The sequence below is a fragment of the Arthrobacter sp. S39 genome, assembly GCF_004320525.1.
In the GTDB taxonomy this organism is placed as follows: domain Bacteria; phylum Actinomycetota; class Actinomycetes; order Actinomycetales; family Micrococcaceae; genus Arthrobacter.
Map to the genome: position 1 here is coordinate 1 of NZ_SIHX01000011.1, position 115,343 is coordinate 115,343.

Genomic DNA, 115,343 nt, shown 5'->3' on the forward strand with positions numbered 1-115,343 from the left:
AGAACAATGGACCATCACCACCCAAAACGGCGTCCCCTGGTACACACCCCCACCCCACATCGACCCCACCCAAAAACCCCAACAAAACCACTACTTCAAACCCCCACCACCACCCCGCGAATAACCCACGGGCGGCAACAAACGGGAATGCCTGAACACGAGTGGATCCGGGATGGGTCGACACCGGTCGATGCTTGATGGGTGGGCGGTGCCTGGTGGGCTGGACGCGTAGCGGGTGGGCGGGCAGTGCCTGACGGGGTGCGGGCGGTGCCCGGCGGCCGCGCGGCGCCCGACAGAAGGGGCCATGATGGCCCGACACACCAAGAGCCCGGACCAGCAAGCCCCAAACGAAAATGACCCGCGACCTGCCAAATGACCGGCAACCGTACGACAGGCACCGAATCATGGGCAGGCCCCATTCGGCGCGGGCCACGCCGGAAATCTGGGAAGGAAGCCTAGGAACGGTGGTGGCCGGGCGCGCGCGGGGTACGACGCGGCGCACGGCCTATGACTACCGTGCCGTCCAGTTCCTCCGAGTGGACAGTCCGGGCGGCGAATCCCGCGGCAGCCATAATCGCCGCGGTTCCGGCCGCCTGCCGTTCGCTCGTTTCGATCAGAAGATGCCCGTCGGAAGCCAGCCATTCCGCGGCCTCCGCAATCACCCGCCGGTGGAGGTCCAATCCGTCGGCGCCACCGTCGAGCGAGGCGCGCGGCTCGTAGTTTCTGGCCTCAGGCGGCATGGTCTGGAGCGCACCACTGGGCACATACGGAGCGTTCACGGCCAAGAGCCGAACACGCCCGCGGATCTTGGCAGGCAGCGCCAAATACAGGTCGCCCTGATAAATCTGCCCGCCTACATTAGTGACGTTCCGGCGTCCACAGCTAACTGCAACCGGGTCAATATCCGCGGCGTGGAGTTCCACGCCGGGCACGCGGGAAGCAATCGCGACCCCAACCGCCCCTGAACCGCAGCATAGATCCACGACAACCCGTGACGGGGTGGGCGGCGACTGCGGCAGGCACGGCGTGCCTGCCGTGGCCGGCGGGCCGACCGGAGCGGTGAGGACTTCCGTCGTGAGACCAACCGTTGTGAGACCTTCCTGCAGAAGCGTCACCGCTTCGGAGACGAGGAGCCCGGTGCGCCGGCGTGGCACAAAAACGCCGGGATCCACCGCTATCCGGAGTCCGCAAAACTCAGCCCAGCCGAGGATGTATTCCAGGGGTTCGCCGGCAACGCGGCGATCAAGCCATTCGGGCAGTCCAAGGGTGCTGGAGGCCTCAGACAGGAGCAACTGGGCCTCATCTTCGGCGAAAACGCAGCCGGCTGCCCGCAGCGCAGAGACGACATGGGCAAACGTGAGGGAATCAGAAAATAGTTCAGGAGCTGGCATGGGGACGCCTTTCGGTGAGCCGATGGGGCACTCCGCGCGTCATCTAAGCCTGGCGGCCCGAACGGCAGGGTGATGGAGTACCCGAAACTGATGAAGCGGTAATCTCACTCACCTCCTTCTGCCTTGACTGGAACTCCCATGCTAACTGACGTCGCAATCCAGCCGCAGAAGCCAAATGTTGGCAGGATGGACCCCATGACTTCCGCGCAGCAGCAGACCCTCATCTGGACCGGCACGTACACAGCCGACGGCGGCGGCCAGGCAGACGGCATCGGCGCCATCGCGGCCAGCAACGATGGCACGCTGCAATGGCTGGGCACGGCTGTAAACGCCGATTCGCCGTCGTTCGTTGCAGTGCACCCCACCTTGCCGGTGGTCTACGCCGTCGCCGAGCAGCGCCAGATGGTCCGCGCCTTCCGGCGCACGGGACAGTTTGGTTTGGAACCGATCGGCGAGCCGCAGCCTGCCGGCGCTGCGACCTGCCACGTCGCCGTTGACCCCGGAGGCCGATTCCTCATGGCCGCGTGCTGGGGCGACGGGAAGGTGCTGCTCTACGAACTGGATCACGACGGCGGCATAACAGGTCGGTTCCAGGCCGCATCGTCGGTGGATCCCCACCACAGCGAAAGCCACAGCCACACCGCCAACGCCAGCACCAACGAACCGCGGCAGAGCCGGGCGCACGCCAGCCTGATGCTCGCGGACGGCCGGATCATGACCACCGACCTGGGCCACGACACCCTGCGCATCTGGAACTACGTCCCCGGCCAAGGACTCACCCCGGACCATGAGGTTGTCCTTCCTGAGGGCAGCGGCCCACGCCACCTGGTCCAGCACTCCAGCGGGAGCGTCTTTGTGGTGTCGGAATACTCGATTGAGGTCTTTGTCGTGGCCGCCGGTGAAGACGGCAGGTTCACGCTGCTGAACGCCGGGCCTGCAACGTCCGGCGGAGCGCTGCCGGACGATTCCGCCGCGGAGATCTGCCTGGGGCCCGGCGGTACCTACGCCTATGTGGGAGTCCGGGGCTCCAACCTCATCAGCGTCCTGCACGTCAGCCCGGACGGCACCAATCTCTCGCCGGTCAAGGACATCGCCAGCGGCGGCAACTGGCCGCGGCACCACCTGGTCCTTGGCCGGTGGCTGCACGTGGCACACGAGCGTTCGGGGGACGTTGCCACCTTCGAACTGGATCCGGCCACCGGCCTGCCCGGGCCGGTTCTTCGGGTCCTCAAGACGCCGTCACCCACCGCGCTGGTGCCCGCGAACTAGCTTTCAGGCCTTCCCTAAACACTGGATTTATTCAGTGCAAGCGCTTACAGTTGTGACTTGGTTCACAGGAGCAGCCCTCGAGGAACCTGCCGAACCAACCAACACCGAGCAGTATTCACTTGCCCACGGCAAGCCTGTACAGCAGCGCCGCTAACCCAGGAAGGTCTCCTGACGTGAACTCCCGCACCCCCAGAGGCTCCACCCCAGGCCTCGATCCAGCCACTCAAACGTGCCCACCACCCAGCCGAACAACGCTCCTGCGAACCGTCCCTTTCCGCGCTGCTGCCGGCATCCTGGCCGCGGCCGTAGCCGCCGCCACCGCTGTGCTCCCTGCGCAAGCGGCGCCCGGCCCCAAGGAGCCGGGGTCGTCGTCGGCCCTTCACTCACTCCGCGCCCCGGTGACGGACGAGAACTTCTACTTTGTGATGGCGGACCGTTTCAGCAACGGGGACGCAGCCAATGACGACGGCGGACTGGGCTCCGACCCCATGGTGTCCGGCTTCGATCCAACCAAAAAAGGCTTCTACAACGGCGGAGACCTGGCTGGCCTGCTGGACAAGATCGACTACATCCAGGGCCTGGGTACCACCTCCATCTGGCTGACGCCGAGCTTCAAGAACAAGGCGGTCCAGCCGGAGGACAAGTCGGCCGGCTACCACGGCTACTGGGTCACCGACTTCACCCAGATCGATCCCCACCTGGGCACCAACGACGAACTCCAAGCCCTCATCGACGAGGCTCACTCGCGCGGCATGAAGGTCTACTTCGACATCATCACCAACCACACCGCGGACGTGATCGGCTACAAGGAGGGCGCACGCCAGCCCTACGTCTCTAAGGACACCGAGCCCTACAAGACGGCGGCGGGTGAGGCGTTCGACGACCGCGACTTCGCCGGTACTGATACTTTCCCGGCACTCGACGCAGCAACGTCCTTCCCGTACACACCCGTCCTGGATGCGGCCGAACAGAACCTGAAAGTCCCCAACTGGCTGAACGATCCCACGCTCTACCACAACCGTGGCGACACCACCTTCCAGGGCGAGGACTCCTACTACGGCGACTTCTTCGGCCTGGATGATCTCTTCACCGAGCACCCCAAAGTGGTCAGCGGCATGGAGGAGATCTACAAGGCCTGGATCGGCGATTTCGGAGTGGACGGCTTCCGGATCGACACCATGAAGCACGTCAACAACGAGTTCTGGCAGGAATTCGGGCCCGAGGTCCTCAGCTACGCCAAGGCGCAGGGGAAGGACGAATTCTTTATGTTCGGCGAAGTCTTCGACACCTCCAAGCCATTCACCTCGCAGTTCACCACCCGCAACCAGATGCAGGCCGTGCTGGACTTCCCCTTCCAGGACGCCGCCCGCAGCTTCGCTTCCAAGGGCCAGGCCACCCGCTCCCTGGAGACCTTCTTCGCCGGCGACGACTGGTACACCGACGCCGACTCCAACGCCTACCAATTGCCCACCTTCCTGGGCAACCACGACATGGGCCGCATCGGCAGCTTCATCGCAGCCGACAACCCCGGATCCACCGACACCGAACAGGTGGCCCGCGACCAACTGGCCCACGAACTGATGTATTTCTCCCGCGGCAACCCGGTGATCTACTACGGTGACGAGCAGGGCTTCACCGGCCCCGGCGGGGACCAGGATGCCCGCCAGACGCTCTTCGGCAGCCAGGTTCCGGAGTACCTCGACGACGACCTGCTGGGAACCGACGCCACGCACGCCACCGACAACTTCAACGCCGGCCACCCGCTGTACTCCAAGATCAGCCAACTCGCCGCCCTGACCAAGGAACACCCAGCCCTGCGCGACGGCGCCCACCAGCACCGCTACGCCTCCGACGGTCCCGGGATCTATGCCTTCTCCCGCACGGACGCCGAAGACCAGCGCGAATACGTCGTTGCACTGAACAACAGCGAGCAGCCGCAGACGGCGGACGTGCCCACCTACATCGACAAGCGCACCTACACCCGGATTTACGGCGACGGCGCCGAGGAGGCCAAAACCTCGGCGGACGGGACGCTGACGGTCACCGTACCGCCGCTGTCCGCCGTGGTCTACGAGTCATCGGGCCGCATCCCGCACTCCAAGGCGGCTCCCGCCGTCGCACTCCAGGCACCTGCCGCGGCCCCCGCGGACAACGGCCGGATCAAGGTAACGGCCGACGTCGGCGGTGCTTCGTTCTACGAGGTCACCTTCGAGGCGAAAACAGCCGGCGGTAGCTGGGCACCGATCGGTACCGACGACACCGCCCCCTACCAGGTGTTCCACGACGTCGCGGCTTTGGATGCCGGTACCGCCGTCGAATACCGGGCCACCGTCCTGGACAACGGCGGCCACACTGCCACCAGCGCGTCCAAGGCAGCCGCGGTTCCGGCACCGATCCTGACCATTCAGAAGCCGGTCGAGGGCAGCTACCTGAAAGGGACAGTCGAGCTCAGCGCCACGGCAGATCCGGAAAAGGCCACCCATGTGGTGTTCTTCGAACGCAGCGTAGACGGTGGCGAGTGGACGGCCGTGGGCTCCGATGATTCCTCGCCGGTGTACTCGGTTACGGATGACATTTCCGGCCTCGCGGACGGCCAACGGATCCAGTACCGCGGAACAATGGCGGGCCCCGGCTTCACCGTGGTCACTGAACCGCGGACAGTGTTCGTGGGCGAAGCGCCGCAGCCCGACTCGGTGACCGTTGCGGGATCATTCAACTCGCAGATTGGCTGCCCGAAGGACTGGGATCAAGCCTGCCCGGCGGCTTCGATGACCCTGGATCCGGCGGACAGGATCTGGCGGCTGACGGTTACCCTGGACCCTGGCCAGTACGAATACAAGGCTGCACTCAATGGCACCTGGGACGTCAGCTACGGGGCCGATGGAGTCCTGGGCGGAAGCAACATCACCCTGGACCACCCCGGCGGCGCGGTCACGTTCCGTTACGACAACAGCACGCACGTGGTCAGCGCGGTCTACGCCTCACAGCAGCCGCAGGCCGTGGCCGTGGCCGGAACCCTCAACGCGCTCCTCGGCTGCGCCGGCGACTGGGCTCCCGCCTGCGACCAGGCACAGCTGACGCTGGACCCGGACACGCTGGTGTGGAAGCTGTCCGTCACGCTGCCAGCCGGAACCTATGAATTCAAAGCCGCGCTGGACCGCGATTGGAACGAAAGCTACGGGGCCGGCGGCTCGGCGACGGGCGGGAACATCTCCTACAAGCACGACGGCGGCCCGGTCACCTTCCGGTACGACCACGTCACCCACCTGCTCACGGCGGGCTAGCACCCCTACATTGAGCAACGCGGGGTCACTTCTTGCCCAATATGAGTCTCCGGAAGGGCAGGGAGTGACCTCGCGTTGCTTGGTGGGGAGGCAAACGTCGGGCGGGCGTCAGCCCTTGATCGGCTGCCCCAGGCCCGTGACAAACCGCCGGATGGCGAGCTCGGGAGTGGGCGGCTCGCCGAAGAACTGCCGCTGGAGGGTGGTGTCTGCGACATAGCGGCCGGTCTGGAACCACGCGATCATGGCGGAGAGGTCCTTGGCCATGGGGCTGACCGGCGCCAGCACCGTTCCCGCCGCGCGCAGAATGCCGGCGGGGACGGTACGGACGGTAAGCGTCTTGCCGGTGAGCCGCCCGGCGATGTCGGCGACGTCCTGCATGCCCACGGGCCGGTCCCAGCCGATGTCGATGCGCCGGCCTTCGAGATCCGGAAGGTCAACCGCCTCTGCCAGGTAGCCGGCGAGGTCGGCCGTGAGTACAAAGGTCAACGGGATCCCGGGCGAACCCATCCACCTGAGTCGGCCTTTCCTGAAAGGATCGCCGCCGAACCGCGTGACCTGGTCCAGGAACGCGCCGGGACGGAGGGCCACGAACGGCGCGCCCAGTTCCTCAAGCCGGTCTTCGGTCAGCTTCTTGTGCCAGAAGTGCGGAACCTGCGGGGTCTGGTCGCACGTGAGGATGCTGGTGAGGACAAACCGGCGCACGCCCGAGCGGCTCGCAGCCTCGACCAGGTTGGTGTTTCCCACGGTGTCGGTTTTGGGGGTATCGCCCTTGCGGTGCCTGGTGTAACCGGCCGCCGAGGTGATCACGGCGTCGGCGCCCTCCATTGCCCGCAACAGCGACCAGGCGTCCATCATGTCGCCCCGGGCGATCTCCACTCCGGCGGCTTCGAGCCGGGACGCATCGGAGCCAGGACGGACCAGCGCCCGCACCTGCTTTCCGCGCTTGATCAGCTCCGAGGCAACCTGGCTGCCCAGCATTCCGGTGCCGCCCACTACCAGTACGGGTCCGTCGGTCATGACAGCGCCTCCGAGACTGCAGCCAGCAATGCGTTGAACCGGGCGTTGGCGGGCAGGTCGTCGATGAACACCGGTTTTCCGTCCGGACCGCCCAGCGGGACCTGCCAGTTCGGGTACAGCGCCTCGGTGGTGCCGGGCTGGTTCTGCACTCGCCGCTCCCCCACTGCATCCACCAGTGCCACCCCGAGCAGGACCGACGGCGACTGGGCCAGCAGGCGGTGCAGCGCCACAATGGTGCGCTCTTCGCTTTGGCTGTCCGCGGTTTCAGTACCCTCGGGCAGCAGGCCGCGTTCGCGCAGCAGTCCCATCATCTTTTCCAGCGTGGCCGTGTGCTCCGCCAACTCCTCCGACTCGGAGCGTTCCAGCAGGCCCAGCCTGCTGCGCAGCGCCACATGGTTTCCGGCCAGGTAGCCGGCGGTGGGCGGCAGGTCGTGCGTATTGACGCTGGCGAGGGCCTGCGTGCGGTACCTTTCCGGCGGAAGCGGCGAGTCGCCGTCGTTCTCAAACCAGAGGATGGACGTCCCCAGGATGCCGCGCGCGGCAAGGTAGTCTCGCACCCATGGCTCGAAGGTGCCGAGGTCCTCTCCAATCACCACGGCGCCGGCGCGCTGGGCTTCCAGGGCGAGGATGCCGATCAGGGCGTCGTGGTCGTACCTGACGTAGGCGCCGTCCCGCGGCGAGTTGCCGGCCGGGACCCACCACAGCCTGAACAGGCCCAGCACGTGGTCCACGCGGATGCCGCCCGCGTGCCGAAGCACCGTGGAAAGCATGTTGCGGAAGGGTGCGTAGCCGGCCTCGGCCAGCCGGGTGGGATGCCAGGGCGGCTGGTTCCAGTCCTGGCCGAGCTGGTTGTACATATCCGGCGGCGCGCCCACGCTGACTCCAGGGGCGAGGACACCGCGCAAAGTCCAGGCGTCGGCGCTGCTCAGGTCAACGCCGACGGCGAGGTCGTGGACCACGCCGAGCCGCATCCCGGCGCGGCGTGCCGCCTGTTGCGCGTTCTCCAGCTGCTCGTCGCAGATCCACTGCAGCCAGCGGTGGAAGCCGATCCGGTCCGCCAGCTTTTCCCGCAGTGATTCGGCTTCGGGCGACCCCAGGGCGCAGTCCGGGTCGGCCCACAGCGGATCCTCCGGCGCCAGGTCCTCGCGGATGGCTGACCACAGCGCGAAGTCGTCCAGGCCGGAACCCGAGATCCGGCAGAATTCGTCGAACGCGGCCTGCCGTGCCGGTGCGCGGCGGGCGTGGTACAGCAGTTCCAGAGCTTGGAGCTTGGCCGCGTAGACGGCGTTGCGGTCCAGCTTTTCGGCGTCCCTGTTCAGGCCGTGGACCTGTTCCTGGAGCCGGTCCACCGTGGCCCGCCTGCGCGGTTTCAGGTAGGCAATCTCGGGGATGGCCTCCACCCGGATGTAAAGCGGGTTGAAGAACCGGCGCGTGGATGGCGAGTACGGTGACGGCTGGACCGGCGGGACTGGCTCCGCGGCGTGCAGCGGGTTGACCAGCACGTAGTCCGCGCCGCGCGCACCGCTGAGGGTGGCCAGATCGGCCAGGTCCGCGAAGTCGCCGATCCCCCAGGACCGCTTGGACCGCACCGAATACAGCTGCGTGGCCAGGCCCCAGCCGCGGCGCTGCAGCAGCGGCGCGGCGGTGGTGAGCCGCGCCGGAACCACCACCAGCGCACCCTGGGCGGTGACGCCGTCGGACTCGGCATGCAACGTGTGCCAGCCCAGCGGCAGCCCCTCCGGCACGGCGAACGTGGCGCGCCCGGTGGCGATTCCGTCCACGTCCTGCGGCGGCACCCAGATGTCCTGCTGGACGGCGTCCACGGGCTCGCCGGCTCCCGCTTCCAGCTCCACATGCAGGCGGGCAGTGGCGCCGTCCCGGACGTGGACGGGGACCAGCGCGGTTTCGCCTTGTTGGACCACGACGGCGGGCGGCAGCATCCGCCGCCACGGCGCCAGTTCCGCCTCGGCCAGGGCAGCTTCGATCAGCTCATCGGAATGCGCCGGGACTCCGAGCGCCGCCAGGACCTTGATCAGGGTGGCCGGGGCGACGCTGTGCGGCAGTCCGTCCCAGCCATGGAACGAGGTGCCAACTCCGTGCGCGTCCGCGAGGCGCTGCAGGAGGTGCTGATCCACGGGCCCGAGACCTGCCGCCCCGCCGCTGCCGGGGGAACCCGGCATTTCGGAGAACTGCGTGTACTGCTGGTCTGGAGCCTTCATGGATGTCCGCCTCGCCTGGTGTGATGGGCCCGAACTTACATTGATGCTTTGCACGTTGTTGCTTGCGCGCCGGGCTTCGCTGCGCCCGGACACACATTGGTTCCGATTATTGCAGGGGCCGGCACCGGACCGCTTCAAGACCGGGACATGACTGTTTGAGACCGTTGACTTGTCTTGTGGACATCCCATACCGTTCCTGTCACTGACAACGTTGTCTATTCACTAGGCACGCGCGATGAAGGGCAACCCCTATCCATGCAGATCAACACATCCCGGACAGTCCGTACATGTTCGGCACTCACCCTGGCTGGCCTCAGCCTCACCGCAATACTCGCCGGATCAGGCCCCGCCTGGGGCACGGCAGCGCAGGCTTCCGCGGAAACCCAGGCACCAGCGGCACGAACCGTGTCCGAGGCCGACGCCGGTTCCGGAACGCCCCTCGGCGGGGAACAGTTCCGGCCGGCCTTCCACTACTCGCCGAAGCAGAACTGGATGAACGATCCCAACGGAATGGTCTTCCACAAGGGCGTCTACCACCTGTATTACCAGCACAACCCCTCAGGCAACGCGTGGGGAAACATGTCCTGGGGGCATGCCACCTCCAAGGACCTGACGCACTGGACGGAGCAGCCGTTGGCCATCGCCACCGATGACCAGCAGGACATCTTCTCCGGCAGCGTGGTGGTGGACAAGGACAACACCTCCGGGTTCGGAACCGCGGAAAACCCGCCGCTGGTGGCTGTCTACACCAGCGCCTACAAGCCGGGCTCTCCCTATCAGGGCCTCCAGGCGCAGTCGCTGGCCTACAGCCTGGACGACGGCCAGACCTGGACGAAGTACGACGCCAACCCCGTGCTGAACCGGAACTCGGCAAACTTCCGTGACCCCAAGGTCTTTTGGTACAGCACACCGGATGGCGGCGGCTACTGGGTGATGGCAGCTGTCGAGGCCACCGACCACAAGGTCGTGCTGTACAAATCCGGGAACCTCAAGGACTGGACACTCCTAAGCGAGTTCGGACCTGCCAACGCCACGGGCGGGCTTTGGGAGTGCCCTGACCTCTTCCCGCTGGCTGTTGACGGCGACCCCGCCAACGTCAAGTGGGTCATGGTGGTCAACATCAACCCCGGCGGCGTTGCGGGCGGATCGGCCGGGCAGTACTTTGTTGGCGACTTCGACGGCACCACCTTCACGTCCGAGACCACCAAAGCCAGCGATACCCTGCCCGCCGGAACCCCGCTGGCCGGTTTCAACAACGGTACCTACGACGGCTGGACTGTGGCCAACGAACCGGGAAACTGGAAGAACGGCCCGTTCGGAGATACTCCGGCCACCGGATCGCTGCCCGGACAAAACACGGTGAGCGGCTTTGCCGGTGCGGGCCTGATCAACTCGTTCAACGACGGCGACTGGCCCCTGGGCACCGCGGAATCCCCGCAGTTCACGGTCAGCAGCGACTACCTGAACTTCCTGGTGGGCGGCGGCCAGCATCCCCGCGTCTCGGACAAGCTGGACAACACCCCGCCGGCCGGAGACCTCCTGTTCAACGGGTTCGAGGTTCCGGACGGAACGTCAATGGCCGACGCCGGCTGGACCGGTACCGCCGATCTGGCACCTTCCTTCCAGCCCGCCACGTCCGGCGGTGACTTCTATATCGGCGCCAAGCGGATCAACACGTTTGATACCGGCGGCGCACCGGGCGACGACAGGCAGGGAACCATGACGTCGCCGTCGTTCACGCTCTCCCGGGACTTCATGAGCATGCTGGTGGGCGGCGGACACCGGGCCGCAGGCTCAGGCCAGCAACTGGAGGTCCAGCTGCTGGTGGACGGCAACGTGGTCCGCAGCCTCGCCGGGGACGATTCCGGCGCCCTGAACTGGAAGGGCTGGGACGTTTCGGAGTTCGCCGGACAGCAGGCCCAGCTGCGGATCGTGGACCAGGCAACGGGCGGCTGGGGCCACCTGACGCTGGACCATGTCATGCTCACCGACCAGGCCGCGGTGCCGCGGTCCGACGAGACCACGGTGAACCTGGTGGTGGATGGACAGGTGGTCCGGACCGCCACCGGTGCGAACAGCGAGGTCCTGGACTGGGCGTCCTGGAACGTTGCCGAATTCAAGGGACGGCAGGCCAGCATCAAGGTGGTGGACAACAACCGTTTCGGCTGGGGCCACATCCTGGCCGATGAGTTCGTGGCGTCAGAGCAGGCGGCCACACCGCGGATCCAGACCTACGACTGGCTGGACTACGGCCGGGACTACTATGCCGCCGTTTCCTTCGCCAACATGCCGCAGGACAAACGCGTGATGCTGGGCTGGATGAACAACTGGGACTACGCGCAGGCCATTCCCACCTCGCCGTGGCGGAGCGCCATGTCATTGCCCCGTGAGGTGGGGCTGACGCAGACTCCGGCAGGACCGCGCCTCACCCAGAAGGCCGTCAAGCAGGTGGACGACCTTGCCACGAAGCCGAGCTACGCCGAGAAGCGGGCCCGGGACATTGCCCCGGGCACCACTGCGCTGCCTGCGGCGGCCTGGGGCCAGACCCAGCGGATTGATGTCACGTTCGCGCCGGGGACTGCGTCACGGGCCGGCATCACCGTGCTGGGGAACGGCGGCACCGCCACCGCCATCGGCTACGACCGGACCACCGGCGAGGTGTACGTGGACCGGCAGAACTCCGGCGACACCGGCTTCCACCCGCTGTTCACGTCGGTGGACTCGGCGCCCGTCACCCTGGACGCGGACGGCACGGTGACCCTGAGGGTATACGTCGACCGGTCTTCCGTGGAGGTCTTCACCCAGGGCGGGCAGCGGACCATCACGGACCAGGTGTTCCCTGCAGCGGGGGCCAACCAGGTGGCGCTCTTTGCCGACGGCGGCACGGCCCAGCTGAAGTCGGTCACCGTTACTCCGCTGGCGCAGTCGATGTTCAGCACGGTGGCCAAGCCGGTCAAGGACCGCCAGAAGTAGGCTGACCCGGCCCGGAGCTACCGGTTCGGAGCTACCCGTTCACGGGTCTCTGGTGCCCAGTCCCGGGCTTGTCCGCGGATCCCTGCCTTGAAGGCCAGGAATCGCGGACAAGCCTGGGATTTGTGGTCAGTGGACCGGCTGGAGCCAGGTCAGGATGGAGCCGTCCTCTTCGATCAGGTCGGCGAGCTCGCCGTTGAACCGTGCGCCATAGTCGGCGCTGATGTGTTCCTGGAAGGCGGCGTCGTCCTCGTAGACCTCGAACACAAAGTACTCACGGGGATTCGTTTCCCGGGTGTAGGGCAGGAACAGCTGATTTCCAGGCTCCTTTCTGACGTCGATGGTCAACTGGCGCATCATCTCCGCCACCCGGTCTTCGCTGCCGGGCTTGACGGTGAATTCGGCGTAAAGCGTTTTGGTCATGGTTGTCCCCTCTGGATTCGTTTGGATCTGCTGGTGCTTGGAGTTGCTGGTGGTCGGTCTGCCGGTACTTGGGTCTGCCGGGCTCAGCCCGCAGGCGGTCGGAGCTCACCGGAGCCGCGCTGGATGAGTTCGGACGGAACAACGTAGGTCTGGGGCGCGCCGCCGTCGCCGTCGATCCGTGCAAGCAGCCGCTCGGCGGCGAGCTTGCCGATCCGCTCCGGGTGCTGCGCGATCACGGTGATCCCGGGTTCCATCATGTCCGCCAGCGAGAAGTCGTCAAAGCCCACCAGGGCCACGCGGCGGCTGGCGCCCAGTTCCTTCAGTGCGCGCATCACGCCGAACGTGATGAGGTTCTGGCTTGAGAAGATCGCCGTAGGCGGGTTCTCGGACGTGAGGATCTCCAGGGCGGCCTGCCGGGCTGATTCCTCGTCGTGAAGCCCCTCCCGCACCGGCACAGCGGCGGTCGACTGCCCGGCCCGGCCCAGTTCCTCGATGAAGCCGCGGCGCCGTTCCCGGGCGGTCTGGATGTCCGGGCGGTCGCCCAGGTAGGCCAGCTTCGTGTGGCCATGCCCTATGAGGTGGGCAGCCGCGCGCGCGGCGCCAACGGCGTTGTCCGTCACGACGGCGTCGGCCTCGACACCCACTGGCTCGCGGTCGATGAAGACCATGGGAAGGTCCCGGGAATGCTCCGGAATGGCGTACGCCTGGCTACGGGCGATGGGGGTCAGCACGAGGCCATCCACACGCCGGCCCAGGAAGGCGGCCACGAGCGACTTTTCCCGCTCGGGGTCGTCATCCAGGCTGGCGGCGAACACCGCGATTCCGCGTGCCGCCAGGGAGTCTTCCATAGCCCGGTGGATCTCGCTGCTGAACGGGTTGGCCACGCTGGGCAGAAGCAGGCCGACGGAGAGTGTCTGGCGGCCCGTGCGGCGGAGGCTTCCCGCCGCCATGTCCAGCTGGTAGTTGAGCTGCTGGGATGCCCCAAGCACCCTTTGACGGGTGGCTTCGGAGACGCCCGGTTCGTCGTTCATCACCCTGGAGACGGTCTTGATGCCGACCCCGGCCAGCGCGGCGACATGGCGCATGGTGGGCCGATCCTTAGCCGGCGCTCCTTGGTAACGATTAGACATCGTTGTCATGGTTCAGTCCTTCATCATCGAATTTACCTTGACTATAGCGTGTGACGCTGATTACATGATGCCTGACATCGTTGTCAGGCACGGGATGTGCCACGAACACAGGAGATTCAATGTTGACTTCCAAGACCCCGCGCACCATCGCCCGCCGCCTGGTTGCCGTGGGCGCCGTCCTGACCCTCGGCACCCTTAGCCTCACGGCCTGCGGCGGAAACTCCCCCGCCACTTCCGGGACCGCCTCCGGTGAAAAAGTGGGCGTATCGCTGATCGTCAAGACCACGTCCAACCCGTTCTTCGTCTCCATGCAGGAAGGCGCCAAGAAGGCAGCGGAGGCTGACGGCGTCGACCTGAAGCTCGCCGCCGGCAAGGCAGACGGCGACGAGGACACCCAGATCCAGGCCATCGAAAACGCCATCTCCAAGGGCGACAAGGGCATCCTGATCACCCCCAACGGCCCGTCCGTGGTGGACGCCCTGAAGAAGGCCAAGGACGCCGGACTCTTTGTCATTGCCCTTGACACCCCGCCGGACCCCGCCGACGCCGCGGACATCACCTTCGCCACTGACAACTTCGCTGCCGGCGAGCTGATCGGCAAGTGGACCGCCACCCAGCTTGCCGGCAAGAAGGCCACCATCGCCCTGCTGGATCTGTTTGACGACAAGGTTGTCTCTGTTGACTACAACCGCGACCAGGGCTTCCTGACCGGTCTTGGCATCGACACCGCCGACAAGAAGAAGAACGGCGACGAAGCCAAGACCGGCAAGTACACCGGCGGCAAGGGCGGCGAGTACGAGATCGTCGGCAGCCAGGCCTCCCAGGGCGCCGAGGACGGTGGCCGTACCGGCATGGAGACCCTGCTGTCCAAGAACCCCAACATCAACGTTGTGTACACCATCAACGAGCCTGCCGCAGCGGGCGCTTATGAAGCCCTGAAGTCCGCCGGCAAGGAGAAGGACGTCCTGATTGTTTCGGTCGACGGCGGCTGCGCCGGCGTGGACAACGTCAAGTCCGGCGTCATCGGCGCCACCGCCCAGCAGTACCCGGTCAAGATGGCCGAAATGGGCGTCAAGGCCATCGTCGAACTGGCCAAGACCGGCAAGAAGCCTGCCAACACCGCGGGCCTGGACTTCTTCAACACCGGCGTTGAGCTGGTCACCGACAAGCCGGCCGACGGCGTCAAGAGCATCACCACTACCGAGGCCAGCAACATCTGCTGGGGCAAGTAAGAGGGCAGAACGATCTCAGGAGCAACCGTGACCCAGCAACAGACCGCCGGCCCTCCCGCCGCAGGGAAGCAGACCGACCTGGCCGAAGAATTCCTCGACCGCCGGACCCCGCTCAGCCGGATACGCAACATCCTGCACCGCTACCCCGCAGTCAGCCCCGCCCTCGTCCTTCTCATCGCCGTCATCGTGTTCGGACTGCTCAATGACAGGTTCCTGCGGGTTGAAAACCTCTCCCTGATTACCCAGCAGGTCTCCGTCGTCGGCATCCTCGCCATCGCCCAGACCCTCATCATCCTTACCGCAGGCATCGACCTTTCCGTCGGAGCCGTCATGATCCTCTCGTCCATGGTCGTTGCCCAGCTCGCCGTCAACAACGGCCTGCCGGCACCGGTTGCGCTGCTCGCAGGCCTGATCGTTGGGCTCGCTGCCGGCGCCCTGAACGGGTTCCTGGTCACCAGGTTCCGGCTCCCCCCGTTCATCGTCACCTTGGGCACGCTCAACATCTTCATCGCAGTGACGCTGCTCTACTCCAACGGAGCGACAGTCCGCGGCTCGGCAATGCCGGGCCTTCTGACCTGGACAGGAAGCACCTTCCCGGTGGGCCCGGTCCGGATCTCAACCGGCGTCGTTGTGATGCTGCTTCTCTACATCGCTATCGCGTTCATCCTGGGCAAAACTGCCTGGGGCCGGCACGTCTACGCCGTTGGCGATGACAAAGAAGCCGCCCGCCTGGCCGGTATCGCCGTGAACAAAGTGCTCATGAGCGTCTACCTCGCAGCCGGCGCCGTCCTGGCCATCGGCGCCTGGATCCAGATCGGCCGCACCAACGCAGCCAGCCCCAACGCCGGCGTGGACCTGAACCTGGACTCCATCACCGCCGTCGTGATCGGCGGAACCAGCCTCTTCGGCGGGCGCGGCTCGGTCTGGGGGACTCTCCTGGGCGCCCTGATCGTCGGCGTCTTCCGCAACGGACTCTCGCTCGCCGGACTGGACGTGCTTTACCAGACCCTCGCCGTGGGCGTCCTCATCATCCTCGCTGTGTCCATCGACCAGTGGATCCGAAAGGTGAAGTCATGACCGCGTCCCAGCTGGAACCCACCGGCACCGAGGTCCGCCAGCCCATCCTGCAGGCCAGGAACCTCGTCAAGACCTTCGGCCGGGTGGTGGGGCTCGACGGCGTCAGCCTGGACCTGTACCCGGGCGAGGTCCTGGCGATCATCGGCGACAACGGCGCCGGCAAGTCCACCCTGATCAAATGCCTCACCGGAGCAGAAGTACCGGACTCCGGCGAACTCTTTGTCTCAGGACAGCCGGTGCACTTCAAGCGGCCGCAGGACGCCCGGGTCCACGGCATCGAAACTGTCTACCAGAACCTGGCCGTCTCACCGGCGCTCGATGTCGCCTCCAACCTGTTCCTGGGCCGGGAGGAACGTGTGGCCGGACCGCTCGGCAGCATCTTCCGGGTCCTGGACACCAAGGGCATGCGCCGCAAGGCGAAGGAAGAGCTGACCCGGCTGGGCATCTCCACGCTCCAGGACGTCACCGTCCCGGTGGAGAACCTTTCCGGCGGACAGCGCCAGGCCGTGGCGGTGGCCCGGGCCGCGGCCTTCGGCTCCAAGGTTGTAGTGCTGGATGAGCCGACGGCGGCGCTCGGCGTCCGCGAGTCGAACCAGGTCCTGCAGCTGGTCAGGGACCTCCGGGACCGGGGACTGCCCGTCATCCTGATCAGCCACAACATGCCGCACGTGTTCGACGTGGCGGACAGGATCCACATCCAGCGCCTCGGCAAATGTGCGGCCACCATCACGCCGCAGTCCCACACCATGACCGACGCGGTGGCCATCATGACCGGTGCGGCCACCGCCTGACGGTACCGCCTGACCCTGCACTACCCAGGGTCATCACCGCCCGATATATCCCCAACCACCGTCCGCGGGCCTGCACCAGGCCCGCGGACGGCCCCATGAAAGGCTCCCCGTGCACAGCAACTCCCCCAGCCCCGTGTCCCCGACGCCGGCTCCCCCGGTACGCCCTGTTGCCCCGGACGTCATCGTCATCGGTGAAGCACTCGTTGACGTTGTCGCCTCCCCCACGGGCCCGATCGAGCATCCGGGCGGCTCGCCGATGAACGTGGCCTACGGCCTGGGGCGGCTCGGCGTGTCCACCGCCCTGCTGACGTCACTGGGCGACGACGCCCGCGGCGGGGCGATCGAGGCGCACCTGCGGCGTGCCGGCGTCGAACTCCTGCCGGGCTCTAAGTCCGCAGCGCGGACCGCGTCCGCCACGGCAACCCTTGCCGCGGACGGCTCCGCCACCTACGACTTCGACGTCAGCTGGGACCTGCCGGCAGTGGCCCCCGCCCACCTGCCCAGGGTGCTGCACACCGGCTCCATCGCCACGTTCCTGGCACCGGGCGCGACGGCGGTGCGGGCGCTGCTGGAACAGTCGCACCGGGAGTGCCTGGTCACCTACGATCCGAACATCAGGCCGGCCCTGCTGGGGAGCCAGGCGCAGGCCCGGAACATCTTCGAGGACCTGGTTCCGCTGACCGACGTGGTCAAGCTCAGCGACGAGGATGCCGCCTGGCTGTACCCGGGAGTCAGCCTCGAAGCCGCCGCCGCTCGGATCCTGACGCTGGGCGCCGGGCTGGCCGTGGTGACCCGCGGCGGGGAAGGTTCCCTGTTGGCGACGCCCGCCACCCAGCTTTTCATCCCCGCCATCCGTTCCACCGTGGCGGACACCATCGGCGCGGGCGATTCCTACATGGCCGCCCTGATCTACGGCCTGCTGTCGCGCCGCACCGAGGGCCTGGGACGGGACGTCCTGACCTCCATCGGGAAGACGGCGTCGAAGGCAGCCGCCATCACCGTGCGCCGGCCGGGCGCGAATCCGCCCACGGCCGCAGAGCTGGCGGCGGACCTGCCGGAGACCGGCCGGGGCGCTGAGGTGCGCGGGGCGGCGGTGGGCGAACGGGCGACAGCGACTGCCGCCGTCGTGCTCTGATCCCGGCGGTGAGCCCGGACGCAGCGAATCCGGTTTTCATCCAATGAAAACCGGGCTCGCGGCGGCCGGCCCGGGCCAGTCATGCTGGTGACCACGCTTCTGCGCAGCAGACTGGTCGCAGCAGACTGACAGGAAAGAAGGAACCGATGTCCCTCAGCGTTGAGGAAATGAACAAGCAGCTCCCCGTGGCCAATGCGCTGCCCGGCGAGGCCGTGCCGTATTACATGGCCTCAGGGGAAGGTGCCCGCTACGAAATCAACGGCCAGCTGGTGACGGTCATCGCCCGCGCCGCGGACACCGGGGGCATCTTCAGTGCTGCCTACATCTCCGGCGGCATGGGGGCGGAATCGCCGTTCGTCAGCCACAAGGTGGAGCACAAGACGCTCTACGTGTTTGACGGCATCCTGCACGTCTGGCTGCCGGGCGAGAGCCGCATCCTGACCCCCGGCGACTCGGTGGTCATCCCGCCGGGAACCCCGCACGCCTACCGCATGGCCAGCCACTACACCCGCTTCCTGAACTGGATGACGCCGGGCGGCGCAGAGGCCTACTACGAGCGCGTGGGCACGCCCATTGATTCGCATGTTCCCCCGGTCCGCGCAGGCCGTTCCGCCAGCCTCCAGGAGCAGGCCGAGGTGGGCGCCGAGTTTGGCATCACCTTCCCGGACGTGGAGCGGGTCACCCCCACGTTCAAGCACGACGCCGGCCTCCCCGCCACGCAGAGCCCCTACTTCCTCAGTGCCCACGAGGGTGAGCGCCTGGCCAGCTACCAGACAATGTTCACGTACCTCTCCCGCCCGGCAAACACCGGCTCGAACTACTTCGCGGTCCACACCAAGGGCGCCAAGTCGCCCTACATTCCGCTGCACTTCCACTCCGAGCACACCGAGAACTTCCTGTGCACCGAGGGCCGGATGTGGCTGTACGCCAACGGCCGCGAAATGCTGCTGACCAAGGGCGACTTCGTGCACGCCCCGGCCGGCACCGTCCACTCATTCGCGTTCGATTCACACAACACGCAGATGGTGGGCTTCCTGACGCCGTCGGTCTTCAACGGCTTCTTCGAGTACTTCAACAAGCCCACCGAGGACTACATGTACACCGAAGGCGGGACGCCCTACATGGACATGGAAGGCTTTGGCCGCGCCCAGGCCGAGATGGACCTCACCGTGGTGGGCCCGCCGCCGCAGCGCCGGGCGGCCCTGGAAATCTCCTAGCCCCCAACACCCATAGCCCGAAACCCCAAATGGTCCGTCAACATATGTTGACGGACCGTTTGGCGTCAACTAATGTTGACGAAATGGAGGTGGAACGGATGAAAACACTCGTTGCCTCGATGGACGGCAAGGGACCCGCGGAGGCACTGTATGCCGTGGCCGAGCTGCAGAAGGAAGTGGGAAGGACCGAGGCATCCCTGGTCCGCAAGGCCCGGCAGGCAGGACTTTCCTGGGAAGCAATCGCCCTGTGCCTGGGCGTGAGCAAGCAGGCGGTCCACCGGAAGTACGGGAAGCAGTAGCCACCTGGTTTTAAACCAACGCGGGGTCACTTCCGGCCCTTAAAAGGGCTGCTGATGGGCCGGAAGTGACCCCGCGTTGCTGTTTTCTAACGGGATGGGAATTGACGGACCAGTTCGCGGCCGTAGTCGTTGCCGTTGGGGGTCCGGACCACCGTATGCATGTGGAACGGCGCGGGCTCGTCGTTGCTGAGGAACACCCCGGTGTGGTGGTCCAGCTCCAGAACCAGCACGGGGCTCTGCAGCCGGAAGTAGAACGCCTCCGGCTCCGCCCAGCCGCCGATCCAGCTGAACCAGGTCTCACCATAGTGCTCCTGGATTTCCCGACGGCGGGCCGCCCGGGGACCGTCCGGCAGGTAGGCGATGAAGTCCTCCACCACGTCGTCCAGCACGGCCCGGGCCTCGGGCGGCATGGAGCTCACCAGGATTCCCTCATAGGGGATCACCCTGTTGTCCTGGAAGCAGCCACCGAGGTGCCGCTCGTCGCCGGGATGGACCCGCCCGTCCGGCATGGCCGGGTCCACCATGGAGCCGTACACGGTGGCTTCTTTCCGCAGGCCGTCGGGCAGGGCGCCCATCAGCTGGCGGGCGAGGGCGATGCGCTCCTTGAAAACCTTGACGCCCCGGTGCGGGCCGGCGTCGATGCCGTCCGGTTCGGCGCCCAGGAAGACGGGCGAGATCACCAGCTGGGTGCCGACCACGAGGCAGTTCAGCGCCACGTGGTGGCCGAAGAGCTGCCAGCCCCACGGCGCGGTCTCGGACGGCTCGCCAAACAGCGCAAAGTTGTAGCTGAATTCGTTCATCAGCAGCGGCAGTTCCACCAGGTCGCCCAGGAAGCCGTTGATCCGCATGAGGTTCCGGACAAGCTGGAATCCGGCCGGGCTCAGGCTCGCCTCCACCACGGCAAGGGCGGCATCGCGGACAGCGGGATCCAGTTCGTCCAGTCGGAGCCCGGTGTCGTGCTGCATAAACTCCGGGTTGGCCCAGCTCTGCCACTCAGGGGCGTCCACGGGATAGGTCACCTTGGACACCTCATCCAGGGTCGCGGCGGACAGCAGCTTCCGCGCGGCCGCCGCCATCGCCGCCGTTGGGGCTTCTTCGCCGGTCCGCGCCGGAGCCAGCGGATACAGACCGGGTCGGAGGCCGCCGTCGTTCGTGATGCCCTTGAACGGCTGCGGGTACAGCTTTTTCCAGCCTTCGATCATGGGGCCGGCAAAGGAGTCCGTGGTAGCCGCTTCGGCGTACTCCCGGGCGTGGAGGCCGCGGATTTCCGCCACCCGGGGGTGGTCCGGGGCGAACAGGAAATCACGGAATGACGGCGCTGACACGGGTGTTCCTTTCGTTGGGCTGGGATGAGGTTTGCTGCGTCGGGGTGGGCTGTGACGAGGCGTCCGGTGATGCCGGGCTCGCCGCGCCCCAGCCGGCGGCCACGGCCAGCGCCGCTGCTGCGGCTTCGGCCGAGCTGCCGCGCCAGGCCACGTGCTGGTCCGGGCGGACCAGCACGGCGTCGGCGCCCCACAGGTCAGTCATCGGCGTTCCGTCGTCGGAAGGTCCGACGGCGGCGACGGTCACCGGGATGCCCCTCCGGGCACCCGCTTCGAGGACCGGCGCAAAGGCCTGGGACTCCGGCACCGCGCCCAGCGCACCGGCGTCGGCCAGCAGGGTGAAGCCGCTGCCGAGGAGGCTGTACACCGATGTGGACCGATCCAGCCACGCATGCGGGAGGAGGGCACCCGGGCTGGCCGACGGCACATAGCGGATGGGGTCTTCGGCGGGAACGGGCGAACCGTCCGGCACCACCAGCGGGGAATCCCCATAGGCGTAGCCGAGCACCAGTCCCAGCGAATCGAACTCGCTTTGCTTCACCGCAAGCGCCTCGTGGGCGGACTGCCGGGCGCGGACTCCGTCATCGCCGTCGCTGCGCAGGGCGGGATCGGCGAAGTGGTAGGCGAGCGCCTTGCCGTTGGAGGCGGCCTCGCGGATGGTCCTGGCCGCTACGGGGCGGCGTTCCAGCCCGTAGCTGTCCAGGAGATCCGGGCCGCCCCAGCCGGCGAGACTGGCGGCGATTTTCCAGGCCAGGTTGGCGGCGTCGCCGATGCAGGTGTTGAAGCCGTGCCCGCCCCAGGGCGGGTTCAGGTGCGCGGCGTCGCCCACCAGGAAGACGCCGTCGCGGCCGTAGCCGGGAGCCAGCAGCATGCGCGCCGTCCACGGGTCGGTGGCGACGACGTCGACGTCCACGTCTGCGCCGACCAGCTGGCGGACCATGGCAACAGCGCCGTCCGCCGCTGTGCCGCCCGCGGCGGCTTTCTCGGCCGCAGAGGCGTCCACGCCCTGGATGATGGCCCACCAGGTGTCGGCAAGGTCCATCCGGCCCACCATCCCGGCGGCTTCCGTGCCCACCACCCAGTACTGGACGGCCGGCGGCAGGGTGATCGCGGAGCCCAGGTCCTTGGATCGGAACATGATGCTGATGTTGGAGAGGGCCGCGGAGCCGCCTTCCAGGCGGATGCCCAGGCTGCGCCGCACGGCCGATGAACCGCCGTCGGCGCCGATGACAAAGCGCGCGGAGATGGTGCCCGTGTTTCCGGCGTCGTCCGCTGCAGTAACCGTGGACGGGCTGCCGGAGTGCACAGCAACGTCCTGGACGTGCCAGCCGGCCAGCAGGGTCACCAGCGGCGCCTCGGCAACCGCGGCGCGGAGGACCTCCTCGAGGACGGGCTGCGGGACCTGCTGGCCGCACTCGGGCTGCGGACCGTAGCGGCCGGGGACCAACTGGAACGCATTGCGGAAGGTACGGAGTTCGTGGGCTGAGGGGCCGGTGAGGCCGGTGCAGAAGGTGACGTCGTGGGCGTAGTCCACGGGAAGCGGGGCGGCGGTCCGGAGCGCGTCGGCGAGTCCCAGCCGCCACAGGTGCGTCATGGTGCGCGCGTTGGTGGTTTTGGCCCGAGGCCGGGTGGGATCCACTGACGTCCGCGGCTCGACCACCACGCTGGGGATGCCGCGCGAGGCGAGGTCCAGCGCGAGGAAGAGCCCGCTGGGACCGCCGCCTGCGATCAGTACTTCTGCCTCCTCCGGCAGCGCATCAGGGGAGGCCGGTTGCAGGGTGGCCATCAGGCACGGCCACGAAGTGAGAGGTCGCCGACGGGGGTGGTCAGGGTGCCGAGCTTGTCGATCTCGACCTCTACGGTGTCGCCGGGCTGCAGCAGCCACTGCGGCGTGCGGGCATAGCCCACGCCCTCGGGGGTTCCGGTGGCGATGATGTCACCCGGGTGCAGGGTCAGGGTCTGGCTGATGAGCGCGATGATGGCCGGCACGGAGAAGATCATGTCCCGGGTGTTGCCGTTCTGGGCTTCGACGCCGTTCACCCGCGTGCGGACCTGGAGGCCGTCCCGGAGGTCGCCCACCTCGTCGCGGCTGACCAGCGGGCCCAGGGGTCCGGTGAAGTCGCCGTTTTTGCCCAGTGTCCACTGCGATGTGAGCTTCTGGGCACGGCGGGCGGTGATGTCGTTGAAGGTGGAGTACCCGAAGACCGATTCGGCGGCAGTGGCCTCGTCCGCGGATTCCACGCGCTGGCCGATGTACGCCGCGACTTCGCCTTCCCAGTCCAGGCCGTCCTCGCCGGCGGGGACCGGGACCGGCACGTTCCCCACGGACAGGGATGCGGTCCAGCGGCCGAACAGTGTGGGGTACGGCGGAAGCTCCTGGTCCTTGTAGCTTCCTTCGGCAACGTGCGCCTTGTAGTTCAAACCGACGCAGATGACCCGCGCCGACGCGGGGACGAGGGGCACCTCGGTGACGCTGCCGCGCTCAAGCCAGCTGCCGGCGTCGGACGCTGAATTGCCGGACACGGAGGCGCCGGCGACCCCGGAGGCCAGGGAGACAGACTTGTCTTGCCAGCCGGCGGCGTCGGCCCAGAACCCAGCGACGGGGGCCAGCGGGAAAACGCGGGAATCCACCAGGGCCGCTGCCCAGGATTCCCCGCGGTGGGTGATGCCGATGTACTGCATGTGGAGCCTTTCAGGTCTGCCCGGGCACGGCGAATGCCGCCCCGGCGGGTTCAGGAGTCAGGAAGCCTGGGCTTGCCTGCGGAAGAAATCAATGGTGGCGTCCAGGACCTTCTGCACCGCGGCCGGACTTTTGTCCGGCAGCAACCACATGTGGTCGGCGCCTTCAATGAGGAGAAGTTCGACGTCGGCCGCGGCGGCTTCCAGCGCCGCGGCCAGGGTGGTGGACTGCGCCGCGGGGACGAACCGGTCGGCGGTCCCGTGGGCCAGGAAAAACGGCGGGGCGTGCTCGCCCGCGTAGGTCAGGGGGCTGGCAGCCGCGGCCTTGCCCGGGGCGTCCTTTGGCTGTGCGCCGATCAGGAGGGCCTCGCGGGAGCCGGGATCATCGGCGGTGGCGACGGCATTGGGAAGGGCCTGTTCACCCATGTGGACCAGGTCGGTGGGCGGGTACCAGGCGGCGACGGCGGCCACCGGGGCGTTGGCGGCAGGCACGCCGGCCTCCGCAGTGTCGGAGTCCGGATTCGCGCCGAGCCCCACGAGGCAGGCCAGGTGCCCTCCGGCGGAATCCCCCCACGCGTAGATCCGCCGGGGGTCCACGTTGTACTCCGCGGCGTGCGCCCGCAGCCAGGCGACGGCGGCCTGGGCGTCCTGGAGCTGGGCCGGAAAGACTGCCTGCGAGGACAGCCGGTAGTCAGCGGAAACCACGGCAAAGCCGGCCGCGGCGACGCGTTCAAAGGGCGCCAGGGCGAACCCGTCCGTGACAGGTCCGAGCGAGGAGCGCTCCCCCATCCGCCAGCCGCCGCCATGGAAATGGACGATGGCCGGAACGGGGCCGGCGACCGGGCCGAGAGCATCCGCATCAGCCGGAAGGTAAAGGTCCAGCAGCAACGGCACACCGCCGGGCCGGGAAAACTCAATCCCCTTCAGGACTTCCCCTGCAGTCATCAGCGACTCCATCCATTGCCGTGGCCGGTATCAGGATCGATCCGGCGCTTTACCTAAGCCTGCTGGAATGGCACGGGACAGGGAACGTGAGATTTCAATGATTGAAAGGTTGCCCGGATTAGCGTCCGCCGCGGAACAGGAGCGCGCCGGCGTTGGCCACAACGATCAGCCCGATCCCGCACCACTGCGCCGCCCCCAGGTGCTCATGCAGCACGAGGGCTCCGATCAGGGCGGCAAAGACAGGGTTGATGCTCATTAGGACGCCAAAGACGTTAGCCGGGACCCGGCGCAGGGCAATCAGGTCGGCAAGGTAGGGCACCACCGAGGCCAGCACTCCGGCACCGACGGCGCACAGCACGGTGAAGGCGTCCGGCGGCCGGCTCACAAAAATCACCGCAGCCACGGGCAGGAACAGCACCGCGGAAACGCCGGTGGCAGCGGCGGTGCCCTGGACTCCCGGGATCCGCCGGCCAACGGTGCGGTTGAGCAGGATGTAAGCCGCCCAGCTGCACGCCGCGATGAGGCCCAGCACGATTCCGAAGTAGTCGGTGGAGGGCTTCGGCTGGGTGATCGCCACAACGCCTGCCCCGGCGAGGACCGCGCAGACGGCGCTGGCCCTGCTCCGGCTGCTGAGCAGCGCCACGGCGAGGGGCCCGAGGAATTCAAGCGTGACCGCCAGCCCGAGGCCCACGCGCTGGATGGCCGAGTAAAGGGACAGGTTCATGGTTCCGAAGACCACCGCCAGCAGCAGGACCGGCCACCATTGCTGCCGCGTCAGGGTCCACAGCCTGGGCCTGACCACGGGAAGCAGCACCGCAGCGGCAACCAACTGCCGCACCGCCACCACGCCGACGGGTCCCATCCCGGGGAAAGCCAGTGAGCCGCTGGCCGCGCCCAACTGGTTGGACAAGGCACTGGCCACGAGTGTTGCCGTGCCGCCCTTGCGCGCCGCTTTACTGGATGAAGTTCCTTCCATCATGTAGGCAGTGTGCTCCGCTGTCCGGCAACCGCTAAATGCATGGAGGGAGCTATTTATGCGCTGGGCGCATGAATAGACTGGCCGCATGGATCTTGAGTTGCGGCAGCTCCGCTGCCTCGCGGCGCTTCTGGAGGCGGGCACGTTCACCGATGCCGCCATTGACCTGGGCATCTCGCAGGCTGCCGTCTCGCGGAACATCGCAGCCCTGGAGCGCACGCTGGGCGTCCGGCTGGTGCACCGGACCACCCGAAGCGTCGCCCTGACGGAGGCCGGGGAGCGGGCCATGGTCCACGTCCGCCGCGCACTCTCAGCGCTGGACGAGCTGGTCCGTGAGGCGGGTTCCCAGGCGGGGACCGTCCGGATCGGCTATGCGTGGTCTGCCTTGGGCGAGCACACCACGGACTTCCAGCACCGGTGGGCCGCAGCATTCCCGGACACGGAGCTGGAGCTCGTCCGGAACAACACCCCGACGGCGGGACTCACCGAGGGGACGGCAGACCTCGCCATCCTCCGGCGGGCACCGGAAGCGGCAGGCATCGACTTCGTGTCGGTTGGCGAGGAAAAACGCTATTGCGCGATGAGTTCCGATGACCCGCTCGCCGGCAGGCGGTCGGTGACCCTGGCACAGGTGGCGCAAGCCGCGCTGGCGGTGGACGGCAGGACCGGCAGCACCACCAAATCGCTGTGGCCTGCAGACAGCCAGCCAGCGAAGTTTGTTGCCATCCGCGACGTTGACGACTGGCTAACGGTCATCGGCAGCGGCAAGGCGCGCGGCATCACCGCAGCGTCAACGGCACACCAGTACCGGCGCCGCGGCGTGGTGTACCGGGCCGTGCGCGATGCACCGCCGGTCCCCGTCTATCTGGCGTGGTCCGGGACCGACGCCCCGCGGGAGCGGCAGAGAGTCATCGACCTGCTGGCCGCGCTCTACGGCACGGGGCGTCCTTAAGGGTTTCGTCTGGCTGCACGCAAACCGCCAGAATCCGGGCTTCCGGGGCTGATACAGCAACCGAATATTGACGACGTGTGACTTATGCCGCATTATGGGGATAACGTTTTCCTGACAGCGAAGTCGGCGCCAAAGAGGTCGACAAGGAAAACCAACTCCGAGGAGAGCATCATGAAAGCTATGAAGCGATTAATGACTGGCGTCGCAGCAATGGCGATGGCCGCGTCACTGGCAGCCTGCGCCGGCGGCACGAACGCACCCGCATCGAACACCACCGCCGATCAGGGCATTGAGGGTACTGCCGAGAACCCTGTCACCCTGAACTACTGGGGCTGGCAGAAGGGCACCGCCGACCAGGTCAAGCTGTTCAACGATTCGCACAAGAATGTGCAGATCAAATACACCGAGGTCAAAGGCGGGGCCGATGCCCTGAACGGCCTGCGGAATGCTGCTTCGGCAGGCAACGCCCCGGACCTGCAGCAGGGAAGCCAGGACTGGATGGTGCCGTTGCTGGCCGAGAAGGTCATCACCGACGTCACCAGTTGGATCACCCCGTCAGAAAAAGACTTCCGGGAATCGGCGTTCAAGGCATCGGAGGTGGACGGCCGGAACTTCGTTGTCCCCACAGCCCAGGCACCGCAGTTCTTTGTGTACCAGGCGCCCGTGTACGACAAGCTGAACCTGTCCGCCCCTAAGACCATGGACGAATTCGTGGAACAGGGTGCCACCCTCGCCGGAGCGGGACACAAGATCACCAACATGGCAGGCGAAGACCCCTCAACCCTGGTGAACTGGGCCTGGCAGGCCGGCGCATCCTGGTACACCGTGGACGGAGACGCCTGGAAGATCAACTTCCTGGACGACGCCACTATGGAGGCCGCGGGCGTCACACAAAAGCTGATCGACGAAGGCGCCATATCCACTCAGACCTTCGCGGACTACGCGGCCGTGCAGCAAATGTACGACAAAGGCAACACCGCCACCCGCCACATCTGGACCTGGTCAACCAACGGCATGGTGAACAACTTCAAGGAGTCGTTCGGCAATTGGAAGGCCGCTCCCATCCCGGAATTCTCCACCGGCGGCAAGGCCAATGTCAGCCCCATAGGCGGGATCTTCGTGACCGAACAGTCCAAGTCCAAAAAGGCCGCCGCCGAGGCCGCCGTCTGGCTGGCAACGAACAAGGAATCCGTGACCCTGGCCGCTGACCCGATCAAGGGCTCGTCGTCCTTCCCCGTGGTGGCAGACTCCGACCCCTTTGTGGCCCAGCTTCTGCCGGAAAAGCTGTTCGGTGCCAACCATGCCGAGGCCGTGAAGGTTGCCAAGGAAGCTTCGAAGAACATCGTTACCAACTGGACCTATGGCCCGAACTACACGGCGATGTACACAGAGATGGCCGATGGCTGGGCCAAGGTCATCACCAAGCAGCAAAAGGTCACCGACCTGCTCGAGCACATGCAGGAATGGACGGTGAATGACCTGAAGAAGAAGGGCATCAACGCCGTCGACGGCTCCAAGTAGCCCCGGCGTGTGGCAGGCGCCCGCACCTGGCCGGGCGCCTGCCAGCCCCTTTAGCACCAGCACTTAAGGAAACACTCACCATGTCCCAGTCCCTCCGGCACAAATCACCGGCCGCACCACCCAGGACCAGATCCCCACGGATCACCTGGCGTACGCTGCTGGCGGCCAAGGGTGCAGCTTTCACCATGCCCTTCGCCATCGGTTTTGTCATCCTGTTTATCCTGCCGATCATCTATGCGGTGGTCCAGAGCCTCTACGCCGTGAAGTCCTCCGGCCTGGGACTGTCCGGGAACCAGACGGTTTTTGTGGGCCTGGACAATTTCGTCGCAGCCGCCACGGACCTTCGGTTCTGGGAATCCATGGGCCGCGTCGCCGTGTTTGCCTGCATTCAGGTGCCCATCAAGCTGGCGGTTTCCCTGCTGCTGGCGCTGGGCCTGGACTACCTGAAGGGGCGCGTGGTGGCCGGGCTGCGGATCGGCCTGCTCGTGCCCTACATGATCCCCGGCATCGTCGGCACGCTGGTCTGGATCTACCTTTACTCCCCCGACATCGGCCCACTCACCGAATTCGGCAAGTTCTTCTCCCTGGACTGGAACTTCCTGTCCGAAGCCATGATGTGGCCCTCCATAGGCAACCTCCTCACATGGGACAGCATCGGGTTCAACATGCTGATCATCTACGCGTCCCTGCAGGCCATCAGCCCCGAGCTGTTCGAGGCCGCCCGGCTGGACGGGGCCAGCGAAGCCCGGATCGCCTTCTCCATCAAGGTCCCGTTTGTCCGTGCCGCCCTGGTCCTCACCGGCATGCTGTCAATCATCGGGCTGCTCCAGATCTTCGCCGAACCCCTGCTTTTCCGCTCCTTCGTCCCCGAGGTGGTCACGAAGGACTACACCCCCACCCTGATGATCTTCAACCAGGCCTTCGACGCCAACAACTACAACTACGCCGCAGCCCTGTCGCTGATCTTCGCGGCCGTCATCGCCACGGTGTCGTACCTCTATTACAAGTTCACCAACAAGCCGGAAGCCTGAACCATGAGCACCACAAACCCTGTCGCAGGCGCAGCCCCCACGGACAGCGCTCCCCAGGACGACGCCGGCGTACCCGTCGTCGCCCTCCCTGCCCAAGAAACCTCCGGGACCTCCTCCAAGGACAAACGCAGGGCAAAGCGGCGGGAGTCCTTGGCCCGGCGCGGGCTGCCCGTCGGCGCCGGGCAAAGCAAAACCACGCAACTGCTGGTGCTCGCAGGCATGGGCCTTGCCGTGATCTATTCGGCCGGCCCCATCTGGTGGCTGATTGTCGCCTCTACCAAGGGCCAGTCGGACCTGTACGCGTCCACCGGTTTCGAATCGCTGTGGTTCGCCGAATTCAACCTGTGGGAGAACCTGCAGCAGATCTTCATCTACGACGACGGCTACTACCTGCGATGGATGCTGAACTCGGTCCTCTACGCCGGCGTCGGATCCTTCGTGGCGATGTTGATCTCCCTTGCTGCCGGCTACGGGCTGGCCCGCTATGAATTCTGGGGCAAAAAGGCGGTCTTCGGCGCCGTCGTCGCTTCCTTCCTGCTGCCCAGCGCGCTGCTGACTATCCCGCTCTACCTGCAGTTCTCCTCTTGGGGACTGGTCGGAACCCCGTGGGCCGTCCTCATCCCGTCCTTCATCAGCCCCTTCAGTGTCTATCTCGCCAAGGTCTACATCGAAGGCGCCATCCCGCCGGAACTGCTCGAAGCGGCACGTATCGACGGCGCCGGTGAAGTCCGCATCTTCTTCCAGGTGGTGATGCGTCTCATGACCACCGGCGCAGCCACCATCTTCCTGCTCGCCTTCGTCGGGAATTGGAACAGCTTCTTCACACCGCTGACCATGCTGGGCACCGCTGGCAAGGAGAACTGGCCGCTCGCCCTGGGCCTGTATGCCTGGTCCGGCAAGCGGACCCTGGCCGGCGAAACAATCGACGGCACCAGCATGCTGATCCTCGGCTCGCTGCTGGCCATCATTCCGTTAGCCATCTTCATGATCGCCATGCAGCGATTCTGGAAGACCGGCGTCACCCTCGGAGCGGTCAAATAACCGTGGAGCCGCGACCCTTTGCCATGGCCGTGATGTCGCCCCCGGAACTGTTCCTGCAGCTGCTGTCCGGAGACGCCATCGACCGACTGCGCCACGTGGCCGATCTGCGTGGCCCCGTTTTTGAGGACTTCTCCTCCCCGGCGGCCCGCGCGGCCCTGGCTGATGCCGAAGTACTGGTCACGGGCTGGGGCTGCCCGCCGTTCACCGCCTCTGACCTTGGCGACGCACCGAACCTCAAGGCGGTCATCCACGCCGGTGGTGTCATTGGGGACAGGTTCCCGCCGGTGCCTGCCGGGCGGAACATCCAGGCTTCCAACGCCGGCGCGGCGAACGCTGTTCCGGTGGCGGAATACACGCTGGCCATGATCCTGCTCGCCAACAAGCAGGCCTTCGAGGCTATCCGCCTGTACCGGAATCGGCGCGACGCTGTGGACCGTGAACGGGAATTTCCGACGGCTGGCAACTACCGCAAGACCGTGGGCCTCGTGGGCGCCTCCAGGATCGGAAAACATGTTGCCCGGCTGCTGCGGCCGTTCCAGCTTGACGTTGTTGTTTACGACCCCTACCTGGTGGCCGACGAGGCCCGCTCGCTGGGGATCAGGCGGGTCAGCCTTGAGGCCCTGCTGGCCGGCAGCGACGTGGTCTCGGTTCACGTGCCCGTCACCCCGGCGACCACTGGCATGATCGGCGCCGCAGAATTGGCCCTGATGCGGTCCGGGGCCACCCTGGTAAATACCGCCCGGGGCGAAATCCTGGACCAGGATGCCCTGGAAAAGGAGCTCCTTTCAGGCCGGATCAACGCCATCCTCGACGTCGCCGTACCAGACGTCCTCCCGCCCGGCCACCCGTTTTATGACCTTCCAAACGTCCTCCTCACACCGCACATCGCCGGCTCCATGGGCACAGAGCTGTGGCGAATGGGCGATCACGTGGTGTCGGAACTGGAGCGCTACGTGGCTGGCCAACCCTTCGAACACCCCGAGATCCTCGCAGCCGGCACCGACCGACTTTCCTCGAGACACGCATGACCCTTCTCACCAACCCGGTGCTCCCGGGGTTCTCCCCCGACCCGTCACTGATTCGCGCAGGCGACTGGTTCTACCTCGCCAACAGTTCCTTCGAGTGGTATCCGGCCATCCCCATCCACAGGTCGCGCGACCTCGTGACGTGGGAATATGCCGGTTCATTCAGTGGCCTGGCGGCACCGGTGGACCTCAGAGGCCTCCAGGACTCGGCCGGGATCTGGGCGCCGTCGCTGAGCTGGGCAGACGGGGATTTCTGGCTTGTCTTCACGGTGGTCCGGGGATTCGGCGGACCACATAAGGACATGGATACCTACGTCTCCAGGTCACCGGACGCCTCCGGGCCGTGGTCCACTCCCGTGCGGGTCACCACCACCGGCTTTGACCCGTCGATCTTCCACCACGACGGACGGCACTGGCTCATGAACATGGAATGGGACCACAGGCCCACGGGCCGCGGCGGGTTCGCCGGCATCAACCTCCAGGAACTGAACGCGGCCGGCACGGCCACCATTGGCGAGCCGGTCATCATCCACCGGCGGCCGGAGCTCATCGAAGGACCCAACCTCTACTTCCATAACAACCGCTTCTATCTCTTGCTCGCCGAGGGCGGAACCGGCCAAAACCACGGCATTGCCATGATGCGTTCCGACACGATGCAGGGCCCCTACGAGGCGGATCCGCACGGACCTGTCCTCACCACGAGGGACCACCCGTCGCATCCGCTCCAGAAAGCAGGCCACGGGGAGATCGCCCTGGACCGGGACGGCACCTTATTCCTGGCCCATCTGGCCAGCCGATGGACCGAAATGGACGGCCGGAAGTACTCCGTCCTGGGCCGCGAGACGTGCATCCAGCGGCTCACGCTGACCGGCGACGGCTGGCTGCGGCTGGAGCAGGGTGGCTGGCATCCGGCGGTGTCGGTCGAGGCACCGAAGAAGAGAGCAGGAAGCGAAGACGGTGCTATGCCGGCGGCAGGTCCGGCGGCGCCGCCGGAAACATCCACGGAGGAAGACCCGGCCGGCACCTCCCTCGGCGGCTTTAGCGCCGAGCCAGACCCAGCCTCGGCGGACCGGCTGACCGTGGGCTGGCCATGGAACACCCTGCGGCAGCCCGCAAGGGCAGGCTGGGCCAGCCTCGGGGCAAGGCCGGGATGGCTCCGGCTCCGAGGGAGGCACAGCACTGATTCCCTGCACGAACAGTCGCTCGTGGCCCGCCGCCTGATCGCCAGGACCAGCAAAGCAGGCGTTACCGTCGAAGCCAGACCGTCGAACTACACCCAGGCCGCGGGGCTGATTTTCTACTACAACACGGCCAGCTACTGCTATCTCAGGACCACGGTACGCGAAGTCGGCGGCCAGCTGCCCCCGGGCGATACACCCCTGGAACAGGTGCTCGAGGTCTTCGAAAAGGATCCGCTGACCGGGCTGCAATCACACGGAACCGTCGTGGTGGACAGCGGGCGTCCGCTCCGACTGGAAGGGTCCTTGGACGATGCCGCCCTGCAGTTCCATTGGTCGTACGCCGGCGGCCCGCTGCAGCCCATCGGACCGGTCCTGAACGCGCTGGCCCTCTCCGACGACCACGGCGGCACCCTGCGGTTCACCGGAGCCTTTGTCGGCGTCGCTGCCCAGGATCTCCGTGACCGCACTTTCACCGCCGACTTCACCGGCTTCCGCTACGAGGCGGGCTGAACCCCTGCCCTCTGACACCGATGAAAACGATTACCCAGCCCCCCTGGAACTGCCGCAGTTTTCCGTGCTTTGGCGTTACGCTGTGAAGGTGACGACGAATCCGGCCCCCACCCCGCGGCAAAAGGCTCCGGTCCTTAGCGACGTCGCCAAAGCAGCCGGAGTCTCGGTGCCCACGGTCTCCCGCGTCCTGACCAGCAGTAAGTTTGTTGCGCCGGAACTCCGCGAACGCGTGATGCAGGCAGTCTCCGAACTCGGCTACCGCCCCAACGGCGCCGCCCGGGCAACACGGTCCGGCAAGCGGTCCATGGTGGCCGTGCTCACGGGCGCAACGTCCAACTACGGCTACGCCAAGACCATCGAAGGCATTGAGAAGGCCGCACGCCAGTCCGGCATGTCCGTGATCATCGCCGTGGTTGAATCCGACGAGGACGAGGCCGTTAACGCCGCCATCGACCTCGTCCTTTCCCAGCCAGTGGCGGGCGTGATCATCCTCGAGTTCGACCGCCCCGGGCTGGCAGCTGTCAAGGCCTTCCCCGCCTCCATTCCGCTGGTAGTGGCAGGCGGCGGATCCCGGCGGACCGGCAAGGTTCCCGGGGCGCTGCTCGACGAGCGCGCGGCCGGCAAGGACGCCACCAATTACCTCCTTTCCCTCGGCCATAAGACGGTGCACCACGTCGCGGTGCCCACGATGGGCAAACACTCCGGCCGCACGGAGGGGTGGCGCGCTGCGCTGACCGCGGCCGGGATCGACGTTCCGGCGGTCCGGCACGCCACATGGGAGCCGTCCAGCGGCTACCGCACCGGCCAGGAGCTCGCGGCACGCGACGACGTGACAGCCGTCTTCTGCGGCAACGACGACGTCGCGATCGGCGTCATCAGGGCCCTGCTGGATTATGGCAAGCGCGTGCCTGAGGACGTCTCCGTGGTGGGCTTCGACGACCAGCCACACGTGGCCATGTGGCGGCCCGCGCTGACCACCGTAAGGCAGGACTTCCAGGACCTCGGGGCCAGGGCTTTCGGCCTTCTGGCAGCCTCGGTGGAGACCGGCCTGCCGCCGGAGTCATCCACAGTTAAGCCCCAGCTGGTCCTCCGGGAGTCTGCCGCCGCTGCCAGCTGACAGGCGCAAAAGAGGCCGGTTTCCAACGAAACCGGCCTCCTTCTTCTTGGCGGAAGCCCCTTACGCCCGGAGGATGACCAGCCTGGCACTGTTTTCTTCAGGCAGGGACACACTCAGGACTGCCTGCTGCCCAGGTCCGGCAGCGGGACCATCAGGCACACCGGGAGCTGCGGGCACAACGTCAACCGCACCCCACGCCGGGTACACCACGGTTGCCGCGGGGTTCGATCCCAGCCAGGCCGGCAGCGCGATGTCCTGCCGGGCGTCGCCCCCGCGCCGGTGGACCGCGATGGCGAGCGTGGTGCCGTCCAGCCGGGCACCCTGGGCGATCCAGTCATCGCGCCAGGCGGGTAGCCCGAGCGGGAAGCTGGGAACACTGGAGGAGATTTTGGACCGCAGGGACTTGTAGACGTCAAGGCCAGTACGGACCAGGTCCAGCTGCGCCGGTGTGAGCGTATGGATCCGTCCCGCCAGGTGGACGCGGGCCAGGATCGCACTGATGACGGAGAAGGCCAACTGCTCGTCGCCCATGGACCCTTCCACCGACGCCCAGACACCGGACTGTTCCGGGGTGATGGCCAGCGGAGCCGCAGCCGAGATGGGCGGAGTCTTGGCGAAATCCTGCTGGTCGGTCAGCGACTGGATGGGGAAGACTGCTCCCGATGCGCCGTCCGTGCGGGAGCCGCCGGCGGCGCAGCCTTCAACGGTCAGTCCGGGGTGCCGGTCCATCACGGCGGACACCCACGCCAGGAAGGCGCGGTTGTGCTCGAGGAGGCCTGCGCCCACCGAACCGCCCAGTTCGGTCCCCGCACCGATGTCGATGTTGTAGTCCAGCTTGAGGTAGGCGAGGTCGAAATCGGCCATCAGCCGGTCAACCACCCCGTCAAGGTGGGCACGCGCCGCGGGGTGGCGGAGGTCCAGCTGGTATCGGCCCCATTCCCTGGTCCGTTCCCCATTGCGGGTGAAGAACGCGTCGGCGGGGAGCGACTCCGCGATGCGGCTGCGCACCCCCACCACTTCGGGTTCAAGCCAGAGGCCCGGTTTCATGCCGGCGGCACGGATTTCACCGATGAGCCCCGCCAGGCCGCCGTCGGGAAAGCGTTTGACGGAGGGTTCCCACTCCCCCACGGAGTCCCACCATCCGCCGTTTTCGTCGTCGTACCAGCCGGCATCGATACAGAACACCTCGACGCCGAGGCCCGCGGCAGCCGCGATCAGTGGCCGTTCCCTGTCCGTGGTGGGGTCCGACATCAGGCAGTTGAGGAAGTCGTTATAGATCACGGGCAGTTCGGTGTTGTCCCGGTGCGGCCGCCGGATGCGGCGCCGGTAAGCGGTGAGTTCCGCGGCCACGGCGTCGATCCCTCCGGACGGAACCACTGCGACGGCGGCGGGCGCCGTCCGAAAGGTCTCCCCGGGTTCAAGGGTGAGTGCCCATTGGTGCTCTGCAGCCGTGGGACCGGAGACAGCGAGGTAGACGTCGTCGTACCGGTCCCCAAGTTCGTAGTGCCACGCACCGTTGTGCTCCACCTGCCATGCGGTCATGCTGCCCGTGGCCAGGTCCTCAAGTATCCCCATCGGCAGGTGCTCGGAAGTGGACCACGCCCCGGTACTGGTGGCCGTAATCCTATTCTTGGACCCGACCTGCCCGTACTCCACCATTCCGACGTTGTACAGCCCCCGCTCGGCGAGGGTGGAACGCCGCCACCGGAATTCCCCGGACCACGGGTTGGCTGCCTGCCACAGTCCCAGCTCTTCCTCCCAGTCCTGGCCGTGGCCCAGCCCGGACAGGACCAGCGAGGAGACATATTCAAGCCCGACGGCGGCACCCGCCGCCCGCAGCTCTGTCCAGGTCCGCAGCACGGAGGATCCGGCGGAAAGTTCGTAGTGGACGGCCACCTCGAGCCCGCTCAGGGTGTCCACGGCACGGAGTTCGAGCCGGCGGAGGCCGTTGGCCTCGGATTCCTGGACGCCGGTGAGTCGCAGCCGCTGCGCTGCACTGCCGTCCACGTGCCGCTTGCCGGCTGTGCCATGGCGGCCGTCCCCCGCGAGCGACAATTCCACTACCGGCAGGGATGACCGGCGTAGCGAGGCCACGTCGCTGGACGGGGTGTGGGCGTGGTGGACGATGAGCAGCCGCGGGGCGATGTCCACGCCGTGCAGAATATGCAGCTGCAGGCGGTCGTTGCCCCACACCAGCAGCTCCCCGCCGTCGGGCACTTCCGGAGTGGGCGGCTTGTCATCCAGCTCCGGGCTGAGGTGGGCAAGGGTCATGGTGGCTCCCGGTAATTCGCGGGCGGCGGTGTTGCCGCTCCGATCAGCAATGATCACTTCAACAGGATAACGTTTTCCTCCAATCTTGGCGAGAGGGTTGACTGGCCCGCCATCCTGGCCCAACATGAGGATAACGATTTCCCACGCGGAAGCCGCCACCATTCGATCAAGGAGGACGGATGAGACAAACACCCGCAGTGAGACGCCCCCGAACGCTGGGGCTTGCCATAGCGATGGCCCTACTGCTTCAAACCCCTGCGTTGCCCTTCAATTCCCTGGCCAGCCCCGCATCCGCGGAGGAAGCGCCGCCGGTGACCATCACCGAAAGTGTCGACGCCGCCGGTTTCACCCACCCCGGCATCGGCGTCAGCGCCGCCAGCCTCCGCACTGCCCGGGACATGGTGAAAAACGGCACCGAGCCATGGAAGAGCTACTACGCGGCCATGGCCGAGACGCCATTTGCGGCCAGGGACTTCCGCACGTCCAACGCGGGCACGGCACCGGACCAGCCGGGAACCGCGGCCTTCAATTCCCAGGGCGTCCAGAGCAAGCTCATCCGTGACGCCTTCGGCGCCTACACGCAGGCGGTGCTGTATGTGGTCACCGGTGAACCTGTGTACCGGGAGAACGGGATGCGGGTCATCCGCACCTGGAGCAACATGGACCCCGCTCAGTACGCCTACTACCCCGATGCGCACATCCACTCCGGGGTTCCGCTGTACCGGCTCGTGGCCGCGGCGGAGATCTTCCGGGCCACGAGCGTCCCAGCGGGATATCCCGCCTACGACCTGGGGTGGAACGAACAGGACACGGCCAAGCTGAGCAGCAATGTCATCACGCCGATGACCGAAACCTTCCTGCACACCAACTGGCGCTACATGAACCAGCACGCCTTCCCGCTGACCGGCTCGATCGCCGGCTACATCTTCACTGGCAACCGGGACAGGTATGCCGAGGCAGTGGAGTGGTACACGGTTAATTCGGACACCACCCGGCCCGAGCAGAACGGCTCCATGGCGGCACTCTTCCCGCTCATCAAAGCGGACAATCCGCTCAACCCCTACGGCACGGACTTTGTCCAGCACCAGGAAATGGGCCGCGACCAGGCCCATGCCTGGGACGGGATCAGCGCCCACGGCATGCTGGCACGGTTCCTGGGGGTCCAGGGCACCCGGGTGGATCCCGCCGCGGGCACCATCTCCACGGCGGCCAACGCCGTCACGGCCTACGACTTCCTCGGCAAGCGCCTGCTTAAGGCCGCCAACTCCTTCACCGGCTACATGCTGGGCTACGACATCCCCTGGATCGACACCACGGGAGGCCCTGGACAGCTGTCCGAGGCCTACCGCGGCCGCACGTTCAACCCCATCGACGAGCTCTACTACGCCTACAAGTACCAGGGCGGCGTAGACGTGGAAAAGGAGGCCCCATACCTCGCCGAACTGCATGCCAAAGCCGACGGCCCCAAGTTCTTCTGGGGCACCAAGGCCTACAACTCGTGGGACAGCAACCCGGACTACGCCCCTGAATACTGGCTCTCGCTGCCCAAGGAAGTGGCAGGACAGACCCGGCCAACGGCGGCAGAGGCCACAGTACAGCTGGAAACCCGCAGCTCGGCCACCGACGGCAAGCAACTGAAGGTCCGGACCGAGGGCGGACGCTCCTACGTCCAGGTGGATGCTACGGACAAGGGCCGCGCCATCGCCGTCCGCACGCTCATGTACGTGGGCCGCACCGGGTACAGCCCGGTCGGCGTATTGCTGCGGACCAACGGCCCGGCCACGCTGGCCATCGGCAAGGACCCCGCGACGCGGCTCACTATCCCCCTCACCAGCACGAACGGCGCCTGGCGCTACGTCACCTTCGACGTTGACGCCGAGAAGGTCAAGAGCCTCGGCGGCGAGAACCTGGCCTACTTCACGGTGACAGGGGCCAAGGGAACGATGGTCGACTTCGACCACGTCAACCTGGAGGCCAAAACCCAGCTGACCGTGCCGCGTTTCCCGGAAGACACCGCAACGCCCCTCATTGCCGTCGCCGGAGCCACCCTCACCCGGAGCCTCGCGGCAACGGACGCCGGCGGAGAAGCCCTGCGCTACTCAACCGGCGCACTTCCCGCAGGTGCCGCCGTCGACCCTGCAACGGGCCAGCTCGCGTGGACACCCGCGGCCGGCGCGGCAGGCCGACACAGCATCCAGCTGTTTGCCGACGACGGAACCTCCATCGCCACCCGGCCCGCCACCATCATCGTCGCGGCAGACCGCGCCGCAGCACTCACGGAGGCCGAAAAGGGTTTTGATCCCAACGCCAAGTACGTCTCCGCATCACTGGCCGCCTTCACAACGGCGCGGGATGAGGCCCGGGCGGCCGCGGACGGCGCCGATGATTCCAGTTTCCTGGACCTGGTGACCCGGCTCCAGGACGCGGTCAAGGGCCTGCAGCTCCTGACTCCGCGCCTGGCCTCGGACGGTTCCTTCGACTACCGCGGCCTGGCCACGGCTGCCCCGGCAACGATTGCGGCACGGAATCTCGTGGATGGTGACTTCAACACCACCACCGGCGACCTCAGGGCTCCGTTCACGTTCGACTTCGGCGAGGGATACCTGGTCACCGCCGGGGCTTTCGGCCTGCAGGCGCGCTACAACTTCGCCAACCGCTCCGAGGGAGCCAACGTCTACGGCTCACGTGACGGGCGGATGTGGACCCTGCTGACCGAACGCGAGACCACCAACACCACGGCGGCCGGCTTCGCACTGGAAACCATCCCCGTCCGGGCCGAGGTGCGCACTGAAGGCTTCCGGTACTTCAAGGTGCAGGTGGACCATCCAGGAGTTCCCACCGATCCCGCCTACCCGGGAATCTCGTCCTTCAGCGAGTTCCGGATCCACGGTGAGCGGGCCGAAGTGGCGAAGGCGGTTACCACAGTCACCATCGCCTCGTCCAACCCGGACCCTTCCCTGGCCCGGAACGGCGACACCGTCACCCTGGACATCGTGGCGGCGGAACCACTGGCCGAGGTCCAGGCTGTCATCGAGGGCGCCACGGCCACCGCCACGTCTACGGACGGCACGCACTGGCGTGCCCAGGCCGTCCTGCCCGGCGACGTCGGGTTCGGCCGGGACGTCCAGTTCGCTGTGGACTACCGGACGGCCTCCGGACGCCCCGGCTCAACGGTCACCGCAACCACGGACGGCTCGCGGCTGGCCCTGTGGAACAGCGCCATCACGCGCGTCCCGGTGGCACAGGACTGGGTGGATGCCTCCACAACCGCCTGGCCCGGCACGGGCACCACGCAGCAGCACGCCTGGCGCATGTTCGACCGGGACACGGCAACGTACACGGACGCCACCACACCGAACGGCTGGGTGAGCGTCAAACCGGCCGACGGGTCGCGGGTCGTGGCTGACATGGTGCGCATTTACCCGCGAGCCTCGCAGCTGCCCCGCGCCAACGGCACCTACCTGCAGGGTTCCAACGACGGCGGCGCGACCTGGCAGACGTTCGCGACGGTCACGGGTGTCACGGCGGAGGCGTGGTACACCATCACCCTCCCCCAGCGGGCGGACTTCGCCCAGATCAAGGTAACCGACGACCACGGCGGCCGCCTCAACCTGGCCGAAGTGGAACTGCTCCGCCGCGACGGCTAGCCACCTGCCTTCCCGCCACAGCGCAAAGCCAGGGGCGGCGGGGTTACCTGCCCCGCCGCCCCCAGGCCTGTCAGGCCGGGGCCGTTGATGCCCTGACCACCAGCTCCGGCGTCACAAGCTCCGTGCGGACGTCCGCCGCGGGATCCTTCATGCGGTCCAGCAGGGCCTTCGCGGCCCCGGCCCCAACCTCTCCGTTCTTGCCGTCAATCGTGGTCAGGCGCAGCAGGTTGGCGGATGCCAGGGGCGAATTGTCGTAGCCGATCAGGGACAGGTCCTCCGGGATCCGCCGGCCGCGGTCGCGGGCCGCACCGGCCGCCCCGAGGGCCATGGTGTCGTTGGCGGCAAAGATCGCGGTGAGCGTGGGATTTTCGTCCAGCAGGTGCAAGGCCGCCTGGTAGCCGTCGGACTCCGTCGTCTGCCCGTGGCCCCCGGCCATGAGCGTCCGCAGTCCGCGCCCGCGCATCTCGGCTTCATAGCCCTGGGCGCGGAGGCGGGCAGCCCCGCCGCCGCCGGTGATGTGCCCGATGGCGCGGTGGCCGAGGCCGGCCAGATGTTCGACGGCCAGGCGCCCGCCCAGCACGTCGTCGTTGGCCACCACGTCCGCGCCGGGAACGGCCAGGTCGCGGTTTCCGGCCACCACGGTAGGCACGTCGAGCCCGGGAAACATGTCCTCGGTGGGCTCGGTGGCAATCACGATGCCGTCCACGCGCAGGGAGATGAGCCCGTCCACGGGGGTCCGGTCCAGGTGGGCGTTGAACGACGGGTCTGCCACCGCCACGCGGAAGCCCAGCGGCGCCAGCTGCTCGTGCAGCCCGGCCAGCAGTCCCACAAACCACAGGTTCCGGTAATCATCCAGGACCACGCCGATGGTGCGCGACGTGTTGCCGGCCAGCGTCGCAGCCGCCCTGCTGGGGCGGTAGTTCAGCCGCTCGATCGCCTCTTCCACGGCTGCCCGCCGCGCCGGCGATACCCCCGGCGCGCCCCGAAGGACCAGCGAAACGAGGGACTTCGAGACGCCGGCTGCGGTGGCCACATCGTAGATATTCGGCCTTCTGCCTGCTTCCTGGGTCATCCAGCCATTGTTACCCATCAGTGGGCACATTAGGGATATTGACAGGACAAACTTCCGGGCCTATCGTTTTTGTGGAGCGCTCCAAATCACATCACCATGCGGCGGTTGAGCCGTTCAGCCTCGGCTGACTTTTCGAAGGAGAAAATCAATGCCCAAGGAACTTGGCGTTGCAGTTATCGGGGCAGGCATGGCCGGCAAGGCACACGCCGCCGCCTACCGCACGGCCTCTGCCCTCTATAGCCCGGTGCTGCCCCCGGTGAAGCTGGTCTCGATCGGCGACGTGAACGCCGAATTCGGTTCCCTCGCCGCCCGCCGTTTCGGGTACGAGCGCAACGACACCTCCTGGCAGGCCATTGCAGAAGCCGACGACATCGACGTCGTGAGCGTTGTCATCGCCAACTCGCTGCACCGCGAGGTTGTCGAGGGACTGCTCGCCGCGGGCAAGCACGTCCTGTGCGAGAAGCCGCTGAGCGACTCCCTGGAAGACGCCCGCGCCATGGCCGACGCTGCCCGCAACGCGTCCAGCATCGCCCGGATCGGCTTCACCTTCCGCCGGACCCCCGGCATCGCCTACATCCGCGACCTCATCCAGAACGGAACCCTCGGCAACGTCCTGCACTTCAGCGGCCGCTACTGGACCGACTACGGCTTCAGCCCCTCCGCCCCGATGAGCTGGCGCTACAAGGGCGGCCCCGGCTCCGGCGCCCTGGCCGACGTCGGATCCCACCTGGCGTACGTTTCCGAATTCCTGTGCGGCGACATCAAGTCCATCAGCGGCGGCCGCCTGACCACCGCGATCGACAAGCGGCCGCTGCCGCTGGGTGCCGTCATCGGACACGACCACGCTGCTGTCAGCGACTCGTTCGAGGCCGTCGAGAACGACGACTACGCGGCATTCAACGCAGAGTTCGCCAACGGTGCCGGAAGCTTCGAGGTTTCCCGGGTTGCCGCCGGACACGCCAACAGCCTGAACTTCGAAGTTTTCTGCGAGAACGGTGCGGCCAAGTTCGACCAGCGCCGCCCCGCCGAAATCCAGCTTTTCCTCAATGACGGTTCCGGCAACGAAAACGGCTACCGCCAGGTCATCCTCGGACCGGGACACCCGTACATTGCCGGCGGCCTCGCCATGGACGCCCCGGAAGTCGGCTTCGGCCAGAACGATGCCTTTGGCTACCAGGCCCGGGCGTTCCTCGAAGAGGTCGCAGGCCTGAGCGAAGCGGAATCCCTTCCGCGCTGCGCCAGCTTCGACGAAGGCGTCCGCAACATGGAACTGCTCGGTGCCGTCACCGAGTCCGCCCTCAACAACGGAAAGAAGGTCACGCTGTGAAGCTCGGCGTCTACAACGCAATCCTGCACGACCGCCCGCTCCCCGAGGCACTGAAGGTCATCGCAGACCTGGGCCTGACCGGGATCGAGATCAACACCGGCGGTTTCCTGCCCGCCGTGCACGTCCCCACCTTCGATGAGATCCTCGAGTCCGACGCGGCCCGCGACGACTACCTCGGGATCTTCGAAGGCACCGGCGTCGCCATCGCCGGCCTGAACTGCAACGGCAACCCGCTGCACCCCAACCGCGCCATCGGCGAGAAGCACGCCGAGGACATCCGCCGCTCCATCAGGCTGGCGCACCGCCTGGGCCAGAACCGCGTGGTCACCATGTCCGGCCTGCCCGGCGGCGAGCCCGGCGCCACCACCGTCAACTGGGTGGTCAACGCCTGGAACTCGGCGGCACTGGACGTCCTCGACTACCAGTGGGGCGTGGCCGCGGAGTTCTGGAAGGAAACCGACCGCCTCGCCGCCGACCACGGCGTGAAGGTGGCCCTGGAACTGCACCCACAGAACATCGTCTTCAACACCGCCGACGTCTACAAGCTCATAGAACTCACAGGCGCCACCCATGTGGGTGTTGAACTGGACGCCTCCCACCTGTTCTGGCAGCAGATGGACCCGGTGGCCGTGGTCCGGGAACTCGGCCCGCTCGTGTTCCAGGCGGCCGCGAAGGACGTCCGCGTGAACAAGGAGAACGCAGCACTCTACGGCGTCCTGGACAACAGCTTCCGTCGCCTATCTCCCGAGGAGAACCGGACCAACCTCGGCGGCGACGAGTGGGCCAACGAGTGGCCCAAGAACTCGGCGTGGGACTTCGTTGCCCTGGGCCGCGGCCATGACACGGCCTACTGGACCGAGTTCCTCCGGGCCCTGCACGAAGTGGACCCGGACATGCTGGTCAATATCGAACACGAGGACACCTCCCTCGGCCGGATCGAAGGCCTGCAGGTTGCAGCCAAGGTCCTGCGGGACGCCGACGCCGCGCTCACCGTTTCGGCCTAGGAAACCCACCAGGAAAATCGGTTGCTCCGTGGTGGCCCTTATGAAGCTTCATAAGGGCCACTACGGAGCAATGGATGTGCTTCAGCCCCCGAGTGGTCTCTCCGCTGGCTCCCTCGTGCGGGCAAACTCATCGGCCAGGAACTGCAGGCCGCGCCGGACAACACCCAGCCCTGCTGAATGGTTGAGGTACCCGTGCGCGGCACCCGTTTCCAGCCTGTACTCAACGGGGACGCCGGCCGCTCGGAGCCCCTCAACGAACTGTTCGGAAGAGAAGCGAAGGTCGTCGTATTCCGCGGCCACGATGGCCACGGGTGGCAGGCCGGCGAGGTCGGCGTACCCGGGCATGGCGTAGGAGGAAGCCATGCTGAGCGGGCCTCCGATGTAGTTCTCCACCATGGCGCGGCAGTCGTCGTCGGTAAAGCGGAGGACGGGCGGCAGCCCCCTCATGTCCGGTGCCTCGAAGGCCTCCGAAGATGGCAGTTCGCCATGCAGTAAGGGGTAGGCGAGCACGAGTTTGGCCGGCAGCGGCCGCCCCGAGTCCTTGAGGTACAGCGCCGCCCCGACTGCCAGGTTGCCGCCGGCGCTGGCTCCGCCCAGGCACAGGGCCCGCGGGTCAGCCCCGAGCTCCGCGGCGTGCTCCACGGCCCAGAGCCAGGCTGCCAGGACGTCTTCATGCGGCACCGGGAAATGGACACCCCCGCCGGCGAGCCGGTAGTCCACCGACAGCACCAGGCCGCCGGTCATGGAGGCCAGTTCCCGTGCCAGCTGGTCCGCTTCCCGCATGTCAAGGTCGCCGTGGGCGAAGCCGCCGCCGTGCATCCACACCAGGGCCGGAAGGCCATCATGGTCGGGTTCGCCAACGGAGGCGCCGGCCGCGGAACCGCCGACCGCCGGCCCGCCATAGATGCGGACCGGCACCGGGCCGTTGGGGCCCGGCGCCTCAACTGTCCGGATCCGGACGGCCGGGGCATGGTATGGGACCAGGCCACCGCAAAATGCTTCGAGCCGGTCCAACCCGGACGGATCTGCAAGCAGCTCAGCGATGGAGCCGGCGCCGGAAATGTGATGCACCAGCCCGGCAATCTCCGGGTCGAGGGTCATGGCTGTGCCGCGAGCTCAGGAGAATTGGGAGCGACATCGGCCAGGGCCGCGCCGGGCAGCGCCACCGCGCAGGCAAACGAATGACTCCCGGAACCTACCTCGTGGGCGGTCCCAGCAGCGTCGGGCAGCACCACCGTGGCGGTGCAGCCCGCCGGTACCGTCACGTCCAGCGTGAAGTCCTGGCCGGTCCGGTCCCAGCGCACGGCTGCCTCACCGTAGGGGGTCTCGTGCCGGGCTTCGGCCCAGTCCAGTCCGCCGCCGGGAAGCGGTTTGACCAGCAGCTTTCGGTACCCCGGTTCTGCCGGTGCAAGCCCCGCCAGGCTGCGGTGCATCCAGTCGGCCACGGCGCCCAGGGCGTAGTGGTTGAACGACGTCATTTCGCCCTCGTTGATGCTGCCGTCCGGAAGCATCGAGTCCCAGCGCTCCCAAATGGTGGTGGCACCCATTGTCACGGGGTACAGCCAGGACGGGCATTCCGTCTGGAGCAGCAGTCGGTAGGCCGCCGTCGTATAGCCGTAGTCGGTCAGCGCGTCGCACACCAGCGGCGTGCCGACGAAGCCAGTGGCGATCCTGTAGCCGTCCGCTTCCACCGCGTCGGCGAGACCGGCGGCAGCCGCAGCCCGCTCCCCGGGTTCGAGCAGGCCGAAGGCCAGCGCGACGGCGTAAGCAGTCTGGGTGGGCGGCTGGAGCTGACCGTCGTCCGAAACATAGCGTTCCCGGAACACCGCAGTGGCCCGCTCTGCCAGCTCTGTGAAGCGGCCCGACGGCTCCCCCAGCAGCCCTGCTGCCTTGGCCGCCACTTCCGAGGAGTACGCGAGGTAGGCCTGTGCCACGAGCTGCCAAGGCGTTCGTGCCTCACCCGGCTCCTCCGGCGGGGCCGCCGGATCGAGCCAGTCACCGAACTGGAAGCCGTGTTCAAACCGCAGCTCGGGGCCGGCCGCTTCGGCCGCCGCCTCAAGCCAGGCTGACATTCCCGGCAGCTGCCGGCGCAGGAACTCCAGGTCGCCAGCGCGCTGGTACAGCACCCAGGGGACCAGCACGGCCGCGTCTCCCCACGCGGCCATCACCGGGCGGACAGGGAACGGCGGCTTGTCGAACGTCACTTCAGGGACCACCAGCGGCGGGGGCCCGTCAGTTCCCTGCTCCGCAGCCATGTCTTTCAGCCATGAGGCGGAGAACCCCGGAATCCGGTAGAGGAAGGACGCCGTGGCCGCGAAGATCTGGAAGTCGCCGGTCCAGCCAAGGCGTTCGTTGCGCTGCGGACAGTCCGTGGGAACGTCGACGAAGTTGCCGCGCATGCCCCACACCACGTTGGAATGCAGCTGGTTCAGCATCGAATCAGAGCACGCAAACGTGCCGGTTCGCACCAGGTCTGAATGGATGACGACGGCGGTGAAGGCCGCGGGATCGATCTCGCCGGGCCAGCCGGCCACCTCCACATAGCGGAAGCCGTGGATAGTGAAGTCCGGTTCCCAGGTCTCGCCGCCTGCGGCACCTTTGAGGGTGTAAACCTCGGTCTGCTTGGCTACGCGCAGCGGCCTGACACCCAGTTCCCCATGTTCAAGGACCTCGGCGTGCCGCAGGGTCACCTCCGTGCCGGCGGCTCCACGCACAGTGATCCGTACCCGTCCCACCAGGTTCTGCCCAAAGTCCAGGATGGTCTTTCCTGAGGGTGACTTCAGCACGGCGCTCACGGCCAGCTCTTCGGTGGCGCGGACTGGCGGCCCGTCCGGAGCCACCAGCACCGCCGCATCAAAATTCTTCAGCGCAACGGCGTGGAGCAAAGCATCGTCGCGGCCGGCCCAACCGCTATCCTCCAGTCGGGCGTCGTACGTTTCGCCGTTGTAAAGGTCAGACCCGAGCACCGGGCTCCTGCCCGCCAGCCACGAGCTGTCGGTTCCGATGACCGTGACATTGCCGCGGGCGTCGAGGATTTCCAGTTGGGCGATCGCTGCGGTGCGGTCACCATAGGTGTTGCGTTTCTCCTGGAATCCGAGGTTTCCACGCCACCAACCGTCGGCCAGCTCGAGTCCGATGATGTTGGCGCCGGGCTGCAGGTAGTCGGTGACATCGTAGGTCTGGTAGCGCAGCCGGTGGTGGTAGCTGGTCCAGCCTGGGGCCAGGACGTCGCGGCCTACGCGGCGGCCGTTGATCGAGGCGACATAAACGCCGTGGGCGCTGGAGTACAGACGGGCCGAGGCCACGGAGCCTTTCAGCTCAAAAGTCCTGCTCAGCCGGAAGGCTGGTTCAGTGTCTTCGCTCGCTTCGTCCCAGGCCGGTTGGATCATTGCGGCCCGCCAGTCCGCCCGGTTGAGGAGCCCGGCTTCGACGTAGGTCATGGGGCTCCACTCGGAGGGTCCGTCGTCGCCCGTTCCCCAGACGCGGACGCGGGCCGCGACGCGCTGCCGGCTGGCCAGCGCCGGTGCGGGCCACGGTTGCAGGAGCTGCTCGGCGGATTCGGTCCGGCCGTAGCTGACCAGCTGCGCAACATCCGTGCCGAGCTCGAGTTCATAGGCGGACTGGACCCAGCCAGGGGTTGCGGTCCGGACCTGCCAGGAAAGCCGCGGCTGGTCTTCGCCGATGCCGAACGGCTCTTCGTGGTGCTCGAAGCGGAGGGCGGAGGGGGTGGTGGTCACCGGGCGGGCGGCGTCCTGGAACGGGAAACGAAGGGTGTCAGGAGTCAACGTCGGCTCAATTCGCTAAGAAGGGGAAGTTTTAGGGCTACCCCCAGCGTCCCGGGAACGGCCTGGGGCCCGCTAGCGAAGTTTCATTGACTGGAAACCAGGGTCGGTCGACCCTTCCAAAACGCCTAGCTCAGGCAGAGGCAGAACGGGTGGCCGGCCGGGTCGAGGAAGACACGGAAGGTTGTGCCGGGCTGCGTTTCCGCTTTGGTGGCGCCCAGCCTGATCGCCTCCTGTTCGCCGTCGTCCAGGTCCGCCACGACGAGGTCCAGGTGCATCTGCTGCGGCCGGGACTGGCCTGGCCACTCGGGCGCCTGGTAGCCCTCCACCTGCTGGAACGAAATGCAGTTGCTGCCGTCGTCGGGCCGGATCTCGACCCAGTCACCCTCATCCTTTACGTTCCAGCCGAGCAGGGCAGCGTAAAACGCCGCAAGGGCCCCGGCGTCGAGGCAGTCGATGACCAGGTTTGGGAAGCGTGCGATAGCCATACGGGCATGCTACCGCCGGGTAACGGGTCTGTGGCTAGAGCTCGCGGGCGAAGTAGTCCACGGCCGTGCGGAGGATTCCGTCCACGCGGTCCTCGGCGAAGAAGAAACAGTGGTCACCGCCCTCGATGGCGATCAGCTCGTTGCGGACACCGGCTTCCGTGAGCGCACCGGCCAGCAGCTCGCTCTGGGACAGCGGGACCAGGCCGTCGCTGTCGCCGTGGATCAGCAGGAACGGGGCTGACCCGGCGGTGACATAGCCCAACGGGCTGGCTGCCGCGAGCAGGGCGGGATCGGCGCTGCCACCCACCAGCATGGGACCCGGTTCCGTGGACATGCCCGGCGGGACAGCAGCCATCAGCGCGCCGGACATCAGGCCGGCCGGCGTGTCCATGGGCGGCATGTCCGGCAGCGAGGACACCCCGTAGAAATCGACGACGGCGCTCACGCTGCTCGAGTGCCCCTGCACGCCAAGGCCGCCCTCGAGGTCCGCGCGGGTCCCCGTGAGACCCAGCAGTGCGGCCAGGTGCCCGCCGGCGGATTCGCCCCAGGCGCCGATGCGTTCCGGATCAATGCCCAGGAGGCCGGCGTGCTCCCGCAGGTAGCGGACCGCGGCTTTGATGTCATGCAGCTGGGCCGGGAACGGCGCCTCGAGTGCGTGCCGGTAGTCCACGGTGGCGCACGCGATTCCGGCCTCGTTCAGGAGCCGGAACACCGAATCGGGGGCGAACGTTGGCGGGAGTTCGCGGCGGTCCCCGAGCTGGAAGGCGCCGCCGTGGATCCACACCACCAGCGGCACCGGTCCTGCCGACGCGCGCGGCAGCCAGATGTCCATGGCCAGCCGGCGGAATCCGACGGCGATCGCGTAGCTGACTTCGCGGTGCACCAGGGAGTGTTCGGAGACTTCCTCGGGTGCGCCCAGGCGCCCGAATGCCGGGAAGGGAGGGGGTGCGGGCATCATTCGCGGGGCCTCAGTGGCGGCAACGGTTTCGGGGGTCATGGTGCGCTCCTTGCAAGGTCGTTAATGGTTTCTGTGCCGGCCGCAGGGGCGGCGGCGATAAAGGAATGGGTTCCAGGTCCGACGACGGCGGCCGGCCCGCCGGGCAGCCGAAGTTCCGCGGTGGTGCCGGACGGTACGGTCGCCGTCAGCGCCAGCACGCCGTCGTCGATCTTCCAGTTGATGTCGATGAGGCCCTGCGGGCCTAGGTGCGAGGTGCCGGCGGATGCCAGCCCGGCGCCGGGCCGGGGTTCGATGATGATGTGCTCCCAGCCGGCGCTGCCGGGTGCCTGGCGGAGCCCGGCCGTGTAGCGGTGCAGGAAGGAGGCCACGGCACCCTTGCTGTAGTGGTTGAGCGACTGGCGCACCGATCCGTCCGCGCCGATGCCGTCCCAGGCTTCCCACATGGTGGTGGCTCCGCGGTCCACCATCACCAGCCAGGAGGGCTCGGAGTCCTGCATCAGCAGCTCATAGGCGAGGTCGAGGCGGCCGTTGTCGGCGAGCGCCGGCAGCAGGTAGGGGGTGGCAAGGAAGCCGGTGCCCAGATGGGTGCCCGCGTCCCTGACCAGACCGGCGAGTTGTCGGGTGACGGCGACGCGGGCAGTGTCCGGCACGAGGTCGAAGGCCAGCGCGCGGACGCAGTTGGCCTGCGTGCCGCCGTCGATCGTTTTGTCCGATACCGTCCCGTCCGCCTGCAGGTATTCCTGCTGCCAGGCGAGGTGGACGTTCTCGGAGAGCTCCGCCAGTTCGCGGGCCTCTTCGTTCCGGCCGAGGACGGCTGCGGCCTGGGCCATGATGGCCGACGTGTGCCGGTAGAAGGCGGTGGCCACAATGCCGTTGTCGGCGGAGCGGGAGGCGAACAGGTCAGGCGCCGGTCCGCCGGGTTCCATCCATTCGCCGAAGTGGAAGCCGGTGTCCCAGAGGTACTGCTCGTGCGGGGCCGGTATGGCCTCCGCGGCAGCCCTTGCCGGGTGCCGGTTGCCTTCCGCTGTGCTGCGGATGAAGCCGAGCCACCGGTTCATCGCGTCCCAGTTCTCGGCCAGGATGCCGGCTTCGCCGGTGGCGAGGTAGATCTCCCAGGGAACCATGGCGATCGCGTCCCCCCAGCCGGAGGACCCGTTGGTGAAGGCCATGAAGTCAGCCCCGATGACTTCCGGGCCGGGTGACGGGGAAATGTTAGCTACCACGCCGTTGTCCCATTGGTCGGCGCGGACGTCGTTGAGCCATTTCCGGGTGAAGCCGGCCACGTCGAAGAGGTAGGCGGCGGTGGGGACAAACAGCTGCCAGTCGCCGGTCCAGCCGGCCTTTTCGCGCTGCGGGCAGTCGGTGGGGACTTCGCAGGCGTTGTCCCGGAAGCTCCACTCCACGATGTCGTGGAGCTTGTTGAGCCTCTCATCGCTGCAGCTGAAAGTGCCGAGGCGTTCCAGGTCGGTCTGGACCATGCATCCCACGATGTCCGCTGGCAGGAGGTCCTCGGCCAGGCCGCGGACGGAAACGTACTGGAAGCCGTGGGCGGTGTGGCGCGGCTCGAAGACCTGGCCGGGCGCACCGGCGGAGATTACCGAGTCCACCTGCCCGGCACCGAGGAACTTGCCGGGGTTCTTGAAGTCAATGGGGCGGAGGTGGTCCTGGGTGACCTCGCCGCCGTCGTCCAGGGCCTCGCCATAGACCAGGGTGACCTCCGTCCCGGCTGCGCCCAGCCGGTGGAGCCGGGCCCAGCCGTTGATGTTCTGGCCCAGGTCCACCACCTGGTTGCCGCTGCCAAGGCGGGTGATGGAGACGGGTACGAGTTCCTCCACGATCCGGGTGGGCGGCGCCACCGGGCCGGTGAGGGTGGTGAAGCTGCCGTCCCGCAGGACGGCGGGCCGGGCGTCCTGGCTCCCGGGAACAGCCGCGGCCCGGAAGTCAACCCGCTGGCCTTCCATCAGGTCCGCGGCGAGGATCTCCGTTGCGCCGGCCAGCCACGACCCGTCGGTGCCGATGACCGTCCGGACTCCCCCGGACTCAATTTCCAGCTGCGCCAGGAAGGCCGTCTGCTTTCCGTACATGTCGGCGTCGCGCGTGAATCCGAATGAACCCCTGAACCAGCCGTCCGTGAGGACCGCCCGCACGGTGTTGGCGCCGGCGCGGAGCAACGGCGTGACATCGAAGGCCTGGACCTGCAGTGTGGTGTGGTAGCTCGTGGAGCCGGGGGTGAGCTGCTGGTCCCCCACCCGCCGGCCGTTGATGAACAGCTCGTAGATGCCGTGCGCGGTGGCGTAGGCACGGGCAAAATCCGGTGCGGCGTCCAGGGTGAAATCTCGGTGCAGGGCATACCCTGGGCGCTCCCCAGGCGCCGGGACCACCGGCTCGTCAGGGCCGATCCACCGGGCGCTCCAGTCGCCGGGGTGCAGGAGGCCCAGCTCAACGGGCATGGGTTCGGCCCAGCCGGAGGCGGTCTCGGTGCCGTCCGGGGCCAGGTTCCACGTGCGCACGGTCCAGTCGAACCGGTCCCTGGACCCCAGCGCGGGGCCGCCGTACGGCACGGAGACGTGCGTAGCACTGTCCACCCGGCCGGTGTCCCAGCCGTTGCTGGCGGTCAGCCGGTAGGCGGCTTGCCTGACCGTGCCCTGCGGCGGCGTCCAGCTGAACCGCGGCGTGGTGCCGGTGATGCCGAAGGCCTGGCTGAGGTTTTCGGTGCGGAGGCGGGTGGGGCGGGTCATGGGTTCCGTTCAGGCATAGTGGCAGGCGACGTCGGACTCGCCCACCGTGCGCAGCGCGGGCCGTTCGGCGGCGCAGAGCTCGGTGGCCAGCGGGCAGCGCTGCCGGAACGGGCACCCGCCGGGTGTCGCGGAAACGGATGACGCGGTCCGCACACCCATGGATTCGCGCAGGGTACGCCGTTCGGCCTGTTCCGCCGGGCGGGGCACGGGAGAGGCCGCCACAAGGGCCTGCGTGAACGGGTGCTTGGGGTTCTCAGTCACTGCCGCGGCGGGTCCGCTTTCCATGACTTGGCCGCGATAGAGCACCACCACACGCTGGGCCAGGAACTGCACCACGGAGATGTCGTGTGCGATGAACAGGTAGCTCAGGCCGCGCTCGTCCCGGAGGTCGGCCAGGAGGTTGAGCACCTGGGCCTGGGTGGAGAGGTCCAGTGCGCTGACCGCTTCGTCGCAGACCACCAGTTTGGGCTCGCAGATCAGGGCACGGGCCACGGCGATCCGCTGGCGCTGGCCGCCGGAGAACTGGCTGGGGTAGCGGTCCACGGCTTCGCGGGGCAGGCCCACGCGTTCCAGCATGGCTTCGGCCTTCGCCCGCGCGTCGCCGGCTGAGACGCCGCGGAGGCGCAGCGGTTCGGCCAGTGAGGCGCCTACGGTGTTGCGCGGGTTGAGCGAGGAGTTGGGGTCCTGGAACACGGCCCGCAGTTCACCGCCCAGGGACCGGCGTTCGGCCGTCCCTGCGTGGGTGATCTCCTTGCCCTGGTAGCTGATGGTCCCGCCCGCGGTTTTTTGCAGGCCCAGGATCGCTTTGCCGATGGTGGACTTTCCGGATCCAGACTCCCCCACCAGGCCCACGGTCTCGCCGGGCCGGATGGAGAAGCTGACGCCGTCCACGGCGGCAGGGGCAGCGGCAGCCTTGCGGCCGCGGCCGTAGCGGACCACAAGGTCCTTCACTTCGAGCATGGGGCCGTCCAGGACGGCGTTGGATGATTCCTGCCGGGAGGGGGTTGCGATGCTCATGCCATGTCCTTCTCAACAACGTTTGTCCGGGTGGGCGTCAGGTCCAGCAGCCGGTGGGTGGGCACTTCGGTGGCGACCCATTCCAGGCCTTCGACGGCCAGTTCGTCCGCCTTGACGCAACGGACCAGGCCGTCCTCGGAGCCGGAGGGCAGCAGCGGTACCGGGGCGGCGCAGGCTGAACCGGCGAACTGGCAGCGTGCCATAAACCGGCAGCCGGTGGGCCAGTCCTTGGGCTGCGGAACCTGGCCGCTGATGGTGGCCAGCCGTTCCGGCATATCTGCCGCGTGATTGGCGTGCGGGTCCGCTGCCAGCAGCGCCAGTGTGTACGGGTGCCGCGGGTTGTCCAGGATGTTGGCGGTCTTTCCGTTCTCCACCACCTGGCCTGCGTACATCACAGCCACCTGGTCGCAGATGTCGGCCACAACACCGAGGTCGTGCGTCACCATCACCACGGACATCCCGGTGTCCTTCACCAGGGAACGCAGCAGCGACAGGATTTCGGCCTGGACGGTGACGTCCAGCGCGGTGGTGGGCTCATCGGCCACCAGAAGGCGGGGGCGGCCGGAGAGCGCCAGGGCGATGGCCACGCGCTGGGCCATGCCGCCCGAGATCTGGTGCGGGTAGGTCTTGAGGATGCGCCCGGCGTCCACAATGCCCACCTTCTCGAGCAGGCTGCGGGCTTCCTTCCGGGCTTCGGCCTTGCCCACCTTCCGGAGCCGCCGGATGGCGGAGGTGAGCTGGTAGCCCACGGTGAACATGGGGTCCAGGGCGCGCATGGGTTCCTGCGAGATCAGGGCGATGTCGCGGCCGCGGATGGCTTCCATCTCGCGGTCGGTGGCGGCGGCCAGGTTCTTGCCGTTCCAGAGGATCTGCCCGCCGGTGGCCACTACCCCGGAAGGGAGGAGGCCCAGCAGCGACAGCGCCGTCATGGTCTTGCCGCAGCCGGACTCCCCCACGAGCCCCAGCACGGTTCCCTGTTCGACGTCGAAGGAGACGTCCGTGACCAGGCGGGGGCCGCCGTCGACCCCTACCGACAGTCCTCGGACGCTGAGTTGGCCTTTGGCGGGCGGGGCGTCCGTGCCGGCGGCAACCTGGGCGGCTCCGACGGCGGCAACGGCTTTGGCTCGCTGGCGGCGGGCGGCGGCGGAGGGAAGGTGGGACGCGGCAGCGTTGGGTGCCTTGCCCAGGGCGTTGCCGATGGCGTTGGCGGCCAGGACGGTCAGGGCAAGCACGGCCCCGGTGGGGACCATCAGCCAGGGGGCGTCGTAGACGTGCTGCGAGGCGCCCTGGATCATGCCGCCCCAGCTGGGCTGCGGGATGGGCGGGCCGAACCCGATGAAGGCCAGGCCGGCCTGGATGAGCATGCCCACGGCGAAGATGAGCGCGGACTGGACCACGATGGTGTTGGTCAGCCCGGGCAGGACGTGGCGCAGGCTGATCCCGAGGGTGCTGACGCCGTCGACCTTTGCCGCATCGACGTAGAGCTGGGACTGCAGCGACTTGGCCTGGCCCAGCATCACGCGGTAGATGCCGGCGGAGATGAGGATGCCGAGGATGGCCATGATGACCGGGATGTTGGTTCCCACGGCCCCGATGACAGCCAGGATGATCACGGTGCCGGGAACGGACATCATGATTTCGGTGACGCGGCTGATGACGGCTTCGACGCGGTCACCCAGCGCCGCGGAGGCCATGGCAAGGATGGTTCCAAGCCCGACGGCGACAATCACCGTGATGAACGACGTGCCCAGGGTGCCGGCGGCCGAGGCGAAGATGCGGCTCAGGAGGTCCCGGCCCAGTTCGTCCGTGCCCAGCCAGTGGGCAGCGGTGGGACCGGACAGGACGGCGGTGAAGTCCTGGTCCTCGGTCTTGAACGGCAGCCATAGCGGTGCGGTCAGCGACGCCACTACCAGCGCGGCCAGCCATAACACGCCGGCTACGCCGCCGGGAGAGGCGAAGAGGCGGTGGGCGGAGACCTTGGTGAAGGCAGCCTTCGGACCGGACTTGGGCAGGGCGGCCGCGGCGGCGGCGGTGCTGTCAGCCGGGGCGGGCGCAACGTTGGGAATCATGAGGCACGCAACTTCGGGTCGAGGAACTTGGTGGCGAGTTCCAGCACCAGGTTCACGGCCACCACCACCACGGTGGCGATGACAACTACGCCCTGTACGGAGGGGGCATCGTGGGTGCTGACGGAGGTCTGGACGGCCTGGCCCAGGCCCGGCATGGCGAACAGCTGTTCCGCGATCACGGAGCCGCCGAAGAGGCCAATGAACTGCAGGGCGATGCCGGCCACGATGGGGAGGCTGGCGTAGCGCAGGGCGTGGACATAGAGGATCTTCCAGGTGGGGGTGGCAGTGGCGCGGAGCGTCCTGATGTGTTCCTGCTGCAGAGCCTCAAGCATCGAAGCCCTCGTCTGGCGGGCGATAAAGGCTGCACCGCCTACGGCCAGGGTAATCACCGGCAGAGCCAGGGAAAGTGCCCAGTCCTGGGGTGAGGCTTCAAACGGAACGTAGCCGGTTGCCGGGAAGACCGAGGACTGGACGGCAAGAAGGTAGACGAAGATGATGCCGATCCAGAAGGCCGGCAGGGCCACTGCCATACCGCAGATCCCGCCGACAATGCGGTCCACCATGCCTCCGCGCACGGCTGCCGTCACGCCCAGGGCGACGCCGAGGACACCGCTGAGGAGCGTGGCACCGGCAGCCAGCGAAGCGGTCACGGGCAGCCGGTTCGCCAGGTCGTCTGAGACGGACCGGCCATCGATCAGTGAGGTCCCCAGGTTGCCCTGGACCGCGTCGCCGAGCCAGCGGACGAACTGGACCACGAGCGGATCGTTCCAGCCGAGGCGGGCGTTGACCTCGTCGATGGCTTCCTGGGAGGCGCCGGCACCCAGTGATACTGCGCCGGGGCTGCCGGGCATCGCGTGTACCAGCAGGAATGCCAGCACCGCGACCACCAGGACGGTGGCCAACGCCATCAGCAGGCGTTTGGTGATGAATAGTGCCATGGTGACCTCCATCGGTCAGAATCTGCGGGCGGCCGCCCCGCGAGGGGAAGCCGCCCGGCAGGTTCGGGGGTATTAGCTGGCCGGTGCGTAGGAAGAGAGCAGCGGGTACGCGTTGGTGCCGGCGAACTCAACCTGCTTGATCTTCTTGGTGTTGTAGCCCTGGTTCGTCAGGGATTCGTAGAGCGGGATCATCCAGCCGGACTCCACCAAGCGGGTGTTGAGCTTGGTGAGGGCGGCCTTCTTGGCGGCGTCGTCCTTCGCGGCTGCGGCTTCACCCGTGGCGGCCGTCAGCTGGTCATCCGTAGCCTTCTGCACGTTGGTGAAACCGTTCAGGACCACGCCGTACATCAGGCCCACCGGATTGTCCCAGCCGAGTGCGGCGTAGCCGAGGGGTGTTGTGGCGACTGCAGCAAAGGCTTCATCGGTGGAAGAGGCCATCTTAACGTTCATGGTGATACCGACGGCGGCGAGGTCCTTCTGGACGGCCTGCAGGTCCGTTTGTGTTTCAGCGCTGCCAACAATGGTGAACTCGAAGCCATTGGCGAAACCGGCCTCTGCCAGCAGACTCTTGGCCTTCGCCGGATCATAGGCGAACTTAGTGTTCAGCTCTTCGGTGAAGCCCGCCGAATCTTTGGGAAGTGCGTTCCAGGCCGGAATGTCGCCCTTGTGCAGTGCGTCCACGAGCGCCTTGCGGTTGATGGCGTACTGGAACGCCTGGCGGACCTTCTCGCTGGCGAAGGCCGGAGCGGTCTTGCCGATCTTGTCGAAGGAAACCATGGTGTGCAGGGTTCCACCGATCTGGGAGATGCCGAGGCCCTTGGATTTCGCGAAGTCCACAGTGGGTGAGGTGAGCATGGCGACGTCGGCCTGGCCGGAGACGAGAGCGTTGGCCCGCGCCTGGGGATCCTGGATGACGCTGAAGATGACCTTGCTGAAGGCGTACTTGGACGCGTCAGCGTTCTTGTCGTTCTTCACCATCACGTACTTGTTGCCCTTCACCGTCGAAGCATCGATGGTGTAGGGGCCGGATCCGGCCGGGGTCGCGGCCAGGCTGGCCGTATCGGTGACGCCGGCCTTGCCCACGATCATGCCGGTGGTGGAGGCCAGGTTCTTCTCAAAGCCCGGCTGCGCCTTGGCGAACGTGAGGGAAACCTTGGTGGGGCTGACGACGTCCACAGACGTGATCTCCTGGGCGCCGCCCTTGGCCACAGCAGAGTACGCTGACAGGGCCGGGTCGGAGCGGCGGTCAAGGTTTGCCTTCACCAGCGCGGCGTCGAGTGTGGAACCGTCAGTGAAGGTCACGCCCTCCTTGAGGGTGAGCGTCAGGACCGTGTTGTCGGCGTTGTATTCGAAGGCGGTGGCCAGGCCGGGGACTGCGGAGCCGTCCGCCTTGAGGACCATCAGGCTGTCGTAGAGGCCTTCGAAGAACTGGCGCTGGGCGGCGGAGACACGCAGCGGATCGTAGCCGAACGACGCCGAGTCGCTGTCGATCGCGAGGGTCAGCGTACTGGTGTCGACCTTGGTGCCCGCCTGGGTGGAGCCGCCGCCACAGGCGGTGAGGGATCCCAGCAGGAGCGCTCCGGCCAGAACGGCGGAGCTCCCACGTGCGGTGGAGTTCAGGAGTTTCATGTAGTGCGCCTTTGCATTCTGATGTGACAACGGTGAGTGAACAGCTATGGGGGCCAGGCGAGTGGCCGGCTCTCTCAAGCATCGGCGGGAGCGCATCGGGGCAGACATGAGAATTTCATTGGTTGAAACACTTATGTGGTTCGGGTCACTGCGGAGGACAGGATGGAAAGCACGGCATCGACGCCGGACGCCGCGCTGCCGGCGTTGCACCGAAAGGACCACTGTGACCGTCTCTTATCCATTTCCCCCGAATTTCCTGTGGGGCGTTGCTACGGCCGCGCACCAGGTCGAAGGAAACAACGCCAACAGCGACGCCTGGCTTTTGGAGCACCTCCCCCAGACGATGTTTGCAGAGCCGTCGGGTGACGCCATCGACCACTACCACCGTTACCGCGAGGACATCGCGCTGCTGGCCTCGCTGGGCTTCAACAGCTTCCGGCTTTCCGTGGAGTGGGCCCGGATCGAACCGGAGGAAGGGCACTTTTCGGAGGCGGAACTCAACCACTACCGCCGCGTCCTGGAAGCCTGCCACGAACACGGCCTCACCCCTGTGGTCACCTACCACCACTTCACGTCGCCGCGGTGGCTGCTGGCCGCCGGCGGCTGGGAAGACGCCCGGACACCGGAGCTCTTCGCCCGGTACTGCGGGAAGGTGACCGAGCACCTGGGCGACCTCATCGGCGTCGCCTGCACACTCAACGAGCCCAACCTGCCGTGGCTGCTGAAGTCCTTCGGCATCGGCGGCGAGGCTCCCGAGCACCGTGGTTCCGTGCCCGCGTGGGCAGCGGCCGCCAGCACACTCGGCGTCGGCGCACACAAGATGGCACCCTTCCAGTTTTCCTCGACAGAGGCCGGATTCGACGTGAAACTGGAAGCACACCGCGCAGGTACCGCCGCCATCAAGGCCTGGCAGCCGGACCTGATGGTCGGCTGGACCCTGGCAAACTCGGACATCCAGTCCGTGGACGGCGGACAGGACGCAGCGGACCAGGTCCGCCGCGACGTCAACGAACGGTTCCTTGAGGCCTCCCGCGGCGATGACTTCGTGGGCATCCAGACCTACGGCCGAACCGTCTACGGCCCGGACGGCCTGGCGCCGGCCCCCGAAGGCGCGGCAACGAACCAGATGGGTGAGGAAATCTACCCCCAGGCCCTCGAGGCAACCATCCGCGAGGCGGCCCGAATCGCAGCAATTCCGGTGATCGTCACGGAGAACGGCCTGGCAACGGAGGACGACACGCAGCGCGTGGACTACTACAAGGCCGCCGTAGATGGTGTCGCCGCGTGCCTGGCGGACGGCATCGACGTCCGCGGATACATCGCCTGGACCGCCTTCGACAACTACGAATGGGTGTTCGGCTACCGCCCGAAGTTCGGCCTGATTGCCGTGGACCGGACCACGCAGCAACGGACCCCAAAGGAAAGCGCCTACTGGCTGGGAAACATGGCACGTACGGACCGGGTTTTGGCCTCCTGACGCCCCGTTAGGAGTTTCATTGGGCGGAACACTAGTCTGGGTGTCACCGGCGACCAAGGAGGATCGGCAACCCGTCATGGCACCCACCGAAAGCACTGCCGATGCGGAGACGCCGGCTCCCGCCCGCGGCAAGCGCCCCAAGCAGGGCGAACCGGTCATTGACCGGGCGCTGAGCCTGCTCGCGGTCTTCACGGACCGCCGTCGGGCCCTCACCCTGTCCGAAATGGCGCGGTACGCGGACATGCCCGCGCCCACCGCGCTCCGGCTGATCGCCCGGCTGGTGGCGTGGGGTGCGTTGGAAAGGCTCGACGACGGCAGGTACGTCGTGGGGGTCAGGCTCTGGGAAGTGGCGTCGCTCTCTCCGCGCGGGCACGGGGTCCGGGAAATCGCACTGCCTTACCTTGAGGACCTTTTTGAGGTGACGCGCCACCACGTGCTGCTGGCCGTACGGGACAAGGACCAGGCGGTGCTGATCGAGCGGTTGTCCTCCAAGCAGGCCACCGAGGTTGCCTACCGGGTGGGCGGCCGGGCACCCCTGCGGTCCACCGCCGTCGGGCTGGTCCTCCTCGCCGGGGCGGACGTGGACTTCCAGGAACGCATCCTCCGCCAGCCGCCGGACATCGAACCCGGTGTTGCCCCCATGCCCGAGGGCCAGCTGCGGCGGACCCTGTCCGACGTGCACCGGACGGGCATTGCGATGATCCGGCGGACGGCGCCGTCGTTGACGGTGTCCGTCGCCGCGCCGATCTTCGATGCGCAGGGCGCGGTGGTGGCGGCGCTGTCCATCGTGGTTCCGGACGGCAGCACGCCGCCTAACGTGCTGGCGCCGGCGGTGCGGGCCACGGCCAGGGCGGTCTCGCGAAACCTGGGCTTCAAGACCGAACTGGCGGACGATGTCCGCACGCATTCGCAGGGCTGACCTTTCCGGCGGGCAGCTATTCGTCGAAGTGCGTGACGGCGCCGCTGGTCCCCGAGAGGGCGGCCACCACCTGCGAGGCCACATCGTGGAGCTTGATGTTGCGGGTATTGGAGGCGCGCAGGAGGACTTTGAACGCGGCGGGCTGGCTGCACTTGTTCCTGGCCATGATGGCGCCGGTTGCCAGGTCGATGACCGTCCTGGATTCCATTGCGGCCTTCAGCTCGTCGCGGGTGTCCTGCAGCCGTGCCATTCTCAGCACCAGCCGCAGGCCCTTGGACGCCTGTTCCGCGAAGGCCTCAACCCTGTCGATCCGGTGCCCGTTGAAGGCATTAGGCAGCCGGCTGTACAGGTTCAGCACTGCCCGGTTGGGGCTTTCCAGGGCCAGCGGCACGGACAGTACCGACAGGAAACCGTACCCGGCCACCGACCGGGTGTACTGCGGCCAGCGCTCCTCCAGGCCCAGGTCCGGGACATGCACCGTCCCGTTGCCCCCGCCGGCCGCTGTGCCCGGACCCTGGCCGCAGCTGTCCTCCGCCCGGACCATCCGGCGGGCGTACTGGTCACTGCCGGCCGCCGTGCTGGATTTCCTGCTCCGCACCAAGGAAATGCTGCAGGAGACTTCCCCGCCGCGGCTGCTGAGCCGGCCCGCCGCATAGGCGGCCAATTCTCCCAGTAGCTTCTCCACGCACGGGTTTCCCAGGACAAGGTCCTGGAGGTGCAGTGCAACATCGGTGAAAACTTCGTCGTTTGAGACCTTTGCGGCTACCAATGTCCCCCCTGAAACACAATGCAAGCCAAGAACCGGCCCCAACGCTGCTGGCCGGCTACCGCCCCCGCGGTCATTGAAGCTTACTCCCGGCGTGGATTGTGCGGAATAGCTGGGGGATTCGTCCTGGCGGACCCGACGGGCCCCCGACCTGCGTCGACATGCTCAAGGTAAGCTCCGGGGATGCCTTTGCCTCCAGCCTTACTGGCCACCATGGCCGATTTCCGAGCCCGCGGATTCACTGTCTCGGAGCCGCAGGCGGAGGCGGAAAGCCTTGATTACGGGGCACACACCTTCCACATCAACGGTCTCGCCGCGGCCTTCCGCATTGCGAGGACAACGCCGAAAAAAGCAGGCCGGTTCGTCACGCTCTGGCAGCGGACCGCAGCCGACGGCGGCGGTCCCATCAGGCCCTTCGACAGCTCCGACGGGTTTGGCCTGTTTGTGGTCGGCGCCGGCAGCGAAGAGGGTTTCGGGTATTTCGCCTTTCCCCTTCAAACGCTGATCGCCCGCGGAGTTGTGTCGCGGGACTTCAGCGGCGGAAAGCGCGCCCTCCGCGTCTACCCGCCGGGGTCCAGCCCCGCCAACCGGACGGCCCAGGCCACCCAGCGCTGGCAGCTTGAGTTCTACTTCCCCGGGAATCCGCCCGGTGCCCCGGCCGTTAACCCTATGCACGGGAGATTTCCCCCGAGCCTTGGAGAAGGACGGAATGAGCACCAAGTTTGAATCAGTGGAGGACGACGCCGGCAGGGTCATCCGGTACCGGCGGCACCCCAACGGAGGCGGCTTTGTTGGGCCAGGCGCCTACGTCGCCGAAAGTGCGCGCCTGGGATCCATGACGTACGTGGAGCCGGGCGCACGGATCGGGTCCGGCTCACGCGTGGGCCACGGCAGTTGGATCGACCGGCTGGCGCAAGTGGGCGAACGGACGGTCATCGGCGACGGCGTGCGCGTGGGCCACGGAACCGTCATCGGCAACCGGGTCCACATCGGCAGCCATTCACGCATCGGCTCCGGTGCCGTGATCGAGCACGGCACCAGCGTGAACGCTGACAGCACGGTTCCCGACGGCGGCCACGTCGCCGCAGAGCCGCGGCGCCGGTCCCGTGCGGCGCCAGCCAAGCGCGCCCAGCCACGGCAGCGGAAATCCCAGAACCGGCAGGCGGCCTAAACGAAGGCTCCCGGGTGAAGAGGGTCAGACCGCCGGAAAAAGGGCGTCCACCACGGCACGTGTCAGGTCACGGATCGTTTGGCTGCGCTCCGCCTCCTCGGTAGTGTCAGCGCCTTCGGTGAAAATCACCAGCGCGTACGCTGTCCCGCCGCGCTCCAGGCTGCCGGTCAGCCGCATTTCAATCACCGGAATGTTGGGGCCGCCGACGCTCCCCCGGGTGGGATGCTGAAGGTTGGTCGTTTAGCCACTTAGGAGCAGACAGCAGCCATGAGTACCGTTTCCACACTGCAGGGCACCGTCCGCGGGGCCGCGCTGCAGGTCCGCGGCCGCACCGTGCACACCTTCCTGGGGGTGCCCTACGCGGAGCCACCGCGTTTCCACGCTCCGGTCCCTGTCGTGCCCTGGGAAGGTGTCCGAGACTGCACCGTCCCCGGCGCGATGGCGCCGCAGAACCCTGACCCGTTCACGCCGCCGTCGGACGCCTTCGCCGACCTCTGGGACGAGGACAGCTGCCTTAACCTCAACATCTGGACCCCCGCTCCGGACGGCGCCGGGCGCCCGGTCATGGTGTGGATCCACGGCGGGGCGTACGTCACCGGTTCCAACAGCAGCGGAATGCACGACGGCGGCCCGCTGGCTTCCGCTGCCGACGTTGTGGTGGTTGCGGTCAACTACCGGCTGGGGGCCTTCGGCTTCCTGCACCTGCCCGAACTGCTGGGGCCGGAGTACGCCGATTCGTCCAACGTTGCCCTGCTGGACCTGCTGGAGGCGCTGCGCTGGGTTTCCCGGAACATCGGGGCGTTCGGCGGGGATCCCGGGAACGTGACGGTCTTTGGCGAGTCCGCGGGTGCGGCGGCGATCGGCACGCTGCTGGGCATGCCGGCGTCGGAAGGGCTGTTCGGGCGGGCCATCATGCAGAGCGGAACCGCCGAACGGTACCGGGCGGCGGAGGCATCGGCCGCGGTGACCGCAGAGTTCCTCCGGCTTTGCGGGCTGGATGCCGCACGGGCCGGGGAACTCCTGGGTCTTCCCGCCGGCCGGCTGCTGGCAGCGCAGAAGGCACTGGGCGAGGCTGAAGCTGGACGCAGTTTCAGCGTGCCGCTGCCGTTCCAGCCCACGGTGGGCACACCCTCCCTGCCGGAGCCGCCGCTGGACGCGGTCCGGATCGGACTGAACTCTGCGGTGGACCTGATCGTGGGGACCAACCTCAATGAAGGTTCCTTTGCCGTGGAAATGCGCCCCGCGTATCCCAGCGACCCGCCACGGCTGGAGGACCGGGTGGAGCTGCTGCTGGCGGCCTTCTTCGCGGACCCCGCCGCGGCGCGGGAGCAGTACGCGGATGCGCTTGCGGACGCCCTCGGCGAGCAACCCAACGGGAAGCAACTGCTCGAGGGGTGCCTGGCGGACCACGTGTACCGCCAGCCGAGCAACCGGCTCCTCGACGCGCGGGCTGAGGCCTCCGGCTCGACGTTCAGCTACCTTTTTACCTGGCCCAGCCCGGCCCTGGACGGCAAACTCGGAGCCTGCCACGCCCTGGAGATCCCGTTTGTGTTCCGTCAGCTGGGCTGCCGCGAAGCCAGGTTCCTGGTGGGGACGCAGGCTCCAGCGGAGCTGAGCGGGATGATGAGCGTTGCATGGGCGGCATTCGCCCGGAACGGGGAGCCCGCCGCCGCATGCCTTCCCCGCTGGCCGTCTTATTCAACGCAGTCCCGCGAGACCATGGTCCTGGACGTCCAGCCCCGGGTCGAGGCCGACCCGCGCGCCGCGCTGCGGAGGTTCTGGGCCGGGCAGCCGGTCAGTCGATGACCGGGTCTTCCGGAATGCGGTGGTGATCCCGTGGGGTGTCCACGTCAGCGGGCAGCCAGGGCGTTGAGCGTGTCGCGGATACCGTTCAGGGCAGGGTCCCGCAACGACATAAAGACCGGCTTCAGGAGCGGCTGGAGAATCTTCGCCGGCCCGTTGATGCTGAATTCGGCGGTGTACTTCACCAGCGATCCCTGGCCGGAAGGTTCGACGTCGATCGAGTCGAAGGCGGTGACAGTCTTGTTCTCGCCGCGGAGCTTGATGTGGCGGTCCGTCAGCTCGATGACCTCGTATTCGAGCGACTGGCGTTTGCCGCGGAACTCGGATTCCGCGTGGTAGCGGTGGCCGACGGCCACGGGCCCTGCTGTCAGCTTGTCCATGACCGGCGTGGCGGGATCCCAGTCGCTGGTGTTTTCGAATTCGGAGAGAAAGGCGAACGCCTTCTCCGGGGACAGTTTGGTTTCCACGGTGCCGCTGACTGTGATCATGCACCCAGTCTAGGAACCCTGAGGGCACCGCACAGCCCCACTTTCCCCACAAGCTAAGGACGCTCCGCTGCGTCAGCCAAATCACATGCCTGGATCGGGCAACTTCGGCCGCTGGCCACGGGCCGCCGGATAGCCTGAATCCATGGAATCGTTCGAGGCAGAGACTGTTGTCCTGGCCGGATCCGATACGGTGTGGGACATCATCACGGACGGCGGCAACTACCCGGTGTGGGACTCCGGGATCGTGGACATCCGGGGCGACGTGCGTCACGGTGAAACGATCCAAATCCGAACGCCCGACGGCGGCAAGCGCACCTTTCGCCTCCGGGTCCGCCAGGTCCCGGGGCAGGTCATGACGTGGAGCGGCGGGCTGCCGCTGGGACTGCTCAGGGTCAAGCGCACGTTTACCCTCACCGAGCACGCAGGCCTTACCCTTCTCGCAGTGAAGCTGACGGCCAGCGGCCCGCTTCGTGGCGTGGTCCGCAGGGCGTTGCCCGGAATCACCGCGGCGCTGGCCCAGTACGTCTCAGCAGTCAAATTCCGGGCCGAACTACTCGGCGCCCCCCTCGAAAGACCCGCTAAGGCTGTCACCCGGCACACGGCTGCCGGCGACCGCTGGCTTGTTCACGAAGTCAGCCGGCGCTGAGGCCAGCCACGATCCGGAAGCCGTGGTGGTCCAGCGAGCCGGCGGTGGCTGAGAGCAGGACTGCCGCGGTGCCGGTTTCCCGGTCCAGGCCGATCCAGGAGCTGAACCCGCCGGTGGCCCCGTTGTGCCAGGTCACGGTCCTGCCTTTGGCTTCGAGGGTCATCCATGCAGCCCCGATGCGTGCCGCCGGCCCGGCGAAGCTGGCCACCGGGTCCAGGGCCGCAACGCCGGGCGCGGATCCGTCCAGGAGCGCTCCCGCGAGGGTGGCCATGTCACCGATGGTGGAGCGGATGCCGCCGGCCGGGCCGAGCGCTTCACCCACCCAGGGATCCTGGCTGCGGCCCTTCCGGTTGCTGCCGGAAAGGGCGCGGGGGCCGAGATTGCTATTGGTGGCGGGGACATACGTCGACGTCAGTCCCAGCGGATTGCTCAGGCGTTCGGCCACCAGGGCCCGGAACGTCAGCCCTGCCGCTGCGGCTACGGCGTGGCCGAGCAGCTCAAATCCGAGGTTCGAATACCGCGGGCGGGGCGATTTCAGCCGGACCCTCCGCGCCTGGGCCAGCAATTCCGCCAGGTCTTCGCCGTAGGGGTTCCGACCGTGCCGCCAGAGACTGTACGAACGCTGCCACCTGTCGGGGTAAGGGGGCAGCCGGGGCAAGCCTGATGAGTGCGTACTCATGGACGCGAGGGTGAGTTGCCCGGCCGGGCAATCGCCCAAGGGTAACAACTCACCCAGGGAGGTGGACGGCCGGACTTCACCGCGTTCGCAGGCGTCCGCATACAGGAGCCCGGTGATTGCCTTGGAAACGGAGCCGATTTCGAAGTCTGCCTCGAGCTGGACCCCGGTGATCGCAGTGGTGGTTTCCCCGCCGACAATCGTGGCAATGGCAAGCCTGGGATGCGAGCGCCGCAGTTCGCCCAGTAACTGGCCCATCGGGCCGGCATCACGATCCATGCCGCCTACGTTACCCAGTTCCGGGAGGGGGCCCCTACTGCGGACAAGCACCTGCAAAGCATTGACAATCATCGATATAGAGCGCATCATCTGTTGCATCGAAGTTCATCAATATTGGAAAAAGGAGCCAGGAGAATGAACTACATCCCCGCCGAGCTGTGGCTGCCGCTCACGCACCAGGAACGGGACATCTGGGTCAGCCAGCTGCACAGGGACCAGCTGCGGGCCGCGGCGGAACGCCGGTCAATCGCGCCGCAGCGCAAACCTCGGGCAGACCGCATCCGGCAATTGGCAATCGGGTGGACGCGCAGCTTCAGCCCGAAGCGCGGGACCGCCCCGCAGTGCTGCCCCGCGTAGGCAGCGACGCCGCGCCCCACACCGCCAGGAGCAGTGCGATCAGCAGCAGCCCGGCGTCGCCAAGGTCGATTCCACCCAGCCAGCTGGTCAGCGGATCGTCCAGCCCGAAGGCCGTGTTGACGAATCCTCCCAGGGTGATCACAGCGATGAACAGGGCGGAAAGGGCGGAAATGCCGGTCACGGCCGCGTTGAAGCCGAGCTTCCGGCGCGGATCGTCCAGGGCCGCGCGGTACATCCGCATCATCGCCACGCCGTTCAGCGAATCGCAGAGGGTCATGGCCGCGGTGAACGCCAGGGGCAGCGAGATCAGGGCGAGCGGAGAAACCCCGGCCAGTGAGGCCGCCGTCGTCATCACCAGCAGCCCGATGGTGGTGGCTGTGTCAAAGCCCAGCCCGAACAGGAACCCGATCACGTAGATATTCCGCGGCCGTCGGACCCTGGACAGCGGCCTGGCCAGGAGCAGCGCCACGAGACCCTGCGTTTCCAGGTCTTCGACGGCGATGCTGCCGCCGGCGTGTGCGCTTCGGTAGGCCCGCGCGGCCCGGACGAAAGCAGACCCGTTGAAGATCCCCATGGCCAGCAGGAACAGGCCGGACACCCCGCTCCCGATCAGGCCCAGCACCAGGTTGCCTCCCGAGCCGTCCTCCATGAACTGCCCCACCATCGTGGCGCCGGCAACCACCAGGACGCCGGCAAGGACCACCACCGAGCTGTGCCCCAGGCTGAACGCAAAGCCCACGCTGACCGGGTCCTGCCGCTGGGCCACGAACTTGCGGGTGGAGTTGTCGATGGCGGCCAGGTGGTCCCAGTCGTAGCTGTGCTTGACGCCCGCGAGGTAGGCGGTCAGCACCAAGCCCAAGGCAAGGGGCTGGCCGCCCCCTGCCGTTCCGCTGAGCAGAAGTACGACGGCGGCAACGTGCAGCGCGGCCACCGCGCCGAAGGTGAAAAACAGCCGGGTCCGGAACGGCAGGGTGTCCCGCTCGCGGTACATTACGGCGATCTGCGTCAGCGCGCTCATCAGTACTTCCTCAGGTTCAGGGGCTCCTGCCCGTGCCAGCGTTCCCGGAGCAATGCCGTGCAGGCGCCCAGCAGGCCGTTGAGCCTTTCAGTGCTGTTCGCGAGCGAGCGCAGCACCAGCCCAGTGGTTCCGGCGAGGGTGCGTGTCAGGGAGATTCCGGTGTGCGCCTCATGGCCTGCGGTCAGGGCGTGCAGCGCATCCGCGAGCGCCTGGTCAACGCGCGCGTCCACCACCACCAACGAGCCCAGATGGCTGAAGCCCTCCATAAAGCCCAGGCCGGTCACGTCGCCGGCGGGCGGCCGGACCAGCAGGTTATCGAGGGCGAGGAGGTCGGTGTTGCCGTCGTTGGATTCCACCCGGATTTCGTTGCGCAGCCGCAATTCCTCGTACCGGAAAGACGCCCCGTCCGGCGACCAGCCGGGCGTGATCACTTCTGCCATGACCAGGCTCGACGTCGGCCGCACGGTGATGTGGGTGTTCTGCCGGTAGCTGGCCTCCCGGTAGGCGATCAGCTGGTCGGGCATCAGCTCCAGCCGCGCCCCCTCCCCCAGCCGCAAAGTCATCCGCTGCTCAGCAAAAGACCCCGGAGTCCGATAAATCTTGGTAGCCGACTGCGTCGTCAAAAGAAGGTCAGCCCCATCAGCGACTTCGACATCGAGGACAAAGAGATCAGCCCCCAAATACGCCCCGCCAGGATTCACCACGACATAGCAAACCTGCCCGGAATCATCCAGGTAATGCGGCCGCAAAACCCTCAAGGCGCCTTGATGGTACTGATGCGCAGCGACGGATCGCTGTCCACGCAAGGCGACCCGAAGCTCAAGGGCCCCCATGGGAGCCTGTCCGTTGCTGGGTCCGGGTGCGTTGGTCTCGACAGGCTCGACCACCGGGACGGCGCTCACGTGGCTAGGTCGAGCATCAGGACGTCGCGCCGCACCCATTCGATGACGGCGTCGAGGCCTTCGTCGGTTTTGAGATTCGTGAAGCAGAACGGCTTGTTTCCCCGGAATTCCTTGGAGTCCCGCTCCATCACTGAGAGGTCTGCGCCGACGTGGGGGGCCAGGTCGGTTTTGTTGATGATGAAGAGGTCGGACTTGATCATGCCCTGTCCGGCCTTGCGGGGGATCTTTTCGCCCTGGGCCACGTCGATGATGTAGATGGAGAAGTCGACGAGTTCGGGGCTGAACGTGGCGGAGAGGTTGTCGCCGCCGGATTCAACGAAGATCACCTGCAGGTCCGGGTGCCGGGCTTTGAGTTCCTCGATGGCGGCGGTGTTCATGGAGGTGTCTTCGCGGATGGCGGTGTGCGGGCAGCCGCCGGTTTCGACGCCGATGATCCGGTCCTCGGGCAGGATGCCGTTGGCGGCCAGGATTTTGGCGTCCTCGATGGTGTAGATGTCGTTGGTGATGGCGGCCATGGAGATCTCCCGGCTCATGTGTCGGGTGAGCCGCTCCACGAGCTGGGTCTTGCCGGCGCCCACCGGGCCGCCGATGCCGATTTTGATGGGTTCAGTCATGTTGTCCTCCTGCTAGCTCATGAACATTCGGGCACGTTGGCGCTCGTGCCGCATCTGTGAAATTTCCAGTCCGGGGCTGACGGCCCCGAAGTCGTCCGGCGTCAGGTGGGCGATCCGCTCGGCGGCGGCAGCGACGTCGTCGGCCGCTTTCCGCAGCAGCCGCTGGCCGGCCTTCTGCCCGAGCGGGATGGCCCGGACCGCGTTCTGTGTCAGCGATGTGACCGTCGCGAAAAGGTAGGCGCCAAGCGCTTCGGAAAGCGGCACGCCCAGGGAACGCGCGACGACGGCGAACGCCAAGGGCTGGTGCCCGGCCGCGCGGCCGGTGGTCACCAGGTCCCGGTACCGTGCGAGCTCAGCCGACGGAAAAACCTCGGTCCCGATCTCCAGCAACCGCCCACCCATCTTCAAACTGGCCTCCCGAACCTCCCGAGGAAGAAGCGATGCAGACAAAAGGACATCCAACTCCCCCACATCAGCACCCTCATACAAGAACCGGATAGCCAACCCGTCAGAGTAAGAAAGCGATTGCGAAACGAAGGCTGAAAGCCAAACCCCAAACGACCCCTCATCAAAAACGAGCTCCCGTTCGATGTACCCCTCGAAGCCAAGTGAGTGGGCAAACGCCCCTGTAGGCAAAGCAGAATCCGTAAGCTGCTGCAAAGCAAGCTGATAGCTCACGACAAGCACCTCGACGAAAGGTTACCTTTCGGATCGGTGGAGGCGGGAGATAGGGGCCGCGGCGTGGTGGGCACCGCGAAGCGGGCACGGCCCCTATCTCCCGTCGAAGCCCCCGAGCCGCACCCAACCGATCGCTGGGTCTCGACAGGCTCGACCACCGGCGCCTGGAGTCTAGTGCGAGTGCTCAGCATGGCGGAAAGGCACAGGCATGACGCGCTCCTGGCGGTCGTAGGGCACGCCGACGTGGCGAAGGTAGTCCTCGACGGTGTGGTCGTAAGCGCAAACCATGACCTCGGCCCCGTACTCCGAGGTCGAGTCAAAGAACTGGGCCTGGAGGTGACGGTTGCCGAGGGAGTGTGCCACGATGCCCATTTCGTGGATGGTCCGGGGTGCCACCACCAGGACGTCGGTGGGCAGCACGGACACGACGATCATGTTGGTTTCGGCCACGTGCAGGATGTCGCCGTCGCGCAGATCCCCGGAGCCGGAGGGCAGCCGGATGCCGAGTTCCTTGCCGTGGTCGGTGGTGACGCGCTGGATGCGTTTGACCAGCTGGGCGCTGGGCAGCACCACTTTTTCGCGGTGCAGCCCCGTGTAGGCGGCGAGGTCTGAAGTGGGCAGCTCGTGCAGGTTGCCGAGGACTTTTTCGATGATCACGTCAGGCTCCGGGTGGTGGTTAGAAGAGGAAGTAGCGCTGGGCCATGGGCAGGACGTCGGACGGCTCGCAGGTGACGTCTTCGCCGTCGACCGTCACCTTGTACGTTTCGGGGTCCACCTGGATGTCGGGGGTGGCGCCGTTGTATTTGAGGTCGGCCTTGGTCAGGGTGCGGATGCCGGAGACGGGCCGGATGACCTTCTGCAGGCCCAGTTCTTCGGGGACTCCTGCGTCGATGGCTGCCTGGGACAGGAAGGTGATGGAGGACTGCTGCACCGCCTTTCCGAACGCGGCGAACATGGGGCGCATGGTGCGCGGCTGCGGGGTGGGGATGGAGGCGTTGGCGTCGCCCATCAGCGCGTAGGCGATCTGGCCGCCCTTGAGCACCAGCTCCGGCTTGACCCCGAAGAATGCGGGGTCCCAGAGCACCAGGTCCGCGAACTTGCCCTCCTCGACCGAGCCGATGGAGTCGGCCATACCCTGGGCGATGGCGGCGTTGATGGTGTACTTCGCCACGTAGCGCTTGAGCCGGAAGTTGTCGCTGCCCGCAGTGCCGTGGACACCGCCGTCGGGATCTTCCAGGACGCCGCGCTGCTTCTTCATCTTGTCCGCCACCTGCCAGGTACGGGTGATCACTTCGCCCACGCGGCCCATGGCCTGGGAGTCGGAGGAGGTGATGGAGAAGATGCCGAGGTCCTGCAGGACGTCCTCGGCGGCGATGGTCTCGGCCCGGATGCGGGAATCGGCGAACGCCACGTCCTCGGGGATGTCCGGGTTGAGGTGGTGGCAGACCATCAGCATGTCCAGGTGCTCTTCGATGGTGTTGCGCGTGTACGGCAGGGTGGGGTTGGTCGACGCCGGCAGGACGTTGGGCAGCCCGGCGATCCGGATGATGTCCGGGGCGTGGCCGCCGCCGGCGCCTTCGGTGTGGAACGTGTGGATGACCCGGCCGTCGATGGCGCGGATGGTGTCCTCCACAAAGCCGCACTCGTTGAGGGTGTCGGTGTGGATGGCCACCTGGACGTCGTACTCGTCGGCCACCTTCAGGGAGGTGTCGATGGACGACGTGGTGGAACCCCAGTCCTCGTGGACCTTGAGCCCGATGGCGCCCGCGCGGATCTGCTCGGCGAGGGGCTCGACGGCGGAGGCGTGGCCCTTGCCGAACAGGCCGATGTTGATGGGCAGCCCCTCGGCCGCCTGCAGCATCCGCTGGATGTGCCATTTGCCGGGGGTGACGGTGGTGGCTTTGGTACCTTCGGCGGGTCCGGTTCCGCCGCCCACCATGGTGGTCACGCCGCTGGTGAGGGCGGTGGGCACCTGGTCCGGGGAGATGAAGTGGATGTGGGTGTCCACGCCGCCTGCAGTGAGGATTTTCCGCTCCCCGGCGATGATTTCGGTGCTGGCGCCGATGACGATGTCCACGCCGTCGGTGATCTGCGGGTTGCCGGCTTTGCCGATTTTGAAGATGTGGCCGTCCCGGAGGGCGACGTCGGCCTTGTAGATGCCGGTGTAGTCGAGGATGACGACGTTGGTGATGACGGTGTCCGGGACGTCCTCATCCCTGATCGCCTGGCCGTTCTGGCCCATGCCGTCGCGGATCACCTTGCCGCCGCCGAACACCACTTCCTCACCGTAGACGGTGAGGTCCTTCTCGATTTCGAGGAACAGTTCAGTGTCCGCCAGGCGGATGGCGTCGCCCGTCGTCGGGCCGTACAGGTCCGCGTATTGCCTGCGGGGAAGATCGAAGCTCACTGGGCGTCCTCCTTACCGGTGCCGGGACCGCCGTCTGGATTGCCGCCGTCGAGCGGGCCGTTGACCGCGTTGCTGAGGCCGTAGACCTCGCGGCTGCCGGCCAGTTCGATCAGCCGGACGGTCTTGCTGTCGCCCGGCTCAAAGCGCGCCGCCGTCCCGGCGGGGATGTCCAGCCGGCGGCCGTAGGCAGCCTGCCGGTCAAACTTGAGGGCAGCGTTCGCTTCGGCAAAGTGGAAGTGTGAACCCACCTGGACGGGGCGGTCACCGGTGTTGGTGACGACGACGTCGGCCGCCTTCCGCCCGGCGTTCACCGTCACCGGTTCGGGCCTGAGGATGTACTCGCCTGGGATCATGGCCTGCCCTATCGGATCGGATCGTGGACGGTGACGAGCTTGGTGCCGTCAGGGAACGTGGCCTCGATCTGGACGTCGTGGATCATTTCGGGGACGCCTTCCATCACATCCTCACGGGTGAGGACGGTGGTGCCGTAGCTCATCAGGTCCGCCACGGTCCGGCCGTCTCTGGCGCCCTCGATCAGTTCATAGCTGATGATGGCCACGGCTTCGGGGAAGTTCAGTTTGAGGCCCCGGGCCTGCCGCCGCCGGGCGAGGTCGGCGGCCACCACAATCATGAGCTTTTCCTGCTCACGGGGCATCAGATGCATCAGGTTTCCTTCGGCTGCTGGGCGGTCCTACGTTTATAGACCGAAGGGTCATGCATAGCCAGCATTTCCGGTGCATCGCCTCCACGGTGGTCCTTCGTCATCACAGTAGGCGGGTCAGGTTTCCGTCAGATTTCCGGCGTCCGTCCTGGGCCCGTCCGCGGCCCGATCGGGCTCCACCTGCAGTTATGTAATTAAGGGGTGCGCATCGAGGCCGTTTCGACAGGCCGGTCCGTTGCGTGCCCATACTGCGACCAGCCACCGACGAACAGCCTGCCTCGCCCTGCACCAAGGTGCTCCAGGACCAGCAGGTTGTGGCAGGCAGTCACTCCCGATCCGCAATAGCTAATGGTGTCCTCGGCGGAGACAATGCCGGCACGTTCAAAATTCCCGCGGAGCTGGACCTCCGGCAGCAGGCGTCCCGAGGAGTCCAGGTTTCCACGGCACGGAACATTCACCGCGCCGGGGATGTGCCCCGGGCGGGGGTCGATGGGGTCCTGGTGCCCGTCGAAGCGGTCACGATTCCTCGCGTCCACAACCGCGTGTTTGCCGGAAGACGCCTCCGAGACGTCGGCGAGCAGGTTCCGGGGCCAGACTCGGGCCGGGAAGTCTCCTTCCGGTCTTTGCGGGGTATCCGTGGCGAGTTCGCCCGGGTAGCTGGCGATGCCGCCGTCCAGGATTGCGGCGCTGTGGCCCGTCGATCGGAGCATCCAGACAATGCGGGCCGCGATGACTCCGCCTGCGTCGTCATAGGCAATTACGGTGTCAGAGTCATTGATGCCGGCTTCCCGCATCCCACGGGCAAACACTTCGGGATCGGGCAGCGGGTTCCTCCCGGCGTCCTTCGACGCCGGCCCGGAAAGCCACCGGTCCAGGTCGACGAACACGGCGTCCGGGAGATGTCCGGCATCGTACGCGTCCTTGCCCGACGATCCATCAAGGTACCAGCGGGTGTCCACCAGGACGAACTTCCCCGGGTTGCCCGCGCACCAGCTCCAGCCAACAAAGGGCTGCAAATTCCAGACGCTGTTCCTCATGCACTGGAGTCTAAATCGCCCGGTCATATGTTGAGATCAAAATCTCACAATATGGACACGGCGCCGCTTTCAAGACCCTCCGGCTACGGTCGATTCCGTTATTCAGCCCGAGGCGGGGCCGTTGAATCCCGAACCACCAGCCGGGTGGCCAGCTCCACGTGGTTTGATTCCAGGGTTTCGCCCTTCGCCAGCCGCAGCACCGTCCGGAGGGCCGCCCAGCCCATTTCCTGGAGCGGCTGGGCCACGGAGGTCAGGCGGGGGACGGACTGCTCGGTGAGGTCCGTCCCGTCGAAGCCCACCACGCTCAGCTGTTCGGGGATGCGGATCCCCTGCCGCCGGGCCTCGTCCAGGACACCCAACGCGATGACGTCGTTCGCGGCGAAGATTGCAGTGGGCGGATCCGCCAGGGCCAGCAACTGGCGTGCGCCGGCGACTCCGCTGTCACGGTTGAACCGGCCGGGCAGGACGTAGCCGGGGCTTGCCGGGAGGTTGTTGGCACGAAGGGCAGCCAGGTAGCCGTGCAGCCGGGCCACGCTGCATTCGACAGCCTCGGGCCCGCCCAGGAAAGCGACTTTCCGGTGGCCCAGCCCGATCAGGTGCTCGGTGGCGGCCTTGCCTCCCGCCCAGTTGGTGGCCCCGATGCTTACGTACCCGGAGCCGGGAGGGCTCAGCGGGTCAATCACCACCACCGGGATGTTGCGGCGCCGGAATGATTCAAGCTGGCCGGCAGTGACCACGGACGTCACGAAGATCAGTCCTTTGCGGCCCGATTCGGCAAGCCGCTGGGACCACTGCTCATGGTCGACGCTGCGGAGCTTGGCGGGCTTGACGCCGCTGAGCACAATCTCCACACCCTCTTCAGCGGCGCATTCCACAATCCCGGCCATCACTTCCAGGGAGTACGAACTGTGCAGGCCATGGAAGACCAGGTCCACGAGTGCCGGCCCGGACGACTTGGAACGGCGCTGCGCCGGTGATTCGTAGCCGAGTTTGCCGAGCGCATCCTGCACGCGGGCACGGGTGGCATCCGCCACGTCATCGCGGCCGTTGATCACCTTGGAGACCGTAGGCGCCGAGACGCCGGCGAGCGCGGCAACGTCCGCGAGGTTCACTTTGGCGGCGCTCTTGGCAGGCATGGGTGCAGACTTTCTCGAAAAATTTCGGAGGAACCAGCATGAACAGAAATGAGCTCCGAGGTCAAACAACCGGCGGACAATCCTTGACGCTGACCATGCTGGGCAACTACTTTTTATCACAGCCTACGAATTACTTGCGAAATATTTCGACTACGGGATCAATGGAGAACACCACAGCTATGACCACGCCTGACACCGCCCCTCCGCTGCGCGTGGGAATGGTGGGCCACGCCTTTATGGGCGCCGCCCACTCGCACGCCTGGCGCACCGCCCCGCGCTTCTTCGACCTCCCCTTGGCCCCCGAGCTGAGTGTCCTTGCAGGCAGGGACCGCGGCCGCGTCACCGAGGCCGCCAGCCGCCTGGGCTGGGCCGGCACCGAAACTGACTGGCGGGCACTGGTGGAACGGGACGACGTCGACCTCGTGGATATCTGCACACCCGGCGACACGCATGCGGAGATCGCCATCGCCGCATTGAAGGCCGGGAAGCACGTGCTGTGTGAAAAGCCGCTGGCCAACAGCGTGGCTGAAGCGGAGGAAATGGCGGCCGTTGCCGCGGAGGCAGCAGCCCGCGGGGTGTACGCCATGTGCGGCTACTCCTACCGGCGCACCCCTGCGCTGACGCTTGCGCGGAACATGGTCCGGGACGGCAAGCTGGGAACCATCCGCCAGGTCCGGGCGCAGTACCTGCAGGACTGGCTTTCGGACGAGAACGCGCCGCTGACGTGGCGGATGGACAAGTCGAAGTCCGGCTCCGGCGCCCTCGGCGACATTGGCGCCCACAGCATCGACGCCGCACAGTTCGTCACCGGCCAGAGCATCACCGGCGTCTCGGCCATCATGGAGACCTTCACCAAGGAACGCCCGGTGGGCGGGGACTTCGTGGGCCTCGGCGGCAGCGGCGCGGTGGGTGCCGGCGTCGAGCGCGGACCGGTCACCGTGGACGATGCGGTGGTCTTCAGCGCACGGTTCAACGGCGGCCCGATCGGAGTCTTTGAGGCCAGCCGGGTGGCGCTGGGCCGGAAGAACGCCATGCGCCTGGAAGTGAACGGTTCCGAGGGGTCCATCGCGTTCGATTTCGAGGACATGAACTACCTGAACTATTACGACGGCGGCACCGGCGCCGACCCGGATTCGCGCGGGTTCCGGCGGATCAACGTTACCGAAGCGCACCACCCCTACACGGGTAACTGGTGGCCGGTGGGCCACGGGCTGGGCTACGAACACGGCTTCACGCACCAGGTGGTGGACCTCGTGACGGCCATCGGCGCCGGAACCCAGCCCACGCCGTCGTTCGCCGATGCCCTCCAGGTGCAGCGCGTTCTGGCGGCCGTGGAAAACAGTGCAGGCCAGGATTCCCGCTGGACCCCAGTGGACGGACAAGAAGGACACACAGCATGACAACCACAAAAAACGCGCTCGTGGTGCGCGGCGGCTGGGACGGCCACCAGCCGGTCGAAGCCACGGACCTGTTCATCCCGTTCCTGCGCGAGCAGGGCTTTACCGTACGGGTGGAGGAGTCGACGGCGGTGTACGCCGACGCTGCCTACCTCGCCGGGGTGGACCTGATCGTGCAGTGCAACACGATGAACACCATCGAGAGGGCCGAGTTCGAAGGGCTCCGCGCCGCGATCGCGGCCGGGACGGGCATGGCCGGCTGGCACGGCGGGATCGCCGATTCGTACCGGAACAGCTCTGATTACCTGCACCTGATCGGGGGCCAGTTCGCCTGCCATCCGTCCAAGGACCACGGCGAGCCTCACGGTGACGCCTCGGACAATTTCCGGACGTACACGGTGAACATGCTGCCCGCCGCAGCCGAGCATCCCATCACCGCGGGCATCGGCGATTTCGAGCTTTTCACCGAGCAGTACTGGGTGCTGTCCGATGATTACATCGACGTCCTGGCCACCACCACCCTGCCGGCCAGGGAAAAGGACGCCTGGCACCGGGACGTGGTCTCACCGGCGGTCTGGACGCGGTCGTGGGGTGAGGGCAAGATCTTCGTCGCCACCCCCGGCCACAGCGTGGACATCCTCAAGGACAACAACGTCCGCACCATCATCGAAAGGGGCATGCTGTGGGCAAGCCGTTGAACATCGGCGTGGTCGGCTGCGGCAACATCATCACCCAGTACCTGGCCACCTTCCCGCGGCTGGCATCAGTCCGGCTGGTGGCCGTGGCGGACCTTGACTTCGCGCGGGCGGAAGCCGTCGCGGCCGGCCAGCCGGGCGTGCGGGCCCTGAGCGTTGATGACCTGCTCGCGGACCCCGCGGTGGACCTGGTCCTGAACCTGACCATTCCGGCCGCACACGCGGACATTGCGCTGCGGGCCATCGCCGCCGGCAAGGCGGTTTACGGCGAAAAGCCGCTCGCCGCCACCACTGAAGAGGCACGCAAGGTGCTGGAGGCAGCAGCGGCGGCGGGCGCCGTCATCGGCTGCGCTCCGGACACCGTCCTGGGGACCGGCATCCAGACCGCCAGGAAGGCGATCGACGACGGCCTGATCGGCACGCCCATCTCAGCCACCGCCACCATGATGACCCCCGGCCACGAGCGCTGGCACCCCAATCCGGACTTCTACTACCAGCCGGGCGGCGGCCCGTTGCTGGACATGGGGCCGTACTACGTCTCCGCCCTGGTCACGCTGCTGGGGCCGGTGGTTTCCGTGATCGGCGCGGCCAGCCACACGCGCTCCGACAGGACCATCGGCAAGGGTCCGCGCGCCGGGGAAAGCATTCCCGTCTCCACCGACACGCACGTCACCGGGGTGCTGGTGCACGAGTCCGGCGCGCTCTCCACGCTGGTGATGAGCTTCGACGCCGTGGCCACGCAGTCCGCGAACCTGGAAATCCACGGTGACGCCGGCTCGCTGATCGTCCCCGATCCCAACCGTTTCGACGGCGAAGTGAAGCTCCGGACGCTCGGCGGCGAGGGCTGGGAGGTGCTTCCCGTGTCGGCCGGTTATGTTGACGCCGCCCGGGGCTTCGGGCTGCATGACATCGCCGTCACGCCTGCCGGAACCGAACCACGGCCCGGCGGGCAGCTGGCCTTCCACGTGCTGGAAGTGATGGAATCCGTGCTGGAATCGGCGGCATTGGGGCAGTCTGTCAAGGTGGCGAGCCGGTGCGACCGGCCCGTGGCTGTGCCGCTGACGGACCTCGGCGGCTAGCGGGTTTCGGGACTTACGGCGCGGATTCCCGGACCTTTAGGACAAACCCGGCTTCGACATGCACTCCGTCGTCCGCCGCCTCCAGCCCTTCGATCCGGTCGATCAGCAGCCCGATGGACCGCTCGGCAATCTCGGCCATGCCCGGCGACACCGTGGTCAGCGACGGCGACGCGAACCGTGCCTCGTCGATGTCGTCAAAGCCCGCGACGGCAACATCCTGTGGAACCTTCACCCCGCGGACCAGCAGTTCGTGCATCGCACCCAGGGCCAGGGCATCGTTCAGCCCGAAAACGGCATCGAACGGAACGCCGCTGTCCAGGAGGCCCGCGACGGCGGCGGCCCCGGAGTCGCGCCGCCATTCACCGGGTGCCACGAGGGCAGGGTCGAACGCGATTCCGGCGTCCTCGAGGGCCTTCCGGTATCCGTTGAGCCGCAGCCCCGCCGTGCCGGCGGATTCATCGGGAAAGGCACCCACCACGGCTATCCGACGGCGGCCTGCCGCCAGCAGGTGGGCGGTGACCGCGGCGGCGGCTTCCTCGTTTTTCATGGTGACCAGGTCGAACCGGGGATCCACAATGTGCTCCCCGAGCAGCACCACAGGCTTGGTTCCGCGGCGGGAGGCGACGGCGTCGGCCTCCATGGCGATGGGCGTGAACAGCAGGCCGTCGGTCAACTGCCGGAAGGGGCCCTGCAGGGCGGTGAGTTCCGTGTCCGCGACGGCCCCGGACTGCTCCACCAGGACGCGGTAGCCGCGCCGGGAGGCTACGGTCATCAGCCGTGACGCCAGCTCCGCGTAGTACGGCGCGGACAGGTCGGACAGGACCAGGCCCAGCATGCGCGTTTTCCCGGAGCGCAGGCTCCGCGCGGTCAGGTTCGCTTCATAGCCCAGTTCCGCGATGGCGTCGTGGACGCGCTGCTTGGTGGCGGGCCGGATGAACTCATAGTCGTTGAGCACATTCGAGACCGTTTTGAGCGATACCCCCGCGGCGCGCGCAACGTCGTTCATGGTGACTGCCATCGGTGCTTCATTCTCCTTGCGAATCTGTTTCCGTACATCGTTGCAGATAATGCCGCAACCGGAACAACCCGCCGTCGCAAAAAGCCCGGGGCCGGACCCGCCGGCTCAGCCTTTCGCGGCCTTGGCGGCAGCCTTGGCCGCCTGCTTCGACGCCCGGACTTTGACGAGGGACTCCGGGCTCACGATGTCCGCCACTGAAAGGAACGCATCCTGCTCGCCGTAGTGGCCGGCAGCCTCACGCCAGCCGGGTGCCTCCAGTCCGCGCTGCTTGCCGAGGAGCGCAAGGAAGATTTTTGCCTTCTGTCCCCCGAAGCCCGGAAGCTCCTGCAGGCGGCGCAGCACCTCCTTGCCGTCAGGGTCCCCCTTGGTCCAGATCAGCGTCGCGTCGCCGTCCCAGTCGCGCTGGACCGTCTCAGCCAGCGCCTGCACACGCCCTGCCATGGAACCGGGGAACCGGTGCACTGCCGGCCGTTCCTTAAACACCTCAACGAAGGCCTGCGGTTCGTACTCAGCAACGGCGGCCGGTGCGATCGACCCGATGCGGGCCCGGATTTTTTCCGGGCCCGCAAAGGCGGATTCCATGGTCACCTGCTGGTCCAGCAGCATGCCGGTCAGGAGCGCGAACGCGTCATCGCTGAGGAGTTTGTCGGCAGCCGGGTCACCGGTGATGTGCAGTTCCATGGCCCTTATCTTTCCACCAACCGGCTGCCCGCGTCATGGCCGGGGGCTTTCCCCGGCCTAGGACTCCAGTGCCAGGCGGATCATGGACCAGGACACGGCCGGCAGTTCGGCGGTGAGCCGGCCGCCGTCGGCCTTGACGCTGCCGTTCTGCGCGGGCAGGACGGACGTCGAGTCATCCGCGGTTGCCTGCCAGTACGGATCCTTGTTGGCGTACGTGACCGCTTCGATGACCTTGACGTTGCCCAGCCCGGCGACGGCGGCGTCCAGCATCAGAGCGTCGGTCGCCGAGCGGTTCACGGCGAAGACCACGGCCTCGCCCTTGTCGGCGTCTAGGGTTGCCACGGCGGACAGTGCGGTGAAATCGGCGGTCTTGCCGCCGCTGACCAGCGGGGACTCGACGGCGAGCTGCAGCACGGTCCCGGCGGCGTGCCGGGACGTCAGCGCGAAGGGGTGGAAGGTGGTCTGCTTCCAGGCCCGGCCGCCCGGCTCCGTCATGATGGGCGCGATCACGTTGACCAGCTGCGCCAGGCTTGCGGAGTGCACCCGGTCCGTGTTGCGCAGCAGCGTGATGAGAAGATCCCCGACGACGACGGCGTCCGCCACCGTGTAGATGTCCTCCAGCAGGACGGGGGCCACGGGCCAGTCCTGGCCGCTGGGTGCCTTCGACTCGCCGCGGCTCATGTGCCACACGTTCCATTCGTCGAAGGAGATGTTGACCTGCTTCTTGGACTTCTTCACCGACTTCACGTGGTCGATGTGGGCCACGATGTCGCGGATGAAGGAGTCCATCTTGTGTCCGGCGGCGAGGTGTTCCTGCAGGTCGCCGAAGTCCTCGAAGTACTGGTGCGCCGAGACGAGGTCCACGAGGTCGTAGGTCTCGGTCAGCACCACGCGCTCCCACTCGCCGAACGTGGGCATGGTGGGTGCGGAGCTGCCGCAGGCCACCAGTTCCAGGTCCGGATCGATCATCCGCATGCCGCGGGCGGTGTCAGCGGCGAGCCGGCCGTATTCGAGGGCGTTCTTGTGGCCGATCTGCCACGGGCCGTCCATCTCGTTGCCCAGGCACCACATCCTGATCCCATAGCCGCTCTCGGCGCCGTTGGCCTTGCGCTGGTCCGAGAAGGCGGTGCCGCCGTCGATGTTGCAGTATTCCAGCAGGTCCAGGGCCTCCTGCGCGCCGCGGGTGCCCAGGTTGACGGCCATCATGGTTTCGACGCCGGCCTTGGCGGACCACTTGGCGAACTCGTCCACGCCCACCAGGTTGGGGTCCGTGGAGTGCCAGGCCAGATCCAGGCGGGCGGGGCGCTGCTCCACCGGGCCCACGCCATCTTCCCACCGGTAGCCGGAGACGAAGTTTCCGCCCGGGTACCGCACGGTGGAGACGCCAAGCTCGCGGGTCAGCTCCAGCACGTCCGTCCGGAACCCGTCCTCGTCCGCCGTCGTGTGTTCCGGCTCGAAGATCCCGGTGTAGACGCACCGGCCCAGGTGCTCCACGAACGCGCCGAAGGTCCGGCGGCGGACCGGCCCCACGGTGAAGGACGGGTCGATGGTGACCTTGGCGGCGGCCGACTCTGATGTGCTCACGAAAACTTCCTCGTTTCTAGTTTTGTACAACGTTATAGAAATCAATTGTTAGCGTTGACAGCACGGTGAGTCAAGGTCTGTTCGGGAGGTGGTTTCCGCCGCTGCTCCTGCTGTAGTCCGGCCACTGTCTTCGCTCAGCAGGCCTGCTGTCCGGAGCGGTACGGCCGGAATGTGAGTACCCGTCACCAAAACCAAGTACTACCTAATCTGAAAAACGAGTACCGATTACCCGTTCTCTCTGGTGCCGCCGGGAACTACGTTCAACTGAGAGAACGAACTTGAATTGCTCACTTGGGGGTGTGAGGAAGGGAATGCGAGCAGGACCCGGATATTGCGGCTTCCCGGCCCCCAGGACCGGGGCAATAAGCGGGGCCGGCGACGAGGAGGTCTTTGAGACCAAGGCCTCTCCCCCAGCCGTCGCCGGCCCTTTCTTCGCGCCGCCCGGCCCTCCGTACGTCACCCCGCCCGGCAGTTGATGACCGGGCCATGAACAGTCCGTGCACGCCGTCTCCGGCCCCGATCGATGGGACGGAAGTAACCCGCGGCGCCGTCGACCTCCCGGGAGTGGACAACCTCCGCGACGGGCTTTTGCTCGACCTTTTGACGGGCGCCCAGAGCCTTGCGGAGTCACTGGACACGCTGGCCCGGATGGCCGGGGCAACGCTGAGCCAGGCCTCGGGAGGCGCCGCCGACTGCGCTGTGGTGCTGTCCGCCGGCAAGCACACCACAGTGGCGGGCACGGCCGGCCACCCACGCGCGCTGGCCTCGCGGGAACTGGAACTGGGCGAAGGCCCGCTGACTGATGCCCTGGCCACGGGACTCCCGGTGGCGGCAAACCATCTGGCCACGGATCTCCGCTGGCCCCACTACAGGCGCCACGTGAGGCCCGCCGGCTACAGGAGCGTCCTGGCCGTGCGGCTGCGGCTGGACGACGGAGCACAGTCGGCACTTGCGTTTTTTGCCGCCAGGACGGCGGCATTTCCGCAGGCCGTCGTCGCCGCTGCCCTCGGCTTTGCGGACCTCGCATCGCGTAGCCTCAGCCTGGTCCTGGAGCTCCGGGAAGCCCGGACCTCCGCGGCAGATCTCCGCTCGGCGCTGGAGAGCCGGACCTCCATCGACATCGCCTGCGGGGTGATCATGGCGGAGAACCGGTGCTCGTACCGGGAGGCGTTCGGCATCATGTCCAAGGCCTCCAGCCACCGGAACATCAAGCTCCGCAAGGTGGCCGAGGACATCCTGGACAACCTCCCGGAAGGCGCCCCCCGCACCCACTTCGACCACTGAGCCAGGGGTCTCAGGCACCGGCCTGCCTCCGTGCCCGGGAAATTTCCTGCGGGGATTCCGTGGTGGCAGCCCCCGGCGCTGCCACCACGGAGGGTCCTGCCTCGTCGTTGGTGATGGTCACCAGGCCGTAGCCGTCGGCGAGGTTGAAGTCCGGGCCTGCCAGCAGCTGGACCATGAACTGCTCGTTCGATTCGTAGAGCATGTCGCCGTAGACGGTCAACGTGATGGTGGCCGTAGTGGTATTGGCCGCGAAGGTCACGGTGCCGGAAGCGGCGGCAAAATCGGAGCCAGCACTCGCGCTGCCGTCCACGGTCCGCCAGTTGACGGTCAGGGGCGTGCCTTGCGGCTGGTTCAGCGTCAGCGTGATCGTCACCGTCCTGCTTCCGCGGTTGCCCTCCGCCACGGTGGCGTCGCCGATCCGGACTTCGCGCGGGATGACGGCCGGCGGGGTGAACTGGCGGTCGTCGGTGCGGAAACGGAACCGGTCGAAGGAGGCGGCAGCGTCGGTACCTGAAACAGACTTGCCCAGGACGCCGGTGCGGCCGTCCGCCACGGAGGAATTGAAGACCCGGCTGGTGACCACCTGGCCGTTCAGTGTCAGAGTGACCACGGTGGCCTTGAGGACCAGGTTGAGTGTCTGCTCGCTGCCGGCGGCGATGATACGGGCGATGGCCTGGTCCACCACCCAGCCGCTGCGCAGGGTGGCATGGCCGATCAGGATCCGCTGTCCCGGAACGTCGAGGACCACGAACTTGTAGTCGTTGGCCGCGTAGTAGTCGAAGATGATGCCGGTGACGCCGAGGGCCCGGAACGTGGCTTCGACCTCGACGTAGGAGAGGCTGTCGATGCCAACGCTGCCGAATTGGGCGGCCGACAGGGCGGGCGTTCCGGCGGTGGCGGTGCCCACGTACCGGCCGGCGTCGGTGGTCCACGAACCTGCCACCGGCGTGAATGCCTCGGCCGCTCCGTCGTCGAAGTATTCGGTGCGGTCCAGCGAGATTTCCGGCGAGATGACTGTCAGGGCGATGTTGTCGAACCAGCCGCGGGCCTGCTGCGAGCCGAAGCCCACCAGTCCCTTGTTCAGGGCCACGGCGTCGCCGTCCACGTAGCGCGCCGGGAACTGGTGGCTGAAGGCGTTCTTGCCGTCGATGGTCACCGTGACCACCAGGCCGTTGACCACCACATTCAGGTTGTAGAACTTGCCGGCGCTCACCGAGCCGGGGACGGAGGCCTGGGCGTCGTACCACCAGCCGGACGCGTTGCGTTGTCCGATCACCATTTTGTTGATCGAGTCGTCCACGCCCGCGAACTTGAAATCGTCCGGGGCAAAGTAGTCGAAGATGATGAACGCGTTGGCCTTCCAGCCGCCCACGGCCTTGTCCATCGAGATCTTCGCCGCGAGCTCGTAGTAGACGGACTTGTAGGCGTCCGAGTACCAGACCGCGACGGCGTCCTGTCCCCAGCCTGTGGCCGTCACCTTGAGCAGGCCGTTCTGGACGGTGAACGCGCCCGAGTCGGTGGCGAAGCCCTGGAGCGTGCCGTCGTTGAAGTCGGCCCCGCGCAGGGTGTCGCGCCGTCCGCCGGGGATGTTGCCGGCCTGGGGATCCGTGGGGCCGCCGGTCTGGGTCTGCCACTGCCCGTGGTCATGCTGGGTGATGAGGCCCAGCTCGCCGTCGGGTTCACCGTTGCGGACGGCATCGTTGCCGGTGTCCGCCGCCCGGGTGGGGTCAGCGCCCTGGCTGCGGGACAGCGCGTACAGGAACATGGGCAGCTGCGGTTCCACCTGGCGGCTGACCGTGGCGATCCCGAACGGCGCGAACGGCACCAAGTAGCTGTTGAACTCGCCCACCCAGTCGATGAGCCGGTCGCCGCCGGTGTTGCCGATCAGGATGTCCAGGCCGGCGCCGCCGTAGACCCGGTCCTGGTAGCTGGAGTTCACGCCGTCGGGGACGTCGTTGAGGCCGTTGTTGCTGGTGAGCAGGTCGTCGGCATTGGAGAGGTCGTTGCCCCAGCCGGCCCAGATGGTGTCCTTGCCCGTGCCACCCACGGACCAGTCGTTGCCCAGGTCCCCGAAGATCGCGTCGTCGCCGTCGGAGGGCTGGTTGCTGATGGTTCCGGTGCAGTTGCCCTGGTTGTCGACGGCGATGCAGGCCGTCACCCAGTTGCCGGAAGCGGCGTCGTTGTTCAGGAAGAACTGGCGGGCCCACGGCGGGGTCACGCCCTTCCAGACGCTGCCGTCCGCGTTGAACAGGATCACCCGGCGCGGATCGTATTCGTCGTAGAGGAGGAACTCGCCCAGCCGGAGTTCGTTGTGGTTGTTGCTGTGCCAGGCGTTCGTGTCGGCCCCGAAGTGCAGGACGTCGCCCGGGTTATAGGGGTGCAGGAAGTCGATCAGCTCCAGGCCCACCGGGTTGCCGTTGGCGTCGAAGTGCTGGGCGTAGGAGGTGCCGAGCGCTTCCGATCCGGAGATGGCGTCGTCGCCGGCGCCGCCGTGGATGAAGTCGCCGCCCCAGCCGCCGAAGATGATGTCGTCCGAGTTGTTCGCATCGAACAGGGGCTGGTCGGCTACATGGTGCTGGCTGGCGTTGACGTTGTCGCCCAGGTTGTACGGGGTGAGGTCCACGGCCTTGGCCAGCTGCCCGGCGACATTGATGGTGGCCGTCTGCACCTGGCCCGGGGTGTAGATGAACTCGTTGAGCACATCCCCTTCGCTGGTGCGGGTGTCCGGGTCCACGGTGCGGAACCTGTAGACGCCGTAAAGCGGCTCGCTCAGCTGCGTGCACACCGCGCTGGAGGCGGTAGAGCAGCCGGTGTTGCGGCTGGTGAAGATCCGGCCGTCGTCGCCCAGGATGCCGTCAGTCCCGGTGCCGCCGGAGATCCAGTCGTTGCCCCAGCCGCCGATCAGGTCGTCGTCCTGCGCGTCGCCGTAGATGGCGTCGTGGTCGGCGCCGGTGTACACGGTGTCGTCGCCGGATTCGCCGTGGACCTCGTCGCGGCCGCCGATCTGGAGGTACTTCCAGGTGCCGGTGGCGGTGTCCAGGATGAGCGAACAGGTGGGCTGTGTGGGTGACCCGTTGCAGTCCGAGCCTGCGCCCTGGCCGAAGTTGGCGGGAACGAAGTCCGGCCCGCCCGGGGTGTAGTCGAGCAGGTGGACGCCGCGGACAACGATCGTCTGGGTCCCGTAGGTGTCGTAGTTGAAGGTGACATAGTTCGCCGCGCCGGCCGTGCCTGCCGGGTTGATGTCCGTGTGGTTGACGCCGACGATCCGGATGATGCGGCCGTTGTCCGCCACGATCGTGTCCGCGTCGCGGGCGTGCATGTTGGCGGGGAGGGTGTTGTCCGCCAGGATGCCACCGGCCAGGCCAGGGGTTCCGGCGATGCCGCTCACCTGGTTGTTGATGGCGATCTGCGTGCCGGCGCCGCCGAACAGGAGGTCGGCGCCGCGGTCGTCGCCGGGCAGGTAGGCCAGCGCCGGGAACGGCAGGCCGTCGGGTCGGAGCTCCGGGGTGGTGAGGGAGAAGAAGTCGCTGCTGCCGCCCACGATGTCGTCCTGGCCCAGTCCCCCGAAGACCACGTCGTTGCCGGCGTTGCCCTCGAGGTAGTCCTCGCCGTCGGTGGCTGCCTCGAAGGAGGCGATGACCGTGAGCACGCCGGTGAAGTCACAGACCACGTTGCCGGGCGTTCCGGTGCAGCCCAGGGGGGTGCGGGAGGCGCCCACGTGGTAGCTGGGGGTGGTGTCGTCCACCATGCGTGCGAAGGCCTGCTCGATGCCGCCGTCGCCCTGGATGACGTCGTTGCCGAGCTGGCCCAGGATCACGTCGTGGCCCTGGCTGCCGGCGAGGTAGTCGTTACCGAAGCTGCCTGCCCACTTGCTGCCCGCGTCCGAGGCGAAGTCGTGGAACAGGTTGGTGACGTCGTATTCGGCCCACCAGGGTGCCCCGTCCGGATCGCGGTAGGCACGCGGTGTGCCGTCCACCAGGAGGAGCCCGCTGTTGTCCTGGTTGACCGTCCCGCCGCAGGCGTTGGCCTGGTCCGTGCGGCTGTACAGGAGCGTCCCGCAAAGGGTCTGGAAGTGCGGGCTGGTCCAGTCGCCGATGGTCCGCAGCAGGTAGGCGTTGTCACCCAGGACAAGGTCGTCGGCTTCGTCGCCGTCGGCCATGTCGTGCCCGGCGCCGCCGATGACCAGGTCCCGGCCGAGGTTGCCGAAGATGATGTCGTCGGCGCCGCGCTGCAGGTTGCGGGACTCGACCGCCAGGACGGTGGCGAGCGCCGTCGTCTGGATCTTCTGCAGGCGGGCGTCCGGTTCGTTCGGGTCGGCCACGTTCTGGAGGATGGCGCCGTGGTCGCCGAAGATGATGTCGTCGTAGGCACTCTCCGGGCCTGCAGCGACGGTGCCGGCGCCCTCGCCGAAGATCAGGTCACGGCCGGCCACCAGGAGGTCGTCGCGTACCGGTGAGGAGTAGGGCTGGATGGTGGTTCCGTTGTTCAGGAAACCCGCACCGGTGACCGAGGGCCGGGGGCTCTGGTCGACGACGGCTATGTCCAGCGCCCGGGTGAAGACGTTCACGTTGACGCCCGAATCACCGTAGATGTGGTCCACCCCGCGCAGGCCGCGGATTTCGTCGTCGCCCGAGCCGCCGGCCAGGTGGTCGCCGGCCTGGCTGCCGATGATGAGGTCGTCGCCGAGTCCGCCGAAGGCCGTGAAGCCGACAGTGGGCAGCTGGGCCGCCGCGAGGTGGGCGAAGAGGCCGGAGGCGTCGATGATGTCGTTGCCGGCGTAGTCATAGGGGTTGGCCAGGCCCAGCATCCACTCGTCGTCCTCGTTCTCCGCATCCGGGATGTGGAGGAAGGGGTCGAAGGGCTTGGGGCCGAACTCCATGCCCAGCACGTCGTACGGGCGGCCGGAGTACCAGACGCCGTCCTGGCTGGTGTCGCCGTAGACCACCAGCGGCGAGCCCGGGCCGGCCGTGGCGTTCAGGTCGCAGGGCACGCCGTCTACGGGAGCGACGATGTTGCAGACGGTGATCACATCGCCGCCGATCAGCAGCCCGCCGTCCCGTGCCGCGTCAAACGCGGTGACCGTGAAGACCGGTGCGTCCCAGATGGCCACGCCGGCCGCGTTGAGGTGGACGGTGGGCTGCAGTGCCGCGTTCCAGAACGTCATGGTGCTGGCCGTGAGGGCCTTGATGGTGAACGGGCCGGCCAGGCCGCTGATGCGGACCTGCATGCCCACTTTGAAGCCGTCGGCCAGGAAGGAGCCGCCGTCGGTGCGGAGCAGGTAGTCGGTGTGCAGCTGCATGGTGCCGCTGGCGGTCAGCGCCACGGGCTTGGCCACGTGCACGTCGGTGGGCAGCACGGTGGCGGGGCCGCCGTAGAGAGGGCCGGAGAGGTACATGACCGACCCTTCGCCGCAGTGCGGGAACGGATCGTCGAACGGGCATGCCGCGTTACCGAAGCCCAGGATCATCCGGGTGAACGACTCCCCTGCCAGCTGGATGTGCTGCGGGCCGTGGCCGTAAGGGTCCAGGGCGAAGTAGCCGCTGCCGGGCAGGTAGGCTGTCAGGCCCCAGGGCAGTCCGTCGAGGCGGGTCAGGACCAGGCCCGTGCCCGCCGGGGCACCAACGCCGTTGCCAACACCCGGGGCGGAGCGTTCCATGTCGAAGACGTTCTGCATCAACGAGTTGCCGCCGCCGTGGACGGTGGTCAGGCCGCCGTGGGGGCCGGGGACGAAGACGTTGTAGTTGCCGTTGAGGGCAGGCAGGGCGTCCCCGCGGGCCAGTGTCAGGGTGAGGGCACTGACCTCGGTGAGCCGCCAGGCGCCCGTGACGCCCTGGATCATGACCAGCTGGCCTGCCACGAAGCCGTCGGCGACCCAGCTCCCGCCCGCCCGGATGACGGTTCCGCCGTCGTTCTGGGCGTTGGGGACGGTAGTGACGGCGCCGGTGAAGGCGACCGGCACATCCGCGGCGATGACGGTCCGCGGTGCGGTGGAGGCTCCTGCGGCAGGTCCGGAGAGCTGCAGCAGGTACATCACCGTGTTGTCCGTGGTGTCCGTGGGGTCGTCGTCGCCGAAGCCCACCGCCTTCCAGGTGCCGGTGAGCCCGCTGATGGTGACGGGCTGGCCGACCAGGAAGCCCTGGGCCTTCCAGTCGAACGGTGCGGGGCGGCTGAGGCGGTGCGTGGACCCGAACTGGCCTCCGGAAGCGGCCAGCGCCACGGTGCCGGTGAGCTTGACGGCGTCGTCCGGCTGCAGGGTGCCCTGGATGTCCAGGCGGTCGTTGCCGTAGCCGAGCATCAGGTTGATGATCTCGATGGTGGACTTGGCGCCGTTGGTAACGAACTCTCCATCAACGAACTGGACTGTGCCGTAGCTGATGCCGCCCGGGAACACCTGCGGTTCGCCGAAGGTCTGTCCGTCGGCTCCGCCATACGCGGCGCCGAAGTCCAGGTCCTTGGCCATGTTGAAGCCCTTGAGGGAGGTGCTGTTCATAACGCCGCGGCCGTTGGCCTGGGAGGAGTCGTTGTAAATGTTCAGGATGTCGATCTGCTTGCTCTCCGGCGCCTGGGTCGCGATCGCGAAGAGCGGGCCGTCCTGTTCGCCGGGGAGCTTGAGCCCCAGCTGGAGCGTGCGGTCGGCGCCGGTGACGCCGCCTTCCACGGCGAGCGGGCCGCGCAGCCGGGAGACCAGGTGCTGGCCTGCCGGGAAGATCTTCACGCCCTGCCGCTGCAGCGGCTGTTCGTAGGCGACGTCGGCCTCGAGTTCGATGAACTGTTCCTGGTACCAGTTTGCGGCGTTGAAGTTCACGACGGCGGCGATCCGCACCACGGTGAACGCTCCGGCGCCGAAGCCGGCCAGGGAGTCGCCGCTGAGCAGGAAGCCGCGCAGTTCAAGTTTCTCGTCGTGCCCGGCGTTGTCGCCGCGGATGACGGCGATCTTGGCCCGGATGCAGGTGCCGGCCTGGCAGATCTCCACCCACTGGCCTTCGCTGAAGCCGTCGGCGAGCCAGCTGCCGCCCGTGGGGCCGGCGATGGGCCGGACCAGGCGCCAGGCGCCGTCCACGAACTCCGTGGAGGCGGTGCCGTCCCACACTCCGGAGCGGGTCAGCCGGTTGATGCTGATGCCCGCACCGCCGGGGCACGCCGGTACGGAGGACAGGACCATGCTCTTGCCGTCCAGGGCGACGGACAGGATGGTGAAGATGGTGGCGCCGCAGCCGGAGATGGTGATCCGCTGCCCGGCCGCGAAGCCTTCGTCGCTGAAGCTGCCAAGGTCGCTGCCGTTGGCCCGGCTGATGGTGGAACCGGCGATGGCGAGGGCCCCGAGGAAGGCCCGGGCCGGGATGTCGCCGCCGATCACCTGGTAATCGGCCGGGGTCACTGCCACGCCGCCAACGGACACCACGTCCACCAGGCCGTCCGGGATCAGAGCAATCCGGACATCCCCGTTGGGGGCCTTGGTGAGCCTGATCGTGTAGCCGTCCGTGCCGCCGGGGATGGTGCAGGCGGTGTTGCCGCACTGGATCACCACGGTGTCCGTACCGGTGGGGATGCTGACCACATTGGGGGTCTCGTCGTCGTACACCAGCACGTCAGTGCGCTGCAGCCCGCTGCGCAGGTTCGGGAACGGGTAGGCGGCGGCCGCCGCGGGGGCGGTGAGCACGGTGTCGAGTTCGTAGTTGATGACCGCCGTCAGCGGGTCACCCGGGTCGCTGTTCGGGCGGGCATTGACCACGATCCGCAGCGGGGTGTTCCAGTTGCCGGCGTTGAAGCTGACCGAGTAGTAGGTGCCGCCGTTGCCGTCGGAGAAGGCGAGCCAGCGGCCGGCCGGGACCAGGCTGAAGTCGAGCTGGATGAGGCGCTGGCTGTCCGCGTCCATCCGGATCTTCACCCAGATGGTGTGTCCGGCGGCCGGTGCCTTGGCCAGGGTGAGCAGGAGGTCGTCGGTGCGCTGCGTGAGGGTGCTGCCTTCGATGACCAGGGTGCGGCCGTCCAGGGCGGTGCCGCCGGGCTCCACCTCGGTGACGTACACGCCGGGGGTGTCGTTGTCGTAGACCAGGGCGTTGACCTGGCGGACGGCGGCCCGGTGGAAGCGGGCGTCCTGGCTGATCACGCTGTGCTGGAGGACCACGGTGCGGTCGCCCTCGGCGCGGGGATCGTCCACGGCCCAGAGGTAGACACGCTGCGGCACGTTCCAGGTGCCGTTGGTGAACGTCAGGGTCACGGCCCGGCCGTTCTCGTCCACCACTGTGCCGTTGACCACGTAGTGGCGCTGGAACTCGGCGAACTCGTCGCACTGGGTGTCCGCGGTCCCCACGCACAGCCACACGGTGTCGCCCAGGCCGTTGGGCAGCGGAACCGGGTTGATGAGGCTGCCGTCCGCTTCCTGCGACGGCGGGAAGGCGGCGGAGACGGTGACGTAGACGTTCGACGTCGGGGCCACCGCAAGCTCCACGGTGTAGTACGCGTAGCTCCTGATGACGTCCGTGCCGGCCGCGCCTTCGCGGACCCGGGTGCCGCCGGTGCCTTCGCGGATCACCACGATGCCGCGGTCCTGGGTGGCCAGGTTGTACGGGACGCCGTCGGCGGTGAGGCCGTCGTAGCCGGGGTCCGTGGGCGAGGTGACGATGTGGTCCACGGCGCCGCTGAGGCCCTCGAGTTCGCGGGTGACGATGTCCGCCGTGACGTCGCCGGTCACGCTGATCATGTCCGAGCCGAGACCGCCGATGATCCGGTAGGCCACCCCGTACGCGGTGGACTGGACGAAGAACTGGTCGTCGCCTTCCAGGCCGTCCACCTCCACCACTTCGATCGTGGCGTATTTGACGTTCAGGCCGGCCCCGAAGATGCCCTTGTCCGTGATGGCGAAGTCGTCCGCGAACTCGGTGCCCAGGATGACCAGCTTGTCGAAGCCGGTGCCGCCGTCCACGTTGACGGGGGCGTTGACGTTGTACTGGACCTCGTCCTCGCCGCCGCCGGCCCGGATGTCCAGCGGCCGGGAGGTGGAGAAGCCCAGGCCGATCACGGGCACGGCCACGCCGTTGGCGTCCAGCGGGATGATGTCGTCTTCCCATATGGTGTTGTCGAGGTCGATGTTGGAGCCGGGCAGGTGGTTGAAGGTGGTGTGGGCGTCGGCGTTGTTGCAGACGCCGTCGCCGTTGCGGTCGTAGCGGGTGTAGCTGCCGCTGATGACGCAGGTTCCGAACGCCACCGTGGTGGGGAACGTGCCGCCGGCGGGGACGAAGGTGACGTCGCTGAGGCCGCAACCCGCGATGCTGTCGGCGTCGGTGTCGCAGACCGCGGCGATGGCGAAAGCCCGGACGATGAAGATGTCGTTGTTGTCGTCGCCGTTGAGCTGGATCTCGGCCTGGTTCGAGTAGACCGTGAACTGGTCGTTGCCGGTGCCGCCGGTGGCCAGCAGCGGGGCGTGGGCGCCCGGGCTGAGCCAGCCGCGCGTGGTGGGCACCAGCGCCGGGAAGGTGTCCGCCGGAAGGAGGGCGCCGCCGTCGGGCGCGTTCTGCCCGTCGCGCTGGGTGCCGAAGATCTGGCCGATCTGGAAGACGTCGTTGCCGGCGCCGCCGTCCAGGGTGATCGTGGCGGAGGTGTCGTCCACGTAGAAGGCGTCATTGCCGCCCTCGCCGAAGACCGTGATGCGGCCGTTGAGCGCGGTGTCGTAGTTGATCCGCTGGACCAGGGCACTGGGCTCGTTGCCGGCGGTCCGGTCGCGGTAGGAGCCGATGCCGCCGTCCGCGGCGAGGCTGCCGGCCAGCAGGGCCACGAACGCCGGATGGTCCGCCGTCTCCGTGGGGCTGAGGCAGCCGCTCGGGACGCCGGCGCTGAGCGTGAACGGGCTTTCGTTGTCGATGCACTTCAGGGCCCGCAGCAGGAAGATGTCGTCCGTGGCCGCGTTGGTGGTGGTGCCGGGCAGGTAGCCGTTGTAGGCGGCGGCGGTGTTGTTATAGCCGAAGACGGCGAGCTCGTCCACGCCGGCGTCCGGGGCGCCCGTGTCCAGGACGTTGATGACGTAGTTGCGGATGTTTCCGTGGCTGCCGTTGGTGTAGACGAAGTAGTGGTCGGACTCGCCCTGGCCGTCCAGGGTGAGGGTGTGCCCGGCGCCCGTGCCGGCCTGCAGGCCGGTGGGGCTGGTGACGACGTCCATGGACTGCAAGTACCAGACGGTGATGCGGTCCTCGCCGTCGGCGGTGTTGGAAGCGGCGGCGGCGTTGCCGTGGACCGTGGTCTTGGAGCCGAGGAAGATGTAGCCGGCGTCGCCCAGCTGCTCCTTGTTCAGGGCCGGGTTGGATGTCTGCGCCAGGTCCAGTCCGGAGGGATCGCCGAGCTGGATGAGGTCGACGTCGGAGCCGCCCCGGAGGTGCGTCTGGCGGTCCGCGACGGGGTTGGCGGCGCTGGGGGCGCAGCTGCCCATGGGGTCGCCGGTGGAGGCGCCCGCGGTGACGTTGCAGTCGGCGATGATGCGGCCGCGCAGGATCATGCTGCTGCCGTATTCCGGGTCCGGGACCGCAAGGGTGCCGCCGGTGTCCGCGTTGCCGAAGTCGCCGCGGATGTCGATGGACAGGTTCGCCAGGACCTGCGTGTTCTGGTGGAAGGTGAGGTCGTCGCCGACGCGGAGCTCCACGCTGCCGGTTTCGGCGAAGACGGTGCCCACCGGGACGCTGCGGAGGTGGTCGGCGTCGTTGCCGGGGACGGTGGTGTTGTCCTCGGCGAAGTTGGCGGTGCCGTTGCGGATCAGGAACAGGTCCTCGTCCAGTTCGGCGCTTTCGCGGACCGTGATGCGGATGTTGCCGGTGACCGCGTGGGCCAGGAGCAGCCGCAGGTACGCGTCGGTCTCCGTGAGGTAGATGCCGGTGCCGGCTTCCAGGGCGACGTCGTCCGCGGTGGCGGCGAGGCCGGCGTCGGAGGTCCCGTTGTTCAGCAGCCCGGTGTTGTTGGCGCAGTTCACGTTGGTGCAGGCCAACGGCGAGCCGCGGAGTGAATCGATGTCCAGGTCCTTGGCGGCGGTTCCGATGGATCCGCCGTGCGCGTCGATGTCGATGGTCTGGCCCAGCACGTCCGCGGCGGCGTCGCCGGCACCGTTGGCGCCGCCGTCGATGATGGAGCCGGCCCGGCTGCGCAGGGACACATTGCCGGTGCTGAGGCTGTTGTCCCCCGCGGTTTCAACGACGCCGATGCGCAGGTCGCCGGCCACCTGGTCGAGATGGATGCCGAGGGTCTTGTCGTCGTCGGCCGCGAGGTCGTGGGCGTTCAGGAGGCCCTTGGCCACGGCCGGGAATCCGCCCACGGCGTCCACCTGGATCTCCAGGAAGTTGTCCGGCAGGCCGATGCCGCCGGTGCCGGAGACGCTGCCGGCCTCGCCCAGGCCGTTGTCGCCGGCGGTGAGGGTGATGTTGCGGCCGGTGACGTCCGCGCCGTTCTGGTTGCCGGAGATGTCCAGGTCGTACGCGTCCACCAGGACGCCGTCGTCGTCGGTGTCCAGCACGCCGTTGTCGAGTTCGGCATCGAGGATCCTGCGCGCCGAATCGAGCCGGACATCGGCGGCGATCGGGGTGGCGCAGAGGGCCACGGCGCCGGTGCAGAGGCCGGTGGAGTGGATGTGGCCCACCCGCAGATCGCCCTTGCCGCTTTGTTCGATGACCCAGATGTTGCCGTTGTTGAGGACGTCGATCTTGCCGGAGCCGTCTATCACGCCGTGCTGCGCGCCGGTCTCGTCGTCCGTCCACTGGCCGTCCACGTCGGTGAAGGCCTTGATGGTCATGGCGGTGGCCGGGGACGGGTGGAAGATGGCGATGTTGTGGCCGGCCCGGATGTCGGTGAACGTGTAGTTCGCGTTGATGGCGGTGAGGTCGCTGCCGAAGGCCACGGCCACCACGGCCCCGCCCACAATCACCGGGGCGTCGGCGCCGCCGGTGCAGGCCGGCCCGTCGGGGCGGAAGTAGCAGGTGGTGGGGACGGACTCGATGGGGCTGCCGGAGCCGTACGGTGCCGGCTTGTTGTTCGGCGCGTAGATGTCCACGTTGACGTCGCCGATGGCGGGACCGTTGATGCCTTCCGCGCTGTCGCGCAGGATCACGACGGCGTTGTTCCCGGCCTTGATGGGTCCGATGACGGGGTTGATGGCGCCGGTGTTGGCGGTGAGCGAGTCGCGGCGGAGGACTGTGAGGTCCAGGTAGAGGTCCTGCCCTGCTTCGGCGTCGAGGGCCACCGGCTTCAGCACCGCGGGGACGCCGACCTCGCCGGTGTGGAAGATCTGGAAGAGGACCAGGGTGAGCGGGTTCGGGACGGTGCCGAGTGACCCCAGCTCGGAGTCCAGGGTGATGGTGTTGCTGTAGAAGGTTTCGGTGCCGCCGTCGGTGCCGCGCAGGATGGAGCCGCGCTGGTTCGTGAGGTGCGTGTTGCCGATGGTGTTGCGGATGTCGCCGTCGATGGTGAGGTTGAAGCCGGTGGCCGCCGTTGCCCGGAGGCTTTCGATCACGACGTCGGTGGCGGGGAAGATGTGGTGCACGTGCCAGAACCACTGGGTGGCCGGGGGTGCGTGCGGGCCATTGTCCACGGAGACGCTGATGGCCGCCTGCGGGGTGGTGGTCAGGTGCGAGTTGAGGGTGTTGATGGACACGCTCTGCGGGTCCGTGGTGCCCTTCAGGACGATCGCCTTCTCTGAGCTGTTGCGGATCAGCACGGAGTTCCAGGTCTGCTGCATGTAGAAGATGCCCAGGCTGCCGTGGACGAGGCCGTTGCAGTCGTCGTCGCAGCCGCTTCCGGCTGCGTTGGCCTCAAAGAGTGCGGCGGGCAGCTCGTCGTAGATGATGGGGTCGATCCAGATGGTGCCGCCGGCGATGGTGTCGCCGATGTTCAGGGCGGGGCCGAACTCGCTGGCACGGACCGTCACGTTGTAGGTCTTGGCGATGATCTTGCCGCTGGCATCGATGATGAGCACCGGGTTGGGCTCGCCCAGAAGGTAGACCGTGGACTCCCAGAGGATGTCCCGCTTGGGCTTGTACTGGATGTCCGAGTCGGAGGATCCGACGTCGAAGAAGCCGCCGGAGCGGTGCGCCCGGACGTACAGCCGGTCGAAGGACGTCAGCGCCGAGACCACCAGTTCGGCGGTGCGGATCACGGATTCGTCCACGCCGTTGACCTGGGAGTCCCCCGTGAACCTGACCTCGGCGTAGGCGTCCGTGTCGCCGCCGCCGCAGCCGCAGTTGGCGCTGGCATCTGCGGTGAGGTTGAGGTTGGCGTGCTGTGCCCGGATGGTCACGGCGTCGCCCTCCACGTAGGAGCCGTTGGAGAGGGTCACGGTGACGTTGTCGTTGACGCTCACGTAGGCGCTGGCGTCGGAGTCGGCGCCCAGGGCGTAGGCGTCGGCGGTGGAGGTGGCGAGTGCCCGCACGGTCTCATTGATGGCGTCGATCGAGCCGTCGGAAAGGTCGATGTTCCAGCGGACGCCGGAGCCGGCAGCCACCTGGACGGCTGCGCCGCGGAGGCTGGCTGTTCCCAGCAGCACGGTGTCAACGGTTGCTGCGTGTTCGCGCCCGATGCCCACGCCCTGGCTGCTGTCGTCGTTCGCATCCGAGTTGGTGCCCAGGCCGCCGGATCCGGAGGAGGCGATGGCCACGCCGTTGTAGCCGGCGGAGGCCCCGATGAGGACCGAGCGGTTGGCCACGATGTCGCCGCCGATTTCGGTACGGACGGCGTAGCCGATCTCGGCGTCAACATCGGTGTCCGCGCCGGCGATGAGCCCGCCCGTCCGGTTCACGGCCTGGCCGTTGACGCTGGTCATCGCGAAGGAGGTCACCTGGACGTCGGTGGAGGAGAACACCGTGGCGCCGTCCGAGACCTTGGTGGTGACGTTGTTGACGGCATCCATGAAGGCATTGGAGGCGCCGAAGCCCAGGAAGCCGCCGCCCTTGCCGACCGAGGAAGTTGCGGTGCGCAGGTACGAGCGTCCGTCGATGACCACTGCGCCGCCGCGGAGCGTTCCGCCCTGGACGTCCACGGTGAGGTCGATCCGCACGTCCGTCTCGGAGAACACGTCGCTGAAGCGGAACAGTCCGCCGCCGATGCCCGTGGAGGTGGCTTCCACCACGCCGTTGACGCCCGTGGCGCTCGGCGAGCCGGGTCCGCCGACGCCCATCATCTGGTGCGGTGATCCGCTCAGCGTGGTGCCCGGGGCCAGGTCGATGTAGAGCTGCTGGATGCCGGTGCCAGGGCCGGTGACGGCGATGCCCTGGTTCCGCAGGACATGCGATCCCAGTTTCGTGGACAGGCCACCCACCGTGTTGCCGGCGGCGTCGCGCAGCTGGATCTTGTCGTCGTCGGCGTCGTCGATGAGGTGGACGTAGTACATGTTGCCTTCGACGAGGCCGATCGTTTCGTAGCCCACCCGGCGCAGCGTGTGGTTGGCGATGATGGCCTTGAAGAAGTTGGCGTCCAGGGGGTTGGTGATGGTGGAGATCGGGATCGCCTGGATGTCCCCGGCGCCGCAGGGCTGCAGGTCCACGCCCGGGCCCGGGTCGACGTCCTTCGTGCCCAGGCCGGTGTGGCAGAGGGACGTGGCGAGCCGGATCATGTGGGGTCCGCTGGCTCCGAGGGGGCAGAAGAAGAGGCAGCTGCCGTCGGGGTCGGCGGTGAGGACGTAGTAGGTGGCACCGTTGACCAGGCCGCCGATCGCCAGGGAGGGGTCCGTCACCGTGTAGACCACGGCGTTGCCGTTGCTCCAGCCGTGGGACGGGGCGTAGATGGTGTTCCAGCCGCCGTTGCGGACGATCTTGCCGTCCCCGTCCACCTCCAGCTGGCCGGATCCGTCGGTGTTGATGTCGATCAGCGTGCTCTTGAAGTCCACCACGGCCGGCGCGTAGTACACCACGCCCTGGCCTTCCACGAGGCCGGAGTGGCTGCCGACGTTGATGGTGTTGCCGCCCGTGAGCGTGGAGCCGTTCGGTGTGAAGGAGCGGACAATGAAGCCGTCGGCGTCGAGCAGGCTCGTGGAGAGCCGGATCCGGTAGCTGTCCACCACGAAGATGTAATAGGAGGCGCCGCACACGAGGCCTCCGACCGGGGTGGTGCCCAGGGCCGTGCCGCCGGCTCCGCAGTTGTAGACCACGTGGTCGCCGGTGAGGAAGTTGTGCCCGTTCGCGAAGTACAGGCTTCCGGTGTCCAGCTGGATGAGCTGGCCGTCGTAGGGGATGTCCGGGTCGTTGGGGTTGGCGGCGTCGAACTGTTCGCCGAGGCGGAGCGTGGTGCCGTCCACTGAGATGACGCCGTAGGTGCGGCCGTCCCCGAGGCCGCCGATGGCGTGCGGGTTGGGGATGGTGCCGTTGTCCACCAGCGGGTTGCCGGTGGCCGGGGCGCTGTAGGTGACAATCGAGCCGGTGTCGATGCCGTGGGCGGCGGAGAAGCAGATGGTGTCTGCGCCGTTGCAGTTGATGCCGGTGATGGTTCCGTCGGACACGCTGCCGGGGATGATGCCGTGCAGGGCCGTGATGGACAGGACGCCGCCGGCCTGGACGAAGCCGCCCGTGACGGTCGCAAGGATGTCAGGGTTGTCGTGCGATTCGGCGGTGAAGCCGGCCTGGATGTCGATGAGGCCGCCGGAGACAGCGCTGGCGAAGGAGTCCGCGTCAGTCTTCGACTGGGCGAACAGCGTTACGTTGCCCGCCGCCGTGACCTTGCCGCCGCCGAACGTCGCGGCCACCACGGTTTCGGTCCGGGCTTCGGCCGTCGATGCCGAGACGGCCACGAGTCCCACGGCCAGGCTGTCAACGCTGGACTTGGTGGCGTCGTCGGCCACCGCCTTGACCTCGACCTCGGCGGCGCCGGCGTCGCCAACCGTGCCGACGGCGGGGTCCACGTGGGTGGAGCCCACATCGCCGTTCAGCTCGGCCTTCGTGACGGCCCGGTCCACGGCTGCCGGGTAGATAACGCCGATGCTGATGCCGCCGAAGCCCTTGCCGCCGGCCACCGCGATGGCCCGGTTCACTGCGTGCGCGTACACGAGGAGCTTGGCGGTGAGGCCGGAGATCTTCGCCGTGCCGCCCACGGTCGCGGACGTCACCGTGGCCGCCGCGATGGTGGCGTTCGCCGCGCCGCCCGTGACGGATCCGAGCCCCGTGGAGAGGACCTTGAGGGTGGACTTGGCGGTGTTCGTTGCGTCCGCTTCGACCGTCATATTGGCGCCGGCGGTGACCGTGCCGTCCCACTGCGCCCGGGTGGGTGCCGAAATGTCCGCGTTCGGCGCACCGACGGCCACGCCCAGCAGGATGCCGCCCGTCATGACATTGGACTTCGCGGTGGACTGGTTGACGCTGATGGCCGTGAAGCTGATGTCCGCGCCGGCGGCCGCGATGGACCCTGCGCCGCTGGCCACGGCGCCCCCGCTGACGGACGCATCCGACAGCCCGATGGCCAGCGACGCAAGTGCAACGGATCCTGTGAGGATGTCCGCGAAGGCCGTGTTGTGCGAGTCCGCCAGGACGGTGACGCTGCCGGCTCCGGTGACGGCGCCGTCGAGCGTTGCCCGTGTCTCATTCCGCACGGTACCGATCGCCACGAAGGCCTTCAGGTCCGCCAGGCCCGCCACCGAGGCGGAGTCGATGGTGCTGGTGGCCAGGTTGCCTTGGCCGTGCGTGCCCGCCTTGATGGTGATAGCGCCCAGGGAGCCGAGGCTTGAGCCGGCTTCCGCGATGGCCAGGATGTAGGCGCCGGAGGTGATCCTGGAGCTCGCCCACGCCCCGGAGAGGCCCAGGAGGGAGCCGCTGTAGAGCTCCACCCTGGCGTCGGAGGTGTTCGCGGCCGTGGCGATGACGTCGATGGCCGAGGCCCCGCCGACGGTGCCGGTGGCCTTCGCGAAGGTGTGCCCGGAGAGCTCGGCGAACACCACGGTGATGCCGATGGTTGCGAGTCCGACGGCGACACCCGGGGCCCGCAGGACCGCCGAGTTGTTCGCGGTGGCCCGGGACTCGACGGCGCCTGCCGTGGTGATGTTGCCGCCAACGAGGGCTTCGAGGTGGCGGCCGGAGTTGACGCGTGCCACGGTGAGCCCAATTGCGACGGCGCCGAAGGTCACGTTGAGCACCCTCGATGTCACGGTGCGGGTTCCGGCGGCTGTGACGTGCACGCCGCCGGCGCCGATGGTGCCCACGGGCGAGGCGCTCGCGGTGGCGGTGCCGGCCAGGCTGACGAAGGCCACCACGCCGCCGATCGCGCCGATGCCGCCGGCCACGCTGACTGCAAGGGCATTGGCCGTGATGTTGTCCGTGACGGTGGAGTTGAAGCCGGCCACGGGGCCGTCGGCCGCGACGGCCACCGAACCGGTGGTTGCCGTGTTGTCGCCGGAAATGTTGATCACGGACACGGAGATGCCGGCGCCGATGGCGCCGATGGCTGCCGCGATTGTGTACGTTTCGAGGTTGCGGTCGGCGGTGGAGGCCAGGGTGACGCCGGAGCCGGCCTTGCGGACCTGTGCGCCGCCGTCGATGTGTGCGTTCTGGACGCCGGAATCGTTGACCACCACCACCTGGCCGGAGATGCCGACGAGTCCGCCGCCGCCGGCGAAGCCGATGGCCACCGAGTCCTCGTCCATCGAGGCCGAGACGACGATTTCGTTGCCCGCGGACAGACTGGCCGTGGAGAGGACGGCAGCCTCGGTCTTGCTCTTGATGTTCAGGACCAGGACGGAGATGCCGATGCCCACGGCGCCCACGGCGGCGGCTCCGGCGACGCCCAGGACCAGGAGCCGGTCGTTGGCCTTCACGTGGATGTGTCCGCCGGCGGTGATGGTGGCGCCCACCCGGGCGGTGGTGCCGCCTGTTGCCGGGGATGCGAGTGCCTGGGTGGTGGGGTTCTGTGCGGGGGCGGCTCCGGAGATGGTTCCGCTGACGCCGCCGAGGTGCCCTGCGAGGCGATCGTTGGTCTTGGTCTCGGCGCCGGAGATCTCGCGCCAGTCAGTGGACGCCACGGTCGGGTCGGATCCGCCGGACGCCACGTTGTGCCGTGCCGCGAAAGTGCGGCCGCCGAAGCTGGCGCGTTCGCCTTCGTCGTAGGAGGTGGCGTTGTTCCACGGGTCCGGTGCGGCCGCGGAGGCCGTGCTGCCGGACAGGGTGTTGTCCTTGTAGCCGCCGCTGCCGCCCTGGGCTGCCTCGCCGCCCTGGGTGGCCGATCCGAGGGAACCGCCGCGGTTCCAGTAGCTGCCGTCGGCGGTGTAGCTCGAGGTATCGGCGAACGGGTCGATGCCCTGGACGCCGTCTTCCGTTGCCGTGTAGTAGCGGCCGGCCAGGTGGACCTCATCGCCCTTGTTGTAGACCTGGGCTGCCGAGTAGTCGCCGCGGCCCAGCGCGCTCTGCGCACCCAGCCACTGGGCGGGGTTCGCTTCCGGGTTGTTGCCGGCACCGGTGAGGGTGTTGTCCACCTTGGCGGAGTAGCGCTTGCCGTTGTAGCTGACCACATCGCCCTTGCGGTAGCTGGTGCCGGAGTCCCAGGCGCCGCGGTCGTCGCCGCCGTCGGCCGCGTGGTAGCCGCCTGTGGCGGTGGTGCCGATGGTCCAGACGGACACTGCGGCGGCCACACCCACAAAACCGCCTGCGGCACTGACGGCGAAGGTGCTGACGTCCTTCTTGGTGACCGCGTAGACCTCCACGTTGCCGCCGGCCGTGACGGTGAGGCTTGCCCCGAGTTCGGCCACCACCGAGTTGTTCGCGACGCCGATGTCCACGCCGCCGGCCACACCCACGAAGCCGCCGGCAATGCCACCGGCGATGGTGAGGGACTTGAACCTGTCAGTGGCGGAGACGTTCACTCCGGCGCTGCTGTCCACCGTGCCGCCGTCCTTGATGAAGGCCTTCACCAGCACGGTCAGCAGGGTCACCTGGACGCCGCCGGCGACACCCACGAAGCCGCCGCCGATCGCCGGGGCGAGGCCGAAGATGTCCTCGGAGGAGTCGGCGCGGACGATGACTCCGGAGAAACCCTGGCGGCCGAAGCCGCTGCCGCTGACGGTGCCGTCGGAGACTCCGCCGATCGCCGCTCCGGTAGCGAGGGCAGTGACGGCGCCGTTGCCGCCGAGGTACGCCTGGACGTCCTTGTTCATGACGGCGACGCCCACTGCCGCGCCCACGCCCACCAGGCCGCCGGCCATGGCGATGGTGAGGAGCACGGCCTTGGTGTCGTCCTGCGCGGAGACCACCACGTTGTTGCCGGCCCGGAGGGTGGCGCCGTTGCCGGTGCAGTCGAAGGCGTCGGTGCCGCCCGGGGTGCCGGTGCAGGCGAAGGTGTTGACGTTCAGCACGGTGACGCCGACGGTGCCGGCCACGCCCACCGTGCCGCCGCCCGCGCCGGCGGCGACGGAAACCACGGTGCCCTTGCCCTGGGCGGTGACCTCGATGTTGTTCAGCGCGCGGACCGTGGCGCCGGTGCCGATGTAGGCGTACGTATCGATGTTGGCCACCCGCACCGCCACCGGCACGGCCACGCCGGCGGTTCCGCCAATGGCGAGCGCGGCCGCGATGCCCAGCGAGTAGTACTGGTTCGCAGCGGCCACCCGCACGGACTGGCCGCCGTTGGCGCCGCTGACGGTGGTGGCGCAGGTGACGCCGCAGTTGATCCTGGCGTTCGCACCGATGTGGGCGGAGGTGTGCACGGTGTTGACGGTGACGGAGCCTGTCACGGCCACGCCGGCCGTGCCGCCGATCGCGAAGCCGATGCCGAAGGCGCCGATGTTGTCAGAGTTGTTGGCCGTGACGGCGACGCCCCGGAAGCCTGCGTCCGTGCCGGCGGTGATGGCGCGGGGGCCGTAGGAACTTGGATCGCCCGACGGCGCGGTGCCCGACTTGGCGAGGCTGTGGGCCCGGCCGAGCTGCAGGGCGGTCATGCCGGTGATGTCCAGGTCGATGACGGCGGAGCCGGCCTCGGTGCTCTTCTTGTTGCGGAGCTTGAAGGTGTTGCCGGCGACGTCCGAGATGAAGTACGTGCCGCCGTCGACCAGTCCGCCAATCGCCGCGCCGCCGCCCGAGCTGTAGACCACGGCGTCGTCGTTGGCCGCGCCGCCCAGGTCGAAGGTGATCTGGTCCGTGCCGGAATCGACGGCGGTGACCGGGTTGAAGCGGGGGGTGGAGTCGGCGGTGACGTTGGCTTCATCGGCCTTGTAGAAGCGCTGGTTCCCGCTGCTGCCCTGGCCGGTGATGTTGACGGCGGCACCGCCCTTGGTGAGGGAGACCTGGAAGGTGTTGGCGGTGGCTCCGACGATGAAGTAGGCCTGTTCGCGGTGGGTGAGTCCGGCGGCGCCGCAGGCAGGGAGGGTGGCGCAGCCGGCGTCGTAGTAGACCACATCGCCGTTCTGGAAGCCGTGGCCCGCCAGGGTGATGGTGTCCGTGCCGGTGTTGATGTCCGTTGGGGTGAAGCGCATGTCCTTGGTGGTCACCGTGTAGGTGCCCGAACTGGCGGCCAGCGGCGTGCCGCCCTTGGCTGCCACGGAGGACCAGTTGCCGATCCAGGCGTGCGTTTCCTTGGTGGTCACGGGAACCGCCACGGAGGCGCCCACGGCGGCGGTGCCGCCGCCGGAGATATTGCCGCCGATCACGTTGAGGTCCAGGGTTTCGGTCGCTGCGATGCGGACGCTGCCGTCCACCGCCACGCCGGCGGCGTCCACGGCGCTGGTGCCGTCGGCGATGAAGGCCTTGGTGGTGACGTTGACGGCGGCGACGGCCGCGTTGATGTTCACGGCTGCGGTCCCGGCGAAGCCGCCGCCGAGCGAGATCGAGGTGATGTCCTCGCTGGAGACCGCGTCCACGGTCAGGTTCCCGGTGCCCGCGACGTTGGCGGTCTTCGCGAGCCAGGCCTGCGTGTCCTTGGTGATGACCTCCACGTCCACGCCTGCGCCGATGCCGGCAGTCCCGCCGATGGTCAGCTGCCCTGCCAGGGAGAGGATCGCCGTGGTGTCCTGGGCGAGGACGGCGATGTGCGTGGTGGGCGCGCTGGTGGCGCCGTCGAGGTGTGCCTTGGTGGTGTTGCTGAGGACGTTGACGACGACGGCGCCCGCCACGCCTGCCGAGTTGCCGCCGGCGCCCGCCACCGCTATGAGGGTGACGTCGCCGTCCTGGACAGCGGAGACGAGAAGGCCAGTGCCGCCGGACTGGACGTCGGCGCCGGCGAGCACCCGGGCTTCGACGTTCGAGCCGCGGACGATCACCACGGCCGAGGCGCCGACGCCGGCCGAGCCGCCGCCGATCGAGAGGTTGCCGGAGGAGAATGCGCCGCTGACGCTCCGGGATGCCTTGACCTGGACGGCTCCGAGGGCATGGACGTCGCTGTTGCCGACGCTGGCCTGGACCATGGGGCTGCTGCCGCCCTGGTTGAAGACGAACACCAGCACTGATCCGGAGACGCCGGCGGAGTTGGCGGAGACCGCGCCGGCCACGGGCAGGACGAACCAGTCTTCGCTGGACTTGGCCTCGACCGTGACGCTGCCACCAGCACGGACCTCGGCGGAGTCTCCGATCCAGGCGCGGACGTTGGAGTTGGCGATGATGACCACCACGGTGAGGCCGACGCCGGCCGAGTCCTGGCTCAGGGCGAGTGCGCCGCCGACGTCCACGATCCTGATGTGGTCCGTGGCCCGCACCGTGATGCTTTGTCCCGCACCGCCGACGGAGCCTTCCTGGTTGACGCGCGCACCGTCGGCGATCCACGCCTGGGTGTCCAGGCTGATGATCTCCACCACGAAGCCGCCGGTGACGGCCGCGCCGCCGGAGCTTGCGCCGCCGGCGATGGCCACGCTGTTGAGCTTCAGCCAGTCCACCTTGCCCTTGAGCGGCTCGGGGAGGTCCGGGATGAGCGGGTTGAGGCTGCTGCGCGCGGTCACCGACGTGGCACCGGCAGCGTCCACCTTGGTGTGCGTCACGGCGGTGGAGTCGATCCACGCCTTGCTCTGCAGTTCGATCCAGTTCACCGAGAAGGAGGCCCCGACGGCGGTGCCGCTGCTGGTGGACAGCGCCCCTGCGATCGCGAGGTTCTGGAAGCGGATGGGCAGGTAGGCGCCGATGATGATGCCGCCGGCGGGTGCGTCGAGTTCGGCCCCGGCACCCACCCAGGCCTTGGAGGTGAGGAGGAGGATCTGGACGGCGGCGCTGCCGGCCACGGACGTGCTCTTGCCGCCAGCAGCCGCGAAGGACCAGACGATGAAGTCGTTGTAGCTGGGCGTGCCGGCGTTAAAGGGGTCGTCGTCCGCATCCGGTACGGGGACGGTGGCTTCCACGGTGATGCCGGCCTGGCCGGTCACGTGGGCGCCGGCACCGATGGATGCCTCGTTGGTGACGTCCTGGACGTTCAGGCCGATGGTGGCGCCCACGCGGGTTCCGTCGGTGTCGAGGTCGATCGCCGAGCCCATTCCGAAGGCGTTGGCCCGCAGCAGGAACGTGGTGCGGACGGTGACGGCGCCCGAGGCGGCGGTGACGGTGCGGTTGCCGGTGATCCGGGCCGTGGAGGTGGCAACCACCCAGTTGACGGCGATGGCGGCGGCGACCCCGGTGCTGCTGCCGGAGGATCCCGACTGGCTTCCCTGCTGTCCGTTGGCGCCGTTGGCACCGTTGCTGCCGTTGGTGCCGCCGCTGGAGCTTGGCATGCCGGCGGTGGAGGACTTGGTGCCCTGCGTGTTGGGGTTGTCCCCGTTGGCCTGGCCGTTGGCCTTGGAGTCGCCGCTGGCCCCGCTGTCCTCGGATCCCGAGGCACTGGCCACGGACCTGGACTCGCTGCTGATGACCGAGACGGCGAGGACGTCCACGCTGGTGCCTGTGGCGTCCCGGGCGATTTCGGCGAGCGTGTCCCAGTCCACCACGGCGTTGACGGCAATATCGATTCCGACGGCGGTGCTCTTGCCGGCCGCTTCGGCATTGCCTTCGGTGTAGATCACGTTCACGTGGGTGGCGGTGACTTTGATGGCGCCTGCGGCGGTGAGTGCGGTGCCCGAGGTGCCGAGCCGCGCCGTGACGTCGTCGTTGACGCTGACCAGCAGTGCCACTACGGGGGTGACTGCGGTGCCGCCGGTGGTGCCGCCCTCGGCCTTGGTGACCACCTCGCGGAAGCCCAGGGCGTCCACGGTGACCGATGTGCCACCGGTCAGCGCGGCGCCGTTGGCGGCCTCTGCCCGGACCACATTGTTGTGGATGACCTGCAGGGCCACGGAGGCGCCGACGCCTGTTGCGCTGCCCACCTCGGCCTTGCCGCTGGCCGTGGCCAGGTCGTATTCGTTGCCCAGGGCGGAGATCACGACGGCGGCGCTGCTGAGCGTGGCCGAGGCGCCGGTTTGCAGGACTGCTTCCGTCGTGGAGCTGAGGATGTTCAGGGCCAGGGCACCGGCGATTCCGACGCTGGAGGCCTCGCTGGCGCCGGCGCGGGCGGTGGCGGAAACCTCGTGCTCCCAAAGCCGGAAGAGCTGGTCCACGGACGGGCTGGCCGGGAAGTGGTCGCCGTCGGTCAGGGTCACCGACTGGAGGATCCACTGCTGCGAACCGTTGCGCTTGTAGAAGCCGGGGGCGTTGCTGCCGTCCTGGGCGGTGAGCTGGAACCAGTCGTTCTCCTCGATGTCATTCTTGGGGAGTTCCGACTTCTGCCCGTAGGTGTCGGCGGTGATGAAGTCCCAGGTGGTGCCGTTGTACTTGTAGACGCTGTTGCGCGGGTGGCCGTCGTTTGCGGTGGTGAGCAGGAAGTAGTCGCCGCTGGCCGGCGATCCCGGGAGCGCTGCACCGCTGGCGATGGTGACGTCCTGGTCCATGGTCCAGTCACTGCCGCCGAACTTGTAGATGCCGTCATTGCCGCCGCTGCCGTCATTGGTCTTGACGTAGGCGAGGTCGTCCTTGGACGGGCCGGGGAGTTCGGCGCCGCTCTCGACGGTCTTCCATTCAGTGCCGGTCCAGCGCCGCACCACGTCGTTGCTGTCCCCGCCGGTGAGTGCGGCGGTGAGGACCAGCCCGGTGCCGGTGATGGTGGCGGTGCCCGTGACGGCCCGGTTGAGGATGTCCACCTTGTTCACGGCAACGCCGGCGCCGATGCCCACGCTGGCATCTGCGGCGCTGTCGCCTTTGGCGTTGGCCAGGACGTCGGTGTTGGCGAGGCTCTTGAGGGTGACAATGCCGCCGGAGCTGATGACCACTCCGTTGGCGAACCAGGCCCGGGAGCTGGTGTCCACCACGTTGATGGCGATGGCACCGGCGATCGAGACCGAGCTTCCGCTGTCCTCGTTGCTGGCGGCCTTGGGTGTGGAGCTGGTGCTGGAGGTCTTGCCGGTTTCGGCGGACTGGGTGCCCTTGGCCTGGCCCAGGTTGGCGTCGGCCTTCTGGTTGACGTCCTTGCCGCCGCCGTCACTACCTTCGCTGGGTGACGCGCCCTTCGCGGAGGCTTCCGCGGTGGTGCTGGTGTCCGAGGTGCCGGTGGCCTTGAAGCCGATGGCTCCCCCTGCGGTGATGCTGCGTGCGCTGCCTGAATCGACGTCGTTGTCGATGATGGCCAGTGCGAGGGAAACGCCGATGCCGGCGGTGCTGCCTACTTTGGTGTCGCCCTTGGCGGTGGTGGTGGCCTTGACGGTCTGGGTGGCCTGGCCATCCACGGCGCCGGCGGCGGTGAGGGCCGTGGCGCTGGCGCCGAGCGAGGCGCTGGTGAGAATGTTGGCGATGGTGATCGCGATTGCCGGGGTGATGCTGACGGTTCCGCCCGCTGATCCGCTTTCGGCTGTGGTGGCCAGGGTGTGCGCGGTGGTTGCTGCGATGGTGACTGTTCCGGCTCCCGTGAGCGGGGGTCCGCGCGTCGGGTCCCCTAACTGGTCGATTCCCGAGTACACCGTGTCGTTGACGAGGTTCAGGGCGAAGGCTGCGCCGATGCCCACCGTGCCGCTGCCGGACTGGCTGGCCTTCGCCTTGGCGTTGGAGGTGGAGTTCGAGTTGGCCGTCATGCCCACAGCGCCTGCACCGAGGATCGCCACGCCCGGGGCGGCCGGAGCCTGCGGGGCCGGGGTGGGGTCGCCGTGGATGGTCGCCAGCGTGTTCTGGTCGACGATGTTCAGGGCGAACGCGCCGGCGATGCCCAGGTTGCCGCTGCTGCCGGAGGCGCCCGCCTTGGCGTCTGCTTCGAAGGCGTGGACGGTATCGGTGCCGCCGCCCAGGGGCCGCATGTTGGCGGTGAGGTTGAGCCCGGCGGCGGTGACTGCGGTCCCGACGCCGATGCTTGCCTCGTTGCGCAGGATCACCTTGTTGATGGCCAGGCCAGCGCCGATGGTCACCGAGCTGCCGTTGCTGGCCGAACCGTCGGCCACGGCCTTGGCGTCCGTGTTGTTGAGCGTCTTGAACGAGACGGGTCCAGCCGCGGTGACCGCAATGGCGGGTTGGCCCAGCACCGCAGCGGCGAGCGCCGTCGTCGTCGAGGTCACCAGGTTGAGCGCAATCGCGGCGGCGACGGTGACGGTGGTGCCGTCCTCGTTCTTGGCGGCGGGGGTGCTGGTGCCGTTGGAGTTGGTGGACGTGGATTTGGAATCGGCGAAGCCCAGCTGGGCGTCCGACTTTTCCTTGCTGTCCTTGTTGGAGGAGTCCTTGCCGCCGGCGCTGTCCCCGCCCTTGGCGCCGGCCGCGCTGGCCGTGGCCGTGGTGGCGGTGGTGGAGGTGCCGTCCGCTTCCATGCTGATGAACCCGCCGGAGGTGGTGTTGCGGTACAGCGAGGAGTCCACCAGGTGCTCGGCGGAGGTGAGTGCGAAGGAGATGGCGGCGCCGAGGGTGGCCCCGGCTCCGGCGGTGGTGGAGCCCAGGGCCTTGGTTTCGACGGTGGCCGTCTGGTCTGCCTTGCCGGTGATGTCGCCGGTGGTGGTGAGGCCGGCGCCGCGGTTGACGGAGGCGCTGGACTTGATGTTGGAGATGGTGATGCCGACGACGCCGGTGAGGACTGCAGTGCTGCCGCCGGCCGCGCCGCCGCTCGCTTCGGTGGTGGTGGCGTCCGTGGTGGTGGCGTTCATGGCGAGCTTCTTGGCGGCGGTGAGGATGCCGTTGGCGGCCAGGCCGGCTTCCACGATGTTGTTGATGACGCTGATGGCCACGGAGGCGCCGATGCCCACCGAGCCGCCGCCGGCCTGCTTGGCCTCGGCCTTGGCTTTGTTCTCGTGGTTCACCGTGGCGGTCTGGGTGAGGTCCGAGCCGTTGAGGTTGGCGCCGGCTCCACGGACGTTCGCCAGGGTGGTGGCGGTGATCAGGTTCAGCGCCAGGGAGCCGGCCACGCCCACGCTGGCGTCCCCGCCGGCGCCGGATTTGGCGTTGGTGGTGAAGGCGTTTTTGCCGGTGGCCGGTCCGAAGGCTTCCAGGACCACGCCGCCGGCGTTGAGGATGGCGCCGCCGGCCAGGTAGGCCTCGGTGAGCAGGGTGACCACATTGATGCCGACCGCCACGCCCACGCCCAGGCCACTGCCGGAGGTGGTGCTGCCGTCGGCGTTGGCGGTGGCGTTGTTCCTGGAGCCTGCGTGGATCTTCTGGGCGCCGGTGGTGTTGACCCGGGCGCCGCTGATGTAGGCGCCGGTGGTGCTGTCCAGCACGTTGACGGACAGGGCGCCGGCGACGCCGATGTTGCCGTCTGCTGTGTTGGCCTGGCCGTTGCCGCGTTCGGCGTCGTTGGGGTCCTTGTCGTTCTGGCTGGAACCTTCGACGCCGGCCTTGGAGGCCGAGGTGTTGGTGGCTTCCGAGTCGGCGGTGATGTTCAGCTTGGCTGCCGTCGTCGGGGCTGTGCTGCTGGAGTCGATGAAGGCCGTGGTGGTCTGGTTCAGGTTCGCGATCGCGACGCCGGCACCGGAGTTCGCGTCGCTGGCGTCGCCGGTGGCGGTGAGGGTTGCGTGGTTGACGGCTGCCAGGGCGAGGTCCCCGAGCACCTGCAGGTGGGCGGTGCCGGTGACCTTGGTGATGGACTTGGCCGTCACCGTGAGGATGGCGACTGCGGCGTCGAAGCTGCTGTTCCCGGACGAGTCCGCCTCGCCCTCGTCTTTGCCGGCGGCACCGGGCGTCGCGCCGGCGTCGACCGTTGACGTGGAGGTCATGGTGACGTTGGAGCCTGCGGTGACCACGGCGCTGCCGCCCACCGTGACGGTTGCGTCGGAGGAGATGATCGCGAGGTCGCCGTAGTCCTTGTTGAGGGTCACCGGGCCCACTGTGGACGTGGCGCTCATGACCACGGCGCCGGCCGCTGCCAGCAGCGCATTGCCGGTGACCTCGACGGCGGCGCTGGAGTCGACGTTGACCGCGTAGGCCGAGAAGTGGCTGGCGTCCGGGACCACGGTGGAGGTGGCGGTGAGGTTGAGGTTGTTGGCGCTGATGTTGCCACCGTTGATGGTGACGGCGACGTCGGTGCAGTGCGTGGCGAGGGCCAGGAGGCAACCCAGCACGGGTCCCCCGGTCACCGAGTCCGCTGCTTCCAGGGTGACGTCGCCGGTGGTGGTGATGACGGCGTCGTCAGCCACCTCGATGAGTTCCATCTGGATCAGCAGCCACGCGGCCATCAGGGCGATGGTTCCGGAGAGGGTGATCTTGTCCTTGCCCGTGCCGCCCTTGATGGTCAGGGAAACTGTTGGAGCCGCGAAGGCGACCGTTTCGAAGGTGGCCCCGCTGAGTTCCAGGAGGCCGCCGCCGTTGAGGGTCAGCGTGGCTACGTCATCGCCGCTGGTCAGCTCGTAGACGGCGTTGGTGGCGTCGCCCGAGACGATCGGTTCGATGTTCAGGTAGTGGATCACGGTGGCGTCGAGCCAGATGGTTCCCGAGTGCGGGTCCGTGGCCACGGAGGTGCTGCTGGCGGTGCTGCCCGCAGTGACGAGGGTGTCGAAGCCGGCGGCGCCGTCGAAGGTGACGGTGATGGCCGGATCCGAGATGCCGCGGTCAACGGTGAAGGTGTCGTCGCCGGCCGTGCCGGTGACGGTGATGGCGGTGACGGTGGCCAGGTCCCGGGTTTCGCCGGCGAAGGTCACGGTGCCGTCCGCCTTGAACGCGAGGGTTGCCGACGTTGCGGTCATGGAAATATTCCAGGGGGCCGGAACTGCGGCGGGAGCTGCCGTTGCCGGGACGTCCGCTGCGGGAAGGCTGACGGCGGCGGGAAGGCCGACGGCGGGAGCTTCCGTTGCCGGTGCGTCTTCCGTCGCGGGAACCCCGGCGGCGGGAACCTCGGCTGCCGGGACTTCAGCTGCAGGGGATTCAGCTGCAGGGGATTCAGATGCAGGGACTTCCGTCGCGGGAACCGGATCCGTCGCCGGAGCGGGCTCTGCTGTGGAATCTTCCGGGTCCGTCAGCTCGGCGGCGGGTTCCCCGGCGGCCACTGCGTCGGGGGCGGGTGCGTCAGGAGCGGGAGCCTCCGTCACGGCAGGCTCAGCCACAACGGCTTCAGCCGCGGCCGCCGGGTACAGCCGGCCCTCGCTGTTGAAGCGCCGCTCCCCCGGGCTGAGTGTCCGGGTCATCAGGTCAGCGCCGCCCTCGATGTCCGCGTACCCGGCGATGTGGCCGTACTCGTGGGCCAGCACCGTGAACAGATCCATGGTGCCGGGCGCCGGTGCACCCATCGTGGCGGACCAGCCCCAGCCGGCGGCCGTGGGGTCCACGGCGATGCTGTTGCCGGAGGTGATGGCCAGTGCGTCTCCCGGGAGGTCCTGCACAAAAACAGCGGCGCCGGCTACGGACCAGCCGGGCCACTGCGCTGCAGCAAAACCGGCCATCTGGGCCAGCTCCGCAGCGGTGATGGTGATCCCGGCCTGGGTACCGGCGGTGTAGGCGGCATCCTGGTGTTCGCCGGCGAACAGCACGGACCGGAGTCCCTGCGGCTGGGTGGAGGCGGCCGGAACCTGCCCGGAAAGAGTGAAGGCCACTGCCGGATTTGCGGTGGGGAGATTAAACGCGACCACCATGCACAGAGCCAGCGCAGCGGATATCATCCGGTGCAGCACAAGCTGAAGCATGGTCAGTTGCATGGCGCTGAGACCCCATGGACTCGTAAATCCCCAGATGCGTCACGAACGCGCGCCCCCGTGCGTTGAGTGGTGACGCTAGCCGCCGCATTGAAACGGCAACTACGCGAAATCCGCTTGCCGGCTTCCTTTCGCAGGGAGCCTGGCCAAAGTTTTGGTGGGACCAGCTTTGGGTCCCAAGCGGCACATTACGCCCGCCGGATTTTTTAAGTCAAGACCTTCGACTAACTCATAGGTGACACTCCCTTGCGACACGCCGTATTGAGTCGTTTCACCCTGGGAGGAAAACAAAAATCCGGGCGGCGTCACGGGCGTTCTGTGCCCCGCGTCGCCGCCCGGATCCACGGGCCGGAGTCCGGCTGCTTACAGCCCGCCGGCGAGCTTGTAGTAGGCCGCGTTCCAGTTCAGGTCCTTCTTGAACTGGCGGATGGTGGTGTCCTCGTCGATGGTCAGCAGCTCGGTTTTGGCGATCTCGGCAAAGTCCTCAAAGACGTCCATGCCGACGGCGGTGCTGAGCACGGTGTGGTGCGCGGCGCCGGCGGTGAGCCAAGCGGCGGCCGACGTGGCGAAGTCGGGCTTCGGCTGCCACAGGGCGCGGGCCACGGGAAGGTTGGGCAGGGGCTGGTCCAGCGGCACCACGTCCACCGCATTGGCCACCAGGCGGAAGCGGTCCCGCATGTCCGAAAGGGCCACCACGACGCCGGCGGAGGCGTCGGCGTCGAACACCAGGCGGACGGGATCTTCGCGGCCGCCGATGCCCAGCGGGTGGATCTCCAGGCTCGGCTTCCCGGCCGTCAGGGACGGGCAGACCTCCAGCATGTGGGCGCCCAGGATCTTCTCCGACCCGGGTTCCAGGTGGTAGGTGTAGTCCTCCATCAGGGACGCGCCGCCGGGCAGGCCGGCGCCCATCACCTTGGCCGCGCGGACCAGGATGGCGGTCTTCCAGTCGCCCTCGGCACCGAAGCCGTAGCCGTCAGCCATGAGCCGCTGGACCGCCAGGCCGGGGAGCTGGCGGAGCGCGCCCAGGTCCTCGAAGGAGGTGGTGAAGGCGGCGGAGCCGTTGGCTTCCAGGAAGCTGCGCAGGCCCAGTTCGATGCGGGCACCGTAGCGGAGCGAGTCGTGCCGGGCCGCGCCTGCGCGGAGCTCCGGAACCACGTCGTAAAGGTCCTCGTACTCCGCCACCAGGGTGTCGACGTCGGCCTCAGCGGCGCCGTGCACGGCCTCGGCGAGCTCGTTGACGGACCAGGTGTTGACCGAGACGCCGAAGCGCAGTTCCGCCTCGGTCTTGTCGCCCTCGGTGACGGCGACGTTGCGCATGTTGTCGCCGAAGCGGGTCAGTTTCAGGGTGCGGACGGCGGCCCAGCCCGCGGCGGCGCGCTGCCAGACGCCGACCTGGCGGGCCACCTCGGGGTTGGAGACGTGGCCGACGACGGTCTTGCGGGCGATGCCCAGGCGGGACTGGATGTAGCCGAACTCGCGGTCGCCGTGGGCGGCCTGGTTGAGGTTCATGAAGTCGAAGTCGATGTCTGCCCAGGGCAGGTCCCGGTTGGCCTGCGTGTGCAGGTGCAGGAGCGGCTTGCGCAGCAGGTCCAGGCCCTGGATCCACATCTTGGCCGGGGAGAACGTGTGCATCCAGGCGGTGACGCCGATGACGGAGTCGTCCGAGTTGGCTTCCAGCGCGGTGCGGCGGATGGCGTCGGAGTCGGTCAGGACCGGCTTCCAGACGATCTTGACCGGAACGGCCGAGGAGGCGTTGAGCTGGTTGGCGATCTCCTGGGACTGGGCCGCCACCTGCTTGAGGACGTCCTCGCCGTAGAGGTGCTGGCTGCCGGTCAGGAACCAGACCTCGTAGCCGTCGAGGGAAGTGTTTGCTGCGGTGCTCATGGGGTTCTCCTGCAAAAGTAAGTTTGGGATGGGCTGACGGCGAAGTGTTACTGGCCGTAGACGTTCTGGTAGCGGGCGTAGAGGGAGTCGATGTGGCCCTGGTCGATGGCGATCGGTTCGCCCAGCTGCCGGGAAATGTGGACGGTGCGCGCTACTTCCTCACACATCACGGCGGCTTTCACGGCGGACCGGGCGTCCTTGCCGATCGTGAAGGGGCCGTGGTTCTGCATCAGGACCGCAGGCGAGTTGGAGTTCTTCAGCGTCTCGACAATCCCCTGCCCGATCGAGTCGTCGCCGATCAGCGCGAAGGGGCCCACCGGGATGGAGCCGCCGAACTCGTCGCCCATCATGGTCAGGACACACGGGATGGACTCGCCGCGGGCGGCCCAGGCCGTGGCGTAGGTGGAGTGCGTGTGCACCACGCCGCCCACTTCCGGCATATGCCGGTAGACGTATGCATGCGCGGCGGTGTCCGACGACGGCGACAGCGGCGGGTTGCCCCACTCACCGTCCGCATCACCGTCCACGGGCACCCCGTGGAGGTCGGTGACCACCATCTGCCCGGGCGTCAGGTCGTCATAGGAAATGCCGGAGGGTTTGATGACCAGCAGGTCGCGGCCGGGCACGCGGGCGGAGACGTTCCCGGCCGTCCACACCACCAGTCCGTAGCGGGTGAGTTCGGCGTGCAGGGTGCAGACTTCCTGCCGGATCCGGGCGATGGTTTCCAGGGTGCTGACGGTGGCGGTGCTCATGCGGACGCTCCAACGGTTGCGGGGGCAGCGGGAGCTGCGGCGGCGGGTGCTGCGGCGGCGCCGGACGCCGCCGGATTTACCGCAGTAGCGCGGCGCGCGATGGCCTTGAGCCGGTGCATCACGTCGTTGGCGCCGCGGCCGAAGTAGTCGTGAAGGGTGCGGTATTCCTGGAACAGTTCCTCGTAGGCGGCAACGTTTTCCGGGATCGGCGTGTAGACGTCGCCGGGTTCGGAGCCCATGGCGGCCGCGGCCTCGCGGATGTCTGCAAACTTTCCGGCCGCAACGGCGGCGTGGATGGCGGAGCCCAGGGCCGGGCCCTGGGTTGAGCCGATGGTGGAGAGCTGCAGGCCGGTAATGTCCGAGTAGATCTGCATCAGGAGCTTGTTCTTCAGGAGCCCGCCGGCCACGATGAACTCCTTCACGGGCACACCGGACTCACGGAAGGCGTCCACGATGGTGCGGGTGCCGAAGGCCGTGGCCTCCAGAAGTGCCCGGTAGGTGTCCTCGGGCTTCGTGGCGAGGGTCTGGCCCACCACCACGCCGGAGAGTTCGTGGTCCACCAGCACTGAGCGGTTGCCGGAGTGCCAGTCCAGGGCGATGAGGCCGTGCTCGCCGATGGCCTGGCGGGAGGCGAGTTCGGTGAGGTATTCGTGGATGCCCAGGCCCTTGTCGGCAGCTGCCTGGTGGTATTCCGGCGGGACGCCATTCTTGGTGAACCAGCCGAAGATGTCGCCCACGCCGGACTGTCCGGCCTCGTAGCCCCAGAGCCCGTCGACAATGCCGCCGTCCACCACGCCGCACATGCCCGGGACTTCGTGCAGTTCGGTGCCGTTCATAACGTGGCAGGTGGAGGTGCCCATAATGGCCACCAGCTGGCCGGGATCCACCGCACGGGCGGCCGGGGCGGTGACGTGTGCGTCCACGTTGCCCACGGCCACGGCGATGCCCTCCGGCAGGCCGGTCCATTCGGCGGCCTCAGCGGTGAGGTAGCCGGCGGCGTCGCCGAGCCGGCCGATGGTGTGCTCAAGTTTGGTGCTGACGAAGTCCTTGAACCCCGGGTTCAGCGCGGCCAGGAAGTCCTCGGACGGGTACCGGCCGTCCTGGTAGATGCCCTTGTAGCCGGCGGTGCAGGCGTTCCGGACGTACTGGCCGCAGAGCTGCCACACGATCCAGTCCGCGGCTTCGACCCAGTGGTCCATGGCGGCGTAGGCTTCCGGGTCCTCTTCCAGCAGCTGCAGGCCCTTGGCGAACTCCCATTCGGAGGAGATGAGCCCGCCGTAGCGCGGCAGCCAGGATTCGCCGCGCTCGGCAGCGAGTTCGTTGATGCGGTCCGCCTGCGGCTGCGCGGCGTGGTGGCGCCACAGCTTCACATAGGCGTGCGGCCGGTTGGCGAAGCCGTCCAGCTCGTTCAGCGGGGTCCCGTCCGCCTTGACCGGAACCATGGTGCAGGCCGTGAAGTCTGTGGCGATGCCGACGACGGCGGCCGGGTCAATGCCCGCGTCCGCGATGGCTGCGGGGACAGCGTTGCGCAGGACGTCGCGGTAGTCGTTGGGCACCTGAAGGGCCCATTCGCCGGGAAGCCGGGCGGCGCCGTCGGCCGGCACGCCCGCTGTGTCCACCGGCAGCGCATCGGTGACCACGGCGTGCGGGTAGTCAAAGACACCGCTGCCCAGTTCCTTGCCGTCCCGTACGCGGACCACCACGGCCCGGCCGGAAAGCGTCCCGTAATCCACGCCGATGACGTACTGCTCGCTGCCGTCCACTGTGACGTCCATAAAAAGTTCCTCCAATTAGCTGCCGCCACTTCGCGGCCTGCTGACAATTGTGAGCGCTAACAACATGCATGTCAAGAGTTGGAAGAATGGCCGGCAGCCGGTTGGCGTGTTGGGGCTAGTGCTCTGTGGCGGGACTTGCCGTGCTGGCTCGGCGCACCAGCTCCGGAGTGACCACGGTGGAGCTTACGGCTGCGCCGGCCTCGATTTCCTTGAGCATGATGTCAATGCACCGCCGGCCGAGCTCCTCGAAGTCCTGGCGCACAGTGGTGAGCGGCGGGGTGAAGTACCCCGATTCCGGCTGGTCGTCGAAACCCACTACGGAGACGTCGTCGGGAACGCGCACTCCCGCCTCGTTGAAGGCCCGCAGGATGCCCAGCGCCATCTGGTCGTTGCCCACAAAGAGTGCCGTGGCGGTCCTCTCGGCCGCGAGCCGGCGGCCGAACTCGTAGCCGCTGCCCGCGCTCCAGTCGCCTTCGAGCAGCAGGTCATGCGGCAG

Annotated in this window: 73 protein-coding genes (1 of these 73 running past the window's edge); 30 read left to right on the forward strand and 43 right to left on the reverse strand. The window is 67.6% G+C overall.

Features of this window, described 5'->3' with window-relative positions; genetic code table 11:
• Positions 1-455: 455 nt before the first annotated feature.
• Positions 456-1,391 carry a methyltransferase gene (locus EYS21_RS18850; protein ID WP_131134784.1) on the reverse strand — a complete coding sequence of 312 codons (936 nt, stop codon included), beginning with the start codon at positions 1,389-1,391 and terminating at the stop codon, positions 456-458.
• 195 nt (positions 1,392-1,586) lie between these two features.
• Here EYS21_RS18850 and EYS21_RS18855 point away from each other — a divergent pair, with 195 nt between their 5' ends.
• Together EYS21_RS18855 and EYS21_RS18860 are read left to right on the forward strand one after the other, a co-directional pair.
• The gene (locus EYS21_RS18855) at positions 1,587-2,660 is read left to right on the forward strand and encodes a beta-propeller fold lactonase family protein (RefSeq protein WP_131134785.1); all 1,074 of its coding nucleotides are present in this window, start codon (positions 1,587-1,589) and stop codon (positions 2,658-2,660) included.
• Positions 2,661-2,950: 290 nt separating this feature from the next.
• Positions 2,951-5,944, forward strand: coding sequence for an alpha-amylase family glycosyl hydrolase (locus EYS21_RS18860; RefSeq protein WP_131134861.1), 2,994 nt, complete (start codon positions 2,951-2,953; stop codon positions 5,942-5,944).
• A gap of 108 nt (positions 5,945-6,052) precedes the next feature.
• Here EYS21_RS18860 and EYS21_RS18865 read toward each other — a convergent pair whose 3' ends face one another.
• Positions 6,053-6,961 (reverse strand): SDR family oxidoreductase, encoded by a 909-nt coding sequence (locus tag EYS21_RS18865; RefSeq protein WP_131134786.1) that lies wholly within the window; start codon positions 6,959-6,961, stop codon positions 6,053-6,055.
• A complete protein-coding gene (gene malQ / locus EYS21_RS18870; RefSeq protein ID WP_242633512.1) occupies positions 6,958-9,141 on the reverse strand; it encodes a 4-alpha-glucanotransferase in 2,184 nt (727 codons plus the stop codon). Before malQ ends, EYS21_RS18865 begins: the two co-directional genes overlap by 4 nt.
• A gap of 294 nt (positions 9,142-9,435) precedes the next feature.
• On the opposite strand from malQ, the gene EYS21_RS18875 reads away from it, so the two are divergent.
• The gene (locus tag EYS21_RS18875) at positions 9,436-12,153 is read left to right on the forward strand and encodes a GH32 C-terminal domain-containing protein (RefSeq protein ID WP_131134788.1); all 2,718 of its coding nucleotides are present in this window, start codon (positions 9,436-9,438) and stop codon (positions 12,151-12,153) included.
• Between the two features lie 126 nt (positions 12,154-12,279).
• Here the strand turns inward: EYS21_RS18875 and EYS21_RS18880 are convergent, their stop codons facing one another.
• Positions 12,280-12,573, reverse strand: a complete 294-nt coding sequence (locus tag EYS21_RS18880; RefSeq protein ID WP_131134789.1) for a putative quinol monooxygenase — start codon at positions 12,571-12,573, stop codon at positions 12,280-12,282.
• An 83-nt stretch (positions 12,574-12,656) separates the two neighbouring features.
• Positions 12,657-13,658 (reverse strand): LacI family DNA-binding transcriptional regulator, encoded by a 1,002-nt coding sequence (locus EYS21_RS18885; RefSeq protein WP_131134790.1) that lies wholly within the window; start codon positions 13,656-13,658, stop codon positions 12,657-12,659.
• A gap of 164 nt (positions 13,659-13,822) precedes the next feature.
• Here EYS21_RS18885 and EYS21_RS18890 point away from each other — a divergent pair, with 164 nt between their 5' ends.
• From EYS21_RS18890 to EYS21_RS18915, 6 genes are all read left to right on the forward strand, one after another.
• Complete coding sequence (locus EYS21_RS18890) at positions 13,823-14,935, forward strand: substrate-binding domain-containing protein (protein WP_131134791.1); 1,113 nt, start codon at positions 13,823-13,825, stop codon at positions 14,933-14,935.
• Between the two features lie 27 nt (positions 14,936-14,962).
• Positions 14,963-16,012 (forward strand): ABC transporter permease, encoded by a 1,050-nt coding sequence (locus EYS21_RS18895; protein ID WP_131134792.1) that lies wholly within the window; start codon positions 14,963-14,965, stop codon positions 16,010-16,012.
• A complete protein-coding gene (locus tag EYS21_RS18900; protein WP_131134793.1) occupies positions 16,009-16,803 on the forward strand; it encodes an ATP-binding cassette domain-containing protein in 795 nt (264 codons plus the stop codon). The genes EYS21_RS18895 and EYS21_RS18900 overlap by 4 nt, the downstream gene beginning before the upstream one ends.
• Before the next feature lie 133 nt (positions 16,804-16,936).
• Positions 16,937-17,938 (forward strand): carbohydrate kinase, encoded by a 1,002-nt coding sequence (locus EYS21_RS18905; RefSeq protein WP_131134862.1) that lies wholly within the window; start codon positions 16,937-16,939, stop codon positions 17,936-17,938.
• Positions 17,939-18,084: 146 nt separating this feature from the next.
• Entirely contained in the window at positions 18,085-19,155 is a 1,071-nt protein-coding gene (locus EYS21_RS18910; protein WP_131134794.1) for a quercetin 2,3-dioxygenase, read from the forward strand.
• Between the two features lie 98 nt (positions 19,156-19,253).
• Positions 19,254-19,454, forward strand: coding sequence for an AsnC family protein (locus EYS21_RS18915; RefSeq protein WP_223860277.1), 201 nt, complete (start codon positions 19,254-19,256; stop codon positions 19,452-19,454).
• Between the two features lie 86 nt (positions 19,455-19,540).
• On the opposite strand, the gene EYS21_RS18920 is transcribed toward EYS21_RS18915, so the two are convergent.
• The 5 genes from EYS21_RS18920 to EYS21_RS18940 all read right to left on the reverse strand — a co-directional run bounded on the left by EYS21_RS18920 (position 19,541) and on the right by EYS21_RS18940 (position 25,379).
• Positions 19,541-20,779, reverse strand: coding sequence for a DUF3500 domain-containing protein (locus EYS21_RS18920; RefSeq protein WP_131134795.1), 1,239 nt, complete (start codon positions 20,777-20,779; stop codon positions 19,541-19,543).
• A complete protein-coding gene (locus EYS21_RS18925; RefSeq protein ID WP_131134796.1) occupies positions 20,757-22,562 on the reverse strand; it encodes an FAD-dependent monooxygenase in 1,806 nt (601 codons plus the stop codon). Before EYS21_RS18925 ends, EYS21_RS18920 begins: the two co-directional genes overlap by 23 nt.
• A complete protein-coding gene (locus tag EYS21_RS18930) occupies positions 22,562-23,458 on the reverse strand; it encodes a fumarylacetoacetate hydrolase family protein (RefSeq protein WP_131134797.1) in 897 nt (298 codons plus the stop codon). The genes EYS21_RS18925 and EYS21_RS18930 overlap by 1 nt, the downstream gene beginning before the upstream one ends.
• Before the next feature lie 57 nt (positions 23,459-23,515).
• Positions 23,516-24,400 carry an alpha/beta hydrolase gene (locus EYS21_RS18935; protein WP_131134798.1) on the reverse strand — a complete coding sequence of 295 codons (885 nt, stop codon included), beginning with the start codon at positions 24,398-24,400 and terminating at the stop codon, positions 23,516-23,518.
• A 118-nt stretch (positions 24,401-24,518) separates the two neighbouring features.
• Entirely contained in the window at positions 24,519-25,379 is an 861-nt protein-coding gene (locus EYS21_RS18940; RefSeq protein ID WP_207307824.1) for an EamA family transporter, read from the reverse strand.
• Positions 25,380-25,464: 85 nt separating this feature from the next.
• Between EYS21_RS18940 and EYS21_RS18945 the strand changes: the two genes are divergently transcribed.
• The 7 genes from EYS21_RS18945 to EYS21_RS18975 all read left to right on the forward strand — a co-directional run bounded on the left by EYS21_RS18945 (position 25,465) and on the right by EYS21_RS18975 (position 33,754).
• Positions 25,465-26,328 (forward strand): LysR family transcriptional regulator, encoded by an 864-nt coding sequence (locus EYS21_RS18945; protein ID WP_131134799.1) that lies wholly within the window; start codon positions 25,465-25,467, stop codon positions 26,326-26,328.
• 192 nt (positions 26,329-26,520) lie between these two features.
• On the forward strand, positions 26,521-27,849 hold the full coding sequence (locus EYS21_RS18950; RefSeq protein ID WP_165478362.1) for an extracellular solute-binding protein: 1,329 nt from the start codon (positions 26,521-26,523) through the stop codon (positions 27,847-27,849).
• A gap of 80 nt (positions 27,850-27,929) precedes the next feature.
• Complete coding sequence (locus EYS21_RS18955) at positions 27,930-28,880, forward strand: sugar ABC transporter permease (protein WP_131134801.1); 951 nt, start codon at positions 27,930-27,932, stop codon at positions 28,878-28,880.
• A gap of 3 nt (positions 28,881-28,883) precedes the next feature.
• Complete coding sequence (locus tag EYS21_RS18960) at positions 28,884-29,921, forward strand: carbohydrate ABC transporter permease (RefSeq protein WP_131134802.1); 1,038 nt, start codon at positions 28,884-28,886, stop codon at positions 29,919-29,921.
• A gap of 2 nt (positions 29,922-29,923) precedes the next feature.
• Complete coding sequence (locus tag EYS21_RS18965) at positions 29,924-30,949, forward strand: hydroxyacid dehydrogenase (protein WP_242633505.1); 1,026 nt, start codon at positions 29,924-29,926, stop codon at positions 30,947-30,949.
• Positions 30,946-32,637 (forward strand): family 43 glycosylhydrolase, encoded by a 1,692-nt coding sequence (locus EYS21_RS18970; protein WP_131134803.1) that lies wholly within the window; start codon positions 30,946-30,948, stop codon positions 32,635-32,637. The genes EYS21_RS18965 and EYS21_RS18970 overlap by 4 nt, the downstream gene beginning before the upstream one ends.
• Before the next feature lie 88 nt (positions 32,638-32,725).
• On the forward strand, positions 32,726-33,754 hold the full coding sequence (locus tag EYS21_RS18975; RefSeq protein WP_131134804.1) for a LacI family DNA-binding transcriptional regulator: 1,029 nt from the start codon (positions 32,726-32,728) through the stop codon (positions 33,752-33,754).
• A 60-nt stretch (positions 33,755-33,814) separates the two neighbouring features.
• On the opposite strand, the gene EYS21_RS18980 is transcribed toward EYS21_RS18975, so the two are convergent.
• Positions 33,815-36,082, reverse strand: a complete 2,268-nt coding sequence (locus EYS21_RS18980) for a glycoside hydrolase family 36 protein (protein WP_165478363.1) — start codon at positions 36,080-36,082, stop codon at positions 33,815-33,817.
• Between the two features lie 140 nt (positions 36,083-36,222).
• Here EYS21_RS18980 and EYS21_RS18985 point away from each other — a divergent pair, with 140 nt between their 5' ends.
• Positions 36,223-39,672 carry a putative Ig domain-containing protein gene (locus EYS21_RS18985; RefSeq protein WP_131134806.1) on the forward strand — a complete coding sequence of 1,150 codons (3,450 nt, stop codon included), beginning with the start codon at positions 36,223-36,225 and terminating at the stop codon, positions 39,670-39,672.
• Positions 39,673-39,742: 70 nt separating this feature from the next.
• Here EYS21_RS18985 and EYS21_RS18990 read toward each other — a convergent pair whose 3' ends face one another.
• On the reverse strand, positions 39,743-40,744 hold the full coding sequence (locus EYS21_RS18990) for a LacI family DNA-binding transcriptional regulator (RefSeq protein WP_131134807.1): 1,002 nt from the start codon (positions 40,742-40,744) through the stop codon (positions 39,743-39,745).
• A gap of 148 nt (positions 40,745-40,892) precedes the next feature.
• Here EYS21_RS18990 and EYS21_RS18995 point away from each other — a divergent pair, with 148 nt between their 5' ends.
• Complete coding sequence (locus tag EYS21_RS18995) at positions 40,893-42,071, forward strand: Gfo/Idh/MocA family oxidoreductase (protein ID WP_131134808.1); 1,179 nt, start codon at positions 40,893-40,895, stop codon at positions 42,069-42,071.
• Positions 42,068-43,075 carry a sugar phosphate isomerase/epimerase gene (locus tag EYS21_RS19000; protein ID WP_131134809.1) on the forward strand — a complete coding sequence of 336 codons (1,008 nt, stop codon included), beginning with the start codon at positions 42,068-42,070 and terminating at the stop codon, positions 43,073-43,075. Before EYS21_RS18995 ends, EYS21_RS19000 begins: the two co-directional genes overlap by 4 nt.
• 81 nt (positions 43,076-43,156) lie before the next feature.
• On the opposite strand, the gene EYS21_RS19005 is transcribed toward EYS21_RS19000, so the two are convergent.
• The 9 genes from EYS21_RS19005 to EYS21_RS19045 all read right to left on the reverse strand — a co-directional run bounded on the left by EYS21_RS19005 (position 43,157) and on the right by EYS21_RS19045 (position 56,694).
• Positions 43,157-44,176 carry an alpha/beta hydrolase gene (locus EYS21_RS19005; RefSeq protein WP_131134810.1) on the reverse strand — a complete coding sequence of 340 codons (1,020 nt, stop codon included), beginning with the start codon at positions 44,174-44,176 and terminating at the stop codon, positions 43,157-43,159.
• Entirely contained in the window at positions 44,173-46,860 is a 2,688-nt protein-coding gene (locus tag EYS21_RS19010) for a glycoside hydrolase family 78 protein (RefSeq protein ID WP_242633506.1), read from the reverse strand. Before EYS21_RS19010 ends, EYS21_RS19005 begins: the two co-directional genes overlap by 4 nt.
• Before the next feature lie 125 nt (positions 46,861-46,985).
• On the reverse strand, positions 46,986-47,345 hold the full coding sequence (locus EYS21_RS19015; RefSeq protein WP_131134811.1) for a VOC family protein: 360 nt from the start codon (positions 47,343-47,345) through the stop codon (positions 46,986-46,988).
• Positions 47,346-47,379: 34 nt separating this feature from the next.
• Positions 47,380-48,342 (reverse strand): alpha/beta hydrolase, encoded by a 963-nt coding sequence (locus EYS21_RS19020; RefSeq protein WP_131134812.1) that lies wholly within the window; start codon positions 48,340-48,342, stop codon positions 47,380-47,382.
• Entirely contained in the window at positions 48,339-51,041 is a 2,703-nt protein-coding gene (locus EYS21_RS19025; protein WP_131134813.1) for an alpha-L-rhamnosidase, read from the reverse strand. Before EYS21_RS19025 ends, EYS21_RS19020 begins: the two co-directional genes overlap by 4 nt.
• 9 nt (positions 51,042-51,050) lie before the next feature.
• Positions 51,051-52,058 (reverse strand): ABC transporter ATP-binding protein, encoded by a 1,008-nt coding sequence (locus EYS21_RS19030; protein ID WP_131134814.1) that lies wholly within the window; start codon positions 52,056-52,058, stop codon positions 51,051-51,053.
• Positions 52,055-54,127 carry a dipeptide/oligopeptide/nickel ABC transporter permease/ATP-binding protein gene (locus EYS21_RS19035; RefSeq protein ID WP_131134815.1) on the reverse strand — a complete coding sequence of 691 codons (2,073 nt, stop codon included), beginning with the start codon at positions 54,125-54,127 and terminating at the stop codon, positions 52,055-52,057. Before EYS21_RS19035 ends, EYS21_RS19030 begins: the two co-directional genes overlap by 4 nt.
• Complete coding sequence (locus tag EYS21_RS19040) at positions 54,124-55,077, reverse strand: ABC transporter permease (RefSeq protein WP_131134816.1); 954 nt, start codon at positions 55,075-55,077, stop codon at positions 54,124-54,126. The genes EYS21_RS19035 and EYS21_RS19040 overlap by 4 nt, the downstream gene beginning before the upstream one ends.
• Positions 55,078-55,137: 60 nt before the next feature.
• Positions 55,138-56,694, reverse strand: a complete 1,557-nt coding sequence (locus tag EYS21_RS19045) for an ABC transporter substrate-binding protein (protein WP_131134817.1) — start codon at positions 56,692-56,694, stop codon at positions 55,138-55,140.
• A gap of 223 nt (positions 56,695-56,917) precedes the next feature.
• On the opposite strand from EYS21_RS19045, the gene EYS21_RS19050 reads away from it, so the two are divergent.
• Positions 56,918-58,171, forward strand: coding sequence for a family 1 glycosylhydrolase (locus EYS21_RS19050; protein WP_242633508.1), 1,254 nt, complete (start codon positions 56,918-56,920; stop codon positions 58,169-58,171).
• Between the two features lie 76 nt (positions 58,172-58,247).
• Positions 58,248-59,090, forward strand: a complete 843-nt coding sequence (locus tag EYS21_RS19055) for an IclR family transcriptional regulator (protein ID WP_131134818.1) — start codon at positions 58,248-58,250, stop codon at positions 59,088-59,090.
• A 16-nt stretch (positions 59,091-59,106) separates the two neighbouring features.
• Here EYS21_RS19055 and EYS21_RS19060 read toward each other — a convergent pair whose 3' ends face one another.
• Positions 59,107-59,859, reverse strand: coding sequence for a GAF and ANTAR domain-containing protein (locus tag EYS21_RS19060; protein WP_131134819.1), 753 nt, complete (start codon positions 59,857-59,859; stop codon positions 59,107-59,109).
• Between the two features lie 180 nt (positions 59,860-60,039).
• Here EYS21_RS19060 and EYS21_RS19065 point away from each other — a divergent pair, with 180 nt between their 5' ends.
• Both EYS21_RS19065 and EYS21_RS19070 read left to right on the forward strand, forming a co-directional pair.
• Entirely contained in the window at positions 60,040-60,582 is a 543-nt protein-coding gene (locus EYS21_RS19065) for a MepB family protein (RefSeq protein ID WP_207307825.1), read from the forward strand.
• Positions 60,566-61,027 (forward strand): DapH/DapD/GlmU-related protein, encoded by a 462-nt coding sequence (locus tag EYS21_RS19070; protein ID WP_131134821.1) that lies wholly within the window; start codon positions 60,566-60,568, stop codon positions 61,025-61,027. The genes EYS21_RS19065 and EYS21_RS19070 overlap by 17 nt, the downstream gene beginning before the upstream one ends.
• A gap of 24 nt (positions 61,028-61,051) precedes the next feature.
• Here EYS21_RS19070 and EYS21_RS23485 read toward each other — a convergent pair whose 3' ends face one another.
• Complete coding sequence (locus EYS21_RS23485; protein WP_165478364.1) at positions 61,052-61,213, reverse strand: hypothetical protein; 162 nt, start codon at positions 61,211-61,213, stop codon at positions 61,052-61,054.
• A gap of 81 nt (positions 61,214-61,294) precedes the next feature.
• Here EYS21_RS23485 and EYS21_RS19075 point away from each other — a divergent pair, with 81 nt between their 5' ends.
• Positions 61,295-62,833, forward strand: a complete 1,539-nt coding sequence (locus tag EYS21_RS19075) for a carboxylesterase family protein (protein ID WP_131134822.1) — start codon at positions 61,295-61,297, stop codon at positions 62,831-62,833.
• 44 nt (positions 62,834-62,877) lie between these two features.
• Here EYS21_RS19075 and EYS21_RS19080 read toward each other — a convergent pair whose 3' ends face one another.
• Complete coding sequence (locus EYS21_RS19080) at positions 62,878-63,318, reverse strand: SRPBCC family protein (protein WP_131134823.1); 441 nt, start codon at positions 63,316-63,318, stop codon at positions 62,878-62,880.
• Positions 63,319-63,460: 142 nt separating this feature from the next.
• On the opposite strand from EYS21_RS19080, the gene EYS21_RS19085 reads away from it, so the two are divergent.
• The gene (locus tag EYS21_RS19085) at positions 63,461-63,964 is read left to right on the forward strand and encodes an SRPBCC family protein (protein WP_131134824.1); all 504 of its coding nucleotides are present in this window, start codon (positions 63,461-63,463) and stop codon (positions 63,962-63,964) included.
• Here the strand turns inward: EYS21_RS19085 and EYS21_RS19090 are convergent.
• The gene (locus EYS21_RS19090) at positions 63,951-64,919 is read right to left on the reverse strand and encodes a serine hydrolase domain-containing protein (protein WP_242633509.1); all 969 of its coding nucleotides are present in this window, start codon (positions 64,917-64,919) and stop codon (positions 63,951-63,953) included. The two genes, EYS21_RS19085 and EYS21_RS19090, sit on opposite strands and share 14 nt — an antisense overlap.
• A gap of 135 nt (positions 64,920-65,054) precedes the next feature.
• Here EYS21_RS19090 and EYS21_RS19095 point away from each other — a divergent pair, with 135 nt between their 5' ends.
• The gene (locus tag EYS21_RS19095) at positions 65,055-65,276 is read left to right on the forward strand and encodes a hypothetical protein (RefSeq protein WP_131134826.1); all 222 of its coding nucleotides are present in this window, start codon (positions 65,055-65,057) and stop codon (positions 65,274-65,276) included.
• Here EYS21_RS19095 and EYS21_RS19100 read toward each other — a convergent pair.
• The 10 genes from EYS21_RS19100 to EYS21_RS19150 all read right to left on the reverse strand — a co-directional run bounded on the left by EYS21_RS19100 (position 65,233) and on the right by EYS21_RS19150 (position 73,729).
• Positions 65,233-66,294, reverse strand: a complete 1,062-nt coding sequence (locus EYS21_RS19100) for a nickel transporter (protein WP_131134827.1) — start codon at positions 66,292-66,294, stop codon at positions 65,233-65,235. The genes EYS21_RS19095 and EYS21_RS19100 overlap by 44 nt on opposite strands.
• Entirely contained in the window at positions 66,294-67,127 is an 834-nt protein-coding gene (locus tag EYS21_RS19105) for an urease accessory protein UreD (protein ID WP_131134867.1), read from the reverse strand. The genes EYS21_RS19100 and EYS21_RS19105 overlap by 1 nt, the downstream gene beginning before the upstream one ends.
• A gap of 65 nt (positions 67,128-67,192) precedes the next feature.
• Positions 67,193-67,810 (reverse strand): urease accessory protein UreG, encoded by a 618-nt coding sequence (gene ureG, locus EYS21_RS19110; protein ID WP_131134828.1) that lies wholly within the window; start codon positions 67,808-67,810, stop codon positions 67,193-67,195.
• A gap of 12 nt (positions 67,811-67,822) precedes the next feature.
• Positions 67,823-68,497 carry an urease accessory protein UreF gene (locus tag EYS21_RS19115; RefSeq protein WP_131134829.1) on the reverse strand — a complete coding sequence of 225 codons (675 nt, stop codon included), beginning with the start codon at positions 68,495-68,497 and terminating at the stop codon, positions 67,823-67,825.
• Between the two features lie 162 nt (positions 68,498-68,659).
• On the reverse strand, positions 68,660-69,145 hold the full coding sequence (gene ureE, locus EYS21_RS19125) for an urease accessory protein UreE (protein WP_131134830.1): 486 nt from the start codon (positions 69,143-69,145) through the stop codon (positions 68,660-68,662).
• Positions 69,146-69,164: 19 nt separating this feature from the next.
• A complete protein-coding gene (ureC, locus tag EYS21_RS19130; protein WP_131134831.1) occupies positions 69,165-70,895 on the reverse strand; it encodes an urease subunit alpha in 1,731 nt (576 codons plus the stop codon).
• Entirely contained in the window at positions 70,892-71,248 is a 357-nt protein-coding gene (locus EYS21_RS19135; RefSeq protein WP_131134832.1) for an urease subunit beta, read from the reverse strand. Before EYS21_RS19135 ends, ureC begins: the two co-directional genes overlap by 4 nt.
• A gap of 8 nt (positions 71,249-71,256) precedes the next feature.
• Entirely contained in the window at positions 71,257-71,559 is a 303-nt protein-coding gene (locus EYS21_RS19140) for an urease subunit gamma (RefSeq protein WP_131134833.1), read from the reverse strand.
• Between the two features lie 191 nt (positions 71,560-71,750).
• Entirely contained in the window at positions 71,751-72,593 is an 843-nt protein-coding gene (locus EYS21_RS19145) for a sulfurtransferase (protein ID WP_131134834.1), read from the reverse strand.
• A 98-nt stretch (positions 72,594-72,691) separates the two neighbouring features.
• Complete coding sequence (locus tag EYS21_RS19150) at positions 72,692-73,729, reverse strand: LacI family DNA-binding transcriptional regulator (protein WP_131134835.1); 1,038 nt, start codon at positions 73,727-73,729, stop codon at positions 72,692-72,694.
• Positions 73,730-73,908: 179 nt separating this feature from the next.
• Between EYS21_RS19150 and EYS21_RS19155 the strand changes: the two genes are divergently transcribed.
• Genes EYS21_RS19155 through EYS21_RS19165 form a run of 3 tightly spaced genes read left to right on the forward strand, consistent with a single transcriptional unit; the run spans position 73,909 to position 76,900 of the window.
• Positions 73,909-75,129 carry a Gfo/Idh/MocA family oxidoreductase gene (locus EYS21_RS19155; protein WP_131134836.1) on the forward strand — a complete coding sequence of 407 codons (1,221 nt, stop codon included), beginning with the start codon at positions 73,909-73,911 and terminating at the stop codon, positions 75,127-75,129.
• Positions 75,126-75,824: a ThuA domain-containing protein gene (locus tag EYS21_RS19160; protein WP_131134837.1), complete on the forward strand. Its 699-nt coding sequence runs from the start codon at positions 75,126-75,128 to the stop codon at positions 75,822-75,824. Before EYS21_RS19155 ends, EYS21_RS19160 begins: the two co-directional genes overlap by 4 nt.
• Complete coding sequence (locus EYS21_RS19165) at positions 75,809-76,900, forward strand: Gfo/Idh/MocA family oxidoreductase (protein WP_131134838.1); 1,092 nt, start codon at positions 75,809-75,811, stop codon at positions 76,898-76,900. The genes EYS21_RS19160 and EYS21_RS19165 overlap by 16 nt, the downstream gene beginning before the upstream one ends.
• A gap of 13 nt (positions 76,901-76,913) precedes the next feature.
• Here EYS21_RS19165 and EYS21_RS19170 read toward each other — a convergent pair whose 3' ends face one another.
• The 3 genes from EYS21_RS19170 to EYS21_RS19180 form a co-directional block, all read right to left on the reverse strand.
• The gene (locus EYS21_RS19170; RefSeq protein WP_131134839.1) at positions 76,914-77,918 is read right to left on the reverse strand and encodes a LacI family DNA-binding transcriptional regulator; all 1,005 of its coding nucleotides are present in this window, start codon (positions 77,916-77,918) and stop codon (positions 76,914-76,916) included.
• A gap of 105 nt (positions 77,919-78,023) precedes the next feature.
• On the reverse strand, positions 78,024-78,599 hold the full coding sequence (locus EYS21_RS19175; RefSeq protein WP_207307826.1) for an HhH-GPD-type base excision DNA repair protein: 576 nt from the start codon (positions 78,597-78,599) through the stop codon (positions 78,024-78,026).
• Between the two features lie 57 nt (positions 78,600-78,656).
• Complete coding sequence (locus tag EYS21_RS19180) at positions 78,657-80,183, reverse strand: alpha-N-arabinofuranosidase (RefSeq protein WP_131134841.1); 1,527 nt, start codon at positions 80,181-80,183, stop codon at positions 78,657-78,659.
• 486 nt (positions 80,184-80,669) lie between these two features.
• Here EYS21_RS19180 and EYS21_RS19185 point away from each other — a divergent pair, with 486 nt between their 5' ends.
• Complete coding sequence (locus EYS21_RS19185) at positions 80,670-81,467, forward strand: GAF and ANTAR domain-containing protein (RefSeq protein WP_131134842.1); 798 nt, start codon at positions 80,670-80,672, stop codon at positions 81,465-81,467.
• 10 nt (positions 81,468-81,477) lie between these two features.
• Here EYS21_RS19185 and EYS21_RS23490 read toward each other — a convergent pair whose 3' ends face one another.
• From EYS21_RS23490 to EYS21_RS19240, 5 genes are all read right to left on the reverse strand, one after another.
• A complete protein-coding gene (locus EYS21_RS23490; protein WP_165478365.1) occupies positions 81,478-110,427 on the reverse strand; it encodes a Calx-beta domain-containing protein in 28,950 nt (9,649 codons plus the stop codon).
• A gap of 372 nt (positions 110,428-110,799) precedes the next feature.
• Entirely contained in the window at positions 110,800-112,320 is a 1,521-nt protein-coding gene (araA, locus tag EYS21_RS19225) for an L-arabinose isomerase (protein WP_131134843.1), read from the reverse strand.
• Between the two features lie 47 nt (positions 112,321-112,367).
• The gene (locus EYS21_RS19230) at positions 112,368-113,072 is read right to left on the reverse strand and encodes an L-ribulose-5-phosphate 4-epimerase (RefSeq protein WP_131134844.1); all 705 of its coding nucleotides are present in this window, start codon (positions 113,070-113,072) and stop codon (positions 112,368-112,370) included.
• Positions 113,069-114,847, reverse strand: coding sequence for a ribulokinase (araB, locus tag EYS21_RS19235; RefSeq protein WP_131134845.1), 1,779 nt, complete (start codon positions 114,845-114,847; stop codon positions 113,069-113,071). Before araB ends, EYS21_RS19230 begins: the two co-directional genes overlap by 4 nt.
• 115 nt (positions 114,848-114,962) lie before the next feature.
• Positions 114,963-115,343, reverse strand: the end of a protein-coding gene (locus tag EYS21_RS19240; RefSeq protein WP_131134846.1) for a LacI family DNA-binding transcriptional regulator. It continues 642 nt past the right edge of the window; 381 of the gene's 1,023 nt are visible here — the last part of the coding sequence; its start codon lies off the right edge, out of view; the stop codon is at positions 114,963-114,965.

Coding starts and splice junctions, on each gene's coding strand:
- EYS21_RS18850 (WP_131134784.1), bottom strand. CDS start 1,391: ATGCCAGCTCCTGAACTATTTTCTGATTCCCTCACGTTTGCCCATGTC.
- EYS21_RS18855 (WP_131134785.1), top strand. CDS start 1,587: ATGACTTCCGCGCAGCAGCAGACCCTCATCTGGACCGGCACGTACACA.
- EYS21_RS18865 (WP_131134786.1), bottom strand. CDS start 6,961: ATGACCGACGGACCCGTACTGGTAGTGGGCGGCACCGGAATGCTGGGC.
- malQ (WP_242633512.1), bottom strand. CDS start 9,141: ATGCCGGGTTCCCCCGGCAGCGGCGGGGCGGCAGGTCTCGGGCCCGTG.
- EYS21_RS18875 (WP_131134788.1), top strand. CDS start 9,436: ATGCAGATCAACACATCCCGGACAGTCCGTACATGTTCGGCACTCACC.
- EYS21_RS18880 (WP_131134789.1), bottom strand. CDS start 12,573: ATGACCAAAACGCTTTACGCCGAATTCACCGTCAAGCCCGGCAGCGAA.
- EYS21_RS18885 (WP_131134790.1), bottom strand. CDS start 13,658: ATGCGCCATGTCGCCGCGCTGGCCGGGGTCGGCATCAAGACCGTCTCC.
- EYS21_RS18890 (WP_131134791.1), top strand. CDS start 13,823: ATGTTGACTTCCAAGACCCCGCGCACCATCGCCCGCCGCCTGGTTGCC.
- EYS21_RS18900 (WP_131134793.1), top strand. CDS start 16,009: ATGACCGCGTCCCAGCTGGAACCCACCGGCACCGAGGTCCGCCAGCCC.
- EYS21_RS18910 (WP_131134794.1), top strand. CDS start 18,085: ATGTCCCTCAGCGTTGAGGAAATGAACAAGCAGCTCCCCGTGGCCAAT.
- EYS21_RS18915 (WP_223860277.1), top strand. CDS start 19,254: ATGAAAACACTCGTTGCCTCGATGGACGGCAAGGGACCCGCGGAGGCA.
- EYS21_RS18925 (WP_131134796.1), bottom strand. CDS start 22,562: ATGGCCACCCTGCAACCGGCCTCCCCTGATGCGCTGCCGGAGGAGGCA.
- EYS21_RS18930 (WP_131134797.1), bottom strand. CDS start 23,458: ATGCAGTACATCGGCATCACCCACCGCGGGGAATCCTGGGCAGCGGCC.
- EYS21_RS18935 (WP_131134798.1), bottom strand. CDS start 24,400: ATGACTGCAGGGGAAGTCCTGAAGGGGATTGAGTTTTCCCGGCCCGGC.
- EYS21_RS18940 (WP_207307824.1), bottom strand. CDS start 25,379: ATGATGGAAGGAACTTCATCCAGTAAAGCGGCGCGCAAGGGCGGCACG.
- EYS21_RS18945 (WP_131134799.1), top strand. CDS start 25,465: ATGGATCTTGAGTTGCGGCAGCTCCGCTGCCTCGCGGCGCTTCTGGAG.
- EYS21_RS18950 (WP_165478362.1), top strand. CDS start 26,521: ATGACTGGCGTCGCAGCAATGGCGATGGCCGCGTCACTGGCAGCCTGC.
- EYS21_RS18955 (WP_131134801.1), top strand. CDS start 27,930: ATGTCCCAGTCCCTCCGGCACAAATCACCGGCCGCACCACCCAGGACC.
- EYS21_RS18960 (WP_131134802.1), top strand. CDS start 28,884: ATGAGCACCACAAACCCTGTCGCAGGCGCAGCCCCCACGGACAGCGCT.
- EYS21_RS18970 (WP_131134803.1), top strand. CDS start 30,946: ATGACCCTTCTCACCAACCCGGTGCTCCCGGGGTTCTCCCCCGACCCG.
- EYS21_RS18990 (WP_131134807.1), bottom strand. CDS start 40,744: ATGACCCAGGAAGCAGGCAGAAGGCCGAATATCTACGATGTGGCCACC.
- EYS21_RS18995 (WP_131134808.1), top strand. CDS start 40,893: ATGCCCAAGGAACTTGGCGTTGCAGTTATCGGGGCAGGCATGGCCGGC.
- EYS21_RS19005 (WP_131134810.1), bottom strand. CDS start 44,176: ATGACCCTCGACCCGGAGATTGCCGGGCTGGTGCATCACATTTCCGGC.
- EYS21_RS19015 (WP_131134811.1), bottom strand. CDS start 47,345: ATGGCTATCGCACGCTTCCCAAACCTGGTCATCGACTGCCTCGACGCC.
- EYS21_RS19020 (WP_131134812.1), bottom strand. CDS start 48,342: ATGACCCCCGAAACCGTTGCCGCCACTGAGGCCCCGCGAATGATGCCC.
- EYS21_RS19025 (WP_131134813.1), bottom strand. CDS start 51,041: ATGACCCGCCCCACCCGCCTCCGCACCGAAAACCTCAGCCAGGCCTTC.
- EYS21_RS19030 (WP_131134814.1), bottom strand. CDS start 52,058: ATGAGCATCGCAACCCCCTCCCGGCAGGAATCATCCAACGCCGTCCTG.
- EYS21_RS19035 (WP_131134815.1), bottom strand. CDS start 54,127: ATGATTCCCAACGTTGCGCCCGCCCCGGCTGACAGCACCGCCGCCGCC.
- EYS21_RS19040 (WP_131134816.1), bottom strand. CDS start 55,077: ATGGAGGTCACCATGGCACTATTCATCACCAAACGCCTGCTGATGGCG.
- EYS21_RS19045 (WP_131134817.1), bottom strand. CDS start 56,694: ATGAAACTCCTGAACTCCACCGCACGTGGGAGCTCCGCCGTTCTGGCC.
- EYS21_RS19055 (WP_131134818.1), top strand. CDS start 58,248: ATGGCACCCACCGAAAGCACTGCCGATGCGGAGACGCCGGCTCCCGCC.
- EYS21_RS19065 (WP_207307825.1), top strand. CDS start 60,040: ATGCCTTTGCCTCCAGCCTTACTGGCCACCATGGCCGATTTCCGAGCC.
- EYS21_RS19070 (WP_131134821.1), top strand. CDS start 60,566: ATGAGCACCAAGTTTGAATCAGTGGAGGACGACGCCGGCAGGGTCATC.
- EYS21_RS19075 (WP_131134822.1), top strand. CDS start 61,295: ATGAGTACCGTTTCCACACTGCAGGGCACCGTCCGCGGGGCCGCGCTG.
- EYS21_RS19080 (WP_131134823.1), bottom strand. CDS start 63,318: ATGATCACAGTCAGCGGCACCGTGGAAACCAAACTGTCCCCGGAGAAG.
- EYS21_RS19085 (WP_131134824.1), top strand. CDS start 63,461: ATGGAATCGTTCGAGGCAGAGACTGTTGTCCTGGCCGGATCCGATACG.
- EYS21_RS19090 (WP_242633509.1), bottom strand. CDS start 64,919: ATGGATCGTGATGCCGGCCCGATGGGCCAGTTACTGGGCGAACTGCGG.
- EYS21_RS19095 (WP_131134826.1), top strand. CDS start 65,055: ATGAACTACATCCCCGCCGAGCTGTGGCTGCCGCTCACGCACCAGGAA.
- EYS21_RS19100 (WP_131134827.1), bottom strand. CDS start 66,294: ATGAGCGCGCTGACGCAGATCGCCGTAATGTACCGCGAGCGGGACACC.
- EYS21_RS19105 (WP_131134867.1), bottom strand. CDS start 67,127: ATGGGGGCCCTTGAGCTTCGGGTCGCCTTGCGTGGACAGCGATCCGTC.
- ureG (WP_131134828.1), bottom strand. CDS start 67,810: ATGACTGAACCCATCAAAATCGGCATCGGCGGCCCGGTGGGCGCCGGC.
- EYS21_RS19135 (WP_131134832.1), bottom strand. CDS start 71,248: ATGATCCCAGGCGAGTACATCCTCAGGCCCGAACCGGTGACGGTGAAC.
- EYS21_RS19140 (WP_131134833.1), bottom strand. CDS start 71,559: ATGCATCTGATGCCCCGTGAGCAGGAAAAGCTCATGATTGTGGTGGCC.
- EYS21_RS19145 (WP_131134834.1), bottom strand. CDS start 72,593: ATGAGGAACAGCGTCTGGAATTTGCAGCCCTTTGTTGGCTGGAGCTGG.
- EYS21_RS19150 (WP_131134835.1), bottom strand. CDS start 73,729: ATGCCTGCCAAGAGCGCCGCCAAAGTGAACCTCGCGGACGTTGCCGCG.
- EYS21_RS19155 (WP_131134836.1), top strand. CDS start 73,909: ATGACCACGCCTGACACCGCCCCTCCGCTGCGCGTGGGAATGGTGGGC.
- EYS21_RS19160 (WP_131134837.1), top strand. CDS start 75,126: ATGACAACCACAAAAAACGCGCTCGTGGTGCGCGGCGGCTGGGACGGC.
- EYS21_RS19170 (WP_131134839.1), bottom strand. CDS start 77,918: ATGGCAGTCACCATGAACGACGTTGCGCGCGCCGCGGGGGTATCGCTC.
- EYS21_RS19175 (WP_207307826.1), bottom strand. CDS start 78,599: ATGGAACTGCACATCACCGGTGACCCGGCTGCCGACAAACTCCTCAGC.
- EYS21_RS19185 (WP_131134842.1), top strand. CDS start 80,670: ATGAACAGTCCGTGCACGCCGTCTCCGGCCCCGATCGATGGGACGGAA.
- EYS21_RS23490 (WP_165478365.1), bottom strand. CDS start 110,427: ATGCTTCAGCTTGTGCTGCACCGGATGATATCCGCTGCGCTGGCTCTG.
- araA (WP_131134843.1), bottom strand. CDS start 112,320: ATGAGCACCGCAGCAAACACTTCCCTCGACGGCTACGAGGTCTGGTTC.
- EYS21_RS19230 (WP_131134844.1), bottom strand. CDS start 113,072: ATGAGCACCGCCACCGTCAGCACCCTGGAAACCATCGCCCGGATCCGG.
- araB (WP_131134845.1), bottom strand. CDS start 114,847: ATGGACGTCACAGTGGACGGCAGCGAGCAGTACGTCATCGGCGTGGAT.